Consider the following 115343-nt stretch of genomic DNA (forward strand, 5'->3'; position numbering starts at 1 on the left):
TCTTTCTGCGGAGTGGTTTTGGGTCATTTAGGGGCGGTATTTAGGTGGGTTTAAGCAAGATACCGGACGGATCTTACCCCCAAATATACCGGTTATAACAACAGGCCGTGGTGGCACGATACTGTCAGTAGTGTAATTTTGGAAGCATTGATTTTGAGCGCTTTACAAACATGCGCGTGTGTTCACCAGCGTGAACGTGAACATTTGGCTTGTTGGAAATGCGTGGCCGGGCAGGCTCACCATGGCAAACAGGAAAAGGTTTTAAACAAAGAAACCCCTCAACTTTTGGTTGAAGGGTTCTCGTTTAGTCCGTTTACTAACGGATTAAGATTGGGCACCGACCTACTCTCCCACATTTTACTGCAGTACCATCGGCTCTGGCGGGCTTAACTTCTCTGTTCGGAATGGGAAGAGGTGGACACCGCCGATATAGGCACCTGAATATTTTTAAGGTGAAAGCGAAAAGCATAAAGCTTAAGGCTAGTCCTTTTATAATTCGGTATTTGTTTTCACTTTCGGCTTCAGACTTGCGTCTATCAGCTTTCGGCTAAACTTAAACATAATTGAAAGAAGTAAGTATCAGAGAAAACAACAGCTTTGTTTTGCTCGATGATAGAGGCAAGAGATCGGATATGGGAACCTGGATTGCTCCTGGTTCTTACTTCTTACGGTCTTGGTTCTCTACCACCATTCATTACCTGCTATGAGAAAGCTTCGGATTATTAGTATTACTCGACTATGATGTCACCACCTTTATATCTGTAACCTATCAACGTAGTAGTCTGCTACGATCCTCAATGGAAGTCTCATCTTGTGGCTAGTTTCGCACTTAGATGCTTTCAGCGCTTATCTATTCCCAACGTAGCTACTCTGCAGTACACCTGGCGGCATAACAGATTCACCAGAGGTTAGTCCAACCCGGTCCTCTCGTACTAAGGTCAGCCCCACTCAAACTTCCAACGCCCACAACAGATAGGGACCGAACTGTCTCGCGACGTTCTGAACCCAGCTCGCGTGCCACTTTAATGAGCGAACAGCTCAACCCTTGGGACCTTCTCCAGCCCCAGGATGTGACGAGCCGACATCGAGGTGCCAAACCTCCCCGTCGATATGAGCTCTTGGGGGAGATCAGCCTGTTATCCCCAGCGTACCTTTTATCCTTTGAGCGATGGCCCTTCCATGCAGAACCACCGGATCACTATATCCGTCTTTCGACCCTGCTCGGCTTGTCTGCCTCACAGTCAAGCAAGCTTATGCTATTGCACTCCACGTACGGTTACCAAGCGTACTGAGCTTACCTTTGAAAGCCTCCGTTACCTTTTTGGAGGCGACCACCCCAGTCAAACTACCCGCCAAACAATGTTCTCGACATAATCGAGTTAGACACCAAATACAGAAAGGGTGGTATTTCAACGTTGACTAACATACTCCTAGCGAAGCATGATCACAGTCTCCCACCTATCCTACACATCCTGTATCCGATATCAATGTTAAGTTGTAGTGAAGGTGCATGGGGTCTTTCCGTCCCGTTGCGGGTAACCGGCGTCTTCACCGATACCACAATTTCACCGAGCTCATGGCTGAGACAGCGCCCAGATCGTTACACCATTCGTGCAGGTCGGAACTTACCCGACAAGGAATTTCGCTACCTTAGGACCGTTATAGTTACGGCCGCCGTTTACCGGGGCTTCGATTCAATGCTTCTCCTTGCGAATAACATCCCCTCTTAACCTTCCGGCACCGGGCAGGTGTCAGGCCTTATACGTCATCTTTCGATTTTGCAAAGCCATGTGTTTTTGTTAAACAGTCGCCTGGGCCTTTTCACTGCGGCTGATATTGCTACCAGCGCCCCTTCTCCCGAAGTTACAGGGCCATTTTGCCGAGTTCCTTAGCCATGATTCACTCGAGCACCTTAGGATTCTCTCCTCGACTACCTGTGTCGGTTTACGGTACGGGTTTTTATAACCTGAAGCTTAGCGGGTTTTCTTGGAAGTCTGATTACCTGAACTATCACCTTACCCGAAGGCTCAGTGTACTATCAGCTTTCAGCAAATCTGGCGTACTTAACTACCAAACCTATACCTACGGCCTTTAACGAACTATTCCGTCAGTTCGCGTCAGTGTCACTACTCCGTCACCGCATCGCAGTTATAAAAAGTACTGGAATATTAACCAGTTGTCCATCGGCTACGCCCTTCGGCTTCACCTTAGGCCCCGACTAACCCTGATCCGATTAGCGTTGATCAGGAAACCTTAGTCTTTCGGTGGGCGGGTTTCTCTCCCGCCTTATCGTTACTTATGCCTACATTTGCTTTTCTAATTCCTCCACAGTCAATTGTCTTTCCTGCTTCACCGGCAATTAGAATGCTCCCCTACCAGTATATACATAGTATATAATCCATAGCTTCGGTATAACGCTTAATGCCCGTTTATTATCCATGCCCGATCGCTCGACTAGTGAGCTGTTACGCACTCTTTAAATGAATGGCTGCTTCCAAGCCAACATCCTAGCTGTCTATGCAATCGGACCTCGTTAGTTCAACTTAGCGTTAATTTGGGGACCTTAGCTGATGGTCTGGGTTCTTTCCCTCTCGGCCATGGACCTTAGCACCCATAGCCTCACTGCAGTGTATATTATATAGCATTCGGAGTTTGTCTGGATTTGGTAGGATTTGACTCCCCCGCACCCAATCAGTAGCTCTACCTCTATATAACTTAACCACCACGCTGTTCCTAAAAACATTTCGGGGAGTACGAGCTATTTCCCAGTTTGATTAGCCTTTCACCCCTACCCACAGATCATCCGGAAACTTTTCAACGTTTATCGGTTCGGTCCTCCAGTACCTGTTACGGCACCTTCAACCTGTCCATGGGTAGATCACAAGGTTTCGCGTCTACCCCCTCTGACTATACGCCCTATTCAGACTCGCTTTCGCTTCGGATCCGTGTCTTAAACACTTAACCTTGCCAGAGAGGAGTAACTCGTAGGCTCATTATGCAAAAGGCACGCCGTCACACCACGAAGGTGCTCCGACCGCTTGTAAGTACACGGTTTCAGGTTCTATTTCACTCCCCTGTTCGGGGTTCTTTTCACCTTTCCCTCACGGTACTGGTTCACTATCGGTCTCTCAGGAGTATTTAGCCTTACCGGATGGTGCCGGCAGATTCCCACAAGGCGTCTCCGACCTCGCGGTACTCAGGATACCACTATCCTATCATTACTTACCCGTACGCAGCTCTCATGCTCTATGGCGGGGTTTCCCACCCCCTTCCGGTTCATTTTGATATTCATGTTGTGGTCCTACAACCCCAGCTATGCCGTAACATATCTGGTTTGGGCTTCTTCCCTTTCGCTCGCCACTACTCAGGAAATCATTATTATTTTCTCTTCCTCTGCTTACTTAGATGTTTCAGTTCAGCAGGTTTGCGCATATATGCAACTAGTCTTCAACTAGTTAGGTTTCCCCATTCGGAAATCTGCGGATCAATTCATATTTGCTAATCCCCGCAGCTTATCGCAGCTTATCACGTCCTTCATCGCCTCTGAGAGCCAAGGCATCCCCCGTGTACCCTTTCTTACTTTCTTCTATACTTGTACTGCTTTTGCTCAGTACTGTATGCTTTTTGATATGTTGCTCGTTTAGATGCAAGATGTCATGAACCAGGAACCAAGATTTATTGCCGAAGCTTTCTATCTTTTATCTTGTCTCTTATTTCTTGTAACTAAAGCCAAACAACGTCTCTACTGTTGTTTTCTCTTTTTAATTACTTCTTCCAATATGTCAAAGAACTTTACCCTATATCATACAACGTGCATGATAACTTGCATTATATCCTATCCTGTTAAGGAAACGGAGGGTGTAGTGGAGAATAACGGATTCGAACCGATAAACCTCCCGATGTAAATCGGGTTGCTCCAGCCCCTTTCGGCTGATTTCCTTTACTTTATTTCAAAGTGTTAATGTTTGCATCGCGCAAACTTGGTGGAGAATAACGGATTCGAACCGTTGACCCCCTGCGTGCAAGGCAGGTGCTCTAGCCAGCTGAGCTAATCCCCCTTTCAGATGTTTGTTAATACCAAGTCATTCTGGTATCTTCACCTCGTAGTCCCGAGCAGATTTGAACTGCTGACCCCTACATTATCAGTGTAGTGCTCTAACCAAACTGAGCTACAGGACTGTTTGTTTATCTTTACAATCTTGCCACTATTATGGCTGCACCACAACCGATGGCTTCATCTTCCGGGTTGTTTTTTTTAGAGAATAAATAAGAAAATAATCATGCAGGTAACAGTTAAACTGTCATTTGCGTACTCAGGTAATTTTTGGATAATGCTCCAGAAAGGAGGTATTCCAGCCACACCTTCCGGTACGGCTACCTTGTTACGACTTAGCCCCAGTTACCGACTTTACCCTAGGACGCTCCTTACGGTTACGCACTTCAGGCACTTCCAGCTTCCATGGCTTGACGGGCGGTGTGTACAAGGCCCGGGAACGTATTCACCGCATCATTGCTGATATGCGATTACTAGCGAATCCAACTTCACGGGGTCGAGTTGCAGACCCCGATCCGAACTGTGAATGGCTTTACGAGATTGGCATCCTGTTGCCAGGTAGCTGCCCGCTGTACCATCCATTGTAGCACGTGTGTAGCCCCGGACGTAAGGGCCATGATGACTTGACGTCGTCCCCTCCTTCCTCTCTATTTGCATAGGCAGTCTGAATAGAGTCCCCACCATTACGTGCTGGCAACTATTCACAGGGGTTGCGCTCGTTGCGGGACTTAACCCAACACCTCACGGCACGAGCTGACGACAGCCATGCAGCACCTAGTTTCGTGTCCCGAAGGACTGATTCGTCTCTGAATCATTCACTAACTTTCAAGCCCGGGTAAGGTTCCTCGCGTATCATCGAATTAAACCACATGCTCCTCCGCTTGTGCGGGCCCCCGTCAATTCCTTTGAGTTTCACCCTTGCGGGCGTACTCCCCAGGTGGAATACTTAACGCTTTCGCTTAGACGCTGACCGTATATCGCCAACATCGAGTATTCATCGTTTAGGGCGTGGACTACCAGGGTATCTAATCCTGTTTGATCCCCACGCTTTCGTGCCTCAGCGTCAATGACACTTTAGTAAGCTGCCTTCGCAATTGGTGTTCTGTGACATATCTATGCATTTCACCGCTACTTGTCACATTCCGCCTACCTCAAGTGTATTCAAGTTCTTCAGTATCAAAGGCACTGCGATAGTTAAGCTACCGTCTTTCACCCCTGACTTAAAGAACCGCCTACGCACCCTTTAAACCCAATAAATCCGGATAACGCTTGGATCCTCCGTATTACCGCGGCTGCTGGCACGGAGTTAGCCGATCCTTATTCTTACCGTACATTCAGCTTCTCACACGTGAAAAGGTTTATTCCGGTACAAAAGCAGTTTACAACCCGTAGGGCCGTCTTCCTGCACGCGGCATGGCTGGTTCAGGCTTGCGCCCATTGACCAATATTCCTTACTGCTGCCTCCCGTAGGAGTCTGGTCCGTGTCTCAGTACCAGTGTGGGGGGTCATCCTCTCAGATCCCCTAAACATCGTAGCCTTGGTAAGCCATTACCTTACCAACTAGCTAATGTTCCGCATGCCCATCTTAATCCTATAAATATTTGATTACCAGAAAATGCTGTCCGGTAATGTTATGCGGTGTTAATCTCTCTTTCGAGAGGCTATCCCCCAGATTAAGGTAGGTTACATACGTGTTACGCACCCGTGCGCCACTCTCATGAAAAGCAAGCTTCTCAATCCCGTTCGACTTGCATGTATTAGGCCTGCCGCTAGCGTTCATCCTGAGCCAGGATCAAACTCTCCATTGTATAATGTGTTTGTTCAAATCCAGACCCTATTAACTCAATCAATAGAAATCTGTAAAAAAAAATATTCTCTTACATTATCCCATTCCCTTAAGTTCGCTTTGATAACAATCAACCTCATCTTTCGATTCCGCTGCCGTTACGCTGCATAATTTATTCTCTATCTCTTTTAAGAACTTTGCGCCTAACCATCTCGGCTCGGCTTTTATGTCGTCGATCATTGCGATCTAAACTCTCAATCTTGTGTTTAAGAAATCATTGCGATCTCTTTGTTTTTCAATGCTTTGCTTCATTGTAGAAGCGAATGCAAAGATGCGATTATTTTTAATTCGTGTCAAGTGTTATTTTCACTTTTTTTGAACTATTTTTTCTTCGCTGTTTTTCAATTTAACAACCGCAATTTCTTTCGTTGTTGCGGGCTGCAAAGGTGCAAATAAATTTGGTGATTGGCAAGTGAAATATTCACTTTTTTTAATCTTTTTTTTATTCGCTAAACTTCAAAAAACAACGCCCTTTTTATTTGAGCGGCCACAAATGTAAGTAGAAAACCCCTACCCTTACAAGCATTAATTGAAAATAATTAAAACAATTTTGTAACTACCTGTAAATTAACACCAAATTAACGTAAGCATTATGTGTACAAACATCAATTAAGGCCATATATACCTTATAATGCCTAATAAAGGCATTATTTAAGGCCATAAAAAAATGCGTAAGTTTGATTTAGATATGGAAAACTTCACCTTCCCGCCGCTGTTTTTAGATGATTTGAATGACGAACAGGGCTTCGACCGCCAAAATTTTATTGATGCGCACCTTTCAGAACCTACCCCAACATCCATCAGAATTAACCCTTTTAAACAATCGGCCCTAAAAACCGACTCTCAAGTACCCTGGTGTACCGAGGGCTTTTATTTAAATGAACGCCCTTCCTTTACTTTCGACCCGCTATTTCACGCGGGTGCTTATTATGTACAGGAGGCATCGTCTATGTTTATCGCACATATATTAAATACCATCCGCCCAAATAAGGATGATGCCATTAAAGTATTAGACCTTTGCGCGGCGCCGGGCGGTAAATCTACCCTGCTAAATTCTGCGCTAAATAGCAGCGACCTGCTGGTGGCAAATGAGATCATCAAAACGCGTGTACCTATATTAAGTGATAACCTTAACCGCTGGGGAACATCAAATACTATCATCACCAATAACGACCCGAAGGACTTTAACGCCATCCACAGTTTTTTTGATATGGTACTGGTAGATGCGCCATGCTCGGGCTCGGGCATGTTCCGTAAAGACCCTGCTGCCATGAATGAATGGAGCGAAGGCAACGTTAACCTTTGCCACCAACGCCAGGAGCGCATCCTTGCAGATATTTATCCCGCCTTAAAAGAAGACGGCTACCTTATATATAGTACCTGCAGTTATTCGCACCAGGAGAACGAGGATATACTGGATTGGCTTTGCACCGAGTTTGGCTTGGATAGCGTACGCATACCTATATATAAGGAGTGGGGAATTGTGGAAACCGAATCGCCGCTTAAAAAAGCTTGGGGCTACCGCTTTTACCCGGGCAAGGTTAAGGGCGAGGGTTTGTTTGCGGCCTGCCTGCGCAAAAAGGAAAGCAGCGGTGGCCTATCCAACTATAAAAACAACGGGCAGCAAAAACTACCGGCCAAAGAGATGGATATTGTAAAAGGTTATATTAATGATGCCGATGACTTTTACTTTTTTAAAGTGAACGAAGACTGGCTGGCCATAAACCGTGAGCACAAAGAAAGCCTGAACATTTTGCACCGACACCTATATATAAAGAAGTCGGGGGTGCGGATTGGGAAGCTGGCCGGTAACGACCTGATCCCGGAACATGAGCTGGCCCTTAGCTTAGTTATTAATAAGGATACAGTATTATCTACCGAGCTAACCAAAGAGCAGGCTATCCAATACTTACGCCGCGATAATATAGACCTGGAAATTACCGGCAAAGGCTGGAGTTTGATGACCTACCAGGGATTGGCTTTAGGCTGGGCGAAGTTGCTACCTAATCGTATCAATAATTACTATCCGAAAGAAATTAGGATAATGACGCAGCAGGTGGTTTAAACTGAAAACCTATTTACCGCGCGTCATTGCTGTAAGGAAAGTAGTGACGTGGCAGTACTCGATAGACTTGTTTGCGGCTCTGTAAGTAGGAGATTGCCACGCTATCGCTCGCAATGACGCGCGGAGACAATCCTCTATATATTCTTCCCGTCTACTATCTTAAAAAACTCATCCCTATAGGTATCCCCAACGGGGATCACCTTGTCGCCGATGAATATTCGGCTGCGCTCGATGCTGTCTATTTTATTAATAGATACGATGTATGATTTATGCACGCGGATAAAGTGCTTCGGCGGCAGGGCGTCTTCCATCTTTTTCATGCCTTGCAGGGTTATGATACGCTCGGCTGGGGTAAAGATGGATACGTAATCTTTCAACCCTTCTATAAACAGGATATCATGCAGGTATACCTTTTGGATTTTATGCTCGGTTTTCACGAAGATGAAGTCGCTCATAAAATCATCCTGTTGCACGGGCTCGGCTTTAACAACCGGTGCGGTTGCAGGCTGGATAATCGCCTGCGCTTTTTGCACCGATTTAAAGAACCTGTCGAACGCGATAGGTTTCAGCAGGTAATCTACCACGTCAAGTTCGTAACCTTCCAGCGCGTATTGCGGGTAGGCGGTTGTCAATATCACTTTTGCTTTGCCGTTTGAGATGCGCAGGAACTGGATACCTGTCAGTTCGGGCATTTGCACATCTAAAAAAACCAGGTCGATACCGCCATCCTGCACCATGGTTAGGGCTTCGATGGGGTTGGTGGTTGCTTTTACCAGCTGCAAAGCAGGCATCTTGGAGATATAATCTTCCAGTATATTAAGCGCCAAAGGCTCATCATCAACAACAAGGCAACGGATCATGGCTATAAAACTAAGGATAATTGAACTGTGTACGTATCCGCTTCGTCGCGAATATCTAAATTATATTTCCCGGGGTACAGCAGGTCCAGCCTGCGGCGAACGTTTGCAAGCCCTATCCCGCCGGACGGATCGCGGTTATGCGTATGTTTTTTGTTTTGGATAAAGAAGTTTAAATGGCCATCCCCCAAATTTATTTTAAGGATTATTGGCGATAGCGCATCGTTTGCCACCCCGTGTTTAAAAGCGTTCTCTATAAACGAGATCAGCAACAACGGCACAATATGCTGGTTGGTTACCTCTCCCGTTACTTCAAAATTGATGAAAGCGCTATTACCAAACCTGATCTTTTGAAGGTCGATGTAATTTTGCAGGTACTGCAGTTCCTTAGTTAGCTCTACCCTATTATCATTACACTCGTAAAGCATGTAACGCATAATCTCGGATAGTTTCAGGATAGCCTCGGGCGTGGTATCCGATTTTTGGTAGGCCAGCGAGTAAATGCTATTTAACGAGTTGAACAGAAAGTGCGGATTGATCTGCGATTTCAAAAACGACAACTCTGCCGAAAGGCGCTGGTTCTCCAGGTCTCGCTGTACGCGTTCGTTCAGGAACCAGTCGGTAGTAAATTTTAAAACCGTACTTAAGAAAATAAATATGATATTGGTGAATAACGTACTGAAAGCGTACTGCCAAAAGGCAATGATCTTACCCGCCCGCTCTAAGGCGATAGGCTTAAATATTACCGCCACCCCATACTTTATAAGCCCAAATACAATTAAGGCGCTTATTATATATATAGCGTAGTGCTTATACTTTTTTACATCTAAATACTTAGGGATAAGCAACAGATAGTTTAAATAGAACAATGCAATGTTTATTACACCAAATACCACAAATATAACCAGCAAGGTTTTCATAGGCATTTTACCCCCGCTGTGCCCTAAAAACACAAAAAGCGAGATCATGCTTAGCCAGAATAGTAAATGCCAAAAAATTTGCCAGGCCCGTTTCATCTATATATTTTCTTATCTAAATCTAAGCCTCACGCTGTCCTCTCCAAGGGAGAGGGTTCCAATAGCTTTTTCAAGTCATCTCTCCCGATTGCCCTCAGGATGGAGAGGCTATCTGCATCTAAAGTAATATTTATAGCCGGATTTAGCTGTGTAATTATATGTAGCAACGCATTGTTTAGATGAACGGGCTAAAAAAACCGACGAACGGGTTAAACGTGGTTTTTAACCGTTCATCTACAAATGCTGCCTGTTGGTCTAAATGATTTTAGGGGGTGGGTTATTTAGTATTCCTTTGTTCTATCAAAATCACACACACAATGAAAAAGTTAGTTTCAAACTCAAATCCATTTATCCTATTACTGGCCCCTGTAGTTTTTGCCATAATAATGGGCGTTAGCTACCAGTTTGAACAGAAACAATTTACTGCAAGCAACTCTGCAGTGCACGCTACATCATTATTTATTAAAGGTGTAACCGTAATTAAAACCGTTGCTTCTATCGCTACCGAAAAACTATGGTAATCCAAACAAACGGTTTATCATAGTTTTTCGGTAACCAGCAAGTTGTTAAATCACTTTCCCTGCAAGTACCCGCGGGGAGCATATACGGGTTTTTAGGGCCAAATGGCGCCGGTAAAACCACTACCATAAAAATGCTGCTCAACCTGCTCCAAGCCGGCGAAGGCAGCATTCATATTTTTGAGAAAGAGCTGAACAGCAACCGCATCGAAGTTTTAAAGCAGATAGGTTCGCTGATAGAGCAGCCCGCCATATACCACCACCTTACCGGCCGCGAAAACTTGTTGAACCGCGCCATGCTTTTGCAGGTGAACGAAGCGAAGGTGGATGAGATGCTGAAACTGGTGCAGCTTACCAATGCTGCCGATAAAAAAGCAGGCCAGTACTCGCTTGACATGAAACAGCGCCTGGGTATTGCCCTTGCCTTACTTGCCGACCCAAAACTTTTAATTTTAGACGAACCCACTAACGGTCTTGACCCTAACGGCATCATCGAGATCCGCGAGTTGCTGATGCGCCTGGTGGCTACCGGTAAAACTGTTTTTATATCCAGCCACTTACTTGCCGAGATAGAGAAGATGGCCACCCACGTTGGTATCATTAATAATGGCCAATTGATGTTCCAGGGGACTATAGGCGACCTGCAGAATATTAGCCAACCGCTTATCAATATCGAAACAGATAACACCGTTGATGCTGCCAACCTTTTAAAGCGCCATAACTTTACGGTAACTGATGTTGACCAGAACCATCTTTACGTGCCATTTACATCAAAAGAGCAGATCGGTGAAATAAACACCCTACTTATTCAAAATGGCATTACCGTTTTTGGTATCAACAAACAACGGAAAGACCTTGAACGGTTATTTTTAGATATCACAACCCAAAGTAACTAAACCAACATGAAGGAATTTTTACTATCATTCCGTTCCGAATTTTATAAGACCCGTAAAACTATAGGATTTTTGGGTGCTATTTTGCTGCCGCTTCTGATTAGTTTATTAGCCTTTGCCATATTTTATACCAAAAGCGAAAAGTTTACGGCTATGCAGCCGATGGAGCTGTGGGTACAATTCTCGATGATTGGCTTAGGCATGATGGGTACCTTATTATTACCCATGTATACCATATTTGTAGCATATTCTGTTAATAACGTAGAGCATAAAGCCGACACATGGAAAACACTTTTCAGCTTACCCATATCGCGTTGGTCGGTTTACGGTGCCAAGTTTGTCTACGCCTTATTCCTGGTATTTTTGTGCCTGGCCTTGTTCGCTTTATTCACAATAGGGTTTGTAATTTACTAAGTGCTTTAAAACCTGAATTAAAATTTAATTCGTACCATATGGAACTGCAACTTATGCAGATTTACTTTAAGCTGTTCCTGTCTTCATTAGGTATTTTATCAATACAATTCCTATTAAGCCTTTTATGGTCTGATTTTTTAAAGCCCATGGGCCTTGGCTTTGTAGCCACAATTGTGGGCGTAACTGCAGCATCAAAAAATTGGGATTATAGCTATCTTTTTCCTTACTCACACCCAATGGTTGCTATAACTACAATGATAAAGCAGGGCGACAAAGCCCATGGCCCTGTAAGAGACCTGCAGATAAACATATTTACTGATGATGTCTATGTAAGCCTTGTTATTTGCATTGTGGTGTTTGTTGCAGGATATTATATAGTGCGGAAGAAAAGCGTGAAGTAGGGTATTAAAGATTAGTAAGCGTATTTGCAAATAATCGCGCAATTTCGTATCTTTAGGTTCAATCACTTATGAATGCAATTTTGCTAAGCGGTAGTTCAACCGCAATTTTCATCATTACTTTTTTAATAATAGCTTATTTTGGGCTAATCATATTTTGTTTGTTCGATGCTGTTCGTTCCACTTTCAATGGTGCATCAACCAAAATAATCTGGGTGTTAATAATCCTCTTCGCGCCTTTTATCGGGTCTATCCTTTATCTTGCTATCGGCAGAAGCTCACGGGTATAAAGTTACATTTTGCTAAAGCCGATTTTCATTTATAATCCGTTGGCTAAAGCCAACGGCAATAATATACTCCACTTAGTAATAATTCATTCATTGCCGCCCCATTTATGGGACGGATTGGCAAGCCGGATATGGGCTTTAGCCAAACCTCTGCGGGGTGCCCGCAGTTATTACACCGCCTCGCACATTTGCCCGCTAACCTTTACCGGTTTAACTTCAGCTTCTTTCTTATCATTAGCATCCTTACGGTATTTGGCAAGGTTTATCAGCAGTACACTTATTAATATAATTACCAGCCCGCCAATTTGTACCCACGAAATATGCTCCTGTGCAAACATCACCCCTAATAAAACCGCAATAACCGGGTTAACGTACGAGTGTGTGCTCACCTGTGTGGCAGGCCTAACCTGTAACAACCAAACATAAGCGGTAAATGCCGCTATTGACCCAAATACTATAAGATATGCTACCGCCAACCAGGCCTGCAAAGGCACACGGGTTATATCAAAACCTGCAAATTCGTTATGCAGGGCGCTTGCCGGTAAAAAGGCAAAGCCCGCTATCAGCATTTGCCATGCGGTAGTTACTCGTGCAGGGCTGCTGCTTTTTTTGTATTTAGAGTATAATGACCCTGCCGCCCAGCCTATCGGGCCGATGATCAGTAAGCCCACGCCCCATATCTTAGCGCTATCATGCGTGCCGCCAAGGGCGTTTGCCACCTGTTCGCCAAATAATAAGATCACCCCGGCAAAACCAATTACCAAACCCACAACGGTGGCTGTACTGGTGAGGTTTTCTTTCCAGTTGCGCTTATCTAATATTACAAACCAAATTGGGTTGGCCGATATCATGATAGCAACCATCGCGCTTGGTAAAGCCTGCTCAACCCATATTACTATGCCATTGCCAACGGCTAAAAGCAGTAAACCGCTAATGGCTGCAGTAATAATATCTTTTTTTACCCAGATCTTGTCGCCTTTAAGGGCGCACCATCCCAGCAATAACAAACCGGCAGTTATATAACGTATAGCCCCCATCAACATAGCCGGGATGCCCTGGATGGCCATCTGGATAAAGAAATACGTTGAACCCCATACAATATATACCGTGGCAAAAGCTATTACTATTAATAAGGTGGACGGTGCTTTTTGTGAGATGTTTGTCATGACGGTTGTTGTTTAGTAATTAACGAATCGATACTCCATTTGTAATAAGGCAGGGTTGCCAGCAAAAAGCTTGCAGCACTTACCGTAAAAACCGAGTATCCTATAGGCGCATCTATCCCCCTTGAAATGGTCATAGACGCTGCGAAGGCCAGCGCAATTGCGCCGCTGCCTAATGCGGACAAGCGTGTAAATAAGCCGATGATAAGCATAAAACCAAAAACGCCTTCACCAATAGTGGCTAAAACGGCCAGCGGCGTTACAAGGGCATCGGGCAAAAACGACATGGTATCTTTAGACAGCAACATAAAATGTGCCCAATCGCCCCAGCTAATATGTGGCTGCCCCGGTGCACCCAACCAGCCAAGCCTATCGGCCACCAGCCAAAGGTATGCTGCGCCAAGGGCTAACCTTAAGTACAATGCTGTTGCCTGCTGATATTTTGATGCTTCCATTATTTTTGCTAATGATATAAAAATACGAGGATAGTGGCCTATCTTTATAGTCCAGATAAAACAAGCAAGATAGTCCAGTATGCAATTTGTAACAGGTTTACTTAGTATCGACAAATCATTGCAGGTGCCCGTGTACCTGCAGATAGCCAACGGCATTATAGGCCACATCAGGCAAGGAACTTTAAAACCGACATCGGCGTTGCCCAGCAGCCGCGCTTTGGCCCTTGGTTTAAAGGTTCACCGCAATACCGTAGTTGCCGCTTACGATGAACTATACGCCCAAAGCTGGGTGGATGTTTATCCGCAGAAAGGCATCTTTATTGCTTCCAACCTCCCGGAGGTGTCGCCGCGGCCAATTGCAGATAATGCGCCGCAACTATTGTCATACCCCGAGAAAACACATTTTGATGTTTGCGAGAATACGCTGAGCCATATCAACCTTTTTAAACCGGCATCCAGTTTAAGTATTGCCTTTAATGAAGGCTTCCCTGATACGCGCCTTGCGCCTGTCGATTTGATGCTGCGCGAGTACCGTCGTTTTGCCGGTTATCATTTCACCAGTAAATATTTATTGTATGGACCAGAGCAGGGTTCAGAGAACCTGCGGACGGAACTTGCCCGTTTCCTGGGCGAGACCCGTGGCCTGCACGTAAACCCCGAGCATGTGCTGATCACCAAGGGCGCGCAAATGGCTATTTACCTTGCGGCGCAATTGCTGCTTGGTAAAGGTGATACCGTTATTGCCGCAGACCCGGGTTACTGCGGCGCCAATGAAGTGTTCGTGCAAACCGGGGCAAATTTGGAACTGGTGCCCGTTGATGAATGTGGGATAGATCTGGACGCTGTGGAAGAGATCTGCAAAAAGAAAAAGGTAAAAGCGCTGTACGTGATCCCACATCATCACCAGCCTACTACGGTTACGCTAAGTTCGGAAAGGCGGATGCGCCTGCTGGAACTGGCTATGAGGTACAGCTTCGCGATTTTGGAGGATGATTACGATTATGATTTCCACTATGCCAGCAGCCCTATCCTGCCACTTGCCAGCGCCGATTATTATGGCAGCGTTATTTATATAGGTTCGTTTTGTAAAACCATCGCGCCGGGCATCCGCATAGGGTTTATGGTTGCGCCACCCAACCTTATTTCGCAGGCTACCAAATTGCGCCGTATCATCGACAGGCAGGGCGAACAGCTTTTAGAAGAGGCCATGGCCAACCTGCTCAAGAACGGCGACATTACCCGCCACCTCAAAAAGGCCAACAAGCTTTACCACGAACGCCGGAATGTGTTCTGCGATCTGCTGAACCAGCAGCTTGGCGAACACGTAAGTTTTAAAATTCCAGATGGTGGGTTTGCTATCTGGATGAAATACCTCAATGGCATCAAACCAAAAGCGGTTGCCGAAAAGGCCGCGGTCATGGGCTTAGCCGTTAGCGCGGGTCGCGATTACTATTTCGACCCATCCCGCGAAAGCGAACACATCCGCATAGGTTTTGCTTCCATGAATTTTAAGGAAATGGAGCAGGCTACCGACCTGTTGGCAAAAGCGGTGAAGAAACTGGTTTAATCTTTCTTGCCGTTCTCTACACGTTTCACCTCGTCGCGGCGATCCTTCTTAAAGTCGAAGTTATCGAAGTCTTTGGTTTGGGGAATGTCAACCTTGAAGCCGTCTAACTGGTCAACCTCAATGGTGATATTATCTGTCATCAGGTCGATGATGTGGCCGCCGGCTTTTTTGTCGTCACTTAAAAAATGGAAATGGTAACCGGCGATGTTCGGGCCATCCATAAATGTTGGGATACGGTAACCCACCAGTGTGCCCCTCACATTTTCGAAAGTGAAAAAATGTTGCAGTGGCAGCATGTCGGCAAGTGGTTGGTAAGGCTTGTTTTTTACAGGCGGAAAAGCCCGGGTTTTTACCAAATTAAAGCTCCCGGTTATTTTTATCGCGTAAATTCCGTTCTTGTTCGTTAACAGGCTATCGAGATACTTAAAGAGGTCATTTTTGGACAGTTTTTGGTGATTTTGGGCCGCTTTTTGGGCGTCAAAAAAGTTGACTACCGCAAAGGGTGTAAGAGCTGTTGGTTTTACCAAAAATGTTTTACCGGTTGATTGCGTTTGGTAGATCTTACCATCCAGGATCAGGATCTCACCGTCGAGTTTATCGGGGGCACCAAGTCCAAAATCGCCGTATTTTAATACTTTGGTGTAAGGGTAAACAGCATCATACAAACCACCAATAAAGGCACTTGCGTGGCCTGCGGTGTATAATGTTTTGCTTTTTGTTTGTGCCGATGCACTGCCGATTGATAAAAGGCATAGCACCGCCAATATAGCATAGGGGTTGCGAAAGGGCATTCTTGAAGGTTAAATATATTGTGGCTAATATACTAAATGCCACCCAGTTAGCATAAATAGCATTTATTTATAAAACGCCTTAATAAAAGCTTAACTTTTCACTAACATTAATTATCTATTTTAGGTTATCAATACTATGGCTATGCTGAAATCGATATACATATTCTTCGTCTGCTTTATCGTAACTACTTCGGTTTACGCACAGCAAAAGTACACCGCGGCCAACATCCATTCGCATAACGATTACTCGCGGCCAAATGCTTTTTACCAGGCCTTTAATGCAGGCGCTGGCGCAATAGAGGCTGACATACACCTACGCAATGGCAAACTCCTGGTAGCGCACGATACATTAATATCAAAGCAGCCACGCACATTGGTGCAACTATACCTGCAACCTATAATGAAAGAGTTGAAAGCCAACTCGCGACCACTCAATTTGGTGATAGATCTGAAAGGCCCATACGCCCCTATACTCGCCGAATTACAGGAGGAACTGAAACCACTAAAGCACCTGATAAAAGATAACAACCAATACCCGTTAAGTATTATTATCACCGGCAACCGCCCGCCACCTGCCGGGTATAAAAACTACCCATCCTACATTGCTTTTGACGACGACCTGCAATTGCCGCACACACCCGATGAGTGGAAACGCGTAGCGCAGGTTAGCCTTAACTTCGAAAATTATTCCGGATGGAGGGGCGAGGATGATCTGCCAATTTTGGATGAGCGCAGGCTTAAGTCGATAATAAACGCCTTGCATGCAGCAGGTAAAAAGATCAGGTTTTGGGCTGCGCCCGACAATATCGCCGGCTGGCGAAAACTAATGCAGTTGCATGCCGACATCCTATCTACCGATAAAATTGATGAACTTGTTGCCGAGCTGAATGCTAAGTAAGTCTAATTTACTTTTATAATGGTTATCCCTTTTGGCGCTTGCACATCAATCTTAACCTTACCATTAACCAGTTTGGTATTCTTTATTTTTACGATGCCTAATGGGGTGGGGAAAGTTCCTTCAACAAACTTTAGATCGCCCAGATGTGGCTCGATGCGTAATACTTTACAACCAGGGGCCATCACATTTACACCCAATACATATTGTGTTAACCAGGGCGTAGGGCCAGATGCCCAACCGTGGCTAAGGCTATGCCTGAAACCTTTGTAACAAAATGCGCCATAATCGCCGTGAATATCCTTTTTACCATCGGGCACCAGCTCATCAATCCGCGAAGCATTAGGTAGCCAATCGATATTAAAGTCTTCCCAAAATGTGGTGGCACCTAACGAAAGCATTGGCTCCCAGTAGTTACGGATGGCATCTATAGAGCCCTGGTAATCGCCGGCTTTTGCTTTGGCCAGCAGCATATAGTAACCAAAAAAGGTTGAATAATTGTGCACGCCCCTGTCGGAGAGTACCACGTTTGCCTTAGTAGCCGGCATTAAACCCGACAGCGCCAATAATGCTGCAGCCTGCTTAGACTTACCCGGATCAGGCACGTTCTTCTTTAACCTAATTACCGCTGTTTTACATTTTGCAGCGGTGGTCGGGTCATTTAAAACAGTCGCGAGGTCGGCACCTGCGGTTAAGGTCATGGCCAACAAACCTTGCAAACCTGCATGAATGGCTTTAGGGTCGGTGCTTGATGGCCAGTCCAAAAACCGTTGCCCATCCTTCAGGTCTTCGCTGTTATTGGCATCAATCTGTTTAATGTATTGGTTTAAGAGTGCTATTAAGTAAGTCTTTTGCTGCTTTAGATAATTCAAGTCACCGTTATGCATATACCAATCATGATGGATGAGCACCCACCACATCGAGTAAGAGATCATGCCATTCATATACTCGGGCAGCGGAGTAATATCTCTTGCCAGATCAAGGCTTTTGGGCACCACATTGCTGTTACCAAATACCGCTGCAATGGTTGATGTTTCGGGGTGCATATCGCCGACCCAAACCAGGCGATCGCGTTTAATGCCGTCCCATAAATAGTCCTGCATATTCAAGTGCACGGTATAGGCCCCTGTCATCCAGATCTTGTTCAGTAAAGTATCGCTGCTTTTAAATGAGCCTAAATAAGGTATATCTCTAAATACAAAAATAGCCCGCACTTCCTTTAATTTCAACTCGGCATTGTCATCCAGCAAATCTATCCGCACAAACCTAAAGCCGGTATTGCCAACTTCAAGCTTGCCTAACCATGGCAGCGAAATCTCAAAATCGCGCATGGCATGGTCGTTGGTAGCGCCTTTAACGGTATCGATACTACTCATGGCCTCACTCGCCGATTCACCGAACCTGATGCGCACCCTCACAGGCTTCCCACCTCGGGACTGATCGGTAACCAATTGCAACCCGCCGTGCAGTTCGCGCCCAAAATCAAGTAAAATACCCGCTTTAGCTTTGTCATTATTTCGCAGAATGCATAGGTCTTTTCCCGATAGATTAGCCTGACCGTCGCCCGGTTTTAATAGTCGTTCGGCATTTTTAATGTTCGCTGCATCTTTTGTGGTTTGCCACAAGATCTTCACCGGCGACAAATACCGCCTTACAATTTCCTCTTTTTGCACATCTTTTAAATGCGTACCGGCAAATACAGGCGGCAGTTGTGCGTAGCTACTTTTACAAAGCAATACAATACCAAGTGTTATATAAATCTTAAGTTTGCTCATTTGTTAATATTTGATCACATCAATTTTAACCGGGCCTAATAAACCCGAGGATTGTAACCCACCTTTAGGGTCGGGGCTATAAATTACCGATGTCGGGCGTGTCCCGGCAGGCATCAACGCATCACCTATCAGCCTGTTCACCCAATTATTCACCACTTTAATTTCCAGTTTATTATCACCCGGTTTAAGTGCTTTGGTGATATCTACCGTATACGGCGGCGTCCATGCACCGCCCATTTCCACACCATTCACAAAAACTTTGGCTATAGATTTTGCCAGGCCTAAATCAATAACGTAGTTAGCGCCTTTGTCTATCTTCCCGGCTTTAAACGTGGTGCGATACCAAGCTGTGCCCGAGTAATATTTAATACTATCGTTCGCACTTTTAGACCAATCGGTTAGGGTTTCAAATTTCACCGGTTGAGCCGGGCCACGCATGTTTTTATCGAAACTTACCATCCAAGGCTGGGTTATGCTTATCGTTTTGGATGCCTCCGGGTAATTTGCTTTAGTGCTGTCGCCTCCCGCGCCCTGCTTGCGGAATATCACAAATGCGCTCTCTAAAGGGGCCAGCTGCATTGGTACAACGGTTGATGTCGCTGTTTGATGATAAGATGGTAATGCACGCATACTCCCATCTATTGCATTCCACAACTCGGGGCTTTTGCCGGCTGTGCGGAACTCTGCATCAAATTTTATTGGCGTATCTTTTTGGTTGGATACAAAATAAAGTTCTCCTTCTTTTAATTGGCGATGGATAAATAACACATCATCGGTTTTGGTGATCTTCAGGTCAGGCTGTGATTTAACCATGTTCAACACTTCTTGTAAACTCATGCCGTTCACTATCATGCCTTTGCCGTAATGGTTAACTTTAGTTGTGGTGCCGTCTATGCTACCCCAAAGTTCGGCGGCCAGATCTTTTATCTGTTTATCTGCCATTGGATAACCCTGCAAGCTTGGCGAGCGCAAAGGCTTTTGCCCTAAAACAACCAGGCCCTGTTGAACCAGTTCTTTGATCTTAGTTAACAGTTCCGGGCGGATGGTTTCCAGTTTTGGCAATACCAATACGCTATAGTTGATGCCGTTTGGCAAAGCAAGCTTGCCATCTTTTATAAAAGCTTTCTGTTTGATCACTTCGCCGTTAATATAATCGAACGAGTATCCTTTAGGCAACTCAGGATCAGTTACGCCGGTCATTTTTGGGGCATCTTCGCCAATAAAGTAGGCAACATCGGCAACGTACTGGCCTTGCTGTAACAGCATGTTACAGCGTTTAATGTAATGTAGCAGCACATCCATATCGTAATACCAAGTGTTTAGCCTGTTAAACTCCACACCAAACCAGGCGGTTAAACCCGGGCCTTTATCCCCCGGCTGCTGGATATAAACATGCATCAGTGTATTATTGATACCCTCGGTAAAAAAGCGGTCGCCGCGTTTTTTAAACATTGCCGGGTAACGCCCAAACGGCGCGCCAGCCGCGGTGAACGATTCTGCCGATACTTTTATCTTCCCGTAAATATGTGCAGATGAGGATGCCGCGCGGTTCTCAATATCACCCAAATCACCTTCACTCCAAAACTCGCCGCCAATCTCGTCCGACTGCCCGCCGTATTGTAAAAACTCGCCCGGGAAACCCCAATGCCCGTAATTCTCCAGCCAGGTGGTTAACCCGTTCTGGTGGCTTATCTCGCGCAAGCCACCTACATATTTATAGGATACCTCATCTGCAATCAGCCTGCGCAGGTCCCATAAAAACCTGTCGGACATATCCTGGTTGCCCACCACCTTGCCTTGCAGCGTTGGCAGGTATGGTATTGGGTCATAATTATAAGCTTGTTTAAATTCGGCGACAAGGTTGTCCGTCCAGTTTTGGCTGCCGGTTTCATAGCTGTCTTCTACAACCACCTTCCATGTTTTGCGGTCTTCGGCAGGGATGCGTTTCAGAATTTCACCCATGTAAGCGTTAAAGTGCGAAGCGACATGCTCTTTGCTCATCTTATCTACCTCACGGCCGCGCCCTTCAGGCGGGGCAGGGGCGTTAACAACATTGGTTGGCGTCATCCCGGTGCGTTCAATTACCCAGCTACCCGCAGGCACTTTCCAGTTGAGCGTACCATCTGCCGACATGTATTTAGATACATCTACCACTTTCGTGGGGTCAATAGCATATTTAGAAACCTCATTCGGTTGCATCGGCCATTGGTAGGCCGTCCAGAACGGGTGCGGGGTTGGCCACATTTTGGCAAGCGTTTTTTCCAGGTATTTTTCTACCATCGGCACTGATGATAAGTTCACCTCAGCCAAGCCCGAATCGCCACTTACTTTGGTGAACACTATCCTGAAATTGGTAGCCGACGTTGCCGGGATAGAAATTGTGGCCGCCCCATAAGATATGAAGCCCGTATTCAATTCGGGATTGCTACGGTCGATAGAAAAATGGTTAAGGGTTACGTAGGCCCCGTTAACCTTTACCTGCACATCACCCTCGATATAAACCGGCTTTTTAGCGGTAGAAATAATTACGCTGCTTACCGTGTATGGCTGCTTCGTATTTATATCGAGCGAAAATTGCTGTCCATTTTCAAGATGGATACCTGTTGCTTCGTTGCCGTCAAATAAATTCGCTACAGAATCTACTTCCGGGGTAGATTTGAATGTCGGTTTTAAGGCATTGACATCAGTATTATAATCGGCAGCCACGGGGTAGGCAATAACCTTTACATCCTGGAAATTTGCCTGCGGCTGTACCAATTTTTTATTAAATGATAACGGCCCTTTAACCATCAATTGCGATGAAGTTAAATAGCGCATAGATTGCTGCGGCTTAACCCATGGCCCTCCGGACTGGCTCCATCCCGGGCTGTTAAAGATCCCTATCTCAATGTTTAACCTTGTTGCTGTTTTAAGGGCGGTATGCAAGATATCCCACCACTCTTCAGAAAACATTTTTATTTTACCGTAAGGCACTTCGTCCATCCCTATGTTACCGATGAATGCGCGGTTGATACCCACTTTTTTCATCGCTTCCAGATCTTTCACCACACCTTCTTTAGAGATATTTCCCGAGATCCAGTACCAATAAACGCTTGTCTGTACCGAATCCGGGATGGTCGCGAAACCGGTTTCGATTGCTTTAAAACTTGCTGAATAGTATTGGGCACGGGCAGTGCTATTAGGATTTTGGGCCTTTGATGTAGTAGCTATGAAACATAGCGCAAAAAAGCCAAGGCAGGTGTGTTTTAAATACATAAGTATCATGTTAAAAGCCGTTTTAACACGCGGCTCAATAAATATATAATTATAGAGGGGCCGGGTTATGGTGCAACCAAGCCTTTCTTTTCAATATCAGGCGCTTACAGATTCGTTTGCCGAGTAATATTTTAATTCGATAATGTCGCTCGGGATCTGTTTGCTGTTCCACTCTTTATGGATGCATAAGGCTGCACCAACTGCCGATGCCTGCGCCATGGACGCGGCAAAGGTTTCCATGTTTTTAAACGATGTTGCCAGTAAGTGCATGTAGATGCTGTTTTTGCTAAAGCCGCCATCTACAAAAATCCGTTTAACGGATGTGCTGTTTAAAAGCAGTTTGGTAGAAGCTACCTGTAGGTTTACCAGATCAAGCACCAATTGGTGATACGCTTCTATATCATTGGCGAATGCCGAAAGTTCCCTTGTGGCAAATTTCGATTCTTTGGCAAAGCCTTCGCCTTGTCTTTGCAGGTGTTCCTTTTTAAGCTTCGCGATCACATCAGCATCAAACGGGATATTCCTGTATTTGATCACATTCTGGTTAAAATGCGCGGCAATGCGCTTAACCTGTTGCTCATACTCCAACCCCGAAAACAGGCGGGATGCTTTTACATGCTTGCCTTTGTACTGGATGTAGAACAGGCAGTCTTTGTCCAGTTCGTCTGCCGTTAATGGCGATTGATTGAATGGGTTTAAGCTGATACACCAGGTGCCTGTCGAGATCAAAATAAATGGTTCCTGAAAATTCACCAGGTAGGGTATCAACGCCGCCGAACTATCGTGCAGGCCAACGCCTACTTTATAATTATTACCGGGGAACAGCGCAGGTAATGCTTTATCCGCAGCAGCTATGGGAGCAAGTTTTAGGGTAAGCCCCTCGCGTTGGATCCAATCGTGGTAGCGGTCGCTTCCAAAATCCCACATAGCGGTATGGCAGCCAATGCTGGTGAGGTCTGAATAGTATTGCCCGGATAATAAAAAACTTAAATATTGCGGCAGGTGCAGGGAGTACTTGATGCGCTTGTAAAGTTCAGGCTGCTCATTTTTTATCCGGTATAATTGCAACCCTGAATTTAGGCTACCCAATATAGGCGAAGCCGTTTCAGTACTGAATTTCAGTTCGCCGCCGTACTCATCATAAAACTTCGCGCTTAATTCCTCGGGGTAGGGTTTAAGGTAATTATAAAGCGGGGCCAGCGCCTGCCCGCTTTCATCCAAGTGGACAAAACTTGCGCCGTATGCCGAAAAGTTTACCGCCCGTACCTTAAATTCCTTCAGTCTGAAGATCTCGCTCAGCGAGTCGAATACCGACAGGCGCAAGCTTTGCAGGTTTTCGCACACAAAGCCATCCTCGTCAACCGTTTCCGTAAACCGTGCCGATTTCTCGAACACAATTTTATAGTCCTGGTCAAACAGGAACAATTTTTTGTTGGTCTTGCCTACATCAAATACAGCTATAACGGGTGTGGCGCTACTCATAATTTACAAACCGGTGGCAACGGTATTTAGGCCGCGTTCGCTAATGAGGTTTTCTCTTACTTTCAATTTCCTATAGGCATTCACCGGATCTAAAGCGCCGCCGTTACGCAGGCTGGCTTCGGCTACTAACGGGCGCACATCTGTACGGTAGGCCGTTTGCAAGATCTCTTGTGCAAGAACTACATCATTGTTCTTTTGGGCAGAGGTTAGCGCGGCTTTATCAATAATTAATGCCTGTGCGTAAGCTATCTTGATAGCCTGTACCGACTGCAATAAGTCTTCTATTGGGTCCTTAACATTATGCGATGCATCTATCATCCAGCCTAAACCGGTTGCGTGGTCCATGCTGCGGGCGTCCATGCCTTCTACCAGTTCGTTAAAGATCAGGAACAACTGGTATGGATTGATGCTGCCAACCGTAAGGTCGTCATCACCATATTTCGAATCGTTGAAGTGGAAGCCGGCAAGCTTGTTCTCCATTAATAACAAAGATACGACCTGCTCGATGTTAGTGCCCTGCAAGTGGTGACCAAGGTCTACCAAGGTAGCTGCCTTTGGCCCTAATTTGGATGCCAGCAGGTACGATTGGCCCCAATCGCCAATGGTTGTCGAATAAAAGTTAGGCTCGTATGGTTTGTACTCCACCCAAACTTTCCAGTCATCAGGCAAAGCCTCGTAAATTTCCTGCAAGCTCTCCAAAGTGTTCTGAAAAGCATTACGAAAGTTTAGCTGTCCCGGAAAATTCGACCCATCAGACAACCAAACCGACAATGCTTTCGAGTTAAGCTGAACGCCGTATTTTATAACTTCTATATTATGTTCAACGGCTTGCTTACGCACCGCTTTATCAGTATGGTGCAGCGAGCCGAACTTATAGCTATGCTTCTGCTCTTTCTGATCCTGGAAGGTATTAGAGTTTACCGCATCAAAGTGCAAACCATGCTGTGCTGCCAGTTGTTTAACAGACGCGGCATTTTCAGGGATATCCCAGGGGATGTGTAACGATATAGAATTGCTCGATCTGTTTAAAGCATGGATCACACCAACATCCTCAATCTTTTCTTCAAGACTGCGTGGCTCACCACCGCCACTAAAACGGCCGAAACGTGTGCCGCCTGTGCCCAACGCCCAGCTTGGTATAGCTATGTTAAATGCGCTTAATTTCTTAAGCACACCTTCCGCATCATTTAGATCACCGGCAACATATTCAAGGCTGCGTTGGTGTTTTTTAATATCGGCCTGGTTTAGCTCCTGTAATTTAGCTTGCTCTATCTGCATCTTCTCTCTGGTTATTATAATTTGGCATGCCGGTGGTTAGTCGGCTTTTTATTCAATTTTTTATCGCGCGAATTATCTTACAAATGCCGCCGCAACTCCACCATCAACATTTATAACGTTACCGGTTGATTTGTTTAGCAAGCCGCCTGTTAAGGCAAAGCACGCGTTGGCAATATCGGCAGGTAATATCACCTGGTTAAGTAAGGTACGTTTTGCATAGTAAGCAGGCAACTCCTCTACTGTAACGCCATAAGCTTTAGCACGGCCTTCGGCCCATCCGCCGGCCCATATGTTGCTGTCGCTGATAACGGCATCAGGGTTAATTACGTTTACACGGATGCCGTCCGGGCCAAGCTCGGCAGCATTTAACCTGCTTAAGTGTAATTGTGCTGCCTTGGCGCTACCGTAACCTGCATTGTTGGGGCCGCTAACCAAAGCGTTCTTGCTTACTATATTAATAATATCGCCACCAATGGCTTGCTGTTTCATTACGGCAACGGCTGCCTGTGTTACAAAGAACTGGCCTTTCACCAATACATCGTACAACAGGTTCCAATCCTTTTCGGTATGGTCGCCAATGGTTTTGGAGATTGACAGGCCTGCGTTATTTACAATCAGGTCCACACCACCAAAAGCTAGTATCGCGGCAGCCATAGCTTCCTTAATTTGCGCCTCATTAGTAACATCTAATGTAGCGGTTGTGCAAACATCTTTACCAAATTGCTTTACAAATTCGTCGTAAGCACCGGTTAAGCGCTCAGCATTCATGTCGTTAAGGATCACAACTGCACCTTCTTCCACAAATTTTTTGGCGATTGCTTTGCCTATACCACCAGCACTGCCGGTTACCAATGCTATACGGCCCGATAATGCCTTCGGCTTTGGCATACGTTGTAGTTTAGCCTCTTCAAGCAACCAATACTCAATATCAAAAGCTTCCTGTCGCGGTAAAGAAGTGTACTCTGATATGGCTTCGGCGCCCTTCATAACGTTTATGGCGTTGATGTAAAACTCTGCTGCTACCCTTGCGGTTTGTTTATCCTTTGCAAAGGTGAACATACCCACGCCGGGGTAAAGTATCACTACCGGGTTAGCATCACGGATGCCCGGGCTATTCGGGTGTTTGCAGGTGTTATAATAACCCTCGTACATTTTGCGGTATTCCTCAAATGCAGGGGTCAATTTTTCTTTAATGGCAGCAATGTCGCTCAGGTCTTCGCCCGATGCAAGGGTTAAAACCAGCGGACTGATCTTGGTACGCAAGAAGTGATCCGGGCAACTGGTACCCATAGGCGCCAACCTGTCAAGGTCCTTAGAGTTGGTATATTCTAAAACCCTTGCATCATCGGTATAATGGCCAATCATCTGTGTTTTTGACGAGCAGAAACCACGCAGGATAGGTGCCAATGCAACCGCTTGTTTTTTACGGTCGTCTGCCGGCAGACTTTCAATTTTTGGGCCGCCAAATACGCTGCCGTTTTTGGTATAGCTTTGCTCCAGGAACTCGGCACATTTCTCTATCACCTCCAGCGTGTTGATATAGCTTTCATAAGCGGTATCGCCCCAGGTAAACAGCCCGTGCGAACCAAGCATAATACCGCGGATGCCGGGGTTGTTATCCAAACATTCTTTAAGCTGCAAACCAAGGTCGAAACCCGGGCGTTGCCAGTCTACCCAGCCTATGGTACCTTCAAATAATTCTTCGGTTATTTTTTTACCGTCTTTTGCTGCCGCGATAGCAATTGCAGCATCGGGGTGCAGGTGATCTATATGTTTAAAAGGTAAAAAGCCGTGCAAAGGTGTATCTATCGATGGCGCTTTTGAGTTAAGGTCGAAAATGCTGTGGTTAAACAGTTCCACCATTTCGTCTTCAAACCCGATGCCCCGGTACACGTTTTTAAGGCTGCGTAAACGGTCTACATACAAAGCAGCAAGGCCGCTTTTCTTCAGTGTACCGATGTCACCGCCGGATCCTTTGATCCACATTACTTCAACCTCTTTACCGGTTAAAGGGTCTTTATCCATAACCTTGCAGGAAGTGTTACCACCACCATAGTTCGTAAGGCGCAGGTCGGCACCCAGTAAGTTAGAACGATATATTAACAGGGCTACTTCATCACCGGCCAGTTCGGCCGCACGGGTGTCATCCCATAGGTAGCTTACATGTTTAAATTGTGTTGTGTTGACAGACATATGCTTTACTATTATATTTTTATTTTTATTGATAGGTTAATCGCAGCAATATTAATTATCCTTTATTGCCCAACTGTGATACACTGTGTTGACCAAGTAACCCTACCCGGCCGCATCCAGCTACTATCCTTTTATCGAATTACCGTACCCAACAATCAGCACCGAAATAATGATGGTAACAATACCCGCGAATACCGTAGCCAATGCTTTTTTACTAACGCCCTTCCATTCTTTAAGCACCAGGCCCCAAACGTTGGCTATCAATATAATAAATGCCATGTGCAGGATCCACGAACTTGCGCCATTGCCTAAGCGGCTTTCGCCCATGCCATAGAAAAAAAATTGCAGGAACCAGGTTGTACCCGCCAATGCCGAAAAGATATAATTTGCTTTTAGCGGCGTTTTTTTATTGGTATAATCGCCAAAGGTTTTATTACGGGCGTTCAGTACCATACACCAGATAAAGTTGGTAGATAACCCACCCCAAAGGATCACCACGTAGGTAACATTGTTTTGGAACAGGAACTCTCCGCCTGCCGGGTGCAGGGCCTTCCACGCGGTGTTGGCTTCGTTAGCCATCACTTTACCGGCATCAATACCAAAGGCAAAACAGGCACTTAACACACCGGATACAATGGCCACAAAAATGCCTAATCCAAATTTATATTCGGTGTTATTTACAGCGACTTCCTGGTCTTTAGTTAACTCGCGTTCTTTCATTACGCCGGCGTAACCGCATATCATTATACCCAATACACAAACTACAATTCCCAATAAAACCATTTGGCCCCAGTGGCTGTGTAGTAACGTGGTGATGCTGTCTTTACCTTGCTGCGGGAAGAAATCATAATATATAGAAGGGATCAAAGAGCCAAAAACAGAGCAAAGGCCCAAAATGATGGTACTGCCTAAGGCGACGCCCAAATACCTTACACCTAACCCATAAGTAAGCCCGCCGACGCCCCAAAGCACGCCGAAGAAGTAGGTAAGCAATAAAATTTGCCCGTTGGTATGTTTAATAATATCAGCAAAACCGGGGATGGTAAGCCAGGCGGCTACCGGGGGGGCGATTAACCAGGAAAAAATACCGCCGACTATCCAGAAACTTTCCCACGCCCAGCCTTTTACCTTTTTATACGGAATATAAAAACTGCCAGAGGCAAACCCACCTATAAAGTGGAATATAATCCCAAAAATTGCTTGCATGAAATTAGGTTAATTGGTAAATAACTTTGCTAATCTAATTAACCAAAATTTTATAACTGTTATATACTGTATGGTAGTTAGGAGTATTCATCTATTTTTATAGTTTTATAGGAATTTAAGCAAAACCCAATGCCCGAATTTTACGAATCGTTTGTACACCTTGTTTTTATTGGCATTATCGCCTTGTTCCCGGTTGTTAACCCCATAGGCTCGGCTTTTATGGTTAGTCCGTATTTTGAGAACCTGACGAGGGGCGAAAAAAAGAAAGCTGTAGGGCAAATAACGTTTTACGCTTTCCTGATATGTACCGTGTCCCTGTTTGCGGGGCAGTGGATTCTGCGCTTATTCGGCATCTCAATACCTGTGGTACAGCTGGCGGGTGGCATCATGATCTGTAAAATGGGTTGGGAATTCCTTTCGTCTGATGAGAAAAAAACCTCCGCCGAAGATCTGGACGACCAGCCCAACGTTTCGGCATTCAGCCATATTGCCAACAAGCTTTTTTATCCTATTACTTTCCCGGCGACTACCGGAGCAGGTACCATATCGGTACTATTCACCCTAAGCGCCCAGGGCGATGCGCTGGGCAGCTCCCGCTATTACATGACCACCGGCGCTATCCTGGTATCTATTGTGGTGATGTGCTCCATGATCTACTTCTTTTACCTCAACACCAGAACCATGATCCACTATTTAGGCCAGAACGGCGAAAACATCGTAAACCGCATCTCGGCCTTTTTGATCTTTTGTGTAGGGTTGCAGATAGGGATCAGTGGGTTGAAGACAATATTTAAGATATAGCTTGTTACCACAATCGGGGACGCTTGCGCAAGCGGGGATATATACTATAACTGCAATTAAATAATTATAAATTACGGCTCAATTAAATCTTAACCAATCTGTCTTAAAAGCAATCATGAATGATAAATTAAGAATAGAAACGGCAGTTGAAATATTAAATGATAGATTACCCTATCAGGTTGGTGAACTTTATATGGGAATCGATGAAAAGGGCTATTTAAATATCACAATGGCTTCAATCTCGGGTGATTTAAAAAACATCTCTAAATCAAGTGCTTTACGAGAATTAGAAGAAATCACGCTTTTATTTAGTAAAATGAAGGTTGCATCAATTAATTTTAAAACTTTCGCTGAAAGTAAACGGGTGAAGTATAATCTTAATTTTGACTATGGCATGAGCGATTTAAGAATTTGTTCAGAAATCAATGGCCTAATTGATTGGCAAACAGATTTAAATTAATCTACTCCGCTGTCTCACGCGTGCCGCATGCTCCCAACCTCACCCCCTCGTTATCTCTCTCTGAATATTAAACAAAAATTCAAACAGGTTCATTTCGGTTGGGATCTGAAGTTTTTTGCGGAGGCGGTAGCAAAAGAGACATCACAGCAACTGGTAAATATTAATTTAATGCTATGATTACCATAGCTTAACCCTGGCACAAGGTTTATAGATTTATTTAATCAACCGTTTTGACTTTATTCTTTTTGTCATCTACAGCCATGTAAAGGAAAATAGAGCCGAACATCAACATTACGCCACCAAAATATGCCGGTATTTTTACAGACCAGCCTCCGTTAAATGTTGTTATTGATGCAGAACCTCCACTATCATCAGCATTTTGATGGCTTTTGTAAAAAACATTCCCGCAAATTATTAACAATAAACCTGCGGCGATCAAAAAGATGCTTAACTTTTTCATAATGGATAAATTAAAATTTATGCCTACAGGGAAAGCGAGAGATTTTTGAACATTCAAAAAGTGACGCTAAGAGAGAGGTTATAATTACTACAAAAGGCAACGGATTATGTTTGATAAAATCCTAATGAGTTTTAATTGAGAGCCTTTCTGCCTATGTCAGGCACCCGATTATGTAAATTTATACCCCTTACCCCTTCATAATCTCCCTCTGTATATTAAACAAAAACTCAAACAGGTTCATTTCCGTTGGGATCTGGAGTTTTTTGCGGAGGCGGTAGCGGCTGATCTCTACCCCGCGCACGGAGATAGCCATTAGCTGGGCAACTTCCTTGCTGGATAGGTTCATGATGAGGTAGGCGCAAAGCTTTAGCTCCTGCTGGTTAATGCTTGGGTAACGGTCTTTTATTACGGTTAAAAAGTTGGAGTGCACTTTGTCAAAATGGATAGAAAATTGTTCCCACTCCTCGTTCAGCTTGTTTTCTTCGGCAAGCAGGCGCAATATCTTTTTGATCTCGGCGGTCTCCACCATCTCCCTGCCCAATTTTTGGAGGTGCTGCAGTTCCTCCTTCACCCTTAGTATAAACTCTTTTTTCTGCACCAGGTTCAACGCCGCTGAGGCCAGTTCGGATGTTTTAAATTCAATTTCGGATTGCAGCTTGTCGTTCTTTAGTTTCACCACCTCTTTCTCCGAGCGTTCCAGTTCCAGCTGGTGCAGGTAGGCAATTTGCTTTTGCTCTTCCTCGTTCTTTTGCTGCTGTATCAGCAATTGCTTTTGCTGCTTTTTAATGTGGCTTGCTTCCTGCAGCTTATATATATAGTATAGTACGCCGGCTATCAGCACTGAATAAAGCAGGTACGCCCATACCGTTTGGTACCAAGGCGGGTTGATCACAAACACATACGTAGCCACCGCCGATTCATTATTCTGGTGGTTGCGCGCCTTTACTTTAAAAGTATAATTGCCCGCGGGTAAATTGGTATAATCCTTATCTGGCCGTTTAGACCATTCCGACCATTCCTTGTCAAAGCCATCCAGCAGGTAACTGTACTCCGCATTAGATTGTTCCTCAAAAATGGGTGACGAATATTCAAAATGCAGCGAGTTCCAGTTATGGGTTAGAGATGGTGTATTTTCTGCGGCTTGCTTTTTATCATCGCTCACCCCGGCAAAGTAGCCGCCGTAAAGCAGGCTATCAACACCATAAGTAGCTTTCACCCTGCGGATGTAAACCTTCAGCGGCCTGATATTTTGTTTGTATTTGGCGTAGTTGATGTGGTAAAAACCATTCTCGCTACCCACAAAGACGTTGTTGGCGTTTACCGGGTAAATATTCTCGAAGCCGCTCAGGATGCGGTTGTTAAGCTCGGGGATGTTGATGATGGTTGGTGCTGATGTATAATCTGCTACGCCCACGCTTTTGCCCTGCACAAACCAAACGTTGCCGGCGGCATCCTCTTTCAGGTACCGTAAACTTCTGTCGCCAAAGATCTTTTTGAACTGTGCGGATTGCACAAAGCGGTCGGTTGCCGCATCGTATTCATAAATACCTTTTTCGGTAGCGATAACGATCCGGTCCTTTATCTTAAACACAAAATTGTTTAGGGTTGATGGCAGGCCCTCATCTTTGGTATAGGTTTTAACCTGGCCTGTATTAGGGTCGAGTTTGTAAACACCACGGTACGGGTGCGATGTCCAGACTTGGTTATGGTCATCTACCTGCATAAACCTCGCCGACTCATAATACTTGCCCAAGCTGCCTTTATCAATCAGGGTAGCGCCTTTATTATCAAATAACCGAACCCCGTAGTAGTTACCCGCTGCTATCAATGGTTCGCCACTTTTGTTTTTCAAGGCCTGAAATGTCCAGAAACCGGTAACATTATAGATGGGAGAAAGCCTATCGCCCATAATCTCGAAAAGCCCATCATCCTTACCCGCAAGCAGGCGGCCGTTCACTTCGGCCATGTTCCATGTTTGGCCTTCGCCGGTCGTTTTAAAGTCGTTTTTTAGATAACTGAGGTCGCTTATGCCCTTAACCGGGAGTTGGTACACGCCGTTAGATAAGGCGAAATATAAATTGTTCTTAAACAAGGCCGCGCCATAGCCACCGCCATCTTTAAATATCAATGGGTTAATGTGTTTAACGGCATTGTTGTATGCGATGTAATCTATCCCGTTATCCAGCCCAAGCCATACGTTATGGTTGGCATCGGTATACATGCAACGCACATTGATATTTTGCAGTCCTTCTTTTTTGCCGATATTCTCGATGATGTTACCGGTTTTATCAAACTGATAAATGCCATTAACATAAGTGCCTACCAGGTAAGTGCCATCGTTCAATGCTGTTGCTCCCGAAAAATGCTGGTGGTTATCAATACCGGCCCCGTTAAGGTTATAGTAATTTAGTTTATTGCCACTTAGCAAAAACAAGCCATCCTTTGCAGAGGTAACCAGGCCCGTGGTATCATTAAATTTGGATATGCTGGTAATATAAAAGCCATTTGGCAGATCCGCTTTAGCAATAAACGGCGTCCAGCTGCCATTTGTTAATGATAAAACGCCTTTTTGCTCATCATGGGCCAATAGCTTACTGCCGTATGTACCCAAAAACAACCACGACGGCGAATGGTAAACGGTTATCTTACTGTTGCTATACCTAAAGATCTTATCATGCGTGCGAAAAAAGATGTCATTCCCGTACGCCGCAATATCCCATATATCAGAAAATGCCTGGTCGGTTTTAGGGATGAGGTTTTTAAGCGAGGTAAAAACAAGCAGGCCATTTTTTGCGGGTGTAAAGTATCCTATTTCATCCTGCCCGCCAACGTAAAGCTTTTTATCGGCACCAAATTCTAATGACCGTACAATGGTTTTATTGGGCAGCGGGTAAAGCTGCCAGTACGAACCATCGAACACCAGCACACCTTCGTTATTGGCAAAATACATCCGGCCCTGCGCATCCTGGCGTATTTTCCAGTTTTGCGTACCTGCATTGTACTGCCTTTTCTCGTAATTAACGGTTTTGCGCTGCCCAATGTAGGCCTGTGCCATGGCACCTTGTGCCATCACATTAATTATTACGAACAGCAGCAGCCTTAAATACAAGGGATTATAGCGTTTAATCAAAATTATATAGGTGTTTACAATTGGTTTACTAATATCCGTGTTTTTAAATGAAATTTCAATGTTGTGTAGTAGTGATGTAGTGCGAAATTTCGCTTTGAGATACGCTTGCTATACATTTGGTTCCTATAAACCAATTGCTCCGGCAAATTATAACCCAATTTAAAAACCGTTAACAAATGCTTAAAGCTTAATGCATGGCTGCGCATGCTTGTGCGCGAAAATGAAAACGTATGAAGAAACTTTTACAACCAACCAAAGTCGTCCTGAACGACCTAATTAATTTAACCTAAAAATAAATCTATGCAATTAAAACTCAAGTTTTTTATGGGGATTGCTTTGCTTTTCTGTTTCGTTAGCCAGGGCTATGCACAAACCCTGCACCTAACCGGTAAAGTAACCCAAAAGGCGGACGGACAGGCATTGCCCGGCGCATCAGTAACCGTTAAAGGCACAACGATGGGCGTTGTTACCGATGTAAACGGTAATTACGCATTAAACATCCCGCAAGGTGGCGGGACAATCGTGGTATCATTTGTCGGCATGGTATCTGTTGAAAGAACAGTAACACAAGCCGGTACAGAAAACTTCACATTAGAAGACAACCCTAACAACGCGCTTAACGAGGTTGTAGTAATTGGTTACGGTACCCAAAAAGTAACTAAGGTATCCGGCGCTATCTCAACCATAAAAAGCACCGACATCCAAAGGCAAAACCCGGTACGTGCAGAAGAGGCCATACAGGGCCGCGCCGCAGGTGTTACGGTTATACAAGGCGGTACGCCGGGCTCGTCGCCAACAGTGGCTATCCGTGGTATCCCTTCTTACGCGGGTTCAGCCCCGTTGGTAGTTATTGATGGTGTGCAACAATCACTGGCCGATCTTAACTCGGTAAACCCGATAGATATCGAATCTATCAGCGTACTTAAAGATGCGTCTGCAACCGCTATTTACGGTGTTAAAGGTGGTAACGGTATTATTGTGGTTACTACCAAAACCGGTAGAAAGAACATGAAACCCGAACTTACTGTTAACAGCAGCTACGGTGTGCAGGAAATAGCACGTTACATTGGCGTTTTAAATGCAACCGAATATGGCGCAATAGTAAACGAAGGCAGCGTAGCATCGGGTGGTAACGTTATTTTCCCTGACCTGACCACTTTAGGTGTTGGTACCAACTGGCAAAAAGAGGTGTTTAAAACCGCTCCTTTACAACAACATACCATTGGTGTACGTGGCGGCAGCGAAACTGTAAACTACTTTTTATCGGGTGGTTACACCAGCCAGGGCGGTATAGTTGGCGGCATCGATAAATCAAGGTTTGATCGTGGCAACTTCACGGCGAACATTGATTTCCAGATGACGAAAAAACTTAAACTTACCCTGAACACTACTGGTGTAATTTTAAACTCCAAAGGCATCCAGGAAAACTCGTTTAACAGTGTAATTGGTAGCGCGCTTAACTTCGACCCAACGGTATCAGTTTTAAATACCGATCCTAACAGCGTTGGTAAATACGGATACAGTAATTTGATCCTGTCTGAGGTTTACAACCCGCTTACCAAACTGGATAACACCTACAACAAAAGCCTTGGCAGTAAATTGTACGGTAAGTTTGAGGCACAATACGATATTTTAAAGAACCTGAAATTAACCAGCAGGTTTGGTTATACAAAGTATGATGCTAATAGCAAAGGCTTTACCCCGCTTGTATTTTACGGCCCGCTTAACGTTGATAATAGCATGAATGCCGATGGATCTACCGTGATAGATAAGCATAACAGCGTAAACCACGATAAGGTGAGCAACTTTAACTACACCTGGGAAACATTTGCCAACTATAACTTTAAAGTAGCGGAGGACCATACCTTTGAAACGGTTGTTGGTTTCTCACTGGCGAAAGAATCTGGTAACGCGGCCGGTGTAAACAGGCAGGATGTACCCTTCAACTCTTGGGAGTTTGCAGATTACAGCGCGGCAACAGGTACCAACACAGCTACCAACCCAAGCGCAACAGGCGGTTATTACTATCAGTACTTTAAACGCAACATGTCGTTTTTTGGTAGGTTGAACTACGATTATAAAGAGAAATACCTTGCATCGTTCACCGCGCGCCGCGATGGCTCAACAGCTTTTGGTGCCGATAACAAGTTTGCTAACTTCTTTTCCGGTTCGGTGGGTTGGGTTGCCAGTAAAGAGAGTTTCTTTAATGTACCTGCTATTAATTTCTTAAAAATTAGAGGTAGCTACGGTACTGTAGGTAATGATAACACACCAACACAGGCTACCACTATCATCACCGGCGGCCCTGATTATGGCCCTACTGCAAACAGCAATGGCTATAACTTTAGCAATGTGTTCTATCCGGGGTCTACCTTAGGTACTACAGAAAACAAACTATTAGGATGGGAAAGCCAGAAACAAGCTAACGTTGGTTTCGACCTTACCATGTTTAATGGCAAATTAACCGTTACTGCCGATTATTACGAAAAACGTGTTGGCGGGTTGTTATTCCAACCGGCAACAGTTTACACAGGCGGCACAACACCGGTACCGGCAGCTAACATCGGCTCAACCAAAAATAACGGGGTAGATATATCTATAGGCTATAACGAAACTATTGGAAACGGGTTTAAACTAGGTAACACTTTTAACATAACTACAGTAAAAAGCGTGGTTACCGCAACCAATACTGATGGCACCGCCAAAATATTTGGTGGCAGCTACTTCAACGGGCAGTCGCAACAGGTAACCGTATTTGAAAAAGGCCAGGCACCTGGTTATTTCTATGGCTACAAAACAAATGGTTTGTTCCAGAACGCGGCTGAGATAGCAGCAGCGCCAACTCAAACAGGCGCTCAACCGGGCGATATCCGTTTTGTGGATGTTAACGGCGATGGTGTAATAAATGCCGCCGACCGCACCAATATTGGTAACCCGTTCCCTAATGTTATTTTGGGATGGACGCTATCAATGAGTTACAAAAACTTTGATTTTAACGCGTTCACTTATGCATCTATCGGTAACGATATTTACCGTGCTTACGAGCGTAATGCCAACTACACCAACAAATTCCGCGGTGTGCTTGCAAGATGGACCGGCGAAGGAACTACTAACGATGCCCGCAACCCAAGGTATTCATTTACCGATGCTAACAGCAATATCCGCGCGTCAGACAGGTATGTCGAAGATGGTTCATTCGTGAAGATCAAAAACATCCAGTTAGGTTATACCTTCCCTCGCATAATGCAGAGCAAAGTATTTAAAAGTATAAGGATCTACGCGCAGGTTCGTAACGCTGCAACATTCACCAAGTACTCCGGCTACGATCCTGAGATCTCCGGCGGTGTGCTTGATACCGGTGTTGACCGTGGCGCATACCCGCAGCCAAGAACATACAGCATGGGCCTTGACATTAAATTATAATTCATTAATAAACAATACGATGAATAAAAGATATATAAAGCTAATTGCGATGGTCCTGTTGCTGACCTCGTTCACAGCATGTAAAAAATGGGTGGAGAATAACCCGCACGACAGGTTCCTGGTTACCGACCTTGACTACCTGAAATCAGAAACCGATTACCGCACCATGGCTGTCAGCGTTTACTCGCCGGTGCAGTGGTTAAACCAGGCGGTAGTTGTGGGCGATATCGCATCAGACAACTCTGTAGCCGGTGGCGAAAGCGCATCAGATGTTTTAGCACTACAGCAAATAGATGATTTTACGCTAACATCAACAAATTCAACCTTACTTGACTTGTGGCAGGTTGCTTACGAAGGTGTTAACAGGGCTAATTACATGACCCAGTATAAAGACAAAAACAAAGCAGGCGAAACCGTGAACTTTAACGGTAAGGATGCCCTATACGCCGAGGTTTACTTTTTACGCGCTTACTACTACTTTACCTTAACAAAAATGTGGGGCGATGTGCCATTGTTTATTGATAAGCGCCTGGATAACAGCGCCGCCAAATCGTTAACCCGCGCACCTAAAGCTGTAGTTTACGCGCAGATAGAAAAAGACCTTAACGCTGCCATTGCTGCTTTGCCAACTACGCAAAGCCAAAAAGGCCGCGTAACTAAATATGCTGCACAAGCTTTGTTAGGTAAAGTTTATCTGTACGAAAATAAATTCACCGAGGCAGCATCAGTGTTAGACCAGGTTATCACCTCGGGTGCCTTTAGTTTGGTTACCAATTACGCTTCTATCTACTTAGCAGCAGGCGAGAACGGCCCTGAGTCGGTATTTGAGATCCAGTACACAAACGGTTCGCCATACTACAACTGGGGTGGTGCAACACGCGGCCAGGGTAATTATGCGGTTCAGCAGAACGGCATCAGGGGGTTAAATGGTATTGGCGGTATGCCATATGCAGCCGGCTGGAGCACTAACTTGCCAACGCAAAACCTTGCCACAGCTTACTCAGCCGGCGATCAGCGTAAAGCAATAACAGCTTTCAACATCGAGGATTACAAAGCCGCACATCCCGAATATAATATCAGCTACCAGGTAGCGCCTTACAAAAACACAGGTTTATACAATGGTAAATACTTACCACGTAAAGGTGAAACATCCGGCCAGGTAGAGCTTAACTATCTGAACAACTTTAGAGTGTTAAGATATTCTGAAGTATTATTACTGGCTGCCGAAGCAAACAACCGCTCTACAGCGCCAAACGATATTAAAGCACAAGGTTACCTAAACCAGGTACGCCAACGTGCATTTGGCGATGTTGCGCATAATATAACGGCCACAGGTACTGCTTTAAAGCAAGCCATTTGGGACGAAAGAAGACTGGAGTTAGCCATGGATGGCGACCGTTTCTTTGACCTGGTTAGAACAGGGCAGGCCGCTAATAAACTTACAGGTTTTATTGCCGGTAAGCACGAAGTGTTCCCTATACCGCAGGAAGAAATTAACGTTACAGGTTTAACACAAAACCCGGGCTACTAAACCTTAAAAATCAAGATCATGAATGCAATAAAATATTTTTTGAGCATAACCCTTTTACTGGCTGTGATAACAGGCTGTAAAAAGGAAAAGTTTGATGACGTATCGTTCGTCAACAACGTAGCAGACCCTGCAAAAATATCGGTATTGTTTGATATTACGCAAGACAATACCGGCTTGGTAACTATTACCCCTAACGGCGAAGGTGTATCTACTTTTGATATTTACTACGGCGATGACGGCGAAACATTTGTAAAAGTAGCCGCTGGTAAAAACATCCCGCATAAATATGCCGAGGGCGTATATAAAGTTAAAATTGTTGGCCATGGCATCTCCGGCAAAACTGCCGAAGTTAACCAATCGCTTACGGTATCGTTTAAGGCCCCGGCAAACCTTAAAACAACCATCACAACCAATGGTTTAGCGGTAACAGTTGGCGCAACTGCCGATTATGAAACCATGTTCCATGTATATTACGGTGACGAGGCAACGGCAAACCCCGAGCCTTACGACTCGTTCCTGCAAGAGCAAACCGCCACACACAACTACCCTAAGGCAGGTACTTATACCGTAAGGATTGTAGCTTTAAGTGGGGGTGTTGCAACAACAACCGCAGAGCAAATCATTAAGATAGGAAAACAGGCTGACTTGCCTTTGGCTTTTGATGATCCTAACTTTGATTACACTACAATCGATTTTGGTAACAACCAGTCGGCAGTAGCTACCGATCCGGTAAATAACGCTAACAAAGTGCTAAAAATCACTAAACCAACCGGTGCCGAAGTATGGTCTGGTACAACTTTAAGTACCGCAACAGGTTTTGCAACTAAAGTTCCGGTTAGCACGCTAAATTCTAAGATGACCCTACGCATATATTCACCCGCGGCAGGCTTAACTATTAAATTAAAACTGGAAGATCATACCAATGATAAAAAATCGGTAGAAACAGATGCTAAAACTACGTTGGCAAACGCATGGGAAACATTGACATTCGATTTCAATAACCCATCGCCAACCACACAGGCATTGAATGCGGCTAATACTTACGATAAAGCTTCAGTATTCTGTGACTTTGGTACGCCTGGCAGCGGTAAAGTATTTTACATTGATGATGTGCAAATGGCTATCCAGATTGCACAAATAAACTTGCCGGTTACGTTTGATGCACCAAATACCAACTATACCGTTATCGATTTTGGTAACAACGTTACTGTTGATGCTAATGACCCAACCGTTGCATCAAATAAAGTTAAAAAGACAACCAAACCTAACGGTGCCGAAGTGTGGGCAGGTACTACAATTGGCACCCCAGCTGGCTTCTCTGCTAAAATTCCGGTAACTGCATCTTACGCTAAAATGAGCATGCGTGTTTACTCACCGGCGGCAGGCCTGCACATCAGGTTAAAAATTGAAGACCATAATAACCGTAATATCGAGGTAGAAACGGAGGCCATCACTACAGTTGCCAACGCTTGGGAAACCTTGACGTTCGACTTTACCGCACCGTTTGCAGGTACCCCTGCGCTTAACGCGGCAAATACTTACGATAAGGCATCCGTGTTCTTTGATTTTGGTACAGCAGGTAACGGCAAAGTGTTTTATTGGGACGACGTGAAATTTGTACCTCAACCTTCATCAATATTAGGTATCCCGCTTGATTTCCAGTCGACAACCCTAAACTATGCCTTTACCGATTTCGAAGGTGGTGCTGTTACAGTTGTAAATAACCCATCGGCAACCGGTATTAACACCAGCACCAAGGTTGCTAAAATGGTAAAAAATGCAGGTGCCACATACGCAGGTAGCTACATAACCCTTGCAGGCCCTATCGACTTTACCAAGAAAACACTTAAGATGAAAGTTTACTCGCCTAAAGTGGGTGCCAAAGTGTTGTTAAAGGTAGAGAACCTTACCGATGGCAATGTTGGCTTCGAGAAAGAAGTACTTACAACCAAAGCAAATGCATGGGAGGAGCTAACCTTTGATTACAGCGCTATCAACACTGCAAAATCGTATCAAAAAGTAGTACTGATATTTGATAACGGTAACGTGGGTGATGGCTCGGCCAACTTTACCTACTATTTTGATGATATCACCCTTAATTAATTATAGAGATGAAAATTAATATAAAAGCATTATTAACCATCTGTTTGGCAGCCGCTATCATTGCAATAGGCTGTAAAAAAGAGAAGTATTCGTTCGGTAATATAGTTACCCCAACAGATGTAACATTAACCACGGCCATCGAGGGTGTCAACACAACCAACCCGGATGGTGGCGGCTCTGGTAAAGTAACTATTACTACAGCCGGTACCGGCGCCATATCATACAAAGTTGATTACGGCGACGGCATTATCGAAATTGTTCCGGGTGGGGATAAAGTACATAAGTACTCTGCCCCCGGTACATTCGATTACACCATCACCGCTACCGCTATTGGCACAGGTGGTGTAACCTCTACCGTCAGCAAAAAGATAAGGGTATTTGTATCGTTTGAGATCCCCGCTGCAATTATGCAAAACCTAACCAATGGCGCATCTCGTACATGGGTTATAGACCGCCTTACACCAGGCCACGTAGGTGTTGGCCCGGCAGATGGTTATACACCAAGCTACTACGCAGCCGACCCTAACCAGCGTGCCGAATGTTTGTATGACGATGAGATAACCTTCAGCAAAAATGGCGCAGGCATTAATATGGTTATCAACAACAAAGGTCAATCGTTCTTTATTGCAGGTGCTACTGTATTTTACGGTAAAGCAGGCGGCGACAACTGCTATGATTTTGATGCCACAGGCACTAAAAAGCTTGCTTTTATGGATGCTACATCGGGCTCAACATCGGCAAACTCTACACGTATACAGTTTGTAGTGCCGGATAAGGGCTTAATTGCATTTGGTACGGGTGGTAATACTTACGAGATAATGGAACTTACCGAAACTACCATTACCTTACGGAACATTGGTATCGACGGCCTTGCCTGGTATCAGAAATTTAAAGTTAAATAATAAAAGATATGAGAAGAATTAACGCTTTTTTAATAATAGCACTGGTAGTCTTGTTTACCAATTGCTCTAAAAGTAATGATACCGGCGGCAGCGCTACTGCAGGTATGCCAACCAACCTCAGTGTAACACCAACCGTAAGCACTGATAACAGTGGCACGGTAACATTTGCGGTAACTGCCGACAATGCGGTATCCTACGAATTTGATTTGGGTAACGGTGTTTTCCAAACAAACACAACAGGCAGTTTAACCTACAAATACCCGGTAGCAGGTACTTATAATGTTAAGGTTACTGCCAAAAGTTCAACCGGTAAAACAAGCGCAAAAACCATTTCGATTAATGTTTCGGCAAGCGAAGCTTTGATCTGGTCTGACGAGTTTAATACCGCGGGTGCGCCCGATCCGGGCAAATGGGGTTACGATATAGGTAACAACAATGGCTGGGGTAATAACGAGTTAGAGTATTACACCAACCGTTCTGATAACGCTTCGGTATCAAACGGCACTTTAAAGATAAACCTGAAGAAAGAGGCCTACAATGGTTTCGGTTACACTTCGGCAAGGCTGTTAACCAAAGGCAAGTTTGCCTTTAAATACGGCCGTGTAGAGGTGAGAGCGAAGCTACCTACAGGTGTGGGTACCTGGCCTGCAATATGGGCGCTTGGTGGTAATATAGATAACACCCCATGGCCTGGCTGTGGCGAGATAGACATTATGGAACACGTAGGTAAACTGCAGAACACTATCTTCTCTACCATGCATTACCCCGGCCATTTTGGTGGCGGTGGCGTTGGTAGTACTACACAAAACCCTACTGCATCTACAGCGTTCCACGTATACAGCATGGATTGGACACCAACGGCTATGAAGTTTGCCATAGATGGAGTCGTTTTTTATACCTTTGATAACAGCGCCGACAAGCCGTTCAATCAGGATTTCTTCCTGATATTGAACGTAGCTTTTGGAGGTAATTTTGGCGGCCCAGCGGTTGACCCTAACTTTACTGCCGACGCCATGGAGGTAGATTACGTTCGCGTTTATAAATAATCAATTAAAACAGATAGAAAGGCCATTTAACAATGGCCTTTCTTCATACATGCTATTCCCCTAATTAAAATCATGCTTTATAAAAAGTATATTTATTTTGCGGCCTTAACGGCAGCAATAACTATTGCTGCGTCGTGTTCGTCGGTTAAGCAAGCGCCGGTAGTAAGCAACTCAAAAGGCAACGTGATCTTCTTTGACGATTTTTCGGAAAGTAAGATCGACCGCTCCAAATGGAGCCCTATCATTACCGGTTTCCACACCAACGGCGAATTGCAGGCCTATGTAGATTCGTCTGCAACCGCTTATATCGAAAACGGGGTGCTGGTTTTAAAGCCTCAATACTCACCTAACTTTAAAACAATCGATAATCAGCAGTTCGATTTTATATCGGGCAGATTTGTTACCAAAGGTAAATTTGATTTCACTTATGGCACAGCCGAGGCGCGTGTTAAGGTCACGGCAGGCGATGGCTTGTGGCCTGCCTGGTGGATGCTGGGCAATGGCATGTGGCCAAATGATGGCGAAATTGATATTATGGAATTTATTGGCGAAGCCGACTGGGTAAGCGCGGCGGTACATGGCCCAGGCTATAGTGGCGAAACCCCATTTGTAAATCGCAAATATTTTGATAAAGACCATGACGCCACCCAATGGCATGTTTACGGTGTAGACTGGACACCCGAAGCGCTTGTTTTTAAATACGATGGAGTGCCGATGTTCCGCGTTACCCGTAAAATGGCCGGGCATTATGGCAAGTGGGTTTTTGATAATAAGCAGCACTTGATCCTCAATTTCGCGGTAGGCGGTATTTATCCTTTCAAAATAAACGGTATAAAAAAGCCATACTACGGCCTGTCGGAAACATCCTTAAACAAGATAAAAAATGGCGAAGCCAAAATGTGGGTAGACTGGGTTAAGGTAACCCAAAATAAATAAGAGGCATGCCCCTGCTAAAGTAAAAAGCCTTTCGGATGAAGATCTGAAAGGCTTTTTTAATGTCAAACCATAAAAGGTTAAACTATAGGTGTTTTTTTAAAAGGAGACTTGACGCTCCCAAAATGCGGACAGTTACAATCCTTTTTAAAAATACCGCATGATGATAGCACAACAGTTAATGTTGCTATCGCAAATATGTATTTAACTTTTTTCATGATTTAGCGCGTTACTGATTATCAATACTCCAAATACACCCATACACCCACCAATAGCATCAGCTAACAGGTCGTTCCAGTCACCGCTGCGCCAGGTAAAAACCCGCGTTTGCAGCACTTCTATTAATGCGCCATAGCTTATTAATACCATCGTGTTCTTCATAGCTACCTCTATCCGGATGCTGCGGGTGTTCCATTTACGGATGCTGCCCGCGCAATATAAAATGGAGAGCACGAAAAACAAACCACAATGCACCAGTTTATCAAACCCCTGAAAAAACATTGGCGAATTGCCAACACTGCCAAGCGGCACCGCACATATTATTAAAATAAAAAGGGCCCACAAAATTGCAGGCCCATAGTATCTTAGTGTGTTTTTCATTTAAAATTAGTGGCCAATAACGCCTTTGTACGCATCAGCATCCAAAAGGTTTTCTGCATCAGCAGCATTGGTAATTTTTATCTTCACCATCCAGCCATCACCGTAAGGGTCGCTGTTCACCAACTCAGGCTGGCTATCCAGTTTTCTATTCACTTCAAGGATGGTACCATCAAGCGGCATAAACAGGTCAGATACCGTTTTAACGGCTTCTACCGTACCAAAAACAGATTCTTTGGTTACATCCTGCCCAACAGTATTAATGTCGATGTAAACAATGTCGCCTAATTCGCCTTGTGCAAACTCGGTGATACCGATGTAAGCCTCGTCGCCTTCAACCCTGATCCACTCGTGGTCGCTTGTGTATTTTAACTCTGCCGGAAAATTCATATCTGTTAATTTATGTGCTCAAAAATAATAAAACTTTAAGGTATAACAATAATATCATCAACAAACTATAAGTGCAGCTATTAAAACTATTTGGCGTAATAGTTGTTGAATATTAACTATAAAAACTAAAAATATCTACAAAATGAAAAAATTAAGCTTAGTGGCAATGATGGCTGTTGCAGCCCTATCATTCCAGGCGTGTAACAACACCGCAAAAGACAGTAAAGAAACTGCTGACAGTGTAAACGCTGTTAAAGATACAACCACCAATGGCTCTACAGGTATTGCTGTTGTTGCAGGCGATGCAAAATTTGCAACTGATGCAGCTAACGCGGGTATGACCGAAGTAGCTGCAGGTAAAATAGCTGCCGAAAAAGCTATTAACCCACAGGTTAAAGAGTTTGGTGCCATGATGGTTACCGACCATACTAAAGTGAACGAAGAGTTAATGGCTATCGCTAAAACTAAAAACATTACTTTACCAACCGCACCCGATGCTGATCACGAAAAAATGTTGACAGATCTATCTGCAAAAACAGGTAAAGATTTTGATAAAGCTTACGTTGACGCAATGGTTGACGGCCACAAAAAAGTAGCATCGATGTTAGAAGAGGCTTCTAAAAACTGCAAAGATGCCGATTTAATGGCTTTTGCTACCAAAACATTACCAGCTGTAAAAATGCACTTAGCTAAAATTGAAGCTATCCAAAAAAGCATGAAATAAGCTTAGGTTATTTTATATAGAAAGGGATGGGCGCATGCTTATCCCTTTTTATTTTAGATAATTTATGTTGCTACATCATATTATGATAAATTTACCACCATGCAAGCACCAATAGTTACGGGCTTAATGGCCTATGGTATGTCGGGGCGTATATTTCATGCGCCGTTCATCAGCACCAATCCCGGTTTTAAATTGAAAGGTATTGTGGAACGAACCCACAAAAAAGCCGCGGAAATATACTCGGAAATTAAAAGCTACAGATCTATAGATGAGTTACTGGCCGATGGCGAGATAGAACTGGTTGTTGTAAATACTCCAAGCAACCTGCACTTTGAGCACGCTATGCTGGCCCTAAAAGCCGGTAAACACGTACTGCTCGAAAAACCTGCAGCCGCAACATCTGCTGACGTAAAAGAACTTTTTGATACCGCCCGTAAGTTGAAAAAACACCTGATGGTTTATCAAAATCGCAGGTTCGACAGCGGCTTTTTATCAACCAAAGAAGTGATTGAAAGCGGCCGTTTAGGTAACCTGATAGAAGTTATTTTCCGTATGGATAGATACAAGTCTGCCATCGGTATAAAATCATTTAAAGAAACGAAAGGCGTACCCGCCGGAGGATTGGTTTATGACCTCGGCGCGCATTTGGTTGATAATACCATTGCCCTGTTTGGCAAACCATTATCTTTCACCAAAACCACGGGCATTTACCGTGAGGGATCTGAAGTGCCCGATTATTTCCATTACCATTTGATATACCCAAACCAACTGAATGTTTACCTAACATCGGGTTTGCAGATAGCAGGTGATACCCCGGGCTTTTGGGTGAATGGAACGCTGGGCAGTTTCATCAAAAACCGAAGCGATGTACAGGAAGCACAATTGGATAAAGGCATGATGCCAACCGACCCTGCTTACGGCATTGAACCTGCCGGTAGCGAAGGACAATTAACTACTGTTGGTATAGATAATCAGAAGATAACGGAGTTGATCTCATCGGTTAAAGGCGATTACCGCCAGATATTTGATGCTGTTTATCATACAATACGTAATAATGCGTTATACCCTATAACAGAAGAACATATTGCCTGGCAATTAGAACTACTGGAAGCATAATTAACATTCTCAATGTCGATACAACAAATGAAGAAATTTATATTTTTATTATTCGCGGTAGTAGCCGGTTTTGGATGTACACAAGCACAAACTCAAACTATACCGCTTACAATTCCACCATATAAAATACTAACAACTAAAGATCAAAACCTTACACCGGCAGACCTGGTAAAGAACAAACCGGTAATGATCATTTATTTTGCGCCGGACTGCCCACATTGCCAAAAACTGGTCAATGACATGAAGCCGTCAATGGCTAAGTTTAAAAACATACAGGTGGTAATGATAACCTTTACCGATATACGTATGGTTAAAACCTTTGAGAATGATTACGGCTTAAAAGCATATCCAAACTTTATTTTAGGTACCGAAGGTTACACCTACACTGTACAGCGCTTTTACAAGCTTCAACATACGCCCTTCGTGGCCATTTATGGTAAAACCGGCCAGTTGGTGCAGTCATTTGAAAAACAACCCGAAGCGAGCGATCTGCTAAAGGCGATCAAGAAAATTTAAGGGCGAGGTGCCCTTCATAACAAAGCCCGGCTGCAGATGCAACCGGGCTTTGTTTTTGTTAAATCTTATCTGAATTATTCGCCGCCGGTATGGTCGTGCGCATGTTCTTCGCGGAATAGTTTGGCGCTGAAGAAATCGTTGTTCATAAACGCGATATTGTTGAGGGTGATCTCTTTCGGGCATTCTGCCTCACAGGCACCGGTATTTGTACAGTTACCAAAACCTTCTTCGTCCATTTGTGCAACCATCGCTTGTACGCGGCTGTAACGCTCTGGCTGGCCTTGTGGTAATAAACCAAGCTGAGTAATTTTAGCCGAGGTAAACAACATGGCTGATGCGTTTTTACATGCAGCAACACAGGCACCGCAACCAATACAAGTAGCCGAGTTAAAAGCCTCATCGGCAATTACCTTAGGGATAGGGATGATGTTGGCATCGGGCACACCACCGGTGTTTACCGATACATAACCACCAGCCTGTTGGATGCGGTCGAAAGCAGAGCGGTCTGTCGCCAGATCCTTCACTATCGGGAACGCGGCCGAACGCCATGGCTCGATAGTGATGGTTTCGCCATCGCTAAAGGTACGCATGTGTAACTGGCAGGTTGTAATAGCCCTCTTGGGACCGTGTGGACGGCCGTTAATATATAACGAACAAGACCCGCAAATACCTTCGCGGCAGTCATGATCAAAATAAATAGGCTCCTCGTTCTTGCGGGTAAGGCTTTCGTTCACCACGTCAAGCATTTCCAGGAACGACATATCCGGCGAAATATTTTCGGCCTTATAGGTCACAAACTTACCCGGTGTTTGTGTGTTTTTTTGGCGCCATACTTTCAGCGTCAGGTTCATATGTCCACTCATGTTTGTTTGAGATTGGAGAGTAGTTGATTAAGTTAAGTGGTGTGTGGTTAAAAACCATTCTCTATTTACTCAATCAACCATTCTCTATTTATAACTACGTTGTGTTAACTTAACATTTTCAAAAATCAACTCTTCTTTGTGCAGCACTTCTTCCTGGTTTTCACCGGTAAATTCCCATGCCGATACAAAAGCAAAGTTGTCGTCATCGCGTAAGGCTTCGCCCTCTTCAGTTTGCGATTCCAAACGGAAGTGGCCACCACATGATTCGCGACGCTCTAAAGCGTCGGTAACCATCAGTTCGCCAAGTTCGATAAAATCGGCAACACGGCCTGCTCTTTCAAGGGCAGCGTTCACTTCTTCGTTTTCGCCGGTTACGATAGCATTCACCCAAAAATCAGCTTTTAAGGCTTTAATAAGGGCTTTAGCTTTGGTAAGGCCTTCTTCGGTACGTGCCATACCACAGTACTCCCAAATAATATGGCCAAGTTCGCGGTGGTATTCAACAACAGTTTTGTTACCTTTTAAGGCAAGTAGCTTGTTGTTATAGGCTATTACATCCTTTTTGGTTTGCTCAAAGGCAGGGTGGCTGGTATCAACCTTTTTAGGGCCAATAGTGGCTAAGTAATCACCTAAAGTGTAAGGGATAACAAAGTAACCGTCAGATAGCCCCTGCATCAAAGCAGATGCACCAAGTCGGTTTGCACCGTGGTCGCTAAAATTACACTCGCCCATAGCGTAAAGCCCGGGTATGGTTGTGCTTAAGTTATAATCAACCCAAAGGCCGCCCATGGTATAATGCACTGCTGGGTAAATACGCATTGGTTGCTTGTACGGGTTCTCATCCGTAATTTGCAGGTACATGTCAAATAAGTTGCCATATTTGGCACGTACGGTGTCTTCACCTAAACGTTGTATAGCTTCGGCAAAATCAAGGTAAACGGCTAAACCTGTTGTACCTACCCCTTTGCCTTCGTCAGATATTTCTTTAGCGTTACGTGATGCCACGTCGCGCGGTACAAGGTTACCAAAAGATGGATATTTTCTTTCCAGGAAGTAATCTCTGTCCTCTTCTTTTACCTGAGAAGCGGTGATTTCTTTCTTTTGAAGTTTTTGCGCTGTTTCAACCGTTTTTGGCGCCCAAACACGCCCATCATTACGTAACGATTCAGACATCAGCGTAAGCTTGCTCTGGTGATCGCCGGTAACCGGGATACAGGTTGGGTGAATTTGGGTGTAACACGGGTTAGCAAAGTAAGCACCACGTTTGTGTGCGCGCCATGCTGCGGTTACGTTAGATCCGATCGCGTTTGTTGACAAATAGAAAACGTTACCGTAACCACCAGTCGCTAAAAGCACTGCGTGGCCCTCGTGAGTTTCTATCGCGCCGGTTTTTAAGTTACGGGTAACAATACCCTTTGCATGGCCGTCAACCACAACCACGTCAAGCATCTCCGTGCGGGTGTACATTTTTACTTTACCTAAATGGATCTGGCGGTTTAATGCCGAGTATGCCCCTAAAAGTAATTGCTGACCTGTTTGGCCACGCGCGTAAAACGTACGTGATACCTGCGAACCACCGAACGAACGGTTATCAAGCAAGCCCCCGTATTCGCGTGCGAATGGTACGCCCTGTGCAACACACTGGTCTATAATATTTACCGATACCTCAGCAAGGCGGTAAACGTTGCCTTCGCGGGCACGGTAGTCACCGCCTTTAATGGTATCATAAAACAGGCGATAAACGCTATCGCCATCGTTTTGATAATTTTTTGCAGCGTTAATACCACCCTGTGCAGCAATAGAGTGCGCACGGCGCGGGCTATCCTGGAAGCAGAATGACTTAACGTTATAACCAAGCTCGGCAAGTGATGCCGCTGCAGAGGCACCGGCCAAACCTGTACCAACAACAATAACATCGTACTTACGCTTATTGGAAGGGTTAACCAGCTTTAAGTTAAATTTATGCTTGCTCCATTTTTCGGCTAATGGGCCTTGCGGAATTTTCGCATCTAAACTCATTTCTTTTATTTTAGAGGTAAGAACCAAGAGACAAGAATCAAGATATTTGATGTTGCCTTTCCTTTCTTCCCTTTGCGTTTTTAAATTTATTAAATACGTTGTCTTGAATCTTGACTCTTATAGTCTTGATCCTTTTTAAAGGCTCTTAATGTAATATATAATTGGCATCAGGGCAAAGCCTACCGGTATAATAACCGCGAATAGCCAGGTGCCAAAAAAGTAAATGATTGGCTTGTACTTTTTATGTACCCAACCCAAGGTGTGGAACGCACTTTGGAAACCATGCAGCAAGTGGAACGATACTGCGCCCATTGCAATTACGTAGAATGCAACATACCACCAATAGCTAAAACTGTGCTGGATACGCGCATGCAGATCCTTTACACGAACGATCTCTATATTATTTTCTGTAGAGATCGAACGCTCAAAATCGGCAACCTCCGGCTTGTAATCAGAAACGGTTGTTTGGTTAGTTGCCAGGTTGGTGCGGTACTCTTTAAAGCCCAGGATGTTGTTGTACTTGTAGGTAAACCAAAAATCGCCCATGTGGATCACGATGAACAACAGCAGGATAGAACCCAGCAAGCCCATGTTTTTTGACGACCACGATGCATCAGATTTGTTATGCACAGCATAACCTACCGGCCTTGCCCTGCGGTTTTTAATGGTTAACACCAAAGCGTAAACAGCATGCACAATTATAGCCAGGTATAAAAGGTAAGCTATCACCTCTATGGGAGGGAAATGCGTTAAGAAGTTTGCGTAACTATTAAATGCAAAGCCGTGGTCGTCCTTAAATAACAAAAGGTTACCGCCAAGGTGCACAATTAAAAAAGTACACAAAAACAAGCCAGTTAAAGCCATTATCAGCTTCTTTCCCAGTGATGAGTTAAAGGTTTGTTTAAATTCGCTCATTATTGATCAGATTTATTTAGACAAAAGTACCAAAAGATAGAAATGGTTTCGACTTAAAGCAGGGATATTGGCTATTTAGAAACAGTCTAAGGAACTTGCGTGCCAATTGATTTATCCATCATAATAATTTTACACGCTAATGCTGATAAATTGATTCAACATCAAATATATTTCAATAATTTAGTAGCATCCTATCACACTTAATATTATGAAATATTTTTACTACTTCGCGCTTGTCCTATTAATATCCTCATGTGAACCACAAGCCAAATTAGAACTTAATTTTAAAACCGGAACTGTTAAAAACGGCACCGTTATCCTAAACCTGGTTAACCAAACGCTTTTTAGCCAACCCATAAAGGATGGCAGCGCTACCCTTAACAAGCCTATTGAAAAACCGGGCTACTATACAATATCTATTATCGATAGTGATAAACCGCTGAATACAAAACAAACCTTCGAATTATATTTAGAGAACGGCACATACAACATCGAAACCAAAGTTAATGGTCTTTATCCTGCAGTTACATCGGCATCTAAAACCCAACAGCAATTATCCGACTATTATAAGGTAGAGAATGAAATAGCCGGGGCGCTAAATAACACCATCAGCTCGGGGTTGGGTTTTCTTGAATCGAGCGAGGCACGCAACCAATCGCCAAAAGAACACTCTGCTCTTATTGTAAAAACGCGCGGCTACCAGATCCAACGCCGCGAAATGGAGCCAAACATCTTGGATGCCTATATGACCAAACATCCCAATAACGTTGTTGCGGCCCATATTATGGCGCAACAATACATGGATGAGTTTCCTGAGGAATATGGCAACCTGGGTAAAAAACTAACCGCCGAAGCCAAGAATACTGACGAAGGTTTAAAAGTGACCGACAAATTAAATGTATTGGTTAAATTATTGCCGGGATCTGATGCGCCCGAAATTTCAGGGGTTACTACAGATGGCAAATCGTTTAAAAGGAATAGTTTAAAAGGTAAAGCAATACTGGTAGAGTTTTGGGTGGCCAACAGCCAGCTGAGCGAAATGAACCATTCCCGGATCTTGAACGGGCTGATCATTGGCGACAGGGATAAAAATAAATTTGGGGTGGTAAGTGTTTCTACCGATACCGACCAGGCTGTTTGGAAACGCGCTGTAAAAAAAAGCAACCTAACCTGGCCACAGGTAGCCGATTTTAAAGGCGATGCCTCGCCAAACGTTACTAACTGGAAAATAACTAAAGTGCCTTCGTACTTTTTGGTTGATCCAAACTGGAAGATCATCAAACCTAACATCGATATACTCGACGTGGACGACCAGGTACACGAATATTTTAACAAGCACTAAACAAAAAGCCCTTTAGATTTTCACTAAGGGGCTTTTTTATAATTAAGCATTTGGCTTCATTACCATTTCTACGTGTTCTATCCCATCCTCATCATATCGCTCCCCCCCGGCAACAAAACCTAACGACTCGTAAAAGGGCAACGCGTAGGTTTGCGCGCCAATGCGGATATCTGCAGGGCCAAAAAGATTATAGCAGCTCCGGATAGATAATTCCATTAACTTTCTTCCTAATCCGCTGCCCCGTGCCTCCGGCGAGGTTATTACCCTACCTATTGATACTTCGGCATATGATAAACCTGCGGGTACCAGCCTGCTGTAAGCCGCAAGTTTATTATCAGCATAAACTAATACATGGTGGCACTTTTGGTCTTTATTATCCTGGTCTAAAAACACACAGTTTTGCTCTACCACAAACACTTCGCTGCGCAAGCGAAGCAGTTCGTATAGTTCGTCCACATCCAGCTCTGCAAAGGGTTTTATTTCGTGTGTTATATTCATAGCGTATTTATTAATATAGCAAATTTAAATTTTATAGATCACGTTTTATCCTTAAGCCATCCAAATTTTACAATCCACGTTTAATCCCTTATTTGGATTTGTTTTAAATAAGCTTACATTTGTGGTCTAATATTTACGCAGATGACGCTTGAAGAGCTAGGAGTAGGAGAAACAGGGATAGTAAAAGAATTTACTGATCTGGAGATGTCTGTTAAGCTAATGGAAATGGGTTGCTTGCCGGGCGAGGCCGTAAGGGTATCGCGCATTGCACCCCTAGGCGATCCTATCGCTATCCATGTATCGGGCTACCAACTAAGCCTGCGTAGATTTGAAGCATCAACCATTATTTTGCAATAGTATTCTCAGCATTTGAAAGCCGATATCAGAGTAGCGCTTGTAGGAAATCCAAATACCGGTAAATCCACGCTATTTAATGCATTAACCGGGTTAAATCAAAAAATAGGAAATTTCCCGGGGGTTACTGTTGATAAAAAAATTGGTTACAGCCAATTGCCCGATGGCCGCCGTGCCGAAATAATTGACCTTCCCGGTACATATAGCCTCTACCCAAAAAGCCGCGACGAATCTATCGTGTTCTCGGTTTTGGCAGAGAAAAATACCGATCTTACGCCCGACCTGGTTATTGTTATAATTGACGCTACCAACTTAAAACGCAATCTGTTGCTTTATACCCAGGTTGCCGACCTGAAGATACCTGTGATAATCGCCCTGAACATGATGGACATGGCGAAAAAGGCGGGTATCAGCATAGAAATAAATAAACTGGCCGAAAAACTTGGGGTGCCCATTATCACGGTATCGGCACGTAAGTTAGAAGGTATCGACGAACTGAAGACCGCTATATCATACGCCAATAAATTTGCCCTGCAGCAGGATAGCATCGATGTAAATTCGATAGCGCCGGGTATTATCGAAAGCATTAGTAAAGAGTTCGGGACAGATAACCCTTATTTTGCCCTTCAACTGGCCCATCAGCACGAAACCCTAAAGTTTTTAACCCCAGCACAAAGCGAACGCATTGAGGAACTGGAAAAAGAGCATGGTTTCCATACCCAAAAAGCGCAGGCAAGTGAAACTATTGCCCGCTATAACTACATTAACGACCTGCTTTACGATACCGTTAAAACGCCCGTAACGGCGCATGATGAATCGATAAGTAATAAGATAGACAAAGTGCTTACCCACCGGGTGTTTGGCTTTGTGATTTTTATTGGCGTGTTGTTGTTCATGTTCCAGTCTATATTTGCCTGGTCGGCGTACCCGATGTCGTTGATAGAAGACCTTTTTGTGTGGATACAAGGAGGTTTGCGCCACGTGTTGCCCACCGGCCCCCTTGCCGACCTGCTGATAGATGGTGTAGTTGCCGGCCTTAGCGGTGTAATGGTATTTATTCCGCAGATAGCCATCCTGTTCGCCTTTATATCTATACTGGAAGATACAGGCTATATGTCGCGCGTTACATTTATGATGGATAAGATCATGCGTAAGGTAGGGCTTAATGGTAAATCGGTAGTGCCGCTGATAGGTGGCTTTGCCTGCGCCGTGCCATCCATCATGAGTACCCGTACCATCGAAAACTGGAAGGACAGGATGATCACCATAATGGTTACGCCACTGGTAACCTGCTCCGCACGTTTGCCGGTTTATACCTTATTAATAGCGCTTGTAGTACCCAATAAAAACGTTTGGTGGATCTTTAACCTGCAAGGCCTTGCCCTAACGGGGATGTACGTGCTTAGTTTGGTATCAGCAGTAATCGTAGCTTATGTGATGAAGTTTGTACTAAAGGCCCGCGAACGGGGTTACTTTATTATGGAGCTGCCCGTATACCGCATGCCGAGGTGGAGCAACGTGCTATTCAGCATGTATGAGCGTGCAAAAACATTTGTGCTGGAAGCAGGCAAGGTGATCATAGCCGTATCCGTGATACTTTGGGTGCTGTCATCATACGGCCCGGGCGACCGCTTTAAAAACATTGAACAAAAATATCAGCAGCCACAATACACCAAAACCATGACTTCGGATAGTCTGAAGCGCGTTATATCTACCGAAAAACTGGAGAACTCTTATGCCGGTGTTTTAGGCCATGTAATTGAGCCGGTTATTAAGCCTATCGGCTTCGACTGGAAAATAGGGATAGCACTAATCACCTCCTTCGCCGCCCGTGAAGTATTTGTAGGTACCATGGCGACCATTTATAGCGTAGATGGCGACGCCGACAGGATAGATTCCGTACAGGATAAAATGCGTAACGCCCGTAACCCCAATACCGGAGGACCTGTATTTACACTCGCGGTTGCCTTTTCATTAATGATGTTTTACGCCTTTGCTATGCAATGCGCCAGCACCGTTGCCGTTGTGTACCGCGAAACCAAAGACTGGAGATGGCCAGCCGCACAATTCGCTTACATGACCATTTTGGCTTATGGGGCGGCTTTTTTGGTGTATCATTTGTTGAAGTAAACGAAAAGCTTTTTGTCAGTGTATTTTAAGCTTTCAGCTTTGGTCTTTTCGCTTTCAGCCTAAACCGTTATCTTTGATACAGAGGTAAAAATTGGATAAAGTAAAAGTATTAGAACAGTATCTTCCGCCACATGCGGCACCGCTTATTGGCCGCTGGATAGATTACTTTAAATGCGAATTTAAAATTTCGCGCAACCGCGGCACCAAGTTTGGCGACTACCGTGCGCCCTACGATGGCAAAGGCCACCGCATTTCGGTCAACTTCGACCTTAATCCATACGCTTTTTTGGTGACCACCGTACACGAGTTTGCGCACCTGCACACCTGGAACGAGCACAAGCAAAAAGCCAAACCACATGGCAGCGAGTGGAAGAACAATTTTAAGAAGATGATGCAGCCTTTCTTCGAGAAGGATGTGTTCCCGCCGGATGTAAAGCAGGCCATTACCAGCTACCTTAACAACCCCGCCGCATCCAGCTGCTCCGACCTTACGCTGTACCGTTCCCTGCGCAAATATGACCCGCCGAAGGAATCTGTCCACACGGTAGAGAAGCTGCCTATAAAGGCCATATTTAAGCTCAAGGATGGCCGTGTGTTCCGTAAGGAAGAGAAACTACGTAAGCGTTACAAATGTGTGGAGATAAGCACGCGCAGGGTTTATTTGTTTAGCCCTGTAGCTGAGGTGGAGGTAATAGAAGAAGGTAGCTAAAAGATGCCATGGTAAAAAGGGTGGTTTTTATGCTGGCCCGCCAATAACTACAATTGATGGCATTATAAAGCGTTTAGCTGCCTAATGGTTTCTTCTAATAAACGGAGGTCATCGGTTAATTCTTTTTTAACAATGAATTTTGCCCCGCTTGTAAATTCCTTTACAAACAAATTGCCCTGCATCGTTTCGGGATATTGTTCATCACGATAGAATATTGGAACTCCTGCTTTTAGCATTTGTTCAGCTCCCCAACCTGCACCTTCGTCAATCACTTTTTGGTTGGGGTCTTGCGCGTATATTTCCTCTAACGTTAGCATAATACTAAGTTACCTAAAATTTCAACAAAGTATTTTACTCTAACTCTTAATTCGATTTTGCCAACCGCTCCTTAATTCGATCGTTAATATCAGATGTTTCCTCGAAAAATGATTTGGGGTCGCCCCAGTAATAAAATTTACTGCCTTTAAACTTGATACAGAAGATATTAAACAAGCGTTTCTCTACGCCAATGAAGATCTTAGAAGAAATCTCTTTCTTGAAAAAAAGTTTCTCAATTATAAAAGCGTCACTATTGTATTTAATATCGCTAAATGCGTAATAGATAAGATTAATCAGGCTTATCATTATTAGAATAACCAGCCAAAATCCAAGTGAAGATCCAATAAAACAATTAGCAATAATTAATAAAACAGAAAATATAGCCAGCAAAATTTGATTAAACTTATTAGTTCTAAGGCCGAGTGAAATATATTCCTCCATCATACCTCGCTCTAAAATTTCAACAAAGTGTCCATCACTTCTGCTAACCGTGCTTTGGCCATAAACTGGTCTTCCAGGGCTTTATTCATGGGGATGGCGGTATCCAGGCTGGCGCAGCGCATTACAGGGCCATCAAGGTATTTAAAGCAATTTTCGCCTATGTAGGCCGCTATTTCGCCGCCGAAGCCGCTGGTGAGGGTATCTTCATGCAGTACCAGTACTTTTGATGTTTTCTTTACGGTTTTAATAACCGCTTCTTTATCCCACGGCTGCAGGCTACGCAGATCAAGGATCTCTATAGATTGGTCGGGATGATTATCGGCGTACTCAATAGCCCAGTGTACACCCATACCAAAGGTAATGATACTTGCTTTGGTACCTTCGCGCACCACGCGGGCTTTACCAATTTCTACATAGTAATCATTGTCGGGCACATTACCGCTCATGCTGCGGTACAGGTTTTTGTGCTCAAAGTAGATCACCGGGTTAGGATCATCCACTGCCGACATCAACAACCCTTTGGCATCATCCGGGAAGGCGGGGTAAACCACTTTAAGTCCCGGTGTTTTGGTGAACCATGCCTCATTAGTTTGCGAATGGAACGGGCCTGCGCCGCTACCACCACCTGCCGGCATGCGGATCACCACATCAACCGTTTGGCCCCAGCGGTAATACGTTTTGGCAAGGTTGTTTATGATCTGGTTAAAGCCGCAGGTAACAAAATCCGAAAACTGCATTTCCACAATAGATTTATAGCCATTGATAGCCAACCCCATTGCCGTGCCCACAATACCCGATTCGCAAATAGGCGTGTTGCGGATGCGGTCTTTACCAAATTCTTCTAAAAAACCCTGGGTTATTTTAAATGCGCCGCCATATTCGGCAATATCCTGGCCCATGATCACCATATTTTGGTGCATGCGCATACTTTGGCGCAAACCATCGCTTATGGCATCAATGTAGCGCTTATTGGTGCTCACTTCTGATACGGCGTGCCTTGGCGTGTTAAACAGGCGGTACATGGCCTGTTCTTCGGTTTGTACATGCGGTATAATATCGGGTTCGCTGAAAACCTTTTCAACTTCAGTATCTATTAGCGTGGTAAATTCATTTCTTAAATAGGGCACCCATTCTTTGCGTAGTACACCTTCATCAAGCAGGTACTTCTCAAAATTGTCAAGCGGGTCTTTCAGTTTCCATTCTTCAAATAATTCCTGCGGGACGTATTTTATGCCTGATGCTTCCTCGTGCCCGCGCATGCGGAAGGTCATACATTCTATAAGTACCGGCCTTGGCTTCTCGCGCATTTCGGCGGCAAGCTCGCTTATGGTGTGGTAAACTTCCAGCACATTGTTGCCGTCTATTTTGCGGCCTTCTATCCCGTAGCCTATTGCCTTATCTACAATCGAAGCGCAACGGTATTGTTCGTTAGTGGGAGTGCTTAAGCCGTAGCCGTTATTCTCCACCAAAAATATAACCGGCAAATCCCAAACGGCGGCAATATTTAGCGCCTCGTGGAAATCGCCTTCGCTGGTTGCGCCTTCGCCGGTATATACCAGGGTAACGTTTTTATTATTCTTTAATTTATCTGCCAGGGCAATGCCATCTGCCAGGGCCAGCTGCGGGCCAAGGTGAGATATCATCCCGATGATCTTAAACTCTTGCGTGCCGAAATGGAAGGAGCGGTCTCGGCCTTTTGTAAAGCCCGATGCCTTGCCCTGCCACTGGGCCATTAAGCGCGAAATTGGGATATTGCGGGTTGTAAATACACCCAGGTTGCGGTGCATGGGCAGGATATATTCCCCGTCATTTAAAGCCATTGTACTGCCCACGGCAATAGCTTCCTGGCCTATGCCCGAGAACCATTTGCCAATACGGCCCTGCCTGAGCAGGATTAACATCTTCTCTTCAACCAGGCGAGGCAATAACAGTTTCTTATAAAACGTTATCAAACCATCGTTATCTATCTTTTTCCGGTCAAATATCATCGGGTAAAGCTAAGAAGTTTTTAAAACTTTGTATGTTTGAGCAATCCATCTTTTCGCCATGAAGCACTTCTACGTTAAAATCCTTATAATGTTCGCGTTTATCAGTTTGGTATCTTTTATACCAGATCACTTTTTAATGCCCGAAAACTTTTACCTGCACAAAGGCGGTAAGTTTAACCTGCATTTATTATCGGGCGAAAACCTGGTAAAAGAACGCGAAGTACCCTACACGGCCAAGCAAACCACCAAGTTTATGATCTACGAGGGATCTAAAAAAACCGACCTCGCGCCTATTACTAAAAACAATGCTACACCGATATTGAATTACACCATCCAAAACAGCGGTTTAGTATTGGTACAAATGAACAGCAACGAGTTAAATGAGATACCCCGCGAAGATTTTTTGCCATACCTAACAGAACAGGGTTATGATGAAATTGCCGATAAGCTTAAAAACAGCAATGCCTTAAACTTTACCGAAAAATATAACCGTTACCTAAAAACGCTTATTACGGTTGATGACCCAAGCGGTAACGCCTACGAAAAAGTATTGAACGATGATTTCGAGATCATCCTGAAAAAGAACCCATACAAGTTAAACTACGGCGATGATATTACAGCGATAGTGAATTTTAAAGGCAAGCCATTTACCGGTCAGGTAATGCTTTATATCCGTACAGAATCGGGCAATGTATATCCGCAAAAACTGGCGAGCGACGCGGCAGGTAAGGTTTATTTTAGCGTTAGCCGGGAAGGTGTTTATTTGTTGAGGGCAACCAAGTTTGAGGCATCAAAAGGCAAACAGGCCGATTACGAATCGTGGGTGGCCAGCTACACCTTCTCGTTCAGCAACCGTAATGATGCGCCAAATACTTACAAAGAGTTTGGGTTTGGCGATAAGCACTAAGAATCCCATTCTATTTTTTGGCTAAAGCCGGATAGTTTTTGTTCGTTATTCGTTGGCTAAAGCCAACGGCAATGATTGATACAAATAACCCCTAAAAATCTACAGTTCATTGCCGTCCCATTTATGGGACGGATACAAAAACCGGAAAAATGGGGCTTTAGCCCAAATAATCTACCCTAAAAACAGCAGCTTCTCCGGGTCAAACCAGGGCATTAGTTCGTAGCGTACCTGCAGCAGGCCGGTGTCATAGGTTTTTTGGTCGATAAAGTTTAGGCCAACGCGGCTTTCAATATCTTTAAATAGTGGTTTGCCACCGCCTAATATAACAGGGTGAATGGAGAGCAGGATCTCGCTCACCAAACGTTTATTCATAAAAGTGGATACCAGTTCGGCACCACCAAAGAGCCAGATGTCGCCGCCATCAGTGTTAATTATTTCATCAACAGTCTTTCTAAAGTCTGCAGAAGCTATCACCCGAAAAGTTTCGCCCGGTTCAAGAGCGATGGTATCCGAGAACACATAAATATCCTTTACGGGGAACATGCCTGCATCCACTCTTATCATCTCGAAACTTTTACGGCCGATGAAGATGGCATCGGTATGGCTGAAGAATTCTTCCATGCCGTAGTCCTGGTCGGCAAGGCACCAGTCGTACTCGCCGTTGGGGCCTTCAATAAAACCATCGAGGCTCACGGCCAGGTTCAAAATTACTTTACGCATAAGGGATATTTATTCGGGGCGGTGCCCGTCCTGCCATTGTTGGCTAAATGATTTTTGGGCTACTTCGGGCATTTCGCGCTTGTGGCCCCAGGCTTTTTTGAACAACATCCGCATTAGCCGGTTCTTTACTTTACCGCCAAAAAAATCGGTAAGGTTGCGTTTCAGCATCCCTTTTGTCCAGATGTTCCATCCCCATTTTTCTTTGGTGGTTACAAGTCCTTCGTTCACAGCATCGCGGCGGTTAAGCAGCAGCATTTTGTGGATATCGATCTTCACCGGGCAAACTTCGGTACATTTACCGCAAAGGGTTGATGCATAGCTGAGATGTTTAAAATCCTGCATGCCGCGCATATGCGGGGTTATAATAGAACCTATCGGGCCGCCGTAGGTAGTATCATAAGTGTGGCCGCCAATGTTCTGGAAAACCGGGCACACGTTAAGGCAGGCACCACAACGGATGCAGTACAAGCCCTGGCGCTGCTCTTTTTGCGCAAGCAGGTTGGTGCGGCCATTATCCAGCAATACCACGTACATTTCTTCGGGGCCGTCAGTTTCGCCTGTTTGGCGCGGGCCGCTTAATATGGTGTTGTAAACGGTAAGGTTTTGCCCAGTGCCGTGGGTAGACAGCATCGGCCAGAAAACGTCAAGGTCGGTAATGGATGGGATGATCTTTTCTATCCCAACAACCGCTATGTGGATCTTAGGGAAGCTTGTAGTTAACCTTGCATTCCCCTCATTTTCCGTAATAGAAATACTCCCGGTATCGGCAATTATAAAATTGGCGCCGGTGATGCCCACATCGGCTTGCAGATATTTTACGCGAAGCAATTCGCGGGCTTTTTGGGTGAGCTGCTCGGCAGTAATATCCAGCGGTGTACCGAACCTCTCGTTAAATAGTTTGGCAATATCTGCTAACGACAAATGCATGGCCGGCGTAACCATGTGATAGGGCTTTTGCCCGAGCAGCTGAATGATGTATTCGCCGAGGTCGCTTTCTAACGATTCAATGTTATTCTTCTCCAAAAACTCGTTCAGGTGGATCTCCTCGGTAGCCATCGATTTTGATTTGATGACCGTTCTGGCTCCTGCTTTTTGGATGATGTTCAGGATCTCGCGGTTAGCTTCTTCGGCATCATTTGCCCAGATCACTTTACCACCGCGTTTCAGGAAGTTAGATTCAAACTCTGGCAAAAACTTGTCCAGGTTTTCCATTACCTTCCATTTGATGGTATGGCCTTTCTTTTTGGTATTATCGAGATTGATCATCCTCGATAAGCCCTTGTCGAACGCTCCCTCGTACTTATCAATGCTTTTATTGATAATAGCACGGTGCTCCGGCTCGAATGCCTTTTGCGCTGAGGCTACCAAAAATTCTTCGGAGGTGTTTCCCATCTATGCGAAATTAAACAAAGCAATTAAGAGTTTTAAGATTGAGTTAAAATTAGCGCTTTTAGATGTATGATGCCTGTCGCTAAATGAGCTTAAACCAGCAAAGCAGCCTTGCGGGCCGCTTTGCTGGTTTATAATGGGTGGTTATTATTTTGTTGGTGCAGGTGATTTTTTATCAACCACAGGGCGGGCATCACGGTTAGCTAATTCCCAGCCGGTATAAAATGCAAGTCGCGCACGTTTAACCAATAACGGGAAGTTAATTTTGCTTACCTCATCACCAAGTCCGTGGTAATCGGCATGTACACCGTTAAAGTAGAAAATAATTGGTACGCCGTGTTTAGCGAAGTTATAATGATCTGAACGGTAGTAAAATTGGTTTGGATCGTTAGGGTCATCGTATTTGTAATCCAGTTTCATTTTAGTGTAGTTGTTATTAGCAGCCTCGCCAATGTCATGCAAGTCGGTGCTTAGCATAGCCGAACCGATTGAATATACATAGTTTGCAGAGTCTGGCTTGCCAATGTACTCTTCACCAACGCGGCCGATCATGTCAATGTTCAAATCGGCAATGGTGTTAGCCAATGGATAAACAGGATGATCTGTATACCACTCTGAACCTAACAGGCCTTTTTCTTCGCCAACGTTACCTAAAAACAAAACGCTGCGGCGCGGGCCTTTACCATCTTTTTGTGCTTTAGAAAACGCGCGTGCGATTTCCAGGATGCCTGTAGTGCCAGAACCGTCATCATCAGCACCATTGTTTACTTTATCCTTAGCATTCGGATCAGGGTTTAAGCCAATGTGATCGTAGTGCGCAGAGAATACCAAAACTTCGTTTTTAAGTTTAGCATCTTTACCCGGCATAAATCCTAACACATCAACCGCTTTAACATCTGTAGTTGTAGCGGTAATAGTAACATCGGCGGTAGTTTTAACAACCTGTGTTTGTTTTGCAGTTTTAGCTGCCTCTTTAAGCTCGGCAAAAGTTTTACCGGTTGCTTTTAACGCGGCATCAGCAAGAGGGCCGTTTACAATAAATAATGGGGCTGCAGTGCTTTTTGCCGCTTCGGCGCCTGTTTTCTTAATTGATATTTGGCCGCCGCCACTTGGGTTTACACTTTTAAAACGCGCCAATACAGTTGCAACGCCTTCGTTAGCGGCTAATATTAATAAAGGTTTTTTGTCCTGTATCGCTTTCACTATAGCCCTGCGGCCATCAGTCATTCGGTAGCTTGTGTTTGGTGTTTTGCCGGCTTCCGGTTTGTCTTCATTTATCCAAAGCACAACTTTACCGGTAATATCAACACCAGCCAGTTCATCAGCAGTACCAAAACCAACAAATACGATGTCGGCAGCGGCTACCTTAGCATCAACAGAACCCTGGTAAACAAAATCTTTCCAGTTAGCGAAGGCCTGCCCGTTGATGGTTAAGGGGCTTAGGGTAACAGCATTTTGAGTTAAAGGCACATCTAAAAAGTAAGAGCCGTTTACAGGGGCCTGCAGGCCTAATCTCTTAAACTCGGCAGCAATGTAGTTAGCGGCTTTTTCAGCGCCCGGTTTACCGGTTTCGCGGCCTTCAAACTCGTCTGATGCCAGGATGCTCAGGTGTTTTTTTGCATCGGTAGCGTTAATGATGTTACCGTACTTAAGCGCGGTTGGGTTTCGCTGGGCACAAGCGGCTGCGCTGATAGCCAAACCTATGATCAATACTGATAAATTCTTCATTTAAATTGTTTGTAATAAATTAATGTTGGTTAGCAACCAATTTTGTTAACGCGGGTGGCATGGCGTCCACCTTCAAATTCTTCCGTCAGGAAAATTTCTATTATTTGTTTAGCCTCGTCAATAGTTACATGGCGGGCGGGGATACAAAGCACGTTGGCATCGTTATGGGTGCGTGCGGGTATGGCAACCTCAGGTTTCCAGCACAGTGCCGCGCGGATGCCCTGGTGCTTATTAGCCGTCATGGCTACACCGTTGGCACTACCGCAAAGCAGGAAACCAAAATCGGCCTCGCCTTTTTCAACAGCACTGGCAACCAGATGGGCAAAATCCGGGTAATCGGCAGAATCGGATGAGTAAGTGCCAAAATCTTTAAAGGTGATATCATCAAACATGCCCAGTATGGCCTGCTTGTAATCAAAACCCGCGTGGTCGGCTCCAATGGCAATCGTTAACCTTTTTTTCATCAGCTCAAATTTAAAAGTTAATTGTGTTGCCGAAGGTAAAAATTTTGTTAGAATTGAAGACGATAGCAAAAAAGAATTAAGAAAAGGAAATATCGAATAATGAATATCGAATGCAAAATGATGAAGGTGTACTTCGGCGTTCGAAATTCAACATTCATCATTCGGCATTAATTCTATAAATTACAGGGTTGCTTCGCGTGCTTTTTTACGCTTTTCAACCACCCCTGCTACAAGGATACCTATTTCATATAAAATGAATAAAGGGATACTTACAATAGTCATGGTAAGCATATCAGGAGTTGGCGTAACAACAGCCGCAATGATAAGAATCACAACCACGGCATAGCGCCTTGTTTCGCGCATAAACTTAACCGTAAGCACACCTAAAGACGATAGCACGTACACAAGGATAGGCAATTCAAATACTATCCCTGTTGCCAGCGTTAAAGTAGCTACAGATGACAGGTAAGAATCGATAGAAAACTTATTCTCTATTTGGGTACTAACAGTGTAGCCGGCCAAAAAGTTGATCGATTCGGGCGTGATGACATAATAGCCAAATAATACGCCTACAATAAAAAGAAAGGTTGCATAAATAACAAAGCCCGATGCAGCCTTCCGTTCCTTTTCGTGCAAGGCCGGCCTGATGAAACGCCATAGTTCCCAAAGCAGATACGGGAAACCCAAAGTTATACCAATAAGTAATGCGGAGTTGATCTGCAGGGTAAACTGCCCGGCCATCTCGGTATTAAGCAGACTGATGTTGATCTTGTTGATACAAAAACCGTCGCGGTGCAGATATTCTCCCAACTTACAAAGCATCCGGTAGGTCCAGAAGCTTGGCTTGCTTGGGCCCATAATAACGGTATCGAAGATAAAATCGTAAAAATAGAAGGCGCCACAGGTGAAGATTACGATAGCAATTGCCGCGCGTACCAGGTGCCAGCGAAGGGCCTCCAGGTGATCAAAGAACGACATTTCGGCCTCCATTGTCTGGCCTTTCTCTTTTATTGCTTTTATCAGTTTGTTATCGCTCATTACTTTATTTCAGCACTATTAACGCCAGAAACCTAATTACGTTGTATTAACCCTTAAAGATTGTATAAATATTAATATTCAAACGTTTCCATAAATTTGGTGGTGAAATTACCCGCGCGGAAGTTTGGGTCCTGCAGTAATTTTATATGGAAAGGAATAGTAGTTTTAACACCCTCAATAACAAACTCGCTTAAAGCACGCTCCATGGTTGCCAAAGCCTCATCGCGGGTTTGGGCCATACAAATAAGCTTGGCTATCATCGAATCGTAATTTGGCGGGATAACATAGCCGCTGTAAACGTGTGTATCCACACGCACACCATGGCCACCCGGCGAGTGGAAGTTTGTTATTTTACCCGGTGAAGGGCGGAAGTTGTTTGCAGGATCTTCGGCATTGATACGGCACTCAATGGCATGCATCGTTGGCTCGTAGTTTTTTCCAGATATCGGGATCCCCGCTGCAACTTTTATTTGTTCTTTTATCAGGTCGAAGTTGATCACCTCTTCGGTAACCGGGTGCTCTACCTGGATACGGGTGTTCATTTCCATAAAGTAGAAGTTGCGGTTTTTATCAACCAAAAACTCTACCGTACCGGCACCTTCGTATTTAACGGCTTTTGCGCCTTTAATAGCAGCCTCGCCCATTTTTTTACGCAGCTTATCTGTCATAAAAGGTGATGGTGCTTCTTCTACCAACTTCTGGTGGCGGCGCTGGATGGAACAGTCGCGCTCAGATAAATGGCAAACTTTACCATATTGGTCGCCCACCACCTGGATCTCGATGTGGCGTGGGTCTTCAACATATTTTTCAAGGTACAGGCCGTCGTTACCAAAGGCTGCGCCAGATTCTGCACGGGCACTATCCCAGGCGTTCTCAAAATCTTCGTCTTTCCAAACAATACGCATACCGCGGCCACCGCCACCGGCAGTTGCTTTAAGTATTACGGGGTAACCTATTTTGTTGGCAATAATAATGCCCTGTTTTATACTATCAAGTAAACCTTCAGAGCCCGGTACAATAGGTACGCCGGCTTTTTTCATGGTTTCTTTTGCAGATGCCTTATCACCCATACGGTTGATCTGATCGGCAGTGGCGCCAATAAATTTGATCCCGTACTCGGCACAAATGGCAGAGAACTTTGCGTTCTCAGATAAAAACCCATATCCCGGGTGTATCGCATCGGCATTCGTTAATTCGGCAGCTGATATGATGTTGGGGATATTTAGGTATGAGTCGCGGCTTGGAGGGGGGCCTATACAAACAGCCTCATCTGCAAAACGCACATGCAGGCTATCACGATCGGCGGTGGAGTATACAGCTATGGTTTTGATGCCCATCTCTTTACAGGTGCGAATAATTCGCAGGGCAATTTCACCTCGGTTAGCTATTAATATTTTTTTAAACATGATACTAATTTGAAAATTTGAAAATGTGTTTATTTGAAAATTCTTTAATCTTCAAAGTATAAAGCTCATTAATTTGAAGCTGACATTATCAAATCTTCAAATTAACCAATTTTCAAATTTACTTAGGTTCTACTAAAAATAAAGGCTGGTCGTATTCAACCGGTGAAGCGTTATCAACCAATATCTTAACAATACGGCCTGATACTTCAGATTCGATCTCGTTAAATAATTTCATGGCTTCGATAATGCAAAGTATACTGCCGGTGCCTATTTCATCGCCAACGTTAACAAACAATGGCTTGTCCGGTGATGAAGAGCGGTAGAAGGTACCTATCATTGGCGACCTTACGGTGATCAGGTTAGAGGTATCAGCAACTGGTGCAGCTTCTACGGCAGGTGCTGCAGGCAGGCTTGGTTGTGGCGCAGCGGCCGCAGCAAGTGGCTGTGGTACCGGTAACGAAGCGTTTACGTAGGTAGGTGCTTCGTTAGTTTTTATGGTGATCTTAAAATTTTCCTGCTCGATCGATACTTCGTTTACGCCCGATTTTGAAACAAAGCGTATTAGATCCTGAATCTGTTTAATATCCATAATAAGCGATAATTGGTTTTGGATAAAAGTATTTATAAATGTGCAAATGTGCAGATGTGCAAATATGCAGTTGATTTAAATTGAATGAATTATTTAACACGTACAATTTTAAGATGTTTTAATTAAAAATCTGCATATCTGCACATTTAAAATCTGCACATCTTCAATTAAGCTTCTTTTTTATCGTAAGCCCATTTCAAATAGATTGAGCCCCAGGTAAACCCGCCGCCAAAGGCAGCTAAAATAAGGTTATCCCCTTTTTTAAATTTGTCTTCCCACTCCCACAAACATAATGGAATTGTTCCGTTTGTAGTGTTGCCGTAGCGTTCGATGTTTACAATAACCTTGTCGGACGAAATGCCCGTGCGGCTTGCAGTAGCATCAATAATGCGTTTGTTGGCCTGGTGTGGTACCAGCCATGCAATATCATCGGCAGTAAGGCTGTTGCGTTCCATCACTTCGGCGGCAACTTCGGCCATGTTGGTAACGGCAAATTTAAATACCGCCTGGCCTTCCTGGTAAGCATAGTGCTCTTTGTTAGCAACGGTTTCATGCGTAGCTGGACTAACAGAACCACCCGACTTTTGGAACAACAGGTGCGAACCCGCGCCGTCGCTCTTCAATACCGAATCCATAATGCCGTATCCTTCGGTATTGGGCTCCAGCAATGCGCAACCGCAGCCATCGCCAAAAATGATACAGGTAGCACGGTCTTCGTAGTTAATTATCGACGACATTTTATCGCCGCCTACTACCAAAACTTTAGTATGTTTACCGGTTTCAATAAACTGCGCGCCGGTTGTTAAGCCATACACAAAGCCTGAGCAAGCCGCCTGCAGATCGTATCCCCAGGCTTTTGTAGCGCCAATTTTATGTGCAAGAATGTTTGCCGTAGCAGGGAAAGGAAGATCGGGCGTGGTGGTGCAAAAAATAATAAGGTCAATTTCGTCGGCAGTGATACCGCGTTTTTTCAGCAAACCTTCAACAGCCGGTACAGCCATATCTGATGTGCCCAGGCCTTCGCCCTTTAGTATCCTGCGCTCTTTGATGCCGGTACGGCTGGTTATCCACTCGTCGTTAGTGTCTACCATCGTTTCCAGCTCCTGGTTGGTTAAAATGTACTCGGGTACGTAACCATTTACAGCGGTAATAGCAGCATGAATTTTGCTCATTCTATATTTTTTTACTGAAAAGCCAGTTTAATTTTGTCTATAAGATTGGTTTCGATCATATTTCTCGACAGCAGCACCATGTTCTTAATAGCCTCGGGGCTTGATATGCCGTGGCCAACAACAACAGGCGCATTAACACCAAGTATAGGGCTGCCGCCATATTGCTCGTAGTTAAAGCGGTCAAAAAAATCGTCTTTTAATCTTTTCTTTAGCGTGATAACGTAAAAAGATTCGGAAAGTTTAAGGATCACGTTGCCTGTAAAACCGTCGCAAACAACAACATCGTTATTGTCTTCAAAAAGGTCGCGCCCCTCCACGTTACCAACAAAGTTAAACAGTTTGGTATCTTTCATTAAAGGGTACGTAGCCAACGAAAGTATGTTGCCTTTTTCCTCTTCTTCGCCAATATTCATCAGCGCTACACGGGGGTTAGGGATACCATAAATACTTTCGGCAAGCAGGCTGCCTAAAACGCCGAACTGCAAAAGCACATCGGGCTTGCAATCTGCATTGGCACCAACATCCAAAATAATACCCAAACCGCCTTTAAGTTTGGGTACAATGGCTGTCATGGCCGGGCGTATTACACCGGGTATGGTTTTTACGCTAAACATACTGCCCACCAACATCGCACCGGTATTCCCTGCAGATGAAAATGCCTGTATGGCGTTTTCCTTCAACAGTTTAAAACCTACCGCAATGCTGCTATCGGGTTTCTGTACAATGGCCTTAGTGGGGTGTTCGCCCATACCAATAACCTCGGTTGTGTGTACAAACTCGAAATTATCGGGGCTAAAATTATTTTCCTGAAGAATACCGAGGGCTACTTCCTTGTCGCCAATAAGCACAAGCTTTTGCCCTGCAGTTAAAACTTTATAAGCTTCAATTGCCCCTAAAACTGCTGCCTTGGGGGCGAAATCACCGCCCATAATATCTAAGCCAATCTTCATTTTAAGAAAATTAAACTTAAGCTGCTACTGCTTTCTCAATAAGGATTTTTCCGTTGAAGTAAACGTTACCATCAACAGTATAAGCACGGTGAGGCAAGTGTACTGCACCAGTAGTTTGGCAAGTAGTTAAAGTAGGCGCTACTGCTTTGTAGTGCGTTCTGCGTTTATCTCTTCTTGATTTTGAAATTTTCCGTTTTGGATGTGCCATAACTTTTAGTTATTATATTATTTTAATTTTTTGAGAGCTTCCCATCTCGGGTCAGTACTCTCGGTTTGTTCATCATTTGCGGCAAGCTTGTTTAAGTTCGCCAGCATTTCCTCGTCACATTGTTTCCCGTCGCCCTGGTTACTGCAAAGTGCAATAAACGGCAGCGCCACGTTAACATACTCATATATCAGCCCCGCTAACGCGATCTCGTGATCGTTTTTGCCAAGGGTAATTATCTCGTCATCCTCGCCCATTTCCTCTTCTGTAAACCGGGCTATCTGCTGTTCGTGAATATCTATCGGTTGCAGATAATCGGCCAAACAACGGTCGCAAGTGGCATTTACAGTGCCGGTAATGTCAAAGTTTAGGATCAGCATCGTTTCCTGCTTATCCAGCTCCACCTTACAAATAAGGTTGGCTTTTTTTACTAACGAATACTCAAACTCCGCAAAAAAAGCATCGTTTATTTCGTATTCAAAATAATGCTTGCCCAGCTTTAAGCCGGTAAAAGGTATTGAATATGTTTTTAGCGATTTCAATGAGCAACAATTAGCCCGCAAATGTAGGTAAATTTTCTAAAACCGGAAAGTGTTTTTTTTAATTGGTTTTTAGGTTATTAACAGGGGGAGGATGGAGCGGGTAATGTAATGCGGAGAGCGGGTGGAATGAGTTTAAGTTACCCTCTTGAGAGGGGTAAGGGGTGTGTTAGTGAAGTAGTGGGTCATCCCGAGCGCCATTGCAAGGAGCGATAGCGCCGTGGCAATCCCCTACCTACAGAGCGGGAAGTCAGTTCTCCGTTAGGCGAGGCAGTATGTTACCGTCAAGCCTGTGGATGTTGCTTTTTCGTAATGTGTTTATTTTTGTTTTGGCACTCAAGAGGGCTACGCCGTTCTTTTTTGTCGCAAAAATGAAAGTAACCAAAGAAAAAACACGCGGATTAACCGTGTCGCTGTTAATGGGTGTGGTGCGGCAATGCCTGTGCTATCCGCAACGCGCCAAGGCCGCATCAGGAGGGCTAACGTTCCGTTTGTGGTTTTGCCTTGTTGCAAAGCATGCTAACTGCCAACCACAAACTGCGAACTGATACCACATAATCAGTAAATAATACCATTACATTATATGCTGCGCCCCTATTTTTGCTTCAAACAAATCACAATGGAACAAAAACCTCCCCTGCCACCCTTTAACTTTGAAACGGCAACCCAGAAAGTACAAATGGCAGAAGATGCCTGGAACAGCCGCGACCCGCAGCGCATCGCGCTTGCCTACACCACAGATACCGAATGGCGCAACCGCGACCAGTTCATTAACGGCCGCGAACAGGTGGTTGAATTTTTAACCCAAAAATGGGAACGCGAACTGAACTATAAACTCAAAAAAGAGCTTTGGGCATTTACCGGCAACCGCATAGCCGTACGTTTCGAATACGAATACCACGACCATACCGGCCAATGGTTCCGCGCCTACGGCAACGAGAACTGGGAATTTGACCAAAACGGACTAATGCAAAAACGTTATGCGAGTATAAATGATGTTAAAATTGAGGAGGGGGATAGGGAGTTGTAGGTATTAAACTAATGTGGATGTTGTTTAGCGGTGCTAAATCTTATGTCCTTGCAGGGTCTTCTGAAAGACACCCTGCACCGTATGCAAGGCAGCGCAGGGTCCACGATGTGAGACCCTGCGGGAACGTTAATATTCGGTGTTCGACTTTTATGTCCTCGCAGGGTCTTCTGAAAGAGACCCTGCGCCGTATGCAAGGCAGTGCAGGGTCCACGATGTGAGACCCTGCGGGAACGTTAATATTCGGTGTTCGACGTTAAAGAAAGTATCAGCACCTGCACAACCTACCCAACAAACCTTCATGTTGCGGGTACTTTGCCAGCAGCTCCTCCTTCTCCGCCATCTCGAACTCGGCAAAGTCAAAACCGGGGGCTACGGCACAGCTTACCAGGGCGAAGCCGGTGCCTGCAGGGATCTCGGTCGCGAACCAGGTGTTGGGCGGGATGGCGGCTTGCAGGTTGCCGGTATCCGTGTCGCTTAGTTCGATGGTGGTGTGGTTGCCCTCGTTATCCAGCACGTGGATGTGCAGCGGCACGCCTTTGTGGAAATACCAAAGCTCGTCTGACGCCAGGCGGTGGAAGCCGGAGAAGTCGCGGCCTTCCAGCAAATAGTAGATGGAGGTGCAGGCTTGTTTCGGATCAGTAGCCCCGGCCCGCGTCACCTCATTTGCCGACCGGAAAATTTCTTTGTAGTACCCACCCTCGGGGTGCGGTTGCAGTTTTAAATGGTCTATCCAGTGTTGGGCGTTGGCGGGCATGGTCGGCGGTAAATTAAACTGCAATATAGAACGAAAAGGATGCGAATGAAAGTCGTTTTTGGGTGATTTTTGGTCGTGTTTTTTGCCCGGTTTTTAGATCTTCAACCGCACATTAATTTTCTGCAATAGCCCGGTTAGCCACACCATCAAAAAGGAAAAGATGACGCATTTGATGAGCCCGCCGGTGCCCTGGTCAAAGTATTCGGGGTAGCCCAGGTTGGTCATCTGGTACAGCGGGTAAAACAAAAATGGCAGCAGGTAACAGGTAAAGGTGTTGGTGCCCGCGGGCTCTATCACCTTAAACCAGTGGAACTTATGCTTAAAATCTACCAGGAAAATAAAGAAGGCATACACCACCAAACTTATCCCGGTGCAGATCAATACCCACGAAGGGGTGTCGCGCGCTTTGGAGATGCCCCCGCTAAAATAGCGCACAATAAAGCCAAGGTTGAACAGTATTACCGCCATTAAAAGCATGGCTACCCATAATATTTTAAGTTCTTTATTGGTACTCAGGCGCATGTAAAGCACTGATACAAAGACACCTGCCATGGTAAAGGCTTGCATGGCACCGTTGCCGGCTATCCACATATATTTTTGTACGGGGCTTAAAAAGTTAAGCATCCCAAAGTGGAAATCGATATTGAAGAACATGAAAAAGATCCAGGCCGCGGCCTGTACCCAAAGCACCCCGTTACTGTAGTAGTAAATAAATGCACACACCAGGTACGACCAGCCTATCAACCCCAGTATGCCCCACCAGGTAAGGTGCAGCCACGGGTAGGCAGGATCGGTGCTTTTGTACACGATACAAACGGCTATCAGCAAGGCCACGCCAAACCCCTGGAAAAGGTATTGCCTTAGTTTTGAGGCAGTTTTGCTATAATCTAAAAAGATGAAGAAGAAACTAAAGGTAGCCAGGCTATCCCAAACCGGCTTGGGCAATACGGTGGTAGCCTCGTTATAGGTTTCCATATTGGCATGGAAAAACCCGATAAATATCAGCGCGAACGAACGGGTAATGATGCGCAGCGGCAGCTTGGAATCCTCGTTATATAGGCGTTTTTTAAACGCGTGCGGTATAGATAAGCCCACTATAAAAAGGAAGGCGGGGAAGATTGTATCGGCAAGTCCTAAGGCGTCGGCATTTATACCTGCATGTTTAAGCCACTCGGGGGTATTTGGCACACCATCCAGATCATTCACAAAGATCATCAGGAACATGGTAACCGCACGAAACGCATCAATTGACCTGATGCGATTAATTAAATTACTCATTAAACAGTGAAATGATTTTTAGAGATAAAAGCTTTAATTTAACGGTAATTAATTCAAAACAGTATCCGCCAACAGGCTTATTTAATCCCTGTCCCTGCTTAATTTAGCAAATACCAGTGGGTTCTCATTTAGTTCGGCAGTTTCGCGGCGGTGCTTGATAATGTGCAAAGCAGTAAACAAAGCCTCGCGGAACGAGATCTCTGACGCCATGTTTCTCCCGGCAATATCGTAAGCTGTTCCATGATCTGGTGAGGTACGTACAAAGCTTAACCCTGCTGTATAATTCACGCCTGTTTCAAACGCTATTTGCTTGAAAGGGATAAGCCCCTGGTCGTGGTACATAGCTAATACGGCATCAAATTGCAGGTATGTTCCGTTGGCAAAAAAGCCATCGGCAGCGTACGGACCAAAGGCCAGTACATCGTGGTTACGGGCTTCTTCTATAGCGGGGATAATAGTACTTTGCTCTTCGCTACCTATCAACCCGTTATCACTGGCGTGAGGATTTAGCCCTAATACCGCGATCTTTGGTTTGCGGATCCAGAAATCATTCTGCAAGCTCTCATTCATTAGCTTAAGCTTGTGAACTATCTTATCTTTAGTGATACTTTCTGAAATTTTTGATACCGGGATATGGCCGGTTACCACACCAACACGCAAGGTATCACTCACCAAAAACATCAATGATTCTGGTTTGCTATCGCGATGTTGCAGGTATTCGGTATGGCCGGGGAAGCTAAACTCCGCGCTTTGAATATTGTCTTTATTAATAGGAGCAGTAACCAGGCCATCGATATTACCGGCGAGAAGGTCGTCGGTAGCGCGTTGCAGGGATATGTAGGCGTATTTGCCACCATCGGCAGTTACCTGGCCGGGCTCTATCTTCACATCCTCTTCCCAGCAGTTGATCATGTTGGGTTTGCGGTGCTGCGCATCCGCAGGTTGGTCTATAACGTTAAAGTTGAACTCGCCTATTTCGGTAGCGCGGCGGTGGAATGATGCCACTTTAGTATGCCCGTAAACAATGGGAGTGCAGTAATCGTATATTTTAGCGTCAGACAAGGTTTTGAGGATAATTTCTAATCCTATCCCGTTAACATCGCCAATACTTATTCCTATTTTAGGTTTGTCGCTCATAATATGATGATTTCACCGATTGTTTTATTGGATTTCACAGGTGAGTTCGATTGATTTCACCGATTTGGAATGCTCAAAAAACAAAGGGTTATTTTTTAATTAGCTTTGTGCTATAAGCCTTTAGCTTAGCGCCCAACATGCAAATAAAAAGATTTTAAGTTTATAATTTCTGATTAAAGCACAAATATGCCGTAATTTGCTCAAATAAAAACGGATAATGACATTAGTAAGGGCAAAAAAACATCTGGGGCAACACTTTCTTACTGATAAAAATATCGCGTCGAAAATTGTGGACAGCCTACGCCCCGAAGGCAAGTACAAACAAGTATTGGAGGTTGGCCCCGGCATGGGCATCCTGTCTGATTTCTTATTGCAAAAGCCCGAATACGAAACTTTTTTAATTGATATCGATACCGAATCATACATCTTCCTGAAAAAGAAATATCCTGATTTAGGCGAAAGGCTAATAAACGACGATTTTTTGGAACTGGATTTTAAAGCAAAGTTTGAGAGCCAAATGGCCGTAATCGGTAACTTTCCTTACAATATATCCTCCCAAATTCTATTTAAAATCTTAGAGCACCGCAACCAGGTGCATGAGGTTGTAGGTATGTTCCAGAAAGAGGTAGCCGAGCGCTGTGCATCAAAACCCGGCAGTAAAGAGTACGGCATTCTGAGCGTATTCCTCCAAGCATACTATAAAGTAGAATATTTATTTACAGTGAAAGCGGGTGTGTTTAACCCACCACCAAAGGTATTATCTGCTGTTATCCGCCTTACCCGCAACGAAACCGCCGACCTGGGCTGCGACGAAAAACTATTTTGGCAGGTTGTAAAAGCAGGCTTTAACCAGCGCCGTAAAACGTTACGAAACGCAGTATCGTCACTCATTAACAAGGAAAAGATGGTCGACAATAAAACCTTGGATCTGCGTGCCGAACGCCTGAGCGTTGCTGACTTTGTGAAACTGACGAATGAGGTAGCGGAGAACAGGAGCTAAACCATGGGTACAATCACCCGCTTATCAACCCTGTTAATTTCCTTTACTTTTAGCGCCATGCGTTTTACAAAAACGTAGTTTGCCGTGCCACCAATTACAGCGCCCACAACCGGCACTAACCTTTCGGCTGCGCGTACGCCAAATGCAAGTAACAGCTTTTCGGCAATACCTTCCATCATACTTTTGGTAACGGCTACGCCTGCTTCAATTTTAAATGAAGTGGCAACCAGGTGCATAAATTCGTCAAAGCCAATTTTATAGCTGCCCTTGGCGTAATACATAATAGCCATAGTAACCCTAAATTGTTGGGTTATGAGGTTTACAAAATCTACAGGCATACCTACCAGCATGGTCATTAAACCACCGCTGCCGGCTATTGCGCCACTGCCTGCTGCAATATAAGCACATTGGTTAATGAACTTATCCAAGCCCCTCTTATCAACGCTTTTTTTAATGCCTACCTGGTCTATCTTTTCAAAGATATGTTTAAAGCCATCATGTGATAGCCTGTCTACATATTGCTTTATGTCGCTGCGGGTATTTTTAAATGGAGATATCATGGTAGAATGTATAAATGGAGTATTGCTATTTACGTGCCAAGATTGGGCCTCACCCTGCCCTCTCCTTTGGAGAGGGTTTATTCTGCAGATGTCATATTTTAAAGTCTTCTCCTTTGGAGAGGATTTAGGTGAGGCTTTTTCTTAATTTTGCCATTAAACACATATACCCTTGAAAAACTACATCCTTATAGTCGACGATCTGCACCCGGCCTTTATGGAACAGGCCGAAGCCCTTGGCTTCACCTGCGATTATCAACCCAATATGAAACTGGAAGAAGCTTTCGCTATCATTAATAATTATGATGGACTGGCTATCCGATCCAAATTTCAGGTAGATAAGGCTTTTATTGATGAGGCTAAAAACCTGCGCTTTATTTGCCGGGCTGGGGCTGGGATGGATAATATTGATGAAGATTATGCTATTGCCAAAGGCATCGAACTGATCAACGCCCCCGAAGGTAACATGGATGCCGTGGGCGAGCATGCTATGGGTTTGCTGTTATCATTAATGAATAACATTAATCGCGGCGATGCCGAGATCCGCGACGGTAAGTGGCTTCGCGAGGAAAACCGCGGGCATGAGCTTAAAGGCAAAACCGTGGGCATTATTGGTTACGGCCACATGGGCAGCAGCTTTGCCAAAAGGTTATCGGGGTTTGGTGTGCTGGTCATCGTTTATGATAAATACAAAACCGGCTTTAGCGACCAATATGCCCGCGAGGTAAGTATGGAAGAGATCGTGCGTACCAGCGATGTGCTGAGCCTGCATATCCCGCTTACTAAAGAAACCGATGGATTGGTGGATGACGAATACTTGTTCCATTTTAAAAAGCCTATATTTTTCCTGAACACGGCCCGTGGCAAAGTGGTGAAAACACAGGCGGTACTGAACGCCATTAAACAAGGTAAAATAATAGGCGCGGGGCTGGATGTGCTGGAGGTAGAGAAATTCCCGGCATTAGCCGAACAGCAATGGTTTGAGGAACTGCGCCTAAGCGACAGGGTGATATTAAGCCCGCACGTAGCCGGATGGACGTTTGAGAGCTACCGCAAAATTAGCGAAGTAATGGCTGCCAAGCTAAAAGAACTTGGGTTGATTGGTGAGTAGTTGATTAGTGAATGGTTTTAATCGGTGAAATTTATCCCGACCAAATCAGGTCAATCGGTGTAATCAATTTAAAATCGGTGCAACAAATAATTTGGATTTTAAAATTTATTTATATTATCTTCGTTTTACACTAAACAAGACTATGCAGGCAAAGGCCCACGTAGTCTTGTTTGTTTTTAAGGCCATCACGCTCTTCTATAGAAAAAGTAGGGGGGCGGTTTTTTTTGGCTCGAACTGATAACAAATACTAATTATAATTGTGTTATGGCAGAGGTATCTTACTATACCAAAGAAGGTTTAGAAAAATTAAAGGAAGAGTTACAATACTTAAAAACTACAGGCCGTTCTAATATAAGCGCTGCTATAGCAGAGGCACGCGATAAAGGCGATCTTTCTGAGAACGCCGAATACGACGCGGCTAAAGAAGCGCAAGGCTTGCACGAAGGTAAAATATCGCAAATGCAGGAAAACCTTGCAAACGCACGTTTGCTTGATGAGTCGAAACTGGATTCTACGAAAGTTTTAGCGCTGTCCATCGTAAAGATCAAGAACGTAAAAAGCGGCGCTACCATGAGCTACCAGCTGGTATCGGAAAGCGAAGCGGATATGAAAGCCGGCAAAATCTCGGTAACATCACCCATTGCAAAAGGCTTGCTGGGTAAATCGGTAGGCGAAGTAGCCGAAATAACCGTACCCGCAGGTAAAATAGAATTTGAGGTAATGGAAATTAGTAGATAGTGAATGGGTGATTGGGTGAGTGGTTCTTATTAGCTATTCACTAAATCTATTCAATTCTTTTAACTATTCACCACTCACATAATCAACCACTCAACAACATGAGCATCTTTTCAAAAATCATATCAGGCGAAATAACGGCGCATAAAGTGGCCGAAACCAACGAATTTTTGGCGTTTTTGGATATCAGTCCGCTGGCCGAGGGGCACGTATTGGTAATCCCTAAAACAGAAGTTGATTATATTTTTGACCTGGACGATGAAGTTTATATAGGCTTGCAGATGTTCGCCAAAATTGTGGCAACAGGTATCAAGAAAGCCATTCCGTGCAAAAAGGTTGGCGTTGCGGTGATAGGGTTAGAAGTACCCCATGTACACATCCACCTGATACCGATGAACCAGGTTGATGATATGAATTTTTCGCGCCCTAAGCTTTCGCCAACCGCAGATGACCTTGCTGGAACAGCTTTGAAAATTGTTGAAGCATTAAGGGAAGTGACGAATAAGTAACCAGCCTGTCCCGATTGTCATGGTGAGCCTGTCGAACCATTAGCAATTGTATAAGTCTTCGACAAGTTCAGACTGGCATTTGCATCGGTTACTAAACCTCCATTATCTCTTTCTTCTTTTTTGTCCGCAATCGTTTCGGTATAAAATCTAATATCTCAACCTTCAGGGCTTCTATCATGCGGCGTTTTAAAAAGTTGCGGTGTATCACGATGCTTACTTCGCGGGCCGGTTCGGGGCTTTTAAAATAGCGTACACGGTCGCGCTGGCGGTCGCTCATGTCGGCAAGGGCTAACTCGGGTAATATGGTTGCGCCGTTGTTCATATCCACCATGCGTTTAAGCGTTTCCACGCTGCCGGTATTATACTCAAAATGCTGGAAGCCCTTGGTGGCCTTTCGGCGCTGGCAAATGTTTAGCACCTGCTCGCGCATACAGTGGCCTTCGTTAAGCACCCAGATCTCTTCCATATCGATATCATCGGGGGTAATAGTTTTCTTTTTATAAAGCTTGCTATTTTTTGATGCGTAGGCTACAAAGTTCTCGTAAAATACAGGAATCTCCGTCAGGTTGCTTTCATGCAGCGGGGTTGATAGGATGCCGCAATCCAAAGTGCCCAGTTTTAACTGCTGGATGATCTGCTCGGTGGTTTGCTCCCAAACGATCAGTTTTACCTGCGGGTATTTCTCGATAAAGCCATTCAATATCTTAGGTAAGATATAAGGAGCCACAGTTGGGATGATGCCCACCTTCAATTCACCGGATAGCTCTTTTTGTCTGTCGGTAATAATTTCCTTTATCTTTTCGCTCTCGGCTAATAAAACCCTCGCCTGGGCTATGATCTCCTCACCAATTTCGGTAGGGATAACCGGCTGATGGCTGCGGTCGAAAAGTTTTACGCCGAGGGTGTCTTCCAGCTTCTGTATCTGCATACTAAGCGTAGGCTGGGTAACAAAACATTTGTTGGCGGCGGCCACAAAACTGCGGTATGTATCAACCGCTATCACGTATTCAAGCTGAGTTATAGTCATTATCAATATAATCTATCTAAAGATAGTAATTATTGATTTTTTCTATTGAAGTTTTTTATTGAAGTTTGAATTTTACAAAACTGTTACTCTCATGGAACATATAAAAAAGAAGCTTACCACTGCATCGGGCAAGCCTTATTCAGAAAACGAGAACTCTCAAACAATAGGACCTCGTGGCCCTATCCTTCTGCAGGATTTTATCCTGCAGGAAAAAATGGCCCACTTTAATCGCGAGCGCATCCCCGAACGTGTTGTACATGCAAAAGGCTCAGGCGCTTATGGCACGCTAACCATTACCCACGATATTACTAAATACACCCGTGCCAAAGTTTTTAGCGAGATTGGTAAAGAAACCCGCACTTTTCTGCGCTTCTCTACCGTTGGTGGCGAAAAAGGCTCTGCCGATACCGAGCGTGACCCGCGTGGTTTTGCCCTTAAATTTTATACCGAAGATGGTAACTGGGACCTGGTTGGTAACAATACCCCGGTTTTCTTTATAAAAGATCCTAAAAAGTTTGGTGATTTTATCCATACCCAAAAACGCGACCCATATACCAATTGCAAAAGCCCAACTATGATGTGGGATTTTTGGTCGCTTAACCCCGAGAGCCTCCACCAGGTAACTATCCTGATGAGCGACCGTGGTACGCCATATGGTTACCGCCATATGGACGGCTTTGGTAGCCATACCTTCTCTTTCATTAATAATGATAATGAACGCTTCTACGTAAAATTCCACTTTAAAACCCAACAGGGCATTAAAAATTTTACTGACGAGGAAGCAGGCGACATGCGCAGTAAAAATCCCGATTTTGCACAGCACGATCTGCTATCACATATCGACAATGGCGATTTCCCGAAATGGGACCTGAAGATCCAGGTAATGCCTGAGGCGGAAGCCGCTACCTATCATATCAATCCATTCGACTTGACAAAAGTTTGGCCGCACGGCGATTATCCGCTGATAGATGTAGGTGTTTTAGAGCTTAACGAAAATCCCGATAATTACTTTGCGCACGTTGAGCAGGCTGCCTTTGCACCCGCGCACGTTATAGATGGCATAGGCTACTCACCAGACAAGATGTTACAGGGCCGTATACTTTCTTACCCCGACGCGCAACGTTACCGCCTTGGGGCTAATTACGAGCAAATACCGGTAAACCGTTGTCCGTTTATGGTGAGCAATTACCAGCGCGACGGCCAAATGCGTGTTGACGGCAATGGTGGTAAAAACCCTAACTATTTCCCAAATAGTTTTGATGACATCCACGCCGACCCAAGCTATAAAGAACCAGCCTGGGATGTGAACGCGCAGGTTGCAGATTGGTACGACCGCAACGCCGAAGGCGAGAACGACCATTACACTCAGCCGGGCAACTTATACCGCCTGATGAGTGATGAAAGCAAAAAAGATCTGATCAAAAACATTGTAAATGCTATGAGCGGTATCGCCGGCCCTAAAAAAGACGAGATTACCAACAGGCAGCTTTGCCATTGGTTCCGCGCCGATATTGGATTAGGCATGGCCGTAGCACAAGGCCTGCAGCTTGACCTGAGCGAAACCATGAAGCATATGCCGGCTTAGATTTAGAGTCAGGACTACAAGAATCAAGAGACAAGAAAAAAATAGCGCTGATAAAAAGCCGCCCGTTAATTATCGGGCGGCTTTGTTATTTCTTAGATTTTCTTTTTGATGATGAAGCTGATTTAATACAGTTGGGCACTTTTTTGCCGTTCTTTTTCTTCATCCCTGCTATTTTGTAGCCCGCCCAGCATGGGCCACGTTTTCCCCGGTGTGCCATAATAATTAGATTTAATTACTAGGTTATTGCAAGGATTGTTCCAAGTTTAGATGTGAGATTTTAGATATGAGATGGAAAACCAAAAAATCAATCACAAAAAAATGTGAGATCCGAAACCCTGTTGATCTCAAATCTCACATCTAATATCTCATCCCGATAGCTATCGGGACTGAGTTTACTACTCTACCGTCACCGATTTCGCAAGGTTACGTGGCTGGTCAACATTACAACCGCGCATAACCGCTATATGGTATGATAAAAGCTGCAATGGTATAGTAGCCAATAACGGAACAAAAGTTTCGCCGGTTAAAGGTATTTCAATGATGTAGTCCGCCATCGCTTTAACCTCAGTATCACCTTCGGAAACAATAGCGATAACGTGCCCACCTCGTGCTTTTACTTCCTGGATATTACTTACCACCTTTTCGTACGATGAGTTTTTGGTAGCGATGAACACAACCGGCATGTCCGCATCAATTAACGCGATAGGGCCGTGTTTCATCTCGGCAGCAGGGTAACCTTCGGCGTGTATGTAGGAAATCTCTTTCAGCTTAAGGGCCCCCTCAAGCGCAACCGGGAACGAACTGCCACGGCCAAGGAACAAGCAATTGGTAGAATCTTTAAAACGCTCGGCAATGGCTTTAACCACATCGTTACATTTTAAGGTTTGCTCAACCAAAGCAGGTATCTCGTCAAGCTCCGTCAGGTATTCGACAAATTTGCTTTGGGTAATAGTGCCACGCTGCTGGGCGATGTAGAAGGCAATAAGCGTTAACACGGTAACCTGAGCAGTAAATGCCTTGGTAGATGCCACGCCAATCTCCGGACCGGCATGGGTATAAACACCCGCATGCGTAATACGTGGGATAGATGCACCCACAACGTTACAAATACCAAATATGGTAGCGCCTTTTTCTTTAGCCAGCTCAATAGCGGCCATAGTATCGGCAGTTTCGCCAGACTGTGAAATGGCTATAACCAGATCTTTTGAAGATATGATAGGGTTACGGTACCTAAATTCAGAAGCGTATTCAACTTCAACAGGTACGCGTGCAAATTCCTCAATTAAGTATTCGCCCACCAAGCCGGCGTGCCATGATGTACCACAGGCTACAATAATAATGCGGTCTATATTCTTTAATTTTTCAATATATTCTTTTATACCACCTAAGGCAACCAAACCCTGCTCAGGATAAATACGCCCACGCAAACAATCACGGATAGAACGTGGCTGCTCGTAGATCTCTTTAAGCATAAAGTGGTCGTAACCGCCTTTTTCAAGCATTTCCAGCTTAAGCTCAAGCTCCTGTATGTATGGGGTTTGTATGGTATTGTCAATGTGTTTGATCAACAGGTCATCCCGCCTAACGTAGGCAATTTCGTTATCGTTTAGGTAAATAACGTTTTTAGTATACTCAACAATAGGCGTAGCATCAGATGCAATGAAGTATTCACCTTTACCAACGCCAATAACCATCGGGCTGCCTTTGCGGGCCGCTATCAGTTCATCGGGCTCATCCTCGCTCATAATAACAATGGCGTAAGCACCAACCACGCGGTTTAGGGCAAGCCTTACGGCTTCGCGCAGGCCAAGGCCGGTAACGTCTTTTATCTCTTCAATAAGGTGTATTAAAACCTCGGTATCGGTGTCGCTTTTAAATTCGTGCCCTTTTGATGTTAGGGCCTCCTTTAAAGTTGAATAGTTCTCAATAATACCATTATGGATGATGGTAAGCTTGCTATCACCTGATGAATGCGGGTGCGAATTTCTGTCGCTTGGGGCGCCATGGGTAGCCCAGCGGGTGTGGCCCATACCTACCGAACCGGCAAGATCTTCGCCCTCAACATAGGCTTCCAGATCACTCACCTTTCCGGCCTTTTTAAAAAGTTTTAAACCGTTATTTGCAAGGGCAATACCGGCACTGTCGTAACCACGGTATTCAAGTCTGTGAAGTCCTTTTATTACTATTGGATAGGCGTCTCTGAAACCTATATAACCTACTATGCCGCACATAAATAAATAGAATTTGTATTGTAATTAATAGAAATAGATGTGCGACAAAAGTAAGGAGATAAATAGCATTGTCAAGGCTAAAAATTAGATATAAGAAAAACACCTCAAATGAAGTGTTTTTAAATACCTTTAAAAAGTTTTTTTATTGATTTAGCTTAGTGTAAATAATATTAAGCTTAATATTATATGACGCGGCATCTTTACCACCAACAATGCTTCTTTCGGCGAAAGTTGCGGCAGGGCTGATGCTAATACCGGTGGTCACTGTAGGATCAACCGGGGCCAGGTAGGTGCCGTAGTCAATAGTTTTGCCGGCTATCAGATCCTGTAGAAAAGCAGTTACTATAAAGTGGTACTCACCTTTTGTAGCATTGTAATTACCACCAAAAACGGAAGCCCTTGGGTCGGTTGTTGATGCATCTTGTAGTGTTACACGCTGATGAGCAATATCATACTTGTACAACGTTAGCCTTTTGGCCGGCACGTAAGGAATGCCGCTTGTAGGTTTTAGAGTAACTACCAATTCGGCACGATTTATTACAACTTTGTTATTCTGAGCAGCAAAAATATTCTTTACATCGGGGAACGATATCTTAGCCCTTAAACCTGCAAGCCCCTGCAGATATACTAAGTTATCTGTTGAAGTACCGGCAATTGCTGCTTTAACATTAGCTGAGAAGGTATGCTTAATTTCGGTAACCGCTGTAGCAAACGGGAGGGATATGTTAGAGGTATCTATAACACCTGCATTATTACGACGGTAATAATATTGTACCCTTGCAGAGTCGAGCCTGAAAAATACATTGCCCCCAGCCCCTGCACTCTTACTAAGCGTTAACGACAAGCCATTAAATGTATTTTGAAAAACGGTGTTGTTGGCTAATGAAGAAGCGGGCGCACCAAAGAATGACAAATACATTGCACGGGGATCAAGCTTTACGCGTACCTGTGGCCTTACCTTCATAGGTGTATCTGCCCTACCTACCGCCATGCTTGTTATGAATATACTGTCGTTATACCGCGGTTTAAACTCTTTAGAGCCCAAGATGGTCGACTTTGATAGAAAGTGCTTGGTGTTATAATATGATTTTGTAGGAAAGATCCGCTCATCAAGCTGGCGCACGTCAACTTTAAAAGTTGATGCTGTGGAATCCCCGTAAAAACCCTTGGCTGCATACGGCAAAACCAAAACGGCAGAATCTACTGTAATTACGCCGGTTGGCACGGTATAAGCAACAGAACCGGGTAATGATAACACAGCCGCCGCACCAGCCTCTGTAAGGCCAAACTCCGGGTCTTCAAAATAAGCTAATGGCGACCTAATGCTTAAATTGTTGGTGATGATAGAATCCTCGTACGCGGTAGTAGCCACTACTCCATTGTTTGTTAATAGGGTACCGTTGATCTGGTTAGCAGGGTCAACATCTAAGCCTATACCATCCTGGGTTTTACAGCTATCTAAAATAAAAAGACTTATTAACAGGGTTAATAAGCCTAATTTGTAAAATTTCATATATAATTTTAAAGCTTAAGCAACATCCACCAATTGTTCGTTGGTGATTTCTTCGTAAAAATTGTAATAATTTTCGAAATCTGAAGTGGAAACGTATTCCATAACCGATTTATTGCTGTTTTTAACATTATTTAACACATCTGCATCAATATCGGCACTGCCTAACACAATACCATCGCTGTAATGGATAGCACCTGCATACATTGCTGTGTTGGTACCCTCTTTGTAAACTTCGGTGTTAGCCTCTGTCATATCGCCCATTACGGCTTTACGCGCAAAATCGGCATCCATTTTCTCGGTAAACTCATTCCCGTAGATAGAGTAAACAACTTTGGAGTTTTTAAATGTTGGGTCGTCCTTGTATGTTGTTTTTAAATAAGCGGGCACTAAAGCGCTCATCCAGCCGTGGCAATGGATAACATCCGGCGCCCAGCCAAGTTTTTTAACGGTTTCTAAAGCACCTTTGCAGAAGAAGATCATGCGCTCATCGTTATCGGCATAAAATTTACCGTCTTTGTCGTTAAACACATGCTTGCGTTGAAAATACTCTTCATTATCTAAAAAGTAAACCTGCATACGCGCTGCGGGGATAGAAGCTACCTTGATGATCAGCGGATTGTCGTTATCATTAATAATGATATTCATCCCTGATAAACGGATAACTTCATGTAAACGGTTCCTGCGCTCATTAATGTTCCCGAAACGTGGCATCAAAATGCGGATCTCGAAACCCTTATCCTGCATAGCCTGCGGGAGTTGGCGCGTTATCTCAGCAATTTTTGTAAGTTCAAGAAAGGGAGACATTTCATGAGTTATGAACAGTAGTTTTGATTTACCCATCACTAATCTATTTATAATATGTATAAGAAGTTCAAAAAATTTGAGTTTGCAAATATAAGCATTATTATATGAACTGGCAACCACTTGTGCAACAGCGTTTGGTAGTTTTTAAGTAATTGTACACCTTTGCCAAATTTTTGCAATCTTTATTTTAGTTTGAAAACATTTACCACCCGCCGGGCTATCCGCGAATATTTATCTGCACAAGGCGCTGCAACCATTGGCTTTGTGCCCACTATGGGCGCGTTGCATAATGGCCACCTATCGCTAATTGCGCAGGCAAAGCAAGCCAATGATATTACCGTTTGCAGCATATTTGTAAACCCCACCCAGTTTAACGATGCCAAAGACCTTGAAAAATACCCCCGCCCTATTGAAGCTGATATGGCCAAACTGGAGCAGGCCGGGTGCGACATTTTGTTTAACCCCGCGGTTAATGAGATGTATGACGATAATGAGCAATGGCATTTGAATATAGGCCGGCTGGAGTATTTACTGGAGGGCGAATTTAGGCCCGGCCATTACCAGGGCGTTATGCAGGTGGTATTTAAGCTGCTTGACATAGTTAAGCCAACTAACCTCTACATGGGGCAAAAGGATTACCAGCAAATTATGGTGGTTAATAAAATGATAGAACTGCTAAACATCCCCGTAAACATGGTGATGTGCCCGATAGAGCGCGAAGCCTACGGTTTAGCCATGAGTTCGCGCAATGTTCATTTAACCGCCGAAGACAGGCAGCATGCACTTGTTTTATCAAAAACACTAAATTGGGTAAAGGATAATTTTGACAGAGATAACATAACTGAGTTGCAACAGCAAGCCATGGACAAATTAGCTGCTGAAGAGGGTGTTGAGCCGGAATACTTTAGGATAGTGGATGGCAAAATGCTATTGCCTGCCAGCGAAAATACGCAAATCATTGTCGCCCTTACCGCAGCCCGCGTAGGCAAAACAAGGCTGATAGATAATGTGTTGATTAGATAGGTAGTAGTTGATGGTTAATAGATCATTGAACCATCATACCGCTATTACAAACGCGAAACATTACCATCAACTATGAACCATCAACCAAATATTCCTACCTTTGCACCATGATTATTGAGGTATTAAAATCAAAGCTTCATCGCGTTAAGGTTACACAGGCCGAATTGAACTACGTTGGCAGTATAACTATTGATGAAGATCTTATTGAAGCGGCTAATATCATCCCGAACGAAAAGGTGCAAATTGTTAACAATAACAACGGCGCCCGTTTCGAAACCTACGTTATTAAAGGCGAGCGTGGCAGCGGCACCGTATGCCTTAACGGCGCAACCGCGAGGCTTGCCCAGGTTGGCGATATCGTGATCATAATGTCGTACGCTTACATGGAAGCCGATGAGGCCCGTGCCTACGAGCCAATATTAATATTCCCTGACGCGAATAATAAACTGATAAGGTAAATTGATAGCATCTTAAGCCTGCTAACAAAGCGCCTATTTCTAATTGATTTTCTTTTATCTTACTACTTTTGCTTGCATTGCTGAGCGCCAGAATATCTAGTTTTTTTAGGATGATGGTCGGTAGGTAAAAAGCAAAGACAGTGCTAATGAACGAACCTAATTCAGGCTTGATAATCTACAACGTGATTGAGTTTTACTCAAACAGTTAAAAAAGTTAATTGGTACATCAAAAGTTATTGAGTACAATTATTTTGATGGCATTTGCCTGTCGTTTTACTAAAACCGAAAAAGAAAAACAGCAGAAACCCATGTAGATGGATGGCATTTAAAAAGTCACGACAGCTACTATTCAAATGGTAACTTATATATCCATAGGAAGATCACGACTATAGAAGAGACATCTCCGAGGGAAACTTGCCCGACTGGGCAGGTCTTTGAAACACTTATTGGAATTGACATCTTATTTTGAGAAGAAAGGAGTCGGGCTGATAACGTTAAATGACCCCATCGATACGACCACAGCCCAGGGAGATTGATTTTAACATCTTCGCTTGCGAAGCGAGAGTAATTGATCAGGGAACGGACAAAGCCCGGTCTACAAGCAGCCCTAGCCCGTGGAAGAAAAGGAGGCAGAAGCAAAGGTTTGTCGAAAGAGGCCAAGCGTACAGCCATGCTTGCGCAAAGCTTATATAATGAACGAAAACCAGGAGTAGATGCTATTGCCAAACAACTTTTGATTTCTAAAATGACCCTTTATAAATATCTAAGACACCAAGGGGTCAAAATTCATGGGAAAGTTTAGAAGGTGTTCATAGTGCCGTAAAGGCTTATTTTAATTGACTCATAGTGGGCTTTTATAAACGGTATCGTTTTTGAACCATTTTTAAAGCTATCTGCATTTAAAGAAGAAGTACCAATTGCCGCAAAGCAATTTAATCACTTTTACTTTCCTCAATTTCGGGCAATAAGTAGATGGGTTTTGGAACTTTTCAATTTATTTATTTGTCCCTTACTCCATCCCATGCTGACAGTATTTTAGCATGGGGGTTAGTTTGCAATACCCATGTTTTATTTATAAGCATAGTTCTACGCTGTTTATTGTCATAGGCTTCCCAGCCGGGGCTCCCGGTTTTAGCAAATTGAACCCATGCATCCTGCATTTTGTTAGCTAACTCTGCTGGTCCGCCATTTGGGCCAAGCATACCTCTTTGTCCTGTCACTATATCCAGATTATTAAAAACAAAAGGAATTTCCACGCCATGATAAGCGCCATAAGTTCCATTAGCAACGGATGATGGCCATGCAAATTCATACATGTATGTTTTTCCTATAAGTGCGTGCGCATTTGCGAAACGTATGGAAGGAACCTGTGCCTGATACGAGGTGAGCACCGCAGAAAACAGTTCTCCGAGGTTTTTTTTGGGATATTCTTTTTTATATATTGAGATCAATTTTGCCGGTGCAGGATGTACCTTTTTGACTGCAAAATTCAATATTAAATTTAGTTTTATTTTCTTGAGTACACCCGTAGGCACCAAAAAATAATTCATCTCGTCTGTATTGTACCCAATCAATAGATTGTAATCGCTCCCAGCACCATTACGTGCATTTGCCAATGGCACTTTTGGAACGATATCTTGATCAATTACCGGAAAATAAAGACTTACCCCACCAGAAGGATCTGAAAAATCTTCCGTTTCAAGTTTTACCATTTTTGGAGTTACTTTAGGTTGGTATGCCACCAATTGCTCGGGTGTAAATTTCATGTAAGCTTCTCTAGTGTTTTTTATGTGAAGCGTTGTTGCATATTTTTTCGCGATCCGGTCTGCCTGTTCACCGCTCAGTACTGCCTGACCAGATCCACTTTGCATAATAGCGTTTTTAAATAAGCCTTTGGCAGCAGGGCTTGTTACCAGTACGCCCACACTTATTGCCCCGGCCGATTCTCCAAAAACAGTGACATTACTGGGATCCCCGCCAAAAGCTTTAATATTTTTCTGCACCCATTTCAAGGCTGCTATCTGATCACGTATACCAATATTGGTAGGCACACCATCTATTTTCAGAAACCCTTCAATGCCCAGGCGATAATTAAAAGAAACAAGCACGACTCCTTTTTTAGCAAAACTAGTTCCATCAAAAATAGGCACATTGCTTGTACCCAAAACAAATGCTCCCCCATGAATATAAACCATCACCGGGAGGCGGCCAGTTTTTACATTGGGAGTCCAAACATTCGTGGTAAGGAAATTATCACCTTTAACCCAACCCTCTCCAAATGTGGGCTTTCCATCAATATCCGCATCTTTAGTCGTAGGAAATGGAGCGGTTGGTCCGGAAGCGATTGCATCTCGTACACCTTGCCATGGCGTAGGTTTTACCGGAGCCGCAAAGCGAAGGTTACCAACGGGCGGAGCAGCAAACGGTATGTTTTTAAAAATGTAAACGCTTTTATCAAACTTGCCACGAATCTTGCCAGCTTCAATATGCAAAATAGTGTTATCTGTTGAATAACTTTGCGCCTTTGCCGAGTAATACGCAAACAGTACAAATGTGGCAATAAAAAATAAACTACTTTTTTTCATGACGAATATATTATTGTGCTTTTTATTATTTATTAATTTTTCACTGCTATTGCATTACCAAATATAAAATAATCCTTGACGTATACCCAGTCCTTAACAAACAACGGAAATCTTTTTATTTGGGACCACCTGAATATTGAATGAACTTGCCGAAGAGCTTGTAAGGGTGTAGTCACTCTGGCCCCGTTAACAATAAAATACTTGAAGTCCGGATTGCGGTTATTAAATATTTGAGGGTAACGGAAACGTGAAATAAAAAAATTTAAAATACTTTTCATGAAATCGTCTTGGCTAAATTCACGAATTCGTTTTAACCGTTACACAGAATAACAATATTAAAACATACTAGAATGGTGTATTAACGTCCGAAAAGGCCGTTGTTAATGGCGCAAGTACCACTTATACAGACAGGTTAGTTATGCCAAAATTTGTTAATAGTGAACATAAATTCGGTTAATTTCTGGCCACGACAATTAAATATCCTGCAAAAGAGAGGGAGAAAGTTATTCAAGACCAGATTGTTTTAAAATTCATGGTTGAAAACGACGAAAAACTCACCAATTTTATAATTCTACGTTCACCAAGATATTAGCTGCTGAAGCCATAAGGGCGCTGGGACTTAGTCCTGATTGGGATACAGGCTATATGTATGGTGTTCCGTCACGAATAACATACACCTTACCAATAAACTTTAGAATGGCTAATGAATAAAACCATGCTTAATGGGAACGCTTTACTTATTATTTAATTCTCTATTTAATTTATAAATTAAAATCCCCTAATCTCTACAAATTGCTATCTTTGCACCCCGACGCTGAAGTCGGGATTTTTCGCCTTTCAGCGCATAGAAATTAGTTAATAGTTGATGGTTAATAGTTCATGGCAAAACAAAACTATGAACAATGACCCATCGGCCATAACCCACAAAGTGCTATGCCCAGAGATACTTCCATCAAATCCGTTTTAATTATTGGTTCGGGCCCTATTATTATAGGCCAGGCGTGTGAGTTTGATTATGCCGGTTCGCAGGCTGCCCTTTCGTTGAAAGATGAAGGCATCACCGTATCCATCATCAACAGCAACCCCGCCACCATCATGACCGATAAGGTTATTGGCGACCATGTTTACCTGCTGCCACTTAATGTGGAAAGCCTTGAGAAAATACTCATCGAACAGAAAATTGACGCCGTACTGCCTACTATGGGTGGCCAAACCGCGTTGAATCTCTGTATAGAGGCTGATGAGCAGGGCTTATGGAAAAAATACGGGGTTAAAATTATAGGGGTTGATATTGCCGCTATCGAAAAAACAGAGAACCGCGAAGCCTTCCGCCAGTTAATGGTTGATATAGGCGTAGGGGTTGCTCCCTCAAAAATTGCCAACTCTTTTCTGGAGGGTAAAGAAGCCGCGCAAGAAATTGGTTTCCCGCTGGTAATTCGCCCAAGCTATACCCTTGGTGGTAAAGGCGCAGGCTTTGTACATAAAAAAGAGGAGTTTGACGCTGCTTTAAGTCGCGGCCTGCAGGCATCTCCAACCCACGAGGTTTTGGTAGAGCAAGCCGTTTTAGGGTGGAAAGAATACGAATTAGAGTTATTGAGGGACGGTAATGATAACGTTATTATCATCTGTTCTATCGAAAACTTCGACCCAATGGGTATCCACACCGGCGACTCGATAACCGTGGCCCCGGCCATGACCCTGAGCGACCGCTGCTACCAGGAAATGCGTAACCAGGCCATCAAAATGATGCGTGCCATTGGTAACTTCGCAGGTGGCTGTAACGTACAGTTTTCTGTCAACCCGGCAGATGAAAGCATTATCGCTATCGAGATCAACCCTCGTGTATCGCGCTCATCAGCATTAGCATCAAAAGCAACAGGTTACCCAATTGCCAAAATAGCTGCAAAGCTGGCCATTGGTTACAACCTCGATGAAATAGAGAACCAGATCACCAAAACAACTTCGGCTTACTTTGAGCCAACTTTGGATTATGTGATCGTGAAGATTCCCCGCTGGAACTTCGATAAATTTAAAGGCGCTAACCGCGAACTTGGCCTTACCATGAAATCGGTAGGCGAGGTGATGGGTATTGGCCGTAGCTTTATAGAAGCTTTACAGAAGGCTTGCCAGAGTTTAGAGATTGGCCGTGCCGGCCTTGGTGCCGATGGCCGCCAAAGCCGCAACCTGGACGAGATTATGCATAGCCTGGAGCATCCAAGCTGGGACAGGTTGTTCCACATTTACGATGCCATGAGCCTGGGTGTGCCAATAGAGTCTATCCGTAAGGTAACTAAGATCGACCGTTGGTTCCTGAACCAGATCCAGGATGTAGTGAATGTAGAAACTGAACTGCGCCGTTACTCGCTAAATAACATTCCAGAAGATTTCTTCTTCACCCTTAAACAACGTGGTTTCTCGGATACACAAATTGCCTACGTTTTAGGGAATGTAACCGAAGAGGATGTTTACCAGCGCCGCAAAGCACTGGGTATAAAACGTGTTTACAAAATGGTGGATACCTGCGCGGCTGAGTTTGCTGCCAAAACACCGTACTATTACTCAACTTACGAAGGCGAGAACGAATCTATCGTATCTGATAAAAAGAAGATCATCGTATTGGGATCGGGCCCTAACCGTATTGGCCAGGGTATTGAGTTTGATTACAGTTGTGTGCATGGTTTATTGGCCGCTAAAGAAAGCGGTTACGAAGCCATCATGATCAACTGTAACCCTGAGACCGTATCTACCGACTTTAACATGGCCGACAAGCTGTACTTTGAGCCCGTTTTCTGGGAGCATGTACGCGAGATCATCGACCTAGAGAAACCGGAAGGTGTGATTGTACAGCTTGGTGGCCAAACAGCCCTTAAAATGGCCGAGAAGCTGCATGAGCATGGCATCAAGATCATCGGTACATCATTCAACGATATGGATACTGCCGAAGACCGCGGCCGTTTTAGCGATCTGTTAAAAGAATTAGAGATCCCTTACCCTAAATACGGTGTTGCAGAAAGTGCAGAAGAAGCACTGGTTGTAGCGCACGAAGTAGGCTACCCGGTATTGGTTCGCCCAAGCTACGTGCTTGGCGGCCAGGGCATGAGCATCGTAATAAACGATGAGGACCTGGAGAAAGCTGTGGTAAACCTGTTGAAAAATTTACCCGGAAATAGGGTACTAATTGACCACTTCCTGGATCGCGCTGCCGAAACTGAGTCGGATTCTATCCACGATGGAGAGGATGTGCATATTATTGGTTTGATGGAACACATTGAGCCTGCCGGGATCCACTCGGGAGACTCTTTCGCGGTATTGCCACCATTTGATCTGAGCGATAATGTTATCCAGCAGATGGAAGAATATACTGCCAAAATAGCACGTGCCTTAAACGTTCGCGGCTTGCTTAATATCCAGTTCGCGGTTAAAGAAGATAAGGTATTTGTGATAGAGGCAAACCCGCGTGCATCACGTACAGTGCCGTTTATAGCTAAGGCTTACGATGTACCTTACATAAACATTGCCGCCAAAGTAATGCTTGGCGTTAACAAACTAAAAGACTTTACCATTGAGCGCAAGCTTATAGGGTATGCAATAAAAGAACCTGTATTTTCGTTTGATAAGTTCCCGGAAATAAACAAAGAGTTAGGCCCCGAAATGAAGTCTACCGGCGAGGCGATCAGGTTTATACCCGACTTGCAGGACCCGTATTTTAGGCACCTGTATAAAGAAAAATCAATGTATTTGAGCAAGTAATTCAAAAACTGGCATCAGTTTTGAATTTAAGGTTAGCGCCGTATATTTTTGTGGCGGCTAAATGGTTTAATTTAGTACTATAAGATTGAAAGTTAGTTTAAAGAATACGCCGGTCGTTAATCTGAGCAATATCGACCCGGAGGATGTAAGTGATGTTTTGTTAAAGATCGAAAGATCGTTCAATATCCGGTTCACAGACGAAGACCTTACCCACGTAAAAACTTTTGGCGCCATGTGCGACATGGTTGTAAATAAGGTTAAACAAGTTCAAAGTGACAGTTGCACTACACAGCAGGCTTTTTACAAATTGCGTAATGCAATTAACGCTAAAAAACCAATTGAGAAATGCGACCTTAAGCCACAAACTAAACTGTGCGAGCTTTTCCCACGCGATAACCGCATAGAGGTTGTTGCCGACCTGGAAAACGAGATGGGTTTACACATGAACCTGCTGCGCCCCAAACCGGGTGTGGTATGGGCATTTTCCATAGCACTTTTGGCCTCTATTACCATTAGCTTTATGTTTGGTATAATTGGTTACATAGGTATGGTAATTTCTATCACAGGCTTAATATTGGCAGGCAAATTTGGACGCGAGCTTAAGGTAAAAACCCTTGGCGACCTGTCAGAAAAAATTGCCCGCGAGCATTTTCTTAAATGCCGCCGCGACGCTTCAACCGTTAACCGTGCCGAAGTAGCAGATAAAGTAAAAGAATTATTTGCCGATTACCTTCATGTTGAACCGACATCTTTAAGAAAAGAAGCAAGGTTTGCGTAATGAATATTTGAGATAGCGATGGGTTTGATACCATCGCTATTTTTTTAAAATCGCACCCACCGCGTCATTGCGGGGGGCGATATCGACGTGGCAATCTTCGATAGTTATGAAGCAGAATTTCTATTGAAGATTGCCACGCTACACTCGTAATAACGAGCGGGGAATACGGGAATTAGATTGCCCCCTGCTAACTACCTATCCACCATCAAACCCCAAACTTCAAATGTTATCCTCGCTTTGGGATTTACTTTTTCCTGATGCTGTTTACTGCCAACTACCGTATCCCCGGCAAAGTGTTGCATATCATCGGCAATTAAAGCGCGTTGGGCTACGCCTTGTATAATTACGCCGCGGCCTTTTAATTGGGTTGGCAGGGTGATGTTGTAGTTTTTAAAATGTGCGGCAATGATCTTTCCGCCGCCGGCATCCATTTCAAACCAGCCACCTTTTTCTTTGGTGACACGGATGAGTGTGCCTGTTAAGGCTGTGGTTTGCCTTATTTTCTTGCCCATAAAGTTTTCGATCTTTGTGGCAGGAACGGGTGCTATACCATTTGGCTTATCGCCAAACACCATACCATGTGGCAGGTGCACATGCTTTTGAGCAAAGCCAGCAAAGCCGCAAAAAATAAAAAAGGCGAATACTATTTTCTTCATTACCCTGTTTTAACATTCTTAGTACTTGTTAGTTTGAAATATTTAGCCTCAAGGCTTTATTTTTCAATAGCTATTGGGCACAGGCCACTTATTTTAAGATATTTGTACTATAGCAAGAAAAGAGCGAACGGATGTTATTAGCAAGTTACCAACACGAATTTATTGAAGCGGGATGTGACGAGGCCGGTCGTGGCTGCCTTGCCGGGCCTGTATTTGCTGCGGCCGTTATTTTGCCGCGCGGTTTTGACCACCATTTGCTTAATGATTCTAAACAGCTTACCGAAGACGTGCGCTACCAGCTTCGTGAAGAAATTGAAGCAAAAGCTATAGCCCACGCCGTTGCCTGGTGCGATAATATCGAGATAGATGAGATCAACATCTTGAATGCGTCCTTCCTGGCGATGCACCGCGCTATTGATAAGCTGCTTTGCATCCCCCAGTTTTTAATTATCGATGGTAACCGCTTTAACAAATACCGCGAAACACCACACCATTGTATTATAGAGGGTGATGCCAAATACTTCAGCATCGCGGCAGCATCTATCCTTGCCAAAACCTACCGCGATGATTATATGAAGCAAATTGCATTAGAGCACCCCGAGTACGAATGGCACAGCAACAAAGGCTACCCAACCATCAGTCACCGTAAAATGGTGTTGCAGCATGGGCATACGCCATATCACCGTAAAACTTTTAAGGTAACCCAGCCCCCGGTACGTATTTCTAAAGAGATAATTGATAAAGCTTAAAGGGTTTTATACATTTGGCTAACCAATTACGCTAACGCTTGAGGATATTAATATTAACGCACCGCGCACCGTTCCCGCAGAATGGCGGCTACCCTATTGTGGTAGGCAATACCATAAAAGGTTTGGTAGCGCTTGGGCATGATGTTACGCTGATATCCCTCAACATAAAAAAGAAAAGCGCACCGCGGGAGCGCGATGAGCTGCTCGAAAAAATAAATTATACCGAGTACGACATTGATACCCGCGTAACCATGATAGAGGCGGTGAGCAATCTGTTCACCAATAACTCTTACAATATTGATAAGTATTATAATGCCGGGTTCGAAAAGTTACTGTTCAGGAACTTGACGGATAATAAGTACGACATCATCCAACTGGAAGGCATCTTTGTAGCGCCTTACCTCGATATCATCCGCAGGAACTCTAAAGCCAAAGTAATTTTCAGGGCGCATAACATCGAGCACCAGGTTTGGCAAAAGCTTGCCCGGCAAAAAAGCGACCCCTTTAAACGATGGTACCTGAGATTACTTGCCCGACGCATTAAAAACTACGAGCTGGAATTGCTAAATAAATTTGATGGTATAGTAGCATTTACCGAGCAGGATAAAACTTCTATACTGTCATTCGGCACTAAAATACCGCTTACAGTTTTGCCTATCGGGATAGACCTGTCGCTATACAAACCAGACCATTCTAAAGAAGACTTCCCGAGCCTTTTTTTCCTGGGCTCACTCGATTGGTTACCCAACCGCGAGGGAATAGAATGGTTTATCGATAACTTCCATAAGGACCTTACCGACGGCGACCTGAAAGCTAAATTCTATGTAGCCGGCCATAACATCCCCGAGCAGTTTGACGATTATGAGGTGCTGGGCAAGGTGTTCATTCATGGCGAAGTTGACGATGCATTGGAGTTTGTGAACAGCAAATCTATCATGATAGTGCCGCTCCTTTCGGGTGGTGGTATGCGGGTGAAGATAGTGGAAGGTATGGCCATGGAAAAATGCATCATCTCTACCTCACTTGGTGCCGAAGGGATCAACATCCAGAATGGTAAAAATATCATCATCGCTAATGATACCGACGAGTTTCACAATGCCATGCGTAAATGCATTACAGATGAACATTATTGCCATGAGATTGGCCGCAATGCCCGGCGCCTGATAGAGCAGCAGCACGATGTAAATACCATAACACATCAGCTTGCCGAATTTTATCAATCAATTATATAATCTGCCTGGGTACTACAGCTATTTTGCTATTTTTGCCCCGATATAATTTTCACCATGAAAAATACAGCTTTAACTCAAGTACATACTGACCTGGGCGCCAAAATGGTGCCGTTTGCCGGCTACAATATGCCCGTACAATACGTTGGCATCAATGCCGAACATGATACCGTGCGCAAGAGCGTAGGTGTATTTGATGTGAGCCACATGGGCGAATTTATTTTGAAAGGCGATAAAGCGCTTGACCTGATCCAGCGTGTTACCAGCAATGATGCCTCTAAACTATATGATGGCAAAGTGCAATACTCTTGCCTGCCAAACGAAGATGGCGGTATTGTAGATGACCTGTTGGTTTACCGCATGGATGAGAAAACATACATGCTGGTTGTTAACGCTTCAAACATCGAAAAAGACTGGAACTGGATAAGCAAATTTAACACTGAAGGTGTGGATATGAAAGATATCTCAGACCGTACTTCGTTACTTGCCGTACAAGGCCCTAAAGCGGCTGACGCGTTGCAAAGCTTAACGGACATCGACCTGGCTTCGATGGAGTATTATACTTTTACAAAAGGCAAATTTGCTGGTATTGATAATGTGGTGGTATCCGCAACTGGGTATACCGGTGCAGGTGGCTTCGAAATTTATTTTGATAACGAGCATGCCGATTTCATCTGGAGCGAAGTGTTTAAAGCAGGCGCGCCTTTCGGTATAAAGCCAATTGGCTTAGCTGCACGCGATACCCTGCGTTTAGAGATGGGCTTCTGCCTTTACGGAAACGATATTGATGATACCACATCGCCATTAGAAGCCGGTCTTGGCTGGGTAACTAAATTCAGCAAGGCGTTTACCAATTCAGAGGCCCTGCAACAACAAAAAGCAGCAGGTGTAGAACGCAAGTTAATTGGCTTTGAAATGATAGATCGCGGCATCCCACGCCACGATTACCAGATAGTTGACGCCGATGGTAACGTTATTGGCAAAGTAACCTCGGGTACCCAATCGCCATCGCTGCAAAAAGCAATCGGCCTGGGCTACGTAAAAAATGAATTTGCCAAAGAAGGCACCGAGATCTTCATCCTTATCCGCGATAATAAAGTAAAAGCGCAGGTTGTAAAACCACCGTTTTATAAATAACAGGGCTTTGCCCGTCATTGTATCATTAGGTAATTGCGTCATTTTTTTGACCGATGACCTAATGTTTTTCCAATAACCTAATGACACATTGACCCAATGACTGCGAAAGCTTTAGATGTCTGCCTTACTCCCGCCCTTATCCCATTATATAACGTGTCGGATTATGTTGTCGTGGTAATAGATATTTTCAGGGCCACGTCGTCTATTTGCTATGGAATCGAAAATGGTGCCGAGGCCATTATCCCGGTATCGGAGGTTGAAGAATGTGCCGCCTACCGCGAAAAAGGGCTAAACTACCTCATCGCTGCCGAACGCGATGGCAAGGTGGTAGAAGGGTTCGATTTTGGCAACTCACCATTCTCATACACTACCGAAAAGGTATCAGGCAAAACCGTGGTGCTTACTACTACTAACGGCACACACGCGCTGCATCTATCACGCAGTGCCAAAAAAATCGTTATTGGTTCTTTCCTCAATTTAACCGCGCTTTGCAACTGGTTAAAAACGCAGCAGGAAAACATCCTGCTGGTTTGCGCCGGCTGGAAAAACAACTTTAACCTGGAGGATACCCTTTTTGCAGGTGCGGTTGTAGAACAACTAAAAAGCAGCGGCTTTATCCTCGATGATCCCGCCATTGCTGCTAACGATCTGTTCCAAATAGGCAAAAGCAATATCGGCCAATATCTCAGCAAAACATCCCACGGCGAACGCCTCAAAAAACTCGGCATCGAAAAAGATATTGAATTTTGCCTGCAGGTTGATCTGACGACGGCCATACCCGTTTTGGATGGCGATAAATTAGTTAAATTATAGCGACTGCCGCTGCAACTCTAAACCGCCACTTATTTCAGTTTCTCATTATTCTGGTGCCTGTCTGCATCGCGGATGCTTTTCTTCTGCATGTTTTTCTCCAATGCGTCAGTCAGGTCAATACCGGTTTGGTTGGCCAGGCAGATCAGTACAAACAGTACGTCGGCCATTTCATCCGCCAGGTTAACTTCCTTGTCTGATGCTTTAAACGATTGCTCACCGTATTGCCTTGCCATGATGCGGGCAACTTCGCCAACCTCCTCCATTAACATAGCCGTATTGGTTAACTCATTAAAATACCGCACGCCGGTAGTCTTGATCCAGTTATCTACAAGATGCTGCGCTTCCTTAATTTCCATAAGGCAAGATAGAAAAATTAGCAATCTTACAGGATTCTCTTTAACAGTTAACTCGCCCCGACACTATACACGTGACCTTCTTCGCCTAAAACCACTCACCCAATCAACCAGGGAAATCGCTTTTAAACTCAAACCTGGAAAGATTTTGGCTAAAGCCATCTTTTTATTGTTTTTATGACCCGTTGGCTGAACCCAAACGGCAATGAATTTAATAAACGGGTTAAAAAGAAATTGAAATTCGTTGCCGTCCCATTTATGGGGCGGAATGAACGCAATAAAGGATGGGGCTTTAGCTAAAAACAATATCGCAATTTTAAAAGCAATCCCTGCCTAATCAACCATTCTCCGCTCACCAAACCCTCAAAACCCTTATCTTTGCCCCGATATGACGATGAGTGCGGGTACCCCCTTCCAGTTTTTAGATCAGGATCTTTTACTGTTACCACAAAAGGCTATTTACTGGGCGCAAGAAAACGCCCTGATCATAACCGACGTGCATTTTGGTAAGGTTGGGCATTTTCGCAAGGCCGGTATTGCCATCCCGCGCAACATGGAGCAGGATGATCTTGCTATGCTGTCAGATCTCATTCAAGAGCATCGCCCCAGCAAACTATTCTTCCTGGGCGACCTGTTCCACAGCGACATGAATAACGACTGGGATTGGTTTGTGCTTTGGCGCAGCCAGTTCCCCAAATTGGAGATCATCCTGATAAAAGGCAACCACGACATCATCAGCGATAAACATTATACTGACTTGGGCGTAATTTTATATAAGCGTTTGGTCGTAGGCCCGTTCCTGATGTTGCACCACCCGCTGCCCGATCCGGAGATAAAAGATGAAGATGGTTACGTTTTATGCGGCCACATTCACCCCGGTATAAGCCTGGTTGGCCGCGGCAGGCAACGTGTTACCTTGCCATGTTTCTTTTTTGGTGAACACCAGGCGATACTGCCTTCCTTTGGCAAATTCACCGGGAAAGTGGCTATCCTGAGCCGCAAGGCCGATAAGGTTTTTGGTGTACTGGCGGATAAGGTTATCGCTATAAGCTAACCAGCTGCAATTATTATTTTAATATAATTTATTGTTTTTCTTATAGTTATTTGTAAATTGAGGTCCCCAATAACCTCAATTTATATGAAAAGCGTAAAACACATCCTTGCCCGTAAGGGGAGCAATGTTATTGCTGTACCTTCCAAAACCACTGTTTTAGATGTATTAAAGCTGATGTCCGAAAAAAATATCGGCTCGGTAGTGGTAACCGAAAATGACGAATATATTGGCCTGGTAACCGAACGCGATTACGCCCGTAAAATCATATTGATGGGTAAACACTCTGACGAAACCACCGTTGGCGAGATCATGAGCAATAGCTTCCCACACATCACGCCGGATTCGTCGGTTGATGATTGTATGCTGATCATGAGCGAGCGCAACATTCGCTACCTGCCCGTGTTTGATAAGGAACAGAACCTTAGCGGCATCATTTCCATCAATGACCTGGTTTACGAAACCATCCACTCCCAAAAAGAAACTATAGAGCAGCTACACAGTTATATCCAATCGACATAGGCCTAAGCTTTAAAACCATTCCTGCTTTAAAAAGTTACTCCTTTACGGTGCGTTTATGCCCGGCAAGTTATTATGCAGTACACTTCCAAACAGCAGGCTACCCCCATAATGATAGGTGCCGAGGTTTTTATAGAACCCGGGCAAACACCCAAAGAGATTGACCTTTGGTTTAAACGGCTACAGGAAACCGGGATGACGGTTACCCGCATCCGCCTGTTTGAAACTTATATGCATAAGGCTGATGGAAAATGGGATTTTACCCTGTTTGATGAAGCCTATAAAGCCGCCGATAAATATGGCATTAAAGTTTATGGCAACCTGTTCCCGGCTACAGCGTTTACCGACTTGGGAGGGCTAAAATTCCCGAAGGATGAAAATCATCTTGTCGCTATAGAACGATATGTAGAGAATGTTATCAGTCATTTTAAACAGTTCAACTCCTGTTATGGCTGGGTACCGGTAAATGAACCGGGAGTTGGGCATTTTCCGCAAGACCAGCATGCGACAGATAAATATAGCGAATGGAAAGCCGCCCAGGCACATCCGGAATACACGAGCGGCGGTTATGATCATTTTGATTTTGCGGATGAGCGCTTCCATCTCTATTACAACACCTGGTTCCTGCAATGGCTTACGGATGAGATCCACAAACACGACCCGGAAAGCATCATCCATGTAAATAACCATGCCATATTTAAAAACGTGGCCGAGTATGATTTTACAGCCTGGCGCGATTTTTTGACCAGTTTGGGTGGATCGGCGCATGCCAGCTGGCACTTTGACTACTTTAGTCGCCAACAATATGCTTTGGCCGTGGCTGCTAACTGCGAGATCATCCGCTCGGGCGCAGGCGAAATCCCCTGGTTTATGACCGAATTGCAGGGTGGTAACAATACCTACAGCGGCTTTTTAGCGCTGTGCCCCACCAAAGATGAAATTGCCCAATGGCTTTGGATTGCCATCGGCAGCGAAAGCAAGGGCGCTATCTTTTGGTGCCTAAACCCACGTTCATCCGGTATCGAAGCCGGCGAATGGGGTATGCTGAATTATCATAACGAACCATCCGACAGGTTGCAGGCTACAACCGAAGTTATCAATACCCTTAATGAACAAATCACCTTTTTTGAGGATGCGAAGGAATTACAATCCGGCATCAACATCCTTTACATCCGCGAATCGCTTTGGATAGAAACGAAGCTGCAAATGGGCGGTAAAAGCTACGAGGGGCGTGATGAAGGCGGGGTTATGAAATCGGCTATCACTTATTTTGAGGCATTGAGCGAGGCCGGGGTGCAAGCCAATTTAAAAGAGATAAGTGAATTTGATTTTTGTAAAGATGATTACATCGGGGAGGTTATTATTTTGGCGCACCAGATCTCCATTCCATCAAAATATTGGACATTATTGGAAACCTTTGTACAAAAAGGCGGTAAACTAATTGCCGACGGACTAACCGGCTATTACGATGAAAATGCCGTTGGCACTATGCGCTTAAATTTCCCTTTACGTAATTTGTTTGGAGCGGATGTGTTGGAATATAAAGCCATTGATGAGATGGAAGAACTGATCGCTGATGGTATTGCCTTGCCGGCCTATCAATGGCGCGGTGAGTTAAAAACCACTACAGCAACGGCATTGGCATGCCGCGCAGAGAACTTGACTGCTACGCAAAATGTGCTTGGCAAGGGCACTGTTTACTGGTTGCCGTCACTCATTGGTTTAGGAAGCAGGATCCTGGGCGATTATAACCACCTGAATATGTTTCTTGCCAAAGCGATAAATTTGGATACACTAAACCTGCCCTTTGTTTTTGAGGAGCCGCAAAAAGGTATACTGATGAAAGTAATGGGCAATGCTAACGAATGGGTAACCATCATCATTAATAAATCAGAAACACATCGCGAATTTACACTGATCCTACGGGAAGCTACGCTGCAACCCATCGTTATTTTTGCCAATAACGGCGGTAAGGTTGGCGGCAACCGCATCAGCATAGAGGCCGAAGAAACTTTGGTGATAAAATGGGTGTAGGTTTATCTTTTTATATTAGCCATTCCAATATCAAAGAAAATGAAAAAACTACTGTTACTGGCTACTTTAATATATTTCAATACTGTTATTGTTAGTGCGCAGTCGACAAAAGCCATTATCCCGCTTGGTGGCAATGCCTGGGCTAAAGGCGCGGCTATTGTTACCGATGAAGGCTTAACTAATTGGAAAAGTCCGCAAGATATAACAAGCATATATTTCAGGGTTTCAACGCCGCAAACTATTAAACTGGCGCTACGCTTGCGTGTACCAAAGGGGAATAGTGCAATAAGCATTTCCTCCGGTAAAATGGTTTTCATCAAAAAGCTTAGCAATGCTGCTTTTGACACAGTAAGCATGGGTAACTTATCTATACTTAAACCGGGCTATGTAAAGCTCAACCTGAAAGGCATCAGCAAAACAGGAAGTGTTTATGCAGATGTTACCGACTTAATTGTAGACGGCGTAAATGCTGACAACCAACTTACCTATGTAAAACCCGGCTCATCATTCCATTTTGGCAGGCGCGGGCCATCGGTGCATTTACGGTATGGGATACCCGATAGCATTAAAAACCAGGTAAAATGGTTTTATAACGAGATAACCGTTCCGCAAAAAATGGATGTTGTTGGTTCCTATTTTATGGCCGATGGGTTTAACGGCGGGTATTTTGGTATGCAGGTAAATTCGGCTACAGAGCGCCGGGTGTTGTTCTCCGTTTGGAGCCCTTTTACTACTGATGACCCTAAGAGCATTCCCGACAGCCTGCTTATCAAGCTATTAAGCAAAGGCCCAACTGTACACGGCGGCGAGTTTGGTGATGAGGGATCGGGTGGGCAAAGCTACCTGCAGTACCCTTGGCAGGCCGGTAAAACCTACGCATTTTTATTAGAAGCCGAACCTAACGCCACAAAAAACGCAACTACATACACCGCCTGGTTTAAAGAGAAAAGCAGTAATACATGGTTGCTTATCGCAAGCTTTCTTCGCCCAAAAACTAACCGTTATCTAAACGACTTGTACTCCTTTGTAGAAAACTTTGAACCTGATAACGGCGACAAAACCCGTATGGCTTACTTTACCAACCAGTGGCTGGGCAATACGCAAGCACATTTTTACGCTACAGGCAACGTCACTTACACCGGCGATGAAACCGCCCGCAAGAACTATCGTAAAGATTATTCGGGTGGTGTAAAAGATGGTAAACTATACCTGCGCAACTGCGGTTTTTTTGACGATCTGGTGCCTTTAAACCAGAAATTTTCACCAAAAAACGGATTCAATCCGCCTTTAATTGACTTTAAAACGCTGCCGAGGTAACTATTCGCCATTATTCTTTTTCTTCAGCTTGTTCGGGCTCTGGCAGGGCTCCGGGTAGGTGTCAAAAACGTATTTGTTCACCGGGTATGGTACAATAAAAGTTTTTTGTAACCGTGTGCTTTTAATAAAATAGAGCATCCAAATGGCGGCTACAATAATTGATCGCATTAAAGCTTTACCATCATCGGTGTCAGTTTTCGCACCTGCCGATTGTAATAAAATAAGAACTAACAAATGGAACACCACCCAATACGCATATAAGCCAATGATGAATTTGGGGAATATATCGCGCCTTTTTATTATTAGGAAAAAGCAAAAGGCGGCATAGCATATTGTAAACACATTGCCAAATGTTTCGAATGTAAAAGCGGCATTGCAAAAAGCTTTAGAAGATCCCGGGAATTTTAAATCCCATTTGCTCATGTCAAACGATCCGTTATTTATAACGGTAGCAAATATCTTTATCTCCAACAACAAGCGGTGCCATTTTATCGTTGCTGCCGGGGCCATCCTTAAAAGAAAAGCCAATGGCGGTGAAAAACCCTCTCGAACAGTTAAGATCCTTCACCGGTAGGTTCATCCAAAGTTCTTTTGTAATGATGGTTAGTTTTATTGGTTAATAAATATAAACAAATGTATGCCGGTTTTGCAATTGTAACAGGGTGGTAATGCGACCATTTAAAGGGTAAATACCACCATGGCAACTCCTGCAATATTATTTATATATTTATATTTCACTTCAATAGGCGATAATGCCGGATAATGTTTCATATTTGTTAAAGTATTGTGCTATAAATTAATCTCATGAATGTTGACCTTACCAACTGCGACAGAGAACCTATTCACATTCCCGGTAAAATACAATCGCACGGGTTTTTATTTGTTATCAACCAGGATAATATCATCGTATATCACAGTGATAATATTACTTTGTTTGTACCGGATATTTCTCCAAATTTATTGGGTAAGCACATCAACACTATCGAGCCTATCATCGGTAAAAACGAGCCGCCTAACTTTATAAGTCAACTTTTATCCTTCGGAAAAGTTAAAGGATTTGACCAAACTAACCCTTTTAATACGGAAATACGGGGAGTTGCTTTTCATTTGATCATATCTGTATCAGCAGACTTTTATTTGCTGGAGTTTGAGCCTGCGCATTCTGACAGCGCTACCGATGTGCAAAAAATGATAGGCCGGTCTATCGCGGAAATGTTGGCCGATAAAAACCTGCAAAACCTTTTAAGTAATAGTGCGGTACAGGTTAAAAAGGTAATAGGGTACGATAGGGTAATGGTTTACCGCTTTGCGGAGGACGGGCATGGCGAAGTTATTTCCGAAGCTAAAAATGACGAATTGCCAGCATGGTTAGGCTTACATTTCCCCGCATCGGATATCCCCAAACAAGCACGCGAGCTTTACAAGCTAAATTTAACCCGCTTAATTGCCAATGTACATACCGAGCCATCGGCTATTTTAACCATAGCAGATAACGAGGTACCGCTGGATATGACCAACTCCGGCCTGCGCGCGGTATCGCCCATCCACATCCAGTATTTGAAAAATATGGGTGTCGAATCCAGCTTCAGTATCTCACTGATGTACAAGGGCGAGCTTTGGGGTTTGATAGCGTGCCATAATTATTCGCCACGGTTTATAGATTACAGGTCGCGGGAGTCGGCAAAATTAATAGGCCAGATATTATCGTCCGCCCTTGAGTTTAGGCAGGACGAAGAGAACCAACACACACAAGCGCTTTTTAAAAGTGCTGTTGCCCAGCTAAGCCGGTTGATGTTAAAAGATACCAATATTAATCATGCCTTAACCGCCCATAGTGTTAACCTGCTTAACGCGGTTGATGCCCCGGGCGCGGCCCTCATCTTTGAAAACCACATACACACCCTTGGCATTACACCAACCGATCTGCAGATAACAAGTGTGGTTGCCTGGTTAAAAAATAATGTAAGCGATAATTTTTACTATACCAACCAGCTACCGGTTGAATTTCCCGAATCTGCATTATTCAAGAACGTTGCATCGGGTATAATCGTAACCACGCTATCCCGCGAGCTTGGCGAATACGTGATATGGTTTAAGCCCGAGCAACTGGAGACCATTACCTGGGCAGGCACCCCCGATAAACCTGTAGAGATAACTGTTGATGGGGTAGCGCAATTATCGCCCCGGCATTCGTTCGAGGCCTGGTCGCAAACGGTATCGGGCACTTCAAAAAACTGGACTAACGAGGAGGTGAAATCTGTAATGCGCCTCCGTAGCGAAATTACTTACGCCATCAACCAAAAAGCAGGGGCCATCCGCCTGCTTAACGAAAAGCTGAAAGAGGCCTATGAAGAGCTGGATACCTTTAGTTTCACGATATCGCACGATCTGAAGAACCCGATATCAACCGTTAAAAGCTATGCGCAAATTTTGCTGCGCGATAAGGGAATGAATCCGCAGTCTATTAAAATTTTAGAACGCATCAACAAGGGTGCCGATAAAATGAATAACATGATCAACGAGGTATTGGATTACTCGCGCATTGGGCGGTTGGAGTTGACATTATCTGACATCGACCCCAAACCTATCATACAGGATATTGTGCGCGATCTGCTACTCATCTACGATTTTGATGAAAGCTGCATAACCATTGGTAAAACCCCAAGGATCCAGTGCGACCCGGTAATGCTATCGCAGGTGTTTTCTAACATCATTAGCAACGCGATTAAATACTCCATGCAGTCTAATCCGCCTAAGGTTACCATATCAGGTACCGAAAACAACCATGAGGTGGTTTATTCAATTACGGATAATGGCTTTGGGATAGATATTAAACAGTTGCCCAAAATTTTCGAGCTCTTCCACCGCACGGATAATGTGGGTGATATTGAAGGATCAGGCGTAGGGCTTGCCATTGTAAAGCGTATAATAGAGAAACACAAGGGCAAGGTTTGGGTAGATAGCGAGCTGGGTAATGGCTCTACGTTTAACATCTTGTTTAATAAGCAATAACGATTTGTCATGCTGTCTGTTAGCCAACGAATCAGCATCTCTCATGCAAATTATCACCGCTAATTATCCTGTGGCATCCCAATCCGTTAGCTAACGGATCGGGATGCCGGATGCAATTATTTAGCCTTCTCAAACCATTCGCCAAACTTTAAAAAGGTTTCGTTGGCGGCAGCTATTATTACGGCTTCCTGTTCCGGGTTTTCGGCCTGGCTATCCAAAGCGTTTTTAAACGTATCCCACATGGTTACTGTGTTATCACCATAGCTGGTAAAAAACGACAGGCCTTTATCCAAACTTAATTGCTGCTGCATCATTTTGCTGATGATCTTGCCCCCCAGGGTAGATCCCTCTATTACGTACAATGCGCCCAGGGCTTCTAAATGGTTTTTAATGCGCGGCAGTGCATCACCGTCGGCTTTTGCCGGCACATCGCCGCCAAGTGCGGTTATATCATCGGCAATGGCTTGTGTTTTACGCCGCTCATCATTATCGGGCAATAGGTTTTTATCTATCGCCTGGTTTATTTTAACTTCCAGCCCCCCAAAGTATCCGTAGAATAATTTTAAAAGGTTGGTATATTCCTGCGGCGAGCGGATGGCCTTAAGCTGGCTCACAAGTGCCTTTTCTAAGATCTGGTGATTGGCTTTAGTTTCTTCTTTTAATTTATCTGATAACATATTTCTCAATAAGATGGCCTTTTGCAAAGCCAATTTGTTTACACAGCTTAAATAGCTGATTGCATTACTTTTTATATAAATAAAACCGAGCCGAGTCTCCACGCTGTTTACCATTTAATGCTGCAGACCTTTTCCCGAATCCGTCAAGTTCATCCGGTGTAAATATTTCTTCGATCGGGTACATTTGATGGGTGCGCGGTAGTGTTAACGGGATATCCCGTTCATACAATTCGCTTCCCCAAAATTGAAATGCTGTCGAATCAAAAATTGTTTTGGCCACTGTAAAGCCGGTTTTTTCTGCTAAAATACCCATGCTTTTTTTAGTGTGCAACACAAAATGCCTGGGCGCGTCTAACTGCACCCAGTTTTCTTTGTAAATATCCCACGCCTCGCCAAGCACCGGCACGCATACCAAAAACATACCACAACTTTTTTAATAGCTTGTGGCATTGTTCCATTTCCTATACCTGTTAGTCCATATGTTCTAACACATGGTGGGTAATAAGCACGTCATACGTGTTAGAGGGCATTTCAGACAGGTCCTTTTTTAATACCTCAACATTAAACCCGTGAAGTATTTCGTTGCCTATAAATTTATCTACGCTGGTAACGTGTTCAAAACCGAGGTTAAATAATTCGCAAATGAGCTGGCCTTTGCCGCAACCAATATCCAAAAATTTTGCCCCCGGCATGGTTTTAATAAACCTAAAGCCCTACTATCTGATGTTGTATATTTTTTCTTCATCCGGATGCCGCTTATCAACCGCTTTAGCAATGGTTGCCTTTTTAGCTTTGGCACAAATTGGTTAAACGATACGTAGTACGGCAGGTAATGCTTATTGATATCAACAGGCACTTCCATAATTTGAATGCAACCACAATTGAGGCACTCGCCATACAGAAACTTTTCTCGGGCCCCAAACATCATTTCTTTAAAAACGTGCTATGGCTCAACAGGAGTATTGCATATCCTGCAATTTATTGAATTTGTCATAAGGAGGTGTAGTCCGTAGGGTTATTTTAACCCTTACGTGGTAAACAGTATGGGTGTAATAATGTAACAATGTTATATTAAATGTATTATTAAAAAACGGAATTTGCTATTTCAAATTATAATATTTAGCATTGTGTACCGATGACACAATAGCCACCCTTTGTGTTGATAACCAATTATAAATAGTTTATAGCCTTAACCGGACTGTATTAAATAGAAGTGATTTTTATGAGAAAAAATTATCTAATGCTGCTTGCGCTGCTTCCTGCTTTGGCATCGGCACAAACCAAATGGAGCGAAACCAAAAATGGCGACATCGCTTTTGTAAGCAACACCGGTGGCCGCAGCCTGGGCTACTCAACCACATCGGGCGTTAAAATACTTACCATTGACGGCCTGGCCTTTAAAGACCTTAACAAGAACGGCAAGCTTGATAAATACGAAGATTGGCGCCTGCCCGTTGATGCGCGCGCTAAAGACCTTGCCTCCAAACTAAGTGTTGAGCAAATTGCAGGGCTGATGCTATATAGCCGCCACCAAATGATCCCGTCTATCCCGGTTGGGCCATTTGCAGGTACATATGGTGGCACGCCTTTTTCAGAAAGTGGCGCAAACCCATATGATCTGTCAGATCAGCAAAAGCAATTCCTTTCCAAAGATAACGTGCGCCATGTGCTGGTAACATCGGTACAAAGCCCCGAAGTTGCCGCGCGATGGAACAATAATGTACAAGCGTATTCCGAGGGCATAGGCATGGGTATCCCGGCTAATAACAGTTCGGACCCTCGCCACGGCACGGTTGCCACTGCCGAGTTTAACGCTGGTGCGGGTGGTACCATTTCTATGTGGCCCGGCTCATTAGGTATGGCCGCGACATTCAACCCTGCCGAAACAGAAAAATTTGGCCATATAGCCGCGCAGGAGTATCGTGCGCTGGGCATTGCCACAGCATTATCGCCCCAGGTTGATATGGCCGGCGACCCGCGCTGGAACCGGGTAAGCGGTACTTTTGGCGAAGACCCGCAACTGGCGGCAGATATGGCAAGGGCCTATATAGATGGTTTCCAGACATCAACAGGGGCTAAAGAACTGGCCAACGGCTGGGGCTATAATAGTGTAAACGCCATGGTGAAACACTGGCCGGGCGGCGGCGCCGGCGAGGGTGGCCGCGATGCGCACTACGGTTTTGGTAAATACGCCGTTTACCCCGGCAAAAATTTTAACGAAGCTTTGATACCTTTTACACAAGGCGCTTTTAAGCTTGCCGGTAAAACAGGGATGGCTGCCGCTGTGATGCCCTATTATACCATCAGCTTTAACCAGGATACCAAAAACCACGAGAACGTGGCGAACAACTATAACAAATACATTATTACCGACCTGCTGCGCAACAAATACCATTATGATGGTGTGGTTTGTACCGACTGGATGGTAACAGGCGACGAAACGGTGATCAACAGCTTCCTGTCGGGTAAATCATGGGGGATGGAGAAAGCTACCATCGCACAGCGCCATTACAAAATACTGATGGCCGGTGTTGACCAGTTTGGCGGCAATAACAATATGGCCCCTGTTTTAGAGGCTTACCAAATAGGCATTAAGGAACATGGCGAAACGTTTATGCGCGCCAGGTTTGAGCAATCTGCCGTGCGTTTGCTAAGGGGTAGTTTCCGTACCGGTTTGTTTGAGAACCCGTACCTGGATGTTGAAGTAACCAAAAAAACCGTGGGCAAACCCGAATTTATGAAGGCGGGTTACAATGCGCAACTGAAGTCTATAGTGATGCTGAAGAACAAGGCTAACGTGCTGCCTTTGCAAATAGGTAAAACTGTTTATGTGCCTAAGAAATTTACCCCGGCGGGTAAAAACTTTTTGGGCAGGCCTTATCCTGAAAAACTGGAGTACCCGGTGAATATGGACATTGTTAAAAAATACTTTAAAGTAACCGAGAACCCCGATGAAGCCGACTATGCCCTGGTATTTATTGCGAGCCCAATTGGCCACGGTGGGTATGACGAGGCTGATGTAAAAGCAGGCGGCAATGGCTACTTACCGGTATCATTACAATACGGCAAATACACTGCCGAAACGGCCCGTGAAACCAGCCTTGCCGGTGGCGACCCGCTGGAGAAATTTACCAACCGTAGTTATAAAAACAAATCAGAGATCTCGACCAATGTTACCGACCTTGCAATGGTGAACGATACCTACACTAAGATGAAGGGCAAACCGGTTATCGTATCCATCAACATGAACAACCCAATGGTATTCGGAGAGTTTGAGAAAAATGCAAATGCCATCATTGCTGATTTTGGCGTGCAGGGCCAGGCAAGTCTGGATATCTTAACCGGCAAGGCAGAACCATCGGCTTTATTGCCACTACAGATGCCATTGGATATGAAAGTTGTAGAAGCCCAATACGAAGATGTACCACACGATATGAAGTGCTATACCGATTCTGAAGGCCATGTATACGATTTTGCTTACGGGTTGAACTGGAAAGGCGTAATTAAAGATGCCCGCACAGCCAGGTATAGTAAACCAGCTGTAAAACATTAATTTGCAATAGTTTATATTTAACCACAAAGTACACAGAGATTTCACAAAGGGCACAAAGTGGTTCAATATCTCTTTGTGAGCTTTGTGGTTTTCTTTTTTGAGCTTTGTGGTGACTTTTTAACCTTAGATCATGAAACGCATCCTCACTTTATCCTTGGTGTTAATCACCTATTGTGCTTTCTCGCAAGAGGCCTTCAAAGTTATACAAACCACTGCCGGTAAAATATCCGGCACGGTTAGCGAGGATAAAAGCGTTCACATCTTTAAAGGCATCCCTTTTGCCACGCCGCCGGTTGGCGATTTGCGTTGGAAAGCCCCACAGCCTGCAAAACCATGGGCCGGCGTAAAAGAATGTACCCAATTTGCCAAAAGCCCCATGCAGGCAAAGCCCAACGAGTTTGGCGTGTACACCCGCGAGTTTTTGATAAAAGATGAACCGTTGAGCGAAGATTGCCTGTACCTTAACATTTGGACGGCTGCAAAATCACCTGCCGAAAAACGCCCGGTAATGGTGTGGATATATGGTGGTGGCTTTGTAAGCGGCGGTACCAACGTGCCTATTTACGATGGCGAAGCGCTTGCTAAAAAAGGAATTATATTGGTGAGCATCCCCTACCGTGTGGGCATATTGGGTTTCTTTTCCCATCCTGAACTAACGAAAGAATCGCCTAACCATGCATCGGGCAACTACGGGTTAATGGACCAACTTGCAGCATTGAATTGGGTGAAGCAAAACATAGCAGCCTTTGGCGGCGACCCAAACAATGTAACCATTGCGGGGCAGTCGGCGGGTTCTATGGCGGTGAATAGTCTTGTGGCATCACCATTAGCAAAAGGCCTTTTTAATAGGGCAATTGCCGAAAGCGGTGCAAATTTTATTACGGGCCCGTTTGGTGGTTCAACCTTACAACAGGCGGAAGAAGCAGGCATAAAAACTGCTGAGGCCCTTGGCGCGAGATCATTAGCCGATCTGCGTAAATTGCCCGCTGAAGAATTATTAAAACAGTTTGGCGGCCGCCCAATTGTTGACGGGTATATTTTGCCGCAAAGCATAGCCGCCACATTTGCAGCAAATAAAGAGAACAGCGTACCCTTACTTACCGGCTGGAACGCTGATGATGCCTTTGTCGGGAAGTTAAAAAATGCGGCTGATTACCGCACCGATGCACAGAAAAAGTATGGCGACAAAGCGGCTGAGTTTTTAAAACTATACCCGGGTGATACCGATGAACAAGCGGCCAAATCGCAAATAGCCATCAATCGCGACCAAACCTTCGGTACGCAAAATTATACCTGGGCAAATGTTCAAAGCGCAAAAGGTAAGGCTAAAGTTTACCTGTACCGCTTTAGCCGCCGCCTGCCGGCAACCGAAGCGTTTAAGAAGTACGGCGCCTTCCACACCGGTGAGGTGGCGTACGTGTTTAACAACTTGAAGTTCCTGAACCGGCCACTCGAACAGGTAGATTATGATCTGGCCAATACTATATCGCAGTACTGGGTAAACTTTGTTAAAACCGGCAACCCCAAAGGTTACCAACTCCCGGCATGGCCTTCGTATAACACTACCACGGCAAAAATCATGTACCTGGGCGAAACGCCTGCTGCCAAATCATTAGTAGATAAAGCGGCATTGGAGTTTATGGTGAAGCATATAACGAAGTAGTATTCGGATCACACTGAGCTTGTTGAAGGGCGTTCGCGGGGCGATAATAGTACGATTTGGGTATAAGAATTTATTGACACGAGGTGGTGGCACTATTTTGTCAGTAGCGTAATTTTTAAACGACTGATTATATGATATTTAGAAAAATTGATGTGTGTTCACAAACGTGAACGTGAACATTTTTGGTTATTTTTTCACCCGCGGATTGTCTTTACTTTCTATCGCTTAAATGTCATAAAACCCCGTCTGTAAAAACCCTGTAACCTTAAATGAGTTCATAATACAACGTGTTTACATAAAAAGTAACACAGGCATAACACATATATTATTCGTATAATGTTTATTTGGCGTTTAATATTATAGTTGAATAGTATCTATTTATTATTTAAAATGTGATATTTACAGCGCGATACCTGAATACATGTTCAACACATTATCACTGGTTCTATGAAAACTACTCCTTCTACGTTAAAGATCCTTTCCATTGACATCGGTGGCTCAAGCATAAAAGCTACTATTCTGAACAGTAAAGGCGACCTCACCATGGACTATAAAAAAGTAGCCACGCCAAAGCCGGCTAATCCGGATAGCGTGATCACAGCTATTAACGGCCTTATAAAAGACTACCCTGCCTATGATAAGGTATCGGTAGGCTTCCCCGGTTATGTACGTAACGGTATTGTAAAAACCGCCCCAAACCTTGGCAACGATTTTTGGAAAGATGTAGATTTTCGCAAAAAACTGGAAAGCGCTTTAGGCAAAGACGCAAAGGTTGTGAATGATGCCGACATGCAGGGCCTTGGCGTTGTTAGCGGCAAAGGCCTGGAAATGGTGATAACCCTTGGCACAGGCTTCGGCACCGCCCTGTTAATGGATGGCCACTTATTGCCGCATTTAGAGGTATCCCACCACCCGGTATCAAAAGGCCGCGATTACGATCAGTATATTGGTGATAAGGCGCTTGAAGAAGTAGGCGAAAAAAAATGGAACCGCCGCATGGAAAAAGTTTTTGAAATATTAAAAACTGTATTCAATTACGACTATTTATATATAGGCGGCGGCAACTCAGACCTGCTTGATTTTAAGCTGGACAAAAACATGAAAATAGTAACCAATGCCGATGGCATTAAAGGCGGGGCGAAATTGTGGCAGGAAGATAAACATCCGGTTACACACACAGCAATGGCAACCCCAACAAAATAATAATTACGCACAACAATGGAAAAAGAAAACAAAGAACTTGAAAAATTAGCGATAGATACCGTAAGGATCCTTTCGGCAGATGCAGTACAGAAAGCAAACTCGGGCCACCCGGGCACAGCAATGGCTTTGGCACCAATGGGCCACGTACTTTGGACCAAGTTTTTAAATTATAACCCAAAAAATCCTGATTTTGCAAACCGCGACAGGTTCATCCTTTCGGCAGGCCACGCTTGTATCTTACAATACAGCTTTTTATACTTAACAGGGTACGATCTTTCATTAGATGATATCAAGGCATTCCGCCAGTTAAACAGCAAAACAGCAGGCCACCCCGAGTACGGATTGGCACCAGGTGTTGATGTTACTACCGGCCCGCTTGGCCAGGGTTTTGCAAATGGTGTTGGTTTCGCCATCGCCCAAAAACACCTGGCGGCGCGTTACAACAAACCAGGTTTCGACCTTTTCAATTACAACATCTACACTATCTGTAGCGATGGTGACATGATGGAAGGTGTAACTTCTGAAGCAGCTTCATTAGCAGGCCACTTACAGTTAGGCAACCTGATCTACTTATACGATGATAACCACATCTCTATCGAAGGCAGTACCGATATCGCCTTTAACGAGGACGTAAGTGCCCGTTTCCGTGCCTACGGATGGCAGGTGCAGGAGGTAGCTGATGTTAACGATACCCATGCTTTAGAGCTGGCGTTGATCAACGCTAAAACCGAAACACAGAAACCATCGCTGATCCGCGTTCGTTCGCTTATCGCTTACGGTAGCCCAAACAAATCGGGTACTGCTGGTTCACACGGTTCGCCGCTTGGTGCCGATGAGATCAAATTGGTAAAAGAGTTCTTTGGTTTTGATCCTGAAAAATCATTCAACGTACCTGCCGAAGTATTAAAATACTACAACGAAAAAGGCGCGCGCGGTGAAAAAACCGAAGCTAAATGGAACGAGTTATTCGCAAAATATAAAGAAAAATTCCCTGAATTAGCTGCCGAATACGAAGCTGCATTTGCAGGCGAATTGCCAAAAGGCTGGGCAGACAAATTGCCGGTATTTAAAGCATCCGACCCTAAAATGGCAACCCGCCAGGCATCAGGTAAAGTATTAAATGCGGTTGCCGCAGGCCTGCCAAACCTTATTGGTGGTGCTGCAGATTTAGCGCCATCAACAGAAACTAATTTAAAAGAATACGATTCTTTCACGTCTGAGAACAGGGCAGGCCGCAACTTCCACTTCGGGATTCGCGAGCATGCAATGGGTTCGGCATTAAATGGTATGGCTTTAACAAAAGGCTTGTTACCTTTTGGCGCTACCTTCCTGCAATTTGCAGATTATATGCGCCCGCCGATCCGTTTGGCGGCCATTATGAAGATAAGCCCGATATTTGTTTACACCCATGATAGTATTGGCCTCGGCGAGGATGGTACAACCCATCAACCGGTAGAGCATTTATCAACATTACGTGCTATACCAAATGTTACGGTTATCCGCCCTGCGGATGCAAACGAAACCGCGTTCGCGTGGAAAGTAGCTATCGAGAAAAAAGGTGGCCCAACGGTATTGGTGTTCACCCGCCAGGGATTACCCATCCTTGACCAGGACAAATATGGTAAAGCTGCCGATCTGGAAAAAGGCGCATACATCTTATCAGAAGCCAGCAAAAATGTTGACCTGATATTGATGGCAACCGGTTCTGAAGTAGCCCTGATCATGGAAGCACAAGCCAAGCTTGAGGCAGAAGGTATTTCTACACGTGTGGTAAGTATGCCATCGTGGGAGTTGTTTGAGAAACAGGATGCTGCTTACAAAGAAAAGGTATTCCCTAAAGCAAGTCGCAAACGTTTGGCTGTAGAAATGGCATCACCAATGGGATGGCATAAATACACCACCGACGAAGGCGACATGCTGGGCATGACCACCTTTGGTGAATCGGCCCCGGCAGAAGACCTTTACAAACACTTCGGCTTTACAGTTGAAAATGTAGTTAACAAGGCGAAAGCGCTTTTGTAAGACATTAGTATCAAGTAGCAAGTACATAGATTTTTCTTTGTCTTGCTACTTGATACTTGATACTAATCACAAATGGATAGTTTAATCAGTACGCTGGAGTGGTCATCACAGATCATCAACCCGGCCGGCAAACAAAAAGTAGCGCAGCAAATTGCCCAAAAGGTAAAGGATGGCGATGTACTTGGCGTGGGTTCGGGCTCCACGGTGTATATGGCGCTACTGGCAATATCTGAAAGGATAAAAGCCGAAGGGTTAAAGATCCTGGC

98 protein-coding genes, 2 tRNA genes, 3 rRNA genes and 1 pseudogene (1 of these 104 running past the window's edge) are annotated in these 115343 nt (G+C 44.4%); 49 read left to right on the forward strand and 55 right to left on the reverse strand.

Annotation, left to right across the window (positions count from 1 at the left end; all coding sequences use genetic code 11):
- Positions 1-329: 329 nt before the first annotated feature.
- The 6 genes from rrf to RHM67_RS00030 form a co-directional block, all read right to left on the reverse strand.
- Positions 330-441, reverse strand: a 5S ribosomal RNA gene (gene rrf, locus RHM67_RS00005).
- 262 nt (positions 442-703) lie between these two features.
- A 23S ribosomal RNA gene (locus RHM67_RS00010) occupies positions 704-3586 on the reverse strand.
- A gap of 395 nt (positions 3587-3981) precedes the next feature.
- Positions 3982-4058, reverse strand: a tRNA-Ala gene (locus RHM67_RS00015).
- A gap of 46 nt (positions 4059-4104) precedes the next feature.
- Positions 4105-4179, reverse strand: a tRNA-Ile gene (locus RHM67_RS00020).
- A gap of 161 nt (positions 4180-4340) precedes the next feature.
- A 16S ribosomal RNA gene (locus RHM67_RS00025) occupies positions 4341-5862 on the reverse strand.
- The 16S, 23S and 5S rRNA genes sit together here with 2 tRNA genes alongside, the layout of an rRNA operon.
- A gap of 74 nt (positions 5863-5936) precedes the next feature.
- Positions 5937-6080 (reverse strand): hypothetical protein, encoded by a 144-nt coding sequence (locus tag RHM67_RS00030; protein ID WP_322228693.1) that lies wholly within the window; start codon positions 6078-6080, stop codon positions 5937-5939.
- 487 nt (positions 6081-6567) lie between these two features.
- On the opposite strand from RHM67_RS00030, the gene RHM67_RS00035 reads away from it, so the two are divergent.
- Complete coding sequence (locus tag RHM67_RS00035; protein WP_322229347.1) at positions 6568-7965, forward strand: methyltransferase RsmF C-terminal domain-like protein; 1398 nt, start codon at positions 6568-6570, stop codon at positions 7963-7965.
- 134 nt (positions 7966-8099) lie between these two features.
- On the opposite strand, the gene RHM67_RS00040 is transcribed toward RHM67_RS00035, so the two are convergent.
- Both RHM67_RS00040 and RHM67_RS00045 read right to left on the reverse strand, forming a co-directional pair.
- Positions 8100-8825, reverse strand: coding sequence for a LytTR family DNA-binding domain-containing protein (locus RHM67_RS00040; protein WP_322229350.1), 726 nt, complete (start codon positions 8823-8825; stop codon positions 8100-8102).
- A gap of 2 nt (positions 8826-8827) precedes the next feature.
- Positions 8828-9838 carry a sensor histidine kinase gene (locus RHM67_RS00045; RefSeq protein ID WP_322229352.1) on the reverse strand — a complete coding sequence of 337 codons (1011 nt, stop codon included), beginning with the start codon at positions 9836-9838 and terminating at the stop codon, positions 8828-8830.
- 317 nt (positions 9839-10155) lie between these two features.
- Here RHM67_RS00045 and RHM67_RS00050 point away from each other — a divergent pair, with 317 nt between their 5' ends.
- The 5 genes from RHM67_RS00050 to RHM67_RS20550 all read left to right on the forward strand — a co-directional run bounded on the left by RHM67_RS00050 (position 10156) and on the right by RHM67_RS20550 (position 12351).
- Positions 10156-10359 (forward strand): hypothetical protein, encoded by a 204-nt coding sequence (locus RHM67_RS00050; RefSeq protein ID WP_252758503.1) that lies wholly within the window; start codon positions 10156-10158, stop codon positions 10357-10359.
- Positions 10360-10418: 59 nt separating this feature from the next.
- On the forward strand, positions 10419-11252 hold the full coding sequence (locus RHM67_RS00055) for an ABC transporter ATP-binding protein (RefSeq protein WP_322232159.1): 834 nt from the start codon (positions 10419-10421) through the stop codon (positions 11250-11252).
- A gap of 6 nt (positions 11253-11258) precedes the next feature.
- Positions 11259-11663 (forward strand): ABC transporter permease, encoded by a 405-nt coding sequence (locus tag RHM67_RS00060; RefSeq protein WP_322229355.1) that lies wholly within the window; start codon positions 11259-11261, stop codon positions 11661-11663.
- Positions 11664-11701: 38 nt separating this feature from the next.
- Positions 11702-12064, forward strand: a complete 363-nt coding sequence (locus RHM67_RS00065) for a hypothetical protein (protein ID WP_322229358.1) — start codon at positions 11702-11704, stop codon at positions 12062-12064.
- Positions 12065-12132: 68 nt separating this feature from the next.
- Positions 12133-12351, forward strand: a complete 219-nt coding sequence (locus tag RHM67_RS20550) for a PLDc N-terminal domain-containing protein (RefSeq protein WP_369124786.1) — start codon at positions 12133-12135, stop codon at positions 12349-12351.
- Positions 12352-12518: 167 nt separating this feature from the next.
- On the opposite strand, the gene RHM67_RS00070 is transcribed toward RHM67_RS20550, so the two are convergent.
- Together RHM67_RS00070 and RHM67_RS00075 are read right to left on the reverse strand one after the other, a co-directional pair.
- On the reverse strand, positions 12519-13514 hold the full coding sequence (locus tag RHM67_RS00070) for an EamA family transporter (RefSeq protein ID WP_322229361.1): 996 nt from the start codon (positions 13512-13514) through the stop codon (positions 12519-12521).
- Positions 13511-13966 carry a DoxX family protein gene (locus RHM67_RS00075; protein ID WP_322229363.1) on the reverse strand — a complete coding sequence of 152 codons (456 nt, stop codon included), beginning with the start codon at positions 13964-13966 and terminating at the stop codon, positions 13511-13513. Before RHM67_RS00075 ends, RHM67_RS00070 begins: the two co-directional genes overlap by 4 nt.
- A gap of 79 nt (positions 13967-14045) precedes the next feature.
- On the opposite strand from RHM67_RS00075, the gene RHM67_RS00080 reads away from it, so the two are divergent.
- A complete protein-coding gene (locus tag RHM67_RS00080) occupies positions 14046-15533 on the forward strand; it encodes a PLP-dependent aminotransferase family protein (RefSeq protein WP_322229364.1) in 1488 nt (495 codons plus the stop codon).
- Here RHM67_RS00080 and budA read toward each other — a convergent pair.
- Positions 15530-16324, reverse strand: a complete 795-nt coding sequence (gene budA, locus RHM67_RS00085; RefSeq protein ID WP_322229366.1) for an acetolactate decarboxylase — start codon at positions 16322-16324, stop codon at positions 15530-15532. The genes RHM67_RS00080 and budA overlap by 4 nt on opposite strands.
- A gap of 136 nt (positions 16325-16460) precedes the next feature.
- On the opposite strand from budA, the gene RHM67_RS00090 reads away from it, so the two are divergent.
- Complete coding sequence (locus RHM67_RS00090) at positions 16461-17222, forward strand: hypothetical protein (protein WP_322229368.1); 762 nt, start codon at positions 16461-16463, stop codon at positions 17220-17222.
- Positions 17223-17224: 2 nt separating this feature from the next.
- Here the strand turns inward: RHM67_RS00090 and RHM67_RS00095 are convergent, their stop codons facing one another.
- From RHM67_RS00095 to rhaT, 6 genes are all read right to left on the reverse strand, one after another.
- Complete coding sequence (locus RHM67_RS00095; RefSeq protein WP_322229371.1) at positions 17225-18994, reverse strand: alpha-L-rhamnosidase; 1770 nt, start codon at positions 18992-18994, stop codon at positions 17225-17227.
- A gap of 3 nt (positions 18995-18997) precedes the next feature.
- Positions 18998-22249, reverse strand: coding sequence for a glycosyl hydrolase (locus RHM67_RS00100; RefSeq protein ID WP_322229372.1), 3252 nt, complete (start codon positions 22247-22249; stop codon positions 18998-19000).
- 96 nt (positions 22250-22345) lie between these two features.
- Positions 22346-23731 carry an FGGY-family carbohydrate kinase gene (locus tag RHM67_RS00105; protein WP_322229374.1) on the reverse strand — a complete coding sequence of 462 codons (1386 nt, stop codon included), beginning with the start codon at positions 23729-23731 and terminating at the stop codon, positions 22346-22348.
- Positions 23732-23734: 3 nt separating this feature from the next.
- The gene (locus RHM67_RS00110) at positions 23735-25009 is read right to left on the reverse strand and encodes a TIM barrel protein (protein ID WP_322229376.1); all 1275 of its coding nucleotides are present in this window, start codon (positions 25007-25009) and stop codon (positions 23735-23737) included.
- A 72-nt stretch (positions 25010-25081) separates the two neighbouring features.
- Positions 25082-27202: a bifunctional aldolase/short-chain dehydrogenase gene (locus RHM67_RS00115; RefSeq protein ID WP_322229378.1), complete on the reverse strand. Its 2121-nt coding sequence runs from the start codon at positions 27200-27202 to the stop codon at positions 25082-25084.
- Positions 27203-27325: 123 nt separating this feature from the next.
- Positions 27326-28408: an L-rhamnose/proton symporter RhaT gene (rhaT, locus tag RHM67_RS00120; RefSeq protein ID WP_322229380.1), complete on the reverse strand. Its 1083-nt coding sequence runs from the start codon at positions 28406-28408 to the stop codon at positions 27326-27328.
- A gap of 129 nt (positions 28409-28537) precedes the next feature.
- On the opposite strand from rhaT, the gene RHM67_RS00125 reads away from it, so the two are divergent.
- Both RHM67_RS00125 and RHM67_RS00130 read left to right on the forward strand, forming a co-directional pair.
- The gene (locus RHM67_RS00125; protein ID WP_322229381.1) at positions 28538-29209 is read left to right on the forward strand and encodes a MarC family protein; all 672 of its coding nucleotides are present in this window, start codon (positions 28538-28540) and stop codon (positions 29207-29209) included.
- Between the two features lie 115 nt (positions 29210-29324).
- Positions 29325-29669, forward strand: coding sequence for a hypothetical protein (locus RHM67_RS00130; protein ID WP_322229383.1), 345 nt, complete (start codon positions 29325-29327; stop codon positions 29667-29669).
- Positions 29670-29886: 217 nt separating this feature from the next.
- Here RHM67_RS00130 and RHM67_RS00135 read toward each other — a convergent pair whose 3' ends face one another.
- Together RHM67_RS00135 and RHM67_RS00140 are read right to left on the reverse strand one after the other, a co-directional pair.
- Positions 29887-30129, reverse strand: a complete 243-nt coding sequence (locus RHM67_RS00135) for a hypothetical protein (protein ID WP_322229386.1) — start codon at positions 30127-30129, stop codon at positions 29887-29889.
- A gap of 187 nt (positions 30130-30316) precedes the next feature.
- Positions 30317-33199 (reverse strand): ligand-binding sensor domain-containing protein, encoded by a 2883-nt coding sequence (locus RHM67_RS00140; RefSeq protein ID WP_322232160.1) that lies wholly within the window; start codon positions 33197-33199, stop codon positions 30317-30319.
- Between the two features lie 360 nt (positions 33200-33559).
- Here RHM67_RS00140 and RHM67_RS00145 point away from each other — a divergent pair, with 360 nt between their 5' ends.
- The 6 genes from RHM67_RS00145 to RHM67_RS00170 all read left to right on the forward strand — a co-directional run bounded on the left by RHM67_RS00145 (position 33560) and on the right by RHM67_RS00170 (position 43200).
- Positions 33560-36682 (forward strand): TonB-dependent receptor, encoded by a 3123-nt coding sequence (locus RHM67_RS00145; protein ID WP_322229389.1) that lies wholly within the window; start codon positions 33560-33562, stop codon positions 36680-36682.
- A 19-nt stretch (positions 36683-36701) separates the two neighbouring features.
- The gene (locus RHM67_RS00150; protein WP_322229391.1) at positions 36702-38213 is read left to right on the forward strand and encodes a RagB/SusD family nutrient uptake outer membrane protein; all 1512 of its coding nucleotides are present in this window, start codon (positions 36702-36704) and stop codon (positions 38211-38213) included.
- Between the two features lie 18 nt (positions 38214-38231).
- Positions 38232-40316, forward strand: a complete 2085-nt coding sequence (locus RHM67_RS00155) for a hypothetical protein (protein ID WP_322229392.1) — start codon at positions 38232-38234, stop codon at positions 40314-40316.
- Positions 40317-40324: 8 nt separating this feature from the next.
- Positions 40325-41218 (forward strand): PKD domain-containing protein, encoded by an 894-nt coding sequence (locus tag RHM67_RS00160; RefSeq protein WP_322229394.1) that lies wholly within the window; start codon positions 40325-40327, stop codon positions 41216-41218.
- A gap of 8 nt (positions 41219-41226) precedes the next feature.
- Entirely contained in the window at positions 41227-42264 is a 1038-nt protein-coding gene (locus RHM67_RS00165; protein ID WP_322229395.1) for a family 16 glycosylhydrolase, read from the forward strand.
- Positions 42265-42336: 72 nt separating this feature from the next.
- Entirely contained in the window at positions 42337-43200 is an 864-nt protein-coding gene (locus tag RHM67_RS00170; RefSeq protein ID WP_322229396.1) for a glycoside hydrolase family 16 protein, read from the forward strand.
- A gap of 201 nt (positions 43201-43401) precedes the next feature.
- Here the strand turns inward: RHM67_RS00170 and RHM67_RS00175 are convergent, their stop codons facing one another.
- On the reverse strand, positions 43402-43797 hold the full coding sequence (locus tag RHM67_RS00175; RefSeq protein WP_322229398.1) for a VanZ family protein: 396 nt from the start codon (positions 43795-43797) through the stop codon (positions 43402-43404).
- Positions 43798-43803: 6 nt separating this feature from the next.
- Complete coding sequence (gene gcvH, locus RHM67_RS00180; protein ID WP_322229400.1) at positions 43804-44184, reverse strand: glycine cleavage system protein GcvH; 381 nt, start codon at positions 44182-44184, stop codon at positions 43804-43806.
- A gap of 142 nt (positions 44185-44326) precedes the next feature.
- Here gcvH and RHM67_RS00185 point away from each other — a divergent pair, with 142 nt between their 5' ends.
- The 3 genes from RHM67_RS00185 (at position 44327) to RHM67_RS00195 (ending at position 46540) form a co-directional block, all read left to right on the forward strand.
- Positions 44327-44908 carry a DUF4142 domain-containing protein gene (locus RHM67_RS00185; protein ID WP_322229402.1) on the forward strand — a complete coding sequence of 194 codons (582 nt, stop codon included), beginning with the start codon at positions 44327-44329 and terminating at the stop codon, positions 44906-44908.
- A 99-nt stretch (positions 44909-45007) separates the two neighbouring features.
- Positions 45008-46024, forward strand: a complete 1017-nt coding sequence (locus RHM67_RS00190; protein WP_322229403.1) for a Gfo/Idh/MocA family oxidoreductase — start codon at positions 45008-45010, stop codon at positions 46022-46024.
- Positions 46025-46036: 12 nt separating this feature from the next.
- Positions 46037-46540, forward strand: a complete 504-nt coding sequence (locus RHM67_RS00195; RefSeq protein ID WP_322229405.1) for a TlpA family protein disulfide reductase — start codon at positions 46037-46039, stop codon at positions 46538-46540.
- A gap of 74 nt (positions 46541-46614) precedes the next feature.
- Here RHM67_RS00195 and RHM67_RS00200 read toward each other — a convergent pair whose 3' ends face one another.
- The 3 genes from RHM67_RS00200 to RHM67_RS00210 form a co-directional block, all read right to left on the reverse strand.
- On the reverse strand, positions 46615-47403 hold the full coding sequence (locus RHM67_RS00200) for a succinate dehydrogenase/fumarate reductase iron-sulfur subunit (protein ID WP_322229407.1): 789 nt from the start codon (positions 47401-47403) through the stop codon (positions 46615-46617).
- A gap of 84 nt (positions 47404-47487) precedes the next feature.
- Entirely contained in the window at positions 47488-49422 is a 1935-nt protein-coding gene (locus tag RHM67_RS00205; protein WP_322229408.1) for a fumarate reductase/succinate dehydrogenase flavoprotein subunit, read from the reverse strand.
- Positions 49423-49557: 135 nt separating this feature from the next.
- Positions 49558-50337, reverse strand: coding sequence for a succinate dehydrogenase cytochrome b subunit (locus tag RHM67_RS00210; RefSeq protein ID WP_322229410.1), 780 nt, complete (start codon positions 50335-50337; stop codon positions 49558-49560).
- A 208-nt stretch (positions 50338-50545) separates the two neighbouring features.
- On the opposite strand from RHM67_RS00210, the gene RHM67_RS00215 reads away from it, so the two are divergent.
- Positions 50546-51679, forward strand: coding sequence for a peroxiredoxin family protein (locus RHM67_RS00215; RefSeq protein WP_322229412.1), 1134 nt, complete (start codon positions 50546-50548; stop codon positions 51677-51679).
- A gap of 42 nt (positions 51680-51721) precedes the next feature.
- Here the strand turns inward: RHM67_RS00215 and RHM67_RS00220 are convergent, their stop codons facing one another.
- Positions 51722-52177, reverse strand: a complete 456-nt coding sequence (locus RHM67_RS00220; RefSeq protein WP_322229415.1) for a GNAT family N-acetyltransferase — start codon at positions 52175-52177, stop codon at positions 51722-51724.
- A gap of 141 nt (positions 52178-52318) precedes the next feature.
- Between RHM67_RS00220 and RHM67_RS00225 the strand changes: the two genes are divergently transcribed.
- The 3 genes from RHM67_RS00225 to RHM67_RS00235 all read left to right on the forward strand — a co-directional run bounded on the left by RHM67_RS00225 (position 52319) and on the right by RHM67_RS00235 (position 55370).
- Positions 52319-52534 (forward strand): FeoA family protein, encoded by a 216-nt coding sequence (locus tag RHM67_RS00225; protein WP_252758527.1) that lies wholly within the window; start codon positions 52319-52321, stop codon positions 52532-52534.
- Between the two features lie 12 nt (positions 52535-52546).
- Positions 52547-54661: a ferrous iron transport protein B gene (gene feoB / locus RHM67_RS00230; RefSeq protein WP_322229418.1), complete on the forward strand. Its 2115-nt coding sequence runs from the start codon at positions 52547-52549 to the stop codon at positions 54659-54661.
- 91 nt (positions 54662-54752) lie between these two features.
- Complete coding sequence (locus RHM67_RS00235; RefSeq protein WP_322229420.1) at positions 54753-55370, forward strand: SprT-like domain-containing protein; 618 nt, start codon at positions 54753-54755, stop codon at positions 55368-55370.
- A gap of 62 nt (positions 55371-55432) precedes the next feature.
- Here the strand turns inward: RHM67_RS00235 and RHM67_RS00240 are convergent, their stop codons facing one another.
- The 3 genes from RHM67_RS00240 to RHM67_RS00250 all read right to left on the reverse strand — a co-directional run bounded on the left by RHM67_RS00240 (position 55433) and on the right by RHM67_RS00250 (position 58117).
- On the reverse strand, positions 55433-55687 hold the full coding sequence (locus RHM67_RS00240) for a hypothetical protein (RefSeq protein WP_322229421.1): 255 nt from the start codon (positions 55685-55687) through the stop codon (positions 55433-55435).
- Between the two features lie 46 nt (positions 55688-55733).
- Positions 55734-55994 carry a hypothetical protein gene (locus RHM67_RS00245; protein WP_322229424.1) on the reverse strand — a complete coding sequence of 87 codons (261 nt, stop codon included), beginning with the start codon at positions 55992-55994 and terminating at the stop codon, positions 55734-55736.
- Positions 55995-56140: 146 nt separating this feature from the next.
- Positions 56141-58117, reverse strand: a complete 1977-nt coding sequence (locus RHM67_RS00250) for an alpha-ketoacid dehydrogenase subunit alpha/beta (protein WP_322229427.1) — start codon at positions 58115-58117, stop codon at positions 56141-56143.
- 58 nt (positions 58118-58175) lie between these two features.
- Between RHM67_RS00250 and RHM67_RS00255 the strand changes: the two genes are divergently transcribed.
- Positions 58176-59024: a DUF4198 domain-containing protein gene (locus tag RHM67_RS00255; protein WP_322229430.1), complete on the forward strand. Its 849-nt coding sequence runs from the start codon at positions 58176-58178 to the stop codon at positions 59022-59024.
- A 171-nt stretch (positions 59025-59195) separates the two neighbouring features.
- Here the strand turns inward: RHM67_RS00255 and RHM67_RS00260 are convergent, their stop codons facing one another.
- The 11 genes from RHM67_RS00260 to RHM67_RS00310 form a co-directional block, all read right to left on the reverse strand.
- Entirely contained in the window at positions 59196-59744 is a 549-nt protein-coding gene (locus RHM67_RS00260; RefSeq protein ID WP_322229432.1) for a dihydrofolate reductase family protein, read from the reverse strand.
- A 9-nt stretch (positions 59745-59753) separates the two neighbouring features.
- A complete protein-coding gene (locus RHM67_RS00265; RefSeq protein ID WP_322229435.1) occupies positions 59754-61136 on the reverse strand; it encodes a LutB/LldF family L-lactate oxidation iron-sulfur protein in 1383 nt (460 codons plus the stop codon).
- A gap of 144 nt (positions 61137-61280) precedes the next feature.
- A complete protein-coding gene (locus tag RHM67_RS00270; protein ID WP_322229437.1) occupies positions 61281-62861 on the reverse strand; it encodes a M28 family peptidase in 1581 nt (526 codons plus the stop codon).
- Between the two features lie 29 nt (positions 62862-62890).
- The gene (gene rpiB, locus RHM67_RS00275) at positions 62891-63325 is read right to left on the reverse strand and encodes a ribose 5-phosphate isomerase B (protein WP_322229440.1); all 435 of its coding nucleotides are present in this window, start codon (positions 63323-63325) and stop codon (positions 62891-62893) included.
- 180 nt (positions 63326-63505) lie between these two features.
- Positions 63506-64363 (reverse strand): twin-arginine translocase subunit TatC, encoded by an 858-nt coding sequence (gene tatC / locus RHM67_RS00280; protein WP_322229441.1) that lies wholly within the window; start codon positions 64361-64363, stop codon positions 63506-63508.
- Positions 64364-64434: 71 nt separating this feature from the next.
- Positions 64435-65769, reverse strand: a complete 1335-nt coding sequence (gene accC, locus RHM67_RS00285; protein WP_322229444.1) for an acetyl-CoA carboxylase biotin carboxylase subunit — start codon at positions 65767-65769, stop codon at positions 64435-64437.
- Positions 65770-65887: 118 nt separating this feature from the next.
- The gene (gene accB, locus RHM67_RS00290; protein ID WP_322229447.1) at positions 65888-66358 is read right to left on the reverse strand and encodes an acetyl-CoA carboxylase biotin carboxyl carrier protein; all 471 of its coding nucleotides are present in this window, start codon (positions 66356-66358) and stop codon (positions 65888-65890) included.
- 167 nt (positions 66359-66525) lie between these two features.
- Positions 66526-67530 (reverse strand): beta-ketoacyl-ACP synthase III, encoded by a 1005-nt coding sequence (locus RHM67_RS00295; RefSeq protein ID WP_322229449.1) that lies wholly within the window; start codon positions 67528-67530, stop codon positions 66526-66528.
- A gap of 11 nt (positions 67531-67541) precedes the next feature.
- Positions 67542-68480, reverse strand: coding sequence for a phosphate acyltransferase PlsX (gene plsX / locus RHM67_RS00300; protein WP_322229452.1), 939 nt, complete (start codon positions 68478-68480; stop codon positions 67542-67544).
- Positions 68481-68496: 16 nt separating this feature from the next.
- Entirely contained in the window at positions 68497-68688 is a 192-nt protein-coding gene (gene rpmF / locus RHM67_RS00305; RefSeq protein WP_252758542.1) for a 50S ribosomal protein L32, read from the reverse strand.
- Positions 68689-68705: 17 nt separating this feature from the next.
- Positions 68706-69227 carry a DUF177 domain-containing protein gene (locus RHM67_RS00310; RefSeq protein ID WP_322229457.1) on the reverse strand — a complete coding sequence of 174 codons (522 nt, stop codon included), beginning with the start codon at positions 69225-69227 and terminating at the stop codon, positions 68706-68708.
- A 616-nt stretch (positions 69228-69843) separates the two neighbouring features.
- Here RHM67_RS00310 and RHM67_RS00315 point away from each other — a divergent pair.
- Positions 69844-70254: a nuclear transport factor 2 family protein gene (locus RHM67_RS00315; protein ID WP_322229460.1), complete on the forward strand. Its 411-nt coding sequence runs from the start codon at positions 69844-69846 to the stop codon at positions 70252-70254.
- 265 nt (positions 70255-70519) lie between these two features.
- Here RHM67_RS00315 and RHM67_RS00320 read toward each other — a convergent pair whose 3' ends face one another.
- From RHM67_RS00320 to pdxA, 3 genes are all read right to left on the reverse strand, one after another.
- Positions 70520-71008: a cupin domain-containing protein gene (locus RHM67_RS00320; RefSeq protein ID WP_322229463.1), complete on the reverse strand. Its 489-nt coding sequence runs from the start codon at positions 71006-71008 to the stop codon at positions 70520-70522.
- Positions 71009-71101: 93 nt separating this feature from the next.
- Entirely contained in the window at positions 71102-72286 is a 1185-nt protein-coding gene (locus tag RHM67_RS00325; RefSeq protein WP_322229464.1) for a DUF5009 domain-containing protein, read from the reverse strand.
- An 81-nt stretch (positions 72287-72367) separates the two neighbouring features.
- Positions 72368-73423: a 4-hydroxythreonine-4-phosphate dehydrogenase PdxA gene (gene pdxA / locus RHM67_RS00330; RefSeq protein ID WP_322229467.1), complete on the reverse strand. Its 1056-nt coding sequence runs from the start codon at positions 73421-73423 to the stop codon at positions 72368-72370.
- A gap of 217 nt (positions 73424-73640) precedes the next feature.
- On the opposite strand from pdxA, the gene rsmA reads away from it, so the two are divergent.
- Positions 73641-74423, forward strand: a complete 783-nt coding sequence (rsmA, locus tag RHM67_RS00335) for a 16S rRNA (adenine(1518)-N(6)/adenine(1519)-N(6))-dimethyltransferase RsmA (RefSeq protein ID WP_322229469.1) — start codon at positions 73641-73643, stop codon at positions 74421-74423.
- On the opposite strand, the gene RHM67_RS00340 is transcribed toward rsmA, so the two are convergent.
- Positions 74420-74983 (reverse strand): hypothetical protein, encoded by a 564-nt coding sequence (locus tag RHM67_RS00340; protein WP_322229470.1) that lies wholly within the window; start codon positions 74981-74983, stop codon positions 74420-74422. The genes rsmA and RHM67_RS00340 overlap by 4 nt on opposite strands.
- Positions 74984-75152: 169 nt before the next feature.
- On the opposite strand from RHM67_RS00340, the gene RHM67_RS00345 reads away from it, so the two are divergent.
- The 3 genes from RHM67_RS00345 (at position 75153) to RHM67_RS00355 (ending at position 77335) form a co-directional block, all read left to right on the forward strand.
- Complete coding sequence (locus tag RHM67_RS00345) at positions 75153-76091, forward strand: 2-hydroxyacid dehydrogenase (RefSeq protein WP_322229471.1); 939 nt, start codon at positions 75153-75155, stop codon at positions 76089-76091.
- A gap of 264 nt (positions 76092-76355) precedes the next feature.
- On the forward strand, positions 76356-76829 hold the full coding sequence (gene greA / locus RHM67_RS00350; RefSeq protein ID WP_322229472.1) for a transcription elongation factor GreA: 474 nt from the start codon (positions 76356-76358) through the stop codon (positions 76827-76829).
- A gap of 98 nt (positions 76830-76927) precedes the next feature.
- Complete coding sequence (locus tag RHM67_RS00355; protein ID WP_322229475.1) at positions 76928-77335, forward strand: HIT family protein; 408 nt, start codon at positions 76928-76930, stop codon at positions 77333-77335.
- 91 nt (positions 77336-77426) lie between these two features.
- Here the strand turns inward: RHM67_RS00355 and RHM67_RS00360 are convergent, their stop codons facing one another.
- Positions 77427-78362 (reverse strand): hydrogen peroxide-inducible genes activator, encoded by a 936-nt coding sequence (locus RHM67_RS00360; protein WP_322229477.1) that lies wholly within the window; start codon positions 78360-78362, stop codon positions 77427-77429.
- A 91-nt stretch (positions 78363-78453) separates the two neighbouring features.
- Between RHM67_RS00360 and RHM67_RS00365 the strand changes: the two genes are divergently transcribed.
- Positions 78454-79947 (forward strand): catalase, encoded by a 1494-nt coding sequence (locus tag RHM67_RS00365; RefSeq protein ID WP_322229480.1) that lies wholly within the window; start codon positions 78454-78456, stop codon positions 79945-79947.
- 85 nt (positions 79948-80032) lie between these two features.
- Here the strand turns inward: RHM67_RS00365 and RHM67_RS00370 are convergent, their stop codons facing one another.
- The 4 genes from RHM67_RS00370 to RHM67_RS00385 form a co-directional block, all read right to left on the reverse strand.
- Positions 80033-80164, reverse strand: a complete 132-nt coding sequence (locus RHM67_RS00370) for a hypothetical protein (protein WP_256474523.1) — start codon at positions 80162-80164, stop codon at positions 80033-80035.
- 178 nt (positions 80165-80342) lie between these two features.
- Positions 80343-82178, reverse strand: a complete 1836-nt coding sequence (gene glmS, locus RHM67_RS00375) for a glutamine--fructose-6-phosphate transaminase (isomerizing) (protein ID WP_322229483.1) — start codon at positions 82176-82178, stop codon at positions 80343-80345.
- A 142-nt stretch (positions 82179-82320) separates the two neighbouring features.
- Entirely contained in the window at positions 82321-83691 is a 1371-nt protein-coding gene (locus tag RHM67_RS00380) for a DUF4270 family protein (RefSeq protein WP_322229486.1), read from the reverse strand.
- 15 nt (positions 83692-83706) lie between these two features.
- On the reverse strand, positions 83707-84531 hold the full coding sequence (locus tag RHM67_RS00385) for a glycogen/starch synthase (protein WP_252758557.1): 825 nt from the start codon (positions 84529-84531) through the stop codon (positions 83707-83709).
- A 156-nt stretch (positions 84532-84687) separates the two neighbouring features.
- On the opposite strand from RHM67_RS00385, the gene panC reads away from it, so the two are divergent.
- The 3 genes and pseudogenes from panC to RHM67_RS20555 all read left to right on the forward strand — a co-directional run.
- Positions 84688-85518, forward strand: a complete 831-nt coding sequence (panC, locus tag RHM67_RS00390) for a pantoate--beta-alanine ligase (protein WP_322229488.1) — start codon at positions 84688-84690, stop codon at positions 85516-85518.
- Positions 85519-85625: 107 nt separating this feature from the next.
- Complete coding sequence (panD, locus tag RHM67_RS00395) at positions 85626-85976, forward strand: aspartate 1-decarboxylase (RefSeq protein ID WP_252758559.1); 351 nt, start codon at positions 85626-85628, stop codon at positions 85974-85976.
- A 410-nt stretch (positions 85977-86386) separates the two neighbouring features.
- Positions 86387-86763, forward strand: a pseudogene (locus RHM67_RS20555) (recombinase family protein); the annotation flags it as partial.
- A gap of 211 nt (positions 86764-86974) precedes the next feature.
- On the opposite strand, the gene RHM67_RS00400 reads toward RHM67_RS20555, so the two are convergent.
- Positions 86975-88561 (reverse strand): carboxylesterase/lipase family protein, encoded by a 1587-nt coding sequence (locus RHM67_RS00400; protein WP_322229491.1) that lies wholly within the window; start codon positions 88559-88561, stop codon positions 86975-86977.
- A 933-nt stretch (positions 88562-89494) separates the two neighbouring features.
- On the opposite strand from RHM67_RS00400, the gene carB reads away from it, so the two are divergent.
- The gene (carB, locus tag RHM67_RS00405; RefSeq protein WP_322229494.1) at positions 89495-92311 is read left to right on the forward strand and encodes a carbamoyl-phosphate synthase large subunit; all 2817 of its coding nucleotides are present in this window, start codon (positions 89495-89497) and stop codon (positions 92309-92311) included.
- A gap of 85 nt (positions 92312-92396) precedes the next feature.
- On the forward strand, positions 92397-93089 hold the full coding sequence (locus RHM67_RS00410; RefSeq protein ID WP_322229497.1) for a hypothetical protein: 693 nt from the start codon (positions 92397-92399) through the stop codon (positions 93087-93089).
- A 191-nt stretch (positions 93090-93280) separates the two neighbouring features.
- Here the strand turns inward: RHM67_RS00410 and RHM67_RS00415 are convergent, their stop codons facing one another.
- Positions 93281-93745, reverse strand: a complete 465-nt coding sequence (locus RHM67_RS00415; protein WP_322229498.1) for a DUF4920 domain-containing protein — start codon at positions 93743-93745, stop codon at positions 93281-93283.
- 131 nt (positions 93746-93876) lie between these two features.
- Here RHM67_RS00415 and RHM67_RS00420 point away from each other — a divergent pair, with 131 nt between their 5' ends.
- The 4 genes from RHM67_RS00420 (at position 93877) to RHM67_RS00435 (ending at position 97673) form a co-directional block, all read left to right on the forward strand.
- Entirely contained in the window at positions 93877-94494 is a 618-nt protein-coding gene (locus tag RHM67_RS00420) for a ribonuclease HII (protein ID WP_322229499.1), read from the forward strand.
- Positions 94495-94532: 38 nt separating this feature from the next.
- Positions 94533-95726, forward strand: a complete 1194-nt coding sequence (locus RHM67_RS00425) for a glycosyltransferase family 4 protein (protein WP_322229501.1) — start codon at positions 94533-94535, stop codon at positions 95724-95726.
- A 54-nt stretch (positions 95727-95780) separates the two neighbouring features.
- Entirely contained in the window at positions 95781-96860 is a 1080-nt protein-coding gene (gcvT, locus tag RHM67_RS00430) for a glycine cleavage system aminomethyltransferase GcvT (protein WP_322229503.1), read from the forward strand.
- Positions 96861-96956: 96 nt separating this feature from the next.
- The gene (locus tag RHM67_RS00435; RefSeq protein WP_322229504.1) at positions 96957-97673 is read left to right on the forward strand and encodes a 2-phosphosulfolactate phosphatase; all 717 of its coding nucleotides are present in this window, start codon (positions 96957-96959) and stop codon (positions 97671-97673) included.
- Positions 97674-97702: 29 nt separating this feature from the next.
- Here the strand turns inward: RHM67_RS00435 and RHM67_RS00440 are convergent, their stop codons facing one another.
- Positions 97703-98029 carry a nucleotide pyrophosphohydrolase gene (locus tag RHM67_RS00440; RefSeq protein ID WP_252758569.1) on the reverse strand — a complete coding sequence of 109 codons (327 nt, stop codon included), beginning with the start codon at positions 98027-98029 and terminating at the stop codon, positions 97703-97705.
- Between the two features lie 385 nt (positions 98030-98414).
- On the opposite strand from RHM67_RS00440, the gene pdeM reads away from it, so the two are divergent.
- From pdeM to RHM67_RS00460, 4 genes are all read left to right on the forward strand, one after another.
- Positions 98415-99080, forward strand: coding sequence for a ligase-associated DNA damage response endonuclease PdeM (gene pdeM / locus RHM67_RS00445; RefSeq protein WP_322229507.1), 666 nt, complete (start codon positions 98415-98417; stop codon positions 99078-99080).
- An 84-nt stretch (positions 99081-99164) separates the two neighbouring features.
- Positions 99165-99599 carry a CBS domain-containing protein gene (locus tag RHM67_RS00450; protein ID WP_322229509.1) on the forward strand — a complete coding sequence of 145 codons (435 nt, stop codon included), beginning with the start codon at positions 99165-99167 and terminating at the stop codon, positions 99597-99599.
- A 72-nt stretch (positions 99600-99671) separates the two neighbouring features.
- Positions 99672-101630 (forward strand): beta-galactosidase trimerization domain-containing protein, encoded by a 1959-nt coding sequence (locus RHM67_RS00455; protein ID WP_322229513.1) that lies wholly within the window; start codon positions 99672-99674, stop codon positions 101628-101630.
- Positions 101631-101669: 39 nt separating this feature from the next.
- Positions 101670-102947: a DUF3472 domain-containing protein gene (locus tag RHM67_RS00460; protein ID WP_322229515.1), complete on the forward strand. Its 1278-nt coding sequence runs from the start codon at positions 101670-101672 to the stop codon at positions 102945-102947.
- On the opposite strand, the gene RHM67_RS00465 is transcribed toward RHM67_RS00460, so the two are convergent.
- Positions 102948-103457 (reverse strand): DUF2569 domain-containing protein, encoded by a 510-nt coding sequence (locus RHM67_RS00465; RefSeq protein ID WP_322229517.1) that lies wholly within the window; start codon positions 103455-103457, stop codon positions 102948-102950.
- A gap of 294 nt (positions 103458-103751) precedes the next feature.
- Between RHM67_RS00465 and RHM67_RS00470 the strand changes: the two genes are divergently transcribed.
- A complete protein-coding gene (locus RHM67_RS00470; RefSeq protein ID WP_322229518.1) occupies positions 103752-105959 on the forward strand; it encodes an ATP-binding protein in 2208 nt (735 codons plus the stop codon).
- A gap of 116 nt (positions 105960-106075) precedes the next feature.
- Here RHM67_RS00470 and RHM67_RS00475 read toward each other — a convergent pair whose 3' ends face one another.
- The 3 genes from RHM67_RS00475 to RHM67_RS00485 form a co-directional block, all read right to left on the reverse strand.
- Positions 106076-106636, reverse strand: coding sequence for a biliverdin-producing heme oxygenase (locus RHM67_RS00475; RefSeq protein WP_322229520.1), 561 nt, complete (start codon positions 106634-106636; stop codon positions 106076-106078).
- Between the two features lie 64 nt (positions 106637-106700).
- Positions 106701-107057, reverse strand: coding sequence for a hypothetical protein (locus tag RHM67_RS00480; protein ID WP_322229523.1), 357 nt, complete (start codon positions 107055-107057; stop codon positions 106701-106703).
- A 49-nt stretch (positions 107058-107106) separates the two neighbouring features.
- Positions 107107-107328 carry a class I SAM-dependent methyltransferase gene (locus RHM67_RS00485; protein ID WP_322229525.1) on the reverse strand — a complete coding sequence of 74 codons (222 nt, stop codon included), beginning with the start codon at positions 107326-107328 and terminating at the stop codon, positions 107107-107109.
- A gap of 530 nt (positions 107329-107858) precedes the next feature.
- On the opposite strand from RHM67_RS00485, the gene RHM67_RS00490 reads away from it, so the two are divergent.
- From RHM67_RS00490 to rpiA, 5 genes are all read left to right on the forward strand, one after another.
- Positions 107859-110189, forward strand: coding sequence for a glycoside hydrolase family 3 protein (locus RHM67_RS00490; protein WP_322229528.1), 2331 nt, complete (start codon positions 107859-107861; stop codon positions 110187-110189).
- 130 nt (positions 110190-110319) lie between these two features.
- Entirely contained in the window at positions 110320-111852 is a 1533-nt protein-coding gene (locus RHM67_RS00495) for a carboxylesterase/lipase family protein (RefSeq protein ID WP_322229530.1), read from the forward strand.
- A 447-nt stretch (positions 111853-112299) separates the two neighbouring features.
- Positions 112300-113055 carry an ROK family protein gene (locus tag RHM67_RS00500; protein ID WP_322229532.1) on the forward strand — a complete coding sequence of 252 codons (756 nt, stop codon included), beginning with the start codon at positions 112300-112302 and terminating at the stop codon, positions 113053-113055.
- A 15-nt stretch (positions 113056-113070) separates the two neighbouring features.
- A complete protein-coding gene (gene tkt, locus RHM67_RS00505; RefSeq protein WP_322229536.1) occupies positions 113071-115077 on the forward strand; it encodes a transketolase in 2007 nt (668 codons plus the stop codon).
- A gap of 72 nt (positions 115078-115149) precedes the next feature.
- Positions 115150-115343, forward strand: the start of a protein-coding gene (rpiA, locus tag RHM67_RS00510) for a ribose 5-phosphate isomerase A (RefSeq protein ID WP_322229537.1). Its footprint extends 505 nt past the window's final position; only the first 194 of its 699 coding nucleotides appear in the window; the start codon lies at positions 115150-115152; the stop codon falls past the right edge of the window.

Origin of the sequence: Mucilaginibacter sp. 5C4 (assembly GCF_034345625.1) — a bacterium.
Classification (GTDB): Bacteria; Bacteroidota; Bacteroidia; order Sphingobacteriales; family Sphingobacteriaceae; genus Mucilaginibacter; species Mucilaginibacter aurantiaciroseus.

What these genes read in the sequence shown, in the direction of transcription:
- RHM67_RS00030 (WP_322228693.1), bottom strand. Translation starts at nt 6,080, where the DNA reads ATGATCGACGACATAAAAGCCGAGCCGAGATGGTTAGGCGCAAAGTTC.
- RHM67_RS00035 (WP_322229347.1), top strand. Translation starts at nt 6,568, where the DNA reads ATGCGTAAGTTTGATTTAGATATGGAAAACTTCACCTTCCCGCCGCTG.
- RHM67_RS00040 (WP_322229350.1), bottom strand. Translation starts at nt 8,825, where the DNA reads ATGATCCGTTGCCTTGTTGTTGATGATGAGCCTTTGGCGCTTAATATA.
- RHM67_RS00045 (WP_322229352.1), bottom strand. Translation starts at nt 9,838, where the DNA reads ATGAAACGGGCCTGGCAAATTTTTTGGCATTTACTATTCTGGCTAAGC.
- RHM67_RS00050 (WP_252758503.1), top strand. Translation starts at nt 10,156, where the DNA reads ATGAAAAAGTTAGTTTCAAACTCAAATCCATTTATCCTATTACTGGCC.
- RHM67_RS00060 (WP_322229355.1), top strand. Translation starts at nt 11,259, where the DNA reads ATGAAGGAATTTTTACTATCATTCCGTTCCGAATTTTATAAGACCCGT.
- RHM67_RS00065 (WP_322229358.1), top strand. Translation starts at nt 11,702, where the DNA reads ATGGAACTGCAACTTATGCAGATTTACTTTAAGCTGTTCCTGTCTTCA.
- RHM67_RS20550 (WP_369124786.1), top strand. Translation starts at nt 12,133, where the DNA reads ATGAATGCAATTTTGCTAAGCGGTAGTTCAACCGCAATTTTCATCATT.
- RHM67_RS00070 (WP_322229361.1), bottom strand. Translation starts at nt 13,514, where the DNA reads ATGACAAACATCTCACAAAAAGCACCGTCCACCTTATTAATAGTAATA.
- RHM67_RS00075 (WP_322229363.1), bottom strand. Translation starts at nt 13,966, where the DNA reads ATGGAAGCATCAAAATATCAGCAGGCAACAGCATTGTACTTAAGGTTA.
- RHM67_RS00080 (WP_322229364.1), top strand. Translation starts at nt 14,046, where the DNA reads ATGCAATTTGTAACAGGTTTACTTAGTATCGACAAATCATTGCAGGTG.
- budA (WP_322229366.1), bottom strand. Translation starts at nt 16,324, where the DNA reads ATGCCCTTTCGCAACCCCTATGCTATATTGGCGGTGCTATGCCTTTTA.
- RHM67_RS00090 (WP_322229368.1), top strand. Translation starts at nt 16,461, where the DNA reads ATGGCTATGCTGAAATCGATATACATATTCTTCGTCTGCTTTATCGTA.
- RHM67_RS00095 (WP_322229371.1), bottom strand. Translation starts at nt 18,994, where the DNA reads ATGAGCAAACTTAAGATTTATATAACACTTGGTATTGTATTGCTTTGT.
- RHM67_RS00100 (WP_322229372.1), bottom strand. Translation starts at nt 22,249, where the DNA reads ATGTATTTAAAACACACCTGCCTTGGCTTTTTTGCGCTATGTTTCATA.
- RHM67_RS00105 (WP_322229374.1), bottom strand. Translation starts at nt 23,731, where the DNA reads ATGAGTAGCGCCACACCCGTTATAGCTGTATTTGATGTAGGCAAGACC.
- RHM67_RS00110 (WP_322229376.1), bottom strand. Translation starts at nt 25,009, where the DNA reads ATGCAGATAGAGCAAGCTAAATTACAGGAGCTAAACCAGGCCGATATT.
- RHM67_RS00115 (WP_322229378.1), bottom strand. Translation starts at nt 27,202, where the DNA reads ATGTCTGTCAACACAACACAATTTAAACATGTAAGCTACCTATGGGAT.
- rhaT (WP_322229380.1), bottom strand. Translation starts at nt 28,408, where the DNA reads ATGCAAGCAATTTTTGGGATTATATTCCACTTTATAGGTGGGTTTGCC.
- RHM67_RS00125 (WP_322229381.1), top strand. Translation starts at nt 28,538, where the DNA reads ATGCCCGAATTTTACGAATCGTTTGTACACCTTGTTTTTATTGGCATT.
- RHM67_RS00130 (WP_322229383.1), top strand. Translation starts at nt 29,325, where the DNA reads ATGAATGATAAATTAAGAATAGAAACGGCAGTTGAAATATTAAATGAT.
- RHM67_RS00135 (WP_322229386.1), bottom strand. Translation starts at nt 30,129, where the DNA reads ATGAAAAAGTTAAGCATCTTTTTGATCGCCGCAGGTTTATTGTTAATA.
- RHM67_RS00140 (WP_322232160.1), bottom strand. Translation starts at nt 33,199, where the DNA reads ATGGCACAAGGTGCCATGGCACAGGCCTACATTGGGCAGCGCAAAACC.
- RHM67_RS00145 (WP_322229389.1), top strand. Translation starts at nt 33,560, where the DNA reads ATGCAATTAAAACTCAAGTTTTTTATGGGGATTGCTTTGCTTTTCTGT.
- RHM67_RS00150 (WP_322229391.1), top strand. Translation starts at nt 36,702, where the DNA reads ATGAATAAAAGATATATAAAGCTAATTGCGATGGTCCTGTTGCTGACC.
- RHM67_RS00155 (WP_322229392.1), top strand. Translation starts at nt 38,232, where the DNA reads ATGAATGCAATAAAATATTTTTTGAGCATAACCCTTTTACTGGCTGTG.
- RHM67_RS00160 (WP_322229394.1), top strand. Translation starts at nt 40,325, where the DNA reads ATGAAAATTAATATAAAAGCATTATTAACCATCTGTTTGGCAGCCGCT.
- RHM67_RS00165 (WP_322229395.1), top strand. Translation starts at nt 41,227, where the DNA reads ATGAGAAGAATTAACGCTTTTTTAATAATAGCACTGGTAGTCTTGTTT.
- RHM67_RS00170 (WP_322229396.1), top strand. Translation starts at nt 42,337, where the DNA reads ATGCTTTATAAAAAGTATATTTATTTTGCGGCCTTAACGGCAGCAATA.
- RHM67_RS00175 (WP_322229398.1), bottom strand. Translation starts at nt 43,797, where the DNA reads ATGAAAAACACACTAAGATACTATGGGCCTGCAATTTTGTGGGCCCTT.
- gcvH (WP_322229400.1), bottom strand. Translation starts at nt 44,184, where the DNA reads ATGAATTTTCCGGCAGAGTTAAAATACACAAGCGACCACGAGTGGATC.
- RHM67_RS00185 (WP_322229402.1), top strand. Translation starts at nt 44,327, where the DNA reads ATGAAAAAATTAAGCTTAGTGGCAATGATGGCTGTTGCAGCCCTATCA.
- RHM67_RS00190 (WP_322229403.1), top strand. Translation starts at nt 45,008, where the DNA reads ATGCAAGCACCAATAGTTACGGGCTTAATGGCCTATGGTATGTCGGGG.
- RHM67_RS00195 (WP_322229405.1), top strand. Translation starts at nt 46,037, where the DNA reads ATGTCGATACAACAAATGAAGAAATTTATATTTTTATTATTCGCGGTA.
- RHM67_RS00200 (WP_322229407.1), bottom strand. Translation starts at nt 47,403, where the DNA reads ATGAGTGGACATATGAACCTGACGCTGAAAGTATGGCGCCAAAAAAAC.
- RHM67_RS00205 (WP_322229408.1), bottom strand. Translation starts at nt 49,422, where the DNA reads ATGAGTTTAGATGCGAAAATTCCGCAAGGCCCATTAGCCGAAAAATGG.
- RHM67_RS00210 (WP_322229410.1), bottom strand. Translation starts at nt 50,337, where the DNA reads ATGAGCGAATTTAAACAAACCTTTAACTCATCACTGGGAAAGAAGCTG.
- RHM67_RS00215 (WP_322229412.1), top strand. Translation starts at nt 50,546, where the DNA reads ATGAAATATTTTTACTACTTCGCGCTTGTCCTATTAATATCCTCATGT.
- RHM67_RS00220 (WP_322229415.1), bottom strand. Translation starts at nt 52,177, where the DNA reads ATGAATATAACACACGAAATAAAACCCTTTGCAGAGCTGGATGTGGAC.
- RHM67_RS00225 (WP_252758527.1), top strand. Translation starts at nt 52,319, where the DNA reads ATGACGCTTGAAGAGCTAGGAGTAGGAGAAACAGGGATAGTAAAAGAA.
- RHM67_RS00240 (WP_322229421.1), bottom strand. Translation starts at nt 55,687, where the DNA reads ATGCTAACGTTAGAGGAAATATACGCGCAAGACCCCAACCAAAAAGTG.
- RHM67_RS00245 (WP_322229424.1), bottom strand. Translation starts at nt 55,994, where the DNA reads ATGATAAGCCTGATTAATCTTATCTATTACGCATTTAGCGATATTAAA.
- RHM67_RS00250 (WP_322229427.1), bottom strand. Translation starts at nt 58,117, where the DNA reads ATGATATTTGACCGGAAAAAGATAGATAACGATGGTTTGATAACGTTT.
- RHM67_RS00255 (WP_322229430.1), top strand. Translation starts at nt 58,176, where the DNA reads ATGAAGCACTTCTACGTTAAAATCCTTATAATGTTCGCGTTTATCAGT.
- RHM67_RS00260 (WP_322229432.1), bottom strand. Translation starts at nt 59,744, where the DNA reads ATGCGTAAAGTAATTTTGAACCTGGCCGTGAGCCTCGATGGTTTTATT.
- RHM67_RS00265 (WP_322229435.1), bottom strand. Translation starts at nt 61,136, where the DNA reads ATGGGAAACACCTCCGAAGAATTTTTGGTAGCCTCAGCGCAAAAGGCA.
- RHM67_RS00270 (WP_322229437.1), bottom strand. Translation starts at nt 62,861, where the DNA reads ATGAAGAATTTATCAGTATTGATCATAGGTTTGGCTATCAGCGCAGCC.
- rpiB (WP_322229440.1), bottom strand. Translation starts at nt 63,325, where the DNA reads ATGAAAAAAAGGTTAACGATTGCCATTGGAGCCGACCACGCGGGTTTT.
- tatC (WP_322229441.1), bottom strand. Translation starts at nt 64,363, where the DNA reads ATGAGCGATAACAAACTGATAAAAGCAATAAAAGAGAAAGGCCAGACA.
- accC (WP_322229444.1), bottom strand. Translation starts at nt 65,769, where the DNA reads ATGTTTAAAAAAATATTAATAGCTAACCGAGGTGAAATTGCCCTGCGA.
- accB (WP_322229447.1), bottom strand. Translation starts at nt 66,358, where the DNA reads ATGGATATTAAACAGATTCAGGATCTAATACGCTTTGTTTCAAAATCG.
- RHM67_RS00295 (WP_322229449.1), bottom strand. Translation starts at nt 67,530, where the DNA reads ATGAGCAAAATTCATGCTGCTATTACCGCTGTAAATGGTTACGTACCC.
- plsX (WP_322229452.1), bottom strand. Translation starts at nt 68,480, where the DNA reads ATGAAGATTGGCTTAGATATTATGGGCGGTGATTTCGCCCCCAAGGCA.
- rpmF (WP_252758542.1), bottom strand. Translation starts at nt 68,688, where the DNA reads ATGGCACATCCAAAACGGAAAATTTCAAAATCAAGAAGAGATAAACGC.
- RHM67_RS00315 (WP_322229460.1), top strand. Translation starts at nt 69,844, where the DNA reads ATGGAACAAAAACCTCCCCTGCCACCCTTTAACTTTGAAACGGCAACC.
- RHM67_RS00320 (WP_322229463.1), bottom strand. Translation starts at nt 71,008, where the DNA reads ATGCCCGCCAACGCCCAACACTGGATAGACCATTTAAAACTGCAACCG.
- RHM67_RS00325 (WP_322229464.1), bottom strand. Translation starts at nt 72,286, where the DNA reads ATGAGTAATTTAATTAATCGCATCAGGTCAATTGATGCGTTTCGTGCG.
- pdxA (WP_322229467.1), bottom strand. Translation starts at nt 73,423, where the DNA reads ATGAGCGACAAACCTAAAATAGGAATAAGTATTGGCGATGTTAACGGG.
- rsmA (WP_322229469.1), top strand. Translation starts at nt 73,641, where the DNA reads ATGACATTAGTAAGGGCAAAAAAACATCTGGGGCAACACTTTCTTACT.
- RHM67_RS00340 (WP_322229470.1), bottom strand. Translation starts at nt 74,983, where the DNA reads ATGATATCTCCATTTAAAAATACCCGCAGCGACATAAAGCAATATGTA.
- greA (WP_322229472.1), top strand. Translation starts at nt 76,356, where the DNA reads ATGGCAGAGGTATCTTACTATACCAAAGAAGGTTTAGAAAAATTAAAG.
- RHM67_RS00355 (WP_322229475.1), top strand. Translation starts at nt 76,928, where the DNA reads ATGAGCATCTTTTCAAAAATCATATCAGGCGAAATAACGGCGCATAAA.
- RHM67_RS00360 (WP_322229477.1), bottom strand. Translation starts at nt 78,362, where the DNA reads ATGACTATAACTCAGCTTGAATACGTGATAGCGGTTGATACATACCGC.
- RHM67_RS00365 (WP_322229480.1), top strand. Translation starts at nt 78,454, where the DNA reads ATGGAACATATAAAAAAGAAGCTTACCACTGCATCGGGCAAGCCTTAT.
- RHM67_RS00370 (WP_256474523.1), bottom strand. Translation starts at nt 80,164, where the DNA reads ATGGCACACCGGGGAAAACGTGGCCCATGCTGGGCGGGCTACAAAATA.
- glmS (WP_322229483.1), bottom strand. Translation starts at nt 82,178, where the DNA reads ATGTGCGGCATAGTAGGTTATATAGGTTTCAGAGACGCCTATCCAATA.
- RHM67_RS00380 (WP_322229486.1), bottom strand. Translation starts at nt 83,691, where the DNA reads ATGAAATTTTACAAATTAGGCTTATTAACCCTGTTAATAAGTCTTTTT.
- RHM67_RS00385 (WP_252758557.1), bottom strand. Translation starts at nt 84,531, where the DNA reads ATGGGTAAATCAAAACTACTGTTCATAACTCATGAAATGTCTCCCTTT.
- panD (WP_252758559.1), top strand. Translation starts at nt 85,626, where the DNA reads ATGATTATTGAGGTATTAAAATCAAAGCTTCATCGCGTTAAGGTTACA.
- RHM67_RS00400 (WP_322229491.1), bottom strand. Translation starts at nt 88,561, where the DNA reads ATGAAAAAAAGTAGTTTATTTTTTATTGCCACATTTGTACTGTTTGCG.
- carB (WP_322229494.1), top strand. Translation starts at nt 89,495, where the DNA reads ATGCCCAGAGATACTTCCATCAAATCCGTTTTAATTATTGGTTCGGGC.
- RHM67_RS00415 (WP_322229498.1), bottom strand. Translation starts at nt 93,745, where the DNA reads ATGAAGAAAATAGTATTCGCCTTTTTTATTTTTTGCGGCTTTGCTGGC.
- RHM67_RS00420 (WP_322229499.1), top strand. Translation starts at nt 93,877, where the DNA reads ATGTTATTAGCAAGTTACCAACACGAATTTATTGAAGCGGGATGTGAC.
- gcvT (WP_322229503.1), top strand. Translation starts at nt 95,781, where the DNA reads ATGAAAAATACAGCTTTAACTCAAGTACATACTGACCTGGGCGCCAAA.
- RHM67_RS00435 (WP_322229504.1), top strand. Translation starts at nt 96,957, where the DNA reads ATGACTGCGAAAGCTTTAGATGTCTGCCTTACTCCCGCCCTTATCCCA.
- RHM67_RS00440 (WP_252758569.1), bottom strand. Translation starts at nt 98,029, where the DNA reads ATGGAAATTAAGGAAGCGCAGCATCTTGTAGATAACTGGATCAAGACT.
- pdeM (WP_322229507.1), top strand. Translation starts at nt 98,415, where the DNA reads ATGACGATGAGTGCGGGTACCCCCTTCCAGTTTTTAGATCAGGATCTT.
- RHM67_RS00450 (WP_322229509.1), top strand. Translation starts at nt 99,165, where the DNA reads ATGAAAAGCGTAAAACACATCCTTGCCCGTAAGGGGAGCAATGTTATT.
- RHM67_RS00455 (WP_322229513.1), top strand. Translation starts at nt 99,672, where the DNA reads ATGCAGTACACTTCCAAACAGCAGGCTACCCCCATAATGATAGGTGCC.
- RHM67_RS00460 (WP_322229515.1), top strand. Translation starts at nt 101,670, where the DNA reads ATGAAAAAACTACTGTTACTGGCTACTTTAATATATTTCAATACTGTT.
- RHM67_RS00465 (WP_322229517.1), bottom strand. Translation starts at nt 103,457, where the DNA reads ATGGCCCCGGCAGCAACGATAAAATGGCACCGCTTGTTGTTGGAGATA.
- RHM67_RS00470 (WP_322229518.1), top strand. Translation starts at nt 103,752, where the DNA reads ATGAATGTTGACCTTACCAACTGCGACAGAGAACCTATTCACATTCCC.
- RHM67_RS00475 (WP_322229520.1), bottom strand. Translation starts at nt 106,636, where the DNA reads ATGTTATCAGATAAATTAAAAGAAGAAACTAAAGCCAATCACCAGATC.
- RHM67_RS00480 (WP_322229523.1), bottom strand. Translation starts at nt 107,057, where the DNA reads ATGTTTTTGGTATGCGTGCCGGTGCTTGGCGAGGCGTGGGATATTTAC.
- RHM67_RS00485 (WP_322229525.1), bottom strand. Translation starts at nt 107,328, where the DNA reads ATGCCGGGGGCAAAATTTTTGGATATTGGTTGCGGCAAAGGCCAGCTC.
- RHM67_RS00490 (WP_322229528.1), top strand. Translation starts at nt 107,859, where the DNA reads ATGAGAAAAAATTATCTAATGCTGCTTGCGCTGCTTCCTGCTTTGGCA.
- RHM67_RS00495 (WP_322229530.1), top strand. Translation starts at nt 110,320, where the DNA reads ATGAAACGCATCCTCACTTTATCCTTGGTGTTAATCACCTATTGTGCT.
- RHM67_RS00500 (WP_322229532.1), top strand. Translation starts at nt 112,300, where the DNA reads ATGAAAACTACTCCTTCTACGTTAAAGATCCTTTCCATTGACATCGGT.
- tkt (WP_322229536.1), top strand. Translation starts at nt 113,071, where the DNA reads ATGGAAAAAGAAAACAAAGAACTTGAAAAATTAGCGATAGATACCGTA.